Annotated in this window: 109 protein-coding genes and 2 pseudogenes (1 of these 111 running past the window's edge); 51 read left to right on the top strand and 60 right to left on the bottom strand. The window is 70.8% G+C overall.

The annotated features are described in order from the left end of the window. Window positions 1-850 carry the 5' portion of an NAD(P)/FAD-dependent oxidoreductase gene (locus tag JL106_RS01815; protein WP_205258976.1) on the bottom strand. Its footprint begins 164 nt before the window's first position, so the window shows 850 of its 1014 coding nt (coding positions 1-850); the start codon lies at window positions 848-850; the stop codon falls past the left edge of the window. A gap of 93 nt (window positions 851-943) precedes the next feature. On the opposite strand from JL106_RS01815, the gene JL106_RS01810 reads away from it, so the two are divergent. From JL106_RS01810 to JL106_RS21440, 3 genes are all read left to right on the top strand, one after another. Continuing rightward, on the top strand, window positions 944-1561 hold the full coding sequence (locus JL106_RS01810; protein ID WP_205258974.1) for a helix-turn-helix domain-containing protein: 618 nt from the start codon (window positions 944-946) through the stop codon (window positions 1559-1561). 59 nt (window positions 1562-1620) lie between these two features. Continuing rightward, complete coding sequence (locus JL106_RS01805; protein WP_205258973.1) at window positions 1621-2976, top strand: vWA domain-containing protein; 1356 nt, start codon at window positions 1621-1623, stop codon at window positions 2974-2976. A gap of 166 nt (window positions 2977-3142) precedes the next feature. Continuing rightward, entirely contained in the window at window positions 3143-3277 is a 135-nt protein-coding gene (locus tag JL106_RS21440) for a hypothetical protein (protein WP_268927919.1), read from the top strand. A 21-nt stretch (window positions 3278-3298) separates the two neighbouring features. On the opposite strand, the gene JL106_RS01800 is transcribed toward JL106_RS21440, so the two are convergent. Then, the gene (locus JL106_RS01800) at window positions 3299-4777 is read right to left on the bottom strand and encodes a protein adenylyltransferase SelO (RefSeq protein ID WP_328840994.1); all 1479 of its coding nucleotides are present in this window, start codon (window positions 4775-4777) and stop codon (window positions 3299-3301) included. A 103-nt stretch (window positions 4778-4880) separates the two neighbouring features. Next, complete coding sequence (locus JL106_RS01795) at window positions 4881-6251, bottom strand: MFS transporter (protein WP_205258970.1); 1371 nt, start codon at window positions 6249-6251, stop codon at window positions 4881-4883. Between the two features lie 316 nt (window positions 6252-6567). Between JL106_RS01795 and JL106_RS01790 the strand changes: the two genes are divergently transcribed. Then, window positions 6568-7314: a FadR/GntR family transcriptional regulator gene (locus tag JL106_RS01790; RefSeq protein ID WP_205258969.1), complete on the top strand. Its 747-nt coding sequence runs from the start codon at window positions 6568-6570 to the stop codon at window positions 7312-7314. Window positions 7315-7337: 23 nt separating this feature from the next. Next, complete coding sequence (locus JL106_RS21850; RefSeq protein WP_205258967.1) at window positions 7338-7964, top strand: phosphatase PAP2-related protein; 627 nt, start codon at window positions 7338-7340, stop codon at window positions 7962-7964. Here the strand turns inward: JL106_RS21850 and JL106_RS01780 are convergent. The 3 genes from JL106_RS01780 to JL106_RS01770 form a co-directional block, all read right to left on the bottom strand. After that, window positions 7918-9690, bottom strand: a complete 1773-nt coding sequence (locus tag JL106_RS01780; RefSeq protein WP_205258965.1) for a pyridoxal phosphate-dependent aminotransferase — start codon at window positions 9688-9690, stop codon at window positions 7918-7920. The two genes, JL106_RS21850 and JL106_RS01780, sit on opposite strands and share 47 nt — an antisense overlap. A 219-nt stretch (window positions 9691-9909) precedes the next feature. Continuing rightward, entirely contained in the window at window positions 9910-11028 is a 1119-nt protein-coding gene (locus JL106_RS01775) for an ABC transporter permease (RefSeq protein ID WP_205258963.1), read from the bottom strand. Further along, window positions 11025-12203, bottom strand: coding sequence for a sugar ABC transporter substrate-binding protein (locus JL106_RS01770; protein ID WP_205258961.1), 1179 nt, complete (start codon window positions 12201-12203; stop codon window positions 11025-11027). Before JL106_RS01770 ends, JL106_RS01775 begins: the two co-directional genes overlap by 4 nt. A 74-nt stretch (window positions 12204-12277) precedes the next feature. Here JL106_RS01770 and JL106_RS01765 point away from each other — a divergent pair, with 74 nt between their 5' ends. Beyond that, a complete protein-coding gene (locus JL106_RS01765; RefSeq protein WP_205258960.1) occupies window positions 12278-13372 on the top strand; it encodes a glycoside hydrolase family 76 protein in 1095 nt (364 codons plus the stop codon). Between the two features lie 51 nt (window positions 13373-13423). Here JL106_RS01765 and JL106_RS01760 read toward each other — a convergent pair whose 3' ends face one another. Then, window positions 13424-13666: a hypothetical protein gene (locus JL106_RS01760; RefSeq protein ID WP_205258958.1), complete on the bottom strand. Its 243-nt coding sequence runs from the start codon at window positions 13664-13666 to the stop codon at window positions 13424-13426. Window positions 13667-13973: 307 nt separating this feature from the next. Between JL106_RS01760 and JL106_RS21430 the strand changes: the two genes are divergently transcribed. Beyond that, a complete protein-coding gene (locus tag JL106_RS21430) occupies window positions 13974-14105 on the top strand; it encodes a hypothetical protein (RefSeq protein WP_268927918.1) in 132 nt (43 codons plus the stop codon). 53 nt (window positions 14106-14158) lie between these two features. Further along, window positions 14159-14742, top strand: a pseudogene (locus tag JL106_RS22330) (dihydrofolate reductase family protein). Here the strand turns inward: JL106_RS22330 and JL106_RS01745 are convergent. Together JL106_RS01745 and JL106_RS01740 are read right to left on the bottom strand one after the other, a co-directional pair. Beyond that, entirely contained in the window at window positions 14721-14921 is a 201-nt protein-coding gene (locus JL106_RS01745) for a hypothetical protein (protein ID WP_205258955.1), read from the bottom strand. The pseudogene JL106_RS22330 and the gene JL106_RS01745 sit on opposite strands and share 22 nt — an antisense overlap. 205 nt (window positions 14922-15126) lie before the next feature. Beyond that, a complete protein-coding gene (locus JL106_RS01740; protein WP_205258954.1) occupies window positions 15127-15774 on the bottom strand; it encodes a hypothetical protein in 648 nt (215 codons plus the stop codon). A 131-nt stretch (window positions 15775-15905) separates the two neighbouring features. On the opposite strand from JL106_RS01740, the gene JL106_RS01735 reads away from it, so the two are divergent. Further along, complete coding sequence (locus JL106_RS01735) at window positions 15906-16262, top strand: nuclear transport factor 2 family protein (RefSeq protein WP_205258953.1); 357 nt, start codon at window positions 15906-15908, stop codon at window positions 16260-16262. A gap of 7 nt (window positions 16263-16269) precedes the next feature. Here JL106_RS01735 and JL106_RS01730 read toward each other — a convergent pair whose 3' ends face one another. Further along, the gene (locus JL106_RS01730) at window positions 16270-18159 is read right to left on the bottom strand and encodes a KUP/HAK/KT family potassium transporter (protein ID WP_205258952.1); all 1890 of its coding nucleotides are present in this window, start codon (window positions 18157-18159) and stop codon (window positions 16270-16272) included. Window positions 18160-18251: 92 nt separating this feature from the next. Further along, a complete protein-coding gene (locus JL106_RS01725) occupies window positions 18252-18653 on the bottom strand; it encodes a LysE/ArgO family amino acid transporter (RefSeq protein WP_268927932.1) in 402 nt (133 codons plus the stop codon). A 743-nt stretch (window positions 18654-19396) separates the two neighbouring features. Between JL106_RS01725 and JL106_RS20540 the strand changes: the two genes are divergently transcribed. After that, complete coding sequence (locus tag JL106_RS20540; RefSeq protein WP_205258951.1) at window positions 19397-20377, top strand: DUF305 domain-containing protein; 981 nt, start codon at window positions 19397-19399, stop codon at window positions 20375-20377. Between the two features lie 145 nt (window positions 20378-20522). After that, window positions 20523-22610, top strand: a complete 2088-nt coding sequence (locus tag JL106_RS01715; protein ID WP_236006503.1) for a heavy metal translocating P-type ATPase — start codon at window positions 20523-20525, stop codon at window positions 22608-22610. On the opposite strand, the gene map is transcribed toward JL106_RS01715, so the two are convergent. Next, window positions 22611-23393, bottom strand: coding sequence for a type I methionyl aminopeptidase (gene map, locus JL106_RS01710; protein ID WP_205258950.1), 783 nt, complete (start codon window positions 23391-23393; stop codon window positions 22611-22613). 65 nt (window positions 23394-23458) lie between these two features. On the opposite strand from map, the gene JL106_RS01705 reads away from it, so the two are divergent. After that, complete coding sequence (locus tag JL106_RS01705) at window positions 23459-23761, top strand: helix-turn-helix domain-containing protein (RefSeq protein WP_205258949.1); 303 nt, start codon at window positions 23459-23461, stop codon at window positions 23759-23761. A 127-nt stretch (window positions 23762-23888) separates the two neighbouring features. Next, the gene (locus JL106_RS01700) at window positions 23889-25325 is read left to right on the top strand and encodes an MFS transporter (protein ID WP_236006501.1); all 1437 of its coding nucleotides are present in this window, start codon (window positions 23889-23891) and stop codon (window positions 25323-25325) included. Between the two features lie 28 nt (window positions 25326-25353). Here the strand turns inward: JL106_RS01700 and JL106_RS01695 are convergent, their stop codons facing one another. Both JL106_RS01695 and JL106_RS01690 read right to left on the bottom strand, forming a co-directional pair. After that, on the bottom strand, window positions 25354-26553 hold the full coding sequence (locus JL106_RS01695; RefSeq protein WP_205258948.1) for an MFS transporter: 1200 nt from the start codon (window positions 26551-26553) through the stop codon (window positions 25354-25356). A 181-nt stretch (window positions 26554-26734) separates the two neighbouring features. After that, entirely contained in the window at window positions 26735-27802 is a 1068-nt protein-coding gene (locus JL106_RS01690) for an NAD(P)H-dependent flavin oxidoreductase (RefSeq protein ID WP_205258947.1), read from the bottom strand. Window positions 27803-27923: 121 nt separating this feature from the next. Between JL106_RS01690 and JL106_RS01685 the strand changes: the two genes are divergently transcribed. The 7 genes from JL106_RS01685 to JL106_RS01655 all read left to right on the top strand — a co-directional run bounded on the left by JL106_RS01685 (window position 27924) and on the right by JL106_RS01655 (window position 32382). Further along, window positions 27924-28331, top strand: coding sequence for a TOBE domain-containing protein (locus tag JL106_RS01685; RefSeq protein WP_205258946.1), 408 nt, complete (start codon window positions 27924-27926; stop codon window positions 28329-28331). An 11-nt stretch (window positions 28332-28342) separates the two neighbouring features. Beyond that, window positions 28343-29203 (top strand): molybdate ABC transporter substrate-binding protein, encoded by an 861-nt coding sequence (gene modA / locus JL106_RS01680; protein WP_205259140.1) that lies wholly within the window; start codon window positions 28343-28345, stop codon window positions 29201-29203. Window positions 29204-29216: 13 nt separating this feature from the next. Continuing rightward, a complete protein-coding gene (locus JL106_RS01675) occupies window positions 29217-30050 on the top strand; it encodes an ABC transporter permease (RefSeq protein ID WP_205258945.1) in 834 nt (277 codons plus the stop codon). 46 nt (window positions 30051-30096) lie between these two features. Continuing rightward, the gene (locus JL106_RS01670) at window positions 30097-31170 is read left to right on the top strand and encodes a sulfate/molybdate ABC transporter ATP-binding protein (protein ID WP_407940066.1); all 1074 of its coding nucleotides are present in this window, start codon (window positions 30097-30099) and stop codon (window positions 31168-31170) included. Window positions 31171-31248: 78 nt separating this feature from the next. Then, entirely contained in the window at window positions 31249-31461 is a 213-nt protein-coding gene (locus JL106_RS01665) for a TOBE domain-containing protein (protein WP_205258943.1), read from the top strand. A gap of 33 nt (window positions 31462-31494) precedes the next feature. Then, window positions 31495-32127: a cyclase family protein gene (locus tag JL106_RS01660; RefSeq protein WP_205258942.1), complete on the top strand. Its 633-nt coding sequence runs from the start codon at window positions 31495-31497 to the stop codon at window positions 32125-32127. 57 nt (window positions 32128-32184) lie between these two features. Then, a complete protein-coding gene (locus tag JL106_RS01655; RefSeq protein WP_205258941.1) occupies window positions 32185-32382 on the top strand; it encodes a LuxR C-terminal-related transcriptional regulator in 198 nt (65 codons plus the stop codon). 21 nt (window positions 32383-32403) lie between these two features. Here JL106_RS01655 and JL106_RS01650 read toward each other — a convergent pair whose 3' ends face one another. Continuing rightward, window positions 32404-32877 (bottom strand): MarR family winged helix-turn-helix transcriptional regulator, encoded by a 474-nt coding sequence (locus JL106_RS01650; RefSeq protein ID WP_205258940.1) that lies wholly within the window; start codon window positions 32875-32877, stop codon window positions 32404-32406. Between the two features lie 111 nt (window positions 32878-32988). Here JL106_RS01650 and JL106_RS01645 point away from each other — a divergent pair, with 111 nt between their 5' ends. Then, window positions 32989-33585, top strand: coding sequence for a malonic semialdehyde reductase (locus JL106_RS01645; RefSeq protein ID WP_205258939.1), 597 nt, complete (start codon window positions 32989-32991; stop codon window positions 33583-33585). Window positions 33586-33604: 19 nt separating this feature from the next. Here the strand turns inward: JL106_RS01645 and JL106_RS01640 are convergent, their stop codons facing one another. Continuing rightward, window positions 33605-34408, bottom strand: coding sequence for an SDR family oxidoreductase (locus tag JL106_RS01640; RefSeq protein ID WP_205258938.1), 804 nt, complete (start codon window positions 34406-34408; stop codon window positions 33605-33607). Between the two features lie 266 nt (window positions 34409-34674). Between JL106_RS01640 and JL106_RS01635 the strand changes: the two genes are divergently transcribed. From JL106_RS01635 to JL106_RS01625, 3 genes are all read left to right on the top strand, one after another. After that, window positions 34675-35004 (top strand): hypothetical protein, encoded by a 330-nt coding sequence (locus JL106_RS01635; RefSeq protein WP_205258937.1) that lies wholly within the window; start codon window positions 34675-34677, stop codon window positions 35002-35004. A 102-nt stretch (window positions 35005-35106) separates the two neighbouring features. Continuing rightward, a complete protein-coding gene (locus JL106_RS01630) occupies window positions 35107-35487 on the top strand; it encodes a hypothetical protein (protein ID WP_205258936.1) in 381 nt (126 codons plus the stop codon). 28 nt (window positions 35488-35515) lie between these two features. After that, window positions 35516-35911: a rhodanese-like domain-containing protein gene (locus JL106_RS01625; protein WP_205258935.1), complete on the top strand. Its 396-nt coding sequence runs from the start codon at window positions 35516-35518 to the stop codon at window positions 35909-35911. Window positions 35912-35943: 32 nt separating this feature from the next. Here JL106_RS01625 and JL106_RS01620 read toward each other — a convergent pair whose 3' ends face one another. Further along, window positions 35944-36147 carry a zinc-ribbon domain-containing protein gene (locus tag JL106_RS01620; RefSeq protein ID WP_205258934.1) on the bottom strand — a complete coding sequence of 68 codons (204 nt, stop codon included), beginning with the start codon at window positions 36145-36147 and terminating at the stop codon, window positions 35944-35946. Between the two features lie 81 nt (window positions 36148-36228). Between JL106_RS01620 and JL106_RS01615 the strand changes: the two genes are divergently transcribed. Continuing rightward, complete coding sequence (locus JL106_RS01615; RefSeq protein ID WP_205258933.1) at window positions 36229-37299, top strand: hypothetical protein; 1071 nt, start codon at window positions 36229-36231, stop codon at window positions 37297-37299. 53 nt (window positions 37300-37352) lie between these two features. On the opposite strand, the gene JL106_RS01610 is transcribed toward JL106_RS01615, so the two are convergent. After that, entirely contained in the window at window positions 37353-37892 is a 540-nt protein-coding gene (locus tag JL106_RS01610; RefSeq protein ID WP_205258932.1) for a TetR/AcrR family transcriptional regulator, read from the bottom strand. 73 nt (window positions 37893-37965) lie between these two features. Here JL106_RS01610 and JL106_RS01605 point away from each other — a divergent pair, with 73 nt between their 5' ends. Both JL106_RS01605 and JL106_RS01600 read left to right on the top strand, forming a co-directional pair. Next, window positions 37966-38661 carry an alpha/beta fold hydrolase gene (locus tag JL106_RS01605; protein WP_205258931.1) on the top strand — a complete coding sequence of 232 codons (696 nt, stop codon included), beginning with the start codon at window positions 37966-37968 and terminating at the stop codon, window positions 38659-38661. 389 nt (window positions 38662-39050) lie between these two features. Then, complete coding sequence (locus JL106_RS01600) at window positions 39051-39689, top strand: dihydrofolate reductase family protein (RefSeq protein WP_407940065.1); 639 nt, start codon at window positions 39051-39053, stop codon at window positions 39687-39689. A 37-nt stretch (window positions 39690-39726) separates the two neighbouring features. On the opposite strand, the gene JL106_RS01595 is transcribed toward JL106_RS01600, so the two are convergent. From JL106_RS01595 to JL106_RS01545, 11 genes are all read right to left on the bottom strand, one after another. Beyond that, a complete protein-coding gene (locus tag JL106_RS01595) occupies window positions 39727-40371 on the bottom strand; it encodes a maltokinase N-terminal cap-like domain-containing protein (RefSeq protein ID WP_205258929.1) in 645 nt (214 codons plus the stop codon). Window positions 40372-40425: 54 nt separating this feature from the next. Next, window positions 40426-40977, bottom strand: a complete 552-nt coding sequence (gene speG, locus JL106_RS01590; protein ID WP_205258928.1) for a spermidine N1-acetyltransferase — start codon at window positions 40975-40977, stop codon at window positions 40426-40428. A 651-nt stretch (window positions 40978-41628) separates the two neighbouring features. After that, a complete protein-coding gene (locus tag JL106_RS01585; RefSeq protein ID WP_205258927.1) occupies window positions 41629-42270 on the bottom strand; it encodes a winged helix-turn-helix transcriptional regulator in 642 nt (213 codons plus the stop codon). Between the two features lie 19 nt (window positions 42271-42289). Further along, window positions 42290-42724 carry a VOC family protein gene (locus tag JL106_RS01580; protein ID WP_205258926.1) on the bottom strand — a complete coding sequence of 145 codons (435 nt, stop codon included), beginning with the start codon at window positions 42722-42724 and terminating at the stop codon, window positions 42290-42292. An 89-nt stretch (window positions 42725-42813) separates the two neighbouring features. After that, a complete protein-coding gene (locus JL106_RS01575; RefSeq protein ID WP_205258925.1) occupies window positions 42814-43509 on the bottom strand; it encodes a 2-oxo acid dehydrogenase subunit E2 in 696 nt (231 codons plus the stop codon). Then, window positions 43506-44372 (bottom strand): class II fructose-bisphosphate aldolase, encoded by an 867-nt coding sequence (locus JL106_RS01570; RefSeq protein ID WP_205258924.1) that lies wholly within the window; start codon window positions 44370-44372, stop codon window positions 43506-43508. The genes JL106_RS01575 and JL106_RS01570 overlap by 4 nt, the downstream gene beginning before the upstream one ends. 26 nt (window positions 44373-44398) lie before the next feature. After that, window positions 44399-45901, bottom strand: coding sequence for an FGGY family carbohydrate kinase (locus tag JL106_RS01565; RefSeq protein WP_205258923.1), 1503 nt, complete (start codon window positions 45899-45901; stop codon window positions 44399-44401). Continuing rightward, entirely contained in the window at window positions 45898-47568 is a 1671-nt protein-coding gene (locus JL106_RS01560; protein ID WP_205258922.1) for a glycerol-3-phosphate dehydrogenase/oxidase, read from the bottom strand. The genes JL106_RS01565 and JL106_RS01560 overlap by 4 nt, the downstream gene beginning before the upstream one ends. A 6-nt stretch (window positions 47569-47574) precedes the next feature. Then, window positions 47575-47820 (bottom strand): lipoyl domain-containing protein, encoded by a 246-nt coding sequence (locus JL106_RS01555; RefSeq protein ID WP_205258921.1) that lies wholly within the window; start codon window positions 47818-47820, stop codon window positions 47575-47577. A gap of 67 nt (window positions 47821-47887) precedes the next feature. Continuing rightward, a complete protein-coding gene (locus JL106_RS01550) occupies window positions 47888-48997 on the bottom strand; it encodes an alpha-ketoacid dehydrogenase subunit beta (protein WP_205258920.1) in 1110 nt (369 codons plus the stop codon). Next, entirely contained in the window at window positions 48994-49980 is a 987-nt protein-coding gene (locus tag JL106_RS01545) for a thiamine pyrophosphate-dependent dehydrogenase E1 component subunit alpha (protein WP_236006544.1), read from the bottom strand. The genes JL106_RS01550 and JL106_RS01545 overlap by 4 nt, the downstream gene beginning before the upstream one ends. 365 nt (window positions 49981-50345) lie before the next feature. On the opposite strand from JL106_RS01545, the gene JL106_RS01540 reads away from it, so the two are divergent. Next, on the top strand, window positions 50346-51323 hold the full coding sequence (locus JL106_RS01540; protein WP_205258919.1) for a sugar-binding transcriptional regulator: 978 nt from the start codon (window positions 50346-50348) through the stop codon (window positions 51321-51323). Between the two features lie 88 nt (window positions 51324-51411). Here the strand turns inward: JL106_RS01540 and pepD are convergent, their stop codons facing one another. The 6 genes from pepD to JL106_RS01510 form a co-directional block, all read right to left on the bottom strand. Beyond that, window positions 51412-52875, bottom strand: coding sequence for a beta-Ala-His dipeptidase (pepD, locus tag JL106_RS01535; protein WP_205258918.1), 1464 nt, complete (start codon window positions 52873-52875; stop codon window positions 51412-51414). A gap of 68 nt (window positions 52876-52943) precedes the next feature. Beyond that, entirely contained in the window at window positions 52944-53984 is a 1041-nt protein-coding gene (locus JL106_RS01530; RefSeq protein ID WP_205258917.1) for an ABC transporter permease, read from the bottom strand. 2 nt (window positions 53985-53986) lie between these two features. Further along, the gene (locus tag JL106_RS01525) at window positions 53987-55573 is read right to left on the bottom strand and encodes a sugar ABC transporter ATP-binding protein (protein ID WP_205258916.1); all 1587 of its coding nucleotides are present in this window, start codon (window positions 55571-55573) and stop codon (window positions 53987-53989) included. Further along, a complete protein-coding gene (locus tag JL106_RS01520) occupies window positions 55570-56598 on the bottom strand; it encodes an ABC transporter permease (protein WP_205258915.1) in 1029 nt (342 codons plus the stop codon). Before JL106_RS01520 ends, JL106_RS01525 begins: the two co-directional genes overlap by 4 nt. A 131-nt stretch (window positions 56599-56729) precedes the next feature. Continuing rightward, the gene (locus tag JL106_RS01515; protein ID WP_205258914.1) at window positions 56730-57872 is read right to left on the bottom strand and encodes a sugar ABC transporter substrate-binding protein; all 1143 of its coding nucleotides are present in this window, start codon (window positions 57870-57872) and stop codon (window positions 56730-56732) included. Between the two features lie 552 nt (window positions 57873-58424). Next, complete coding sequence (locus JL106_RS01510; protein WP_236006499.1) at window positions 58425-59909, bottom strand: M28 family metallopeptidase; 1485 nt, start codon at window positions 59907-59909, stop codon at window positions 58425-58427. A gap of 283 nt (window positions 59910-60192) precedes the next feature. Between JL106_RS01510 and JL106_RS22325 the strand changes: the two are divergent. Beyond that, a pseudogene (locus JL106_RS22325) lies at window positions 60193-60675 on the top strand (serine hydrolase); the annotation flags it as partial. Between the two features lie 81 nt (window positions 60676-60756). On the opposite strand, the gene JL106_RS01500 reads toward JL106_RS22325, so the two are convergent. After that, complete coding sequence (locus JL106_RS01500) at window positions 60757-61944, bottom strand: pyridoxal phosphate-dependent aminotransferase (RefSeq protein ID WP_328840962.1); 1188 nt, start codon at window positions 61942-61944, stop codon at window positions 60757-60759. Between the two features lie 368 nt (window positions 61945-62312). On the opposite strand from JL106_RS01500, the gene JL106_RS01495 reads away from it, so the two are divergent. After that, window positions 62313-63800 carry a flavin-containing monooxygenase gene (locus JL106_RS01495; protein WP_205258911.1) on the top strand — a complete coding sequence of 496 codons (1488 nt, stop codon included), beginning with the start codon at window positions 62313-62315 and terminating at the stop codon, window positions 63798-63800. A gap of 483 nt (window positions 63801-64283) precedes the next feature. On the opposite strand, the gene JL106_RS01490 is transcribed toward JL106_RS01495, so the two are convergent. Further along, on the bottom strand, window positions 64284-66677 hold the full coding sequence (locus tag JL106_RS01490; RefSeq protein ID WP_205258910.1) for a bifunctional lysylphosphatidylglycerol flippase/synthetase MprF: 2394 nt from the start codon (window positions 66675-66677) through the stop codon (window positions 64284-64286). Window positions 66678-67096: 419 nt separating this feature from the next. On the opposite strand from JL106_RS01490, the gene JL106_RS01485 reads away from it, so the two are divergent. Both JL106_RS01485 and JL106_RS01480 read left to right on the top strand, forming a co-directional pair. After that, window positions 67097-68125, top strand: a complete 1029-nt coding sequence (locus tag JL106_RS01485; protein WP_205258909.1) for an LLM class flavin-dependent oxidoreductase — start codon at window positions 67097-67099, stop codon at window positions 68123-68125. Between the two features lie 100 nt (window positions 68126-68225). Continuing rightward, complete coding sequence (locus JL106_RS01480; protein WP_205258908.1) at window positions 68226-68399, top strand: hypothetical protein; 174 nt, start codon at window positions 68226-68228, stop codon at window positions 68397-68399. A gap of 33 nt (window positions 68400-68432) precedes the next feature. Here the strand turns inward: JL106_RS01480 and JL106_RS01475 are convergent, their stop codons facing one another. Continuing rightward, entirely contained in the window at window positions 68433-68996 is a 564-nt protein-coding gene (locus JL106_RS01475; RefSeq protein WP_205258907.1) for a dihydrofolate reductase family protein, read from the bottom strand. Between the two features lie 180 nt (window positions 68997-69176). Then, a complete protein-coding gene (locus JL106_RS01470; RefSeq protein WP_205258906.1) occupies window positions 69177-69830 on the bottom strand; it encodes a nuclear transport factor 2 family protein in 654 nt (217 codons plus the stop codon). Between the two features lie 383 nt (window positions 69831-70213). On the opposite strand from JL106_RS01470, the gene JL106_RS01465 reads away from it, so the two are divergent. Continuing rightward, window positions 70214-70990, top strand: coding sequence for an SDR family NAD(P)-dependent oxidoreductase (locus JL106_RS01465; RefSeq protein ID WP_205258905.1), 777 nt, complete (start codon window positions 70214-70216; stop codon window positions 70988-70990). Window positions 70991-71121: 131 nt separating this feature from the next. On the opposite strand, the gene JL106_RS01460 is transcribed toward JL106_RS01465, so the two are convergent. After that, window positions 71122-72030 (bottom strand): NADP-dependent oxidoreductase, encoded by a 909-nt coding sequence (locus tag JL106_RS01460; protein ID WP_407940064.1) that lies wholly within the window; start codon window positions 72028-72030, stop codon window positions 71122-71124. 133 nt (window positions 72031-72163) lie between these two features. Here JL106_RS01460 and JL106_RS01455 point away from each other — a divergent pair, with 133 nt between their 5' ends. Further along, window positions 72164-72601, top strand: coding sequence for a MerR family transcriptional regulator (locus JL106_RS01455; RefSeq protein ID WP_205258903.1), 438 nt, complete (start codon window positions 72164-72166; stop codon window positions 72599-72601). Between the two features lie 68 nt (window positions 72602-72669). On the opposite strand, the gene JL106_RS01450 is transcribed toward JL106_RS01455, so the two are convergent. Continuing rightward, complete coding sequence (locus JL106_RS01450) at window positions 72670-73593, bottom strand: NADP-dependent oxidoreductase (protein ID WP_205258902.1); 924 nt, start codon at window positions 73591-73593, stop codon at window positions 72670-72672. Between JL106_RS01450 and JL106_RS01445 the strand changes: the two genes are divergently transcribed. Continuing rightward, the gene (locus JL106_RS01445) at window positions 73592-73789 is read left to right on the top strand and encodes a hypothetical protein (RefSeq protein WP_205258901.1); all 198 of its coding nucleotides are present in this window, start codon (window positions 73592-73594) and stop codon (window positions 73787-73789) included. The genes JL106_RS01450 and JL106_RS01445 overlap by 2 nt on opposite strands. Window positions 73790-73896: 107 nt before the next feature. Then, on the top strand, window positions 73897-74232 hold the full coding sequence (locus JL106_RS01440) for a hypothetical protein (protein ID WP_328840957.1): 336 nt from the start codon (window positions 73897-73899) through the stop codon (window positions 74230-74232). A gap of 71 nt (window positions 74233-74303) precedes the next feature. Here JL106_RS01440 and JL106_RS01435 read toward each other — a convergent pair whose 3' ends face one another. Together JL106_RS01435 and JL106_RS21845 are read right to left on the bottom strand one after the other, a co-directional pair. Next, complete coding sequence (locus tag JL106_RS01435; protein ID WP_205258899.1) at window positions 74304-74624, bottom strand: putative quinol monooxygenase; 321 nt, start codon at window positions 74622-74624, stop codon at window positions 74304-74306. Window positions 74625-75408: 784 nt separating this feature from the next. Next, window positions 75409-77376: a sigma-54-dependent Fis family transcriptional regulator gene (locus JL106_RS21845; RefSeq protein WP_205258898.1), complete on the bottom strand. Its 1968-nt coding sequence runs from the start codon at window positions 77374-77376 to the stop codon at window positions 75409-75411. 111 nt (window positions 77377-77487) lie between these two features. On the opposite strand from JL106_RS21845, the gene JL106_RS01425 reads away from it, so the two are divergent. The 9 genes from JL106_RS01425 (at window position 77488) to JL106_RS01385 (ending at window position 87123) form a co-directional block, all read left to right on the top strand. Continuing rightward, the gene (locus JL106_RS01425; RefSeq protein ID WP_205258897.1) at window positions 77488-79122 is read left to right on the top strand and encodes a ferritin family protein; all 1635 of its coding nucleotides are present in this window, start codon (window positions 77488-77490) and stop codon (window positions 79120-79122) included. A 136-nt stretch (window positions 79123-79258) separates the two neighbouring features. Beyond that, the gene (locus JL106_RS01420) at window positions 79259-80329 is read left to right on the top strand and encodes an FAD-binding oxidoreductase (RefSeq protein ID WP_205258896.1); all 1071 of its coding nucleotides are present in this window, start codon (window positions 79259-79261) and stop codon (window positions 80327-80329) included. Window positions 80330-80371: 42 nt separating this feature from the next. After that, window positions 80372-81478 (top strand): aromatic/alkene monooxygenase hydroxylase subunit beta, encoded by a 1107-nt coding sequence (locus tag JL106_RS01415; RefSeq protein ID WP_205258895.1) that lies wholly within the window; start codon window positions 80372-80374, stop codon window positions 81476-81478. After that, window positions 81475-81816: a propane 2-monooxygenase effector subunit MimD gene (gene mimD, locus JL106_RS01410; RefSeq protein WP_205258894.1), complete on the top strand. Its 342-nt coding sequence runs from the start codon at window positions 81475-81477 to the stop codon at window positions 81814-81816. Before JL106_RS01415 ends, mimD begins: the two co-directional genes overlap by 4 nt. A 107-nt stretch (window positions 81817-81923) precedes the next feature. Beyond that, window positions 81924-82964 (top strand): amidohydrolase family protein, encoded by a 1041-nt coding sequence (locus JL106_RS01405; protein WP_205258893.1) that lies wholly within the window; start codon window positions 81924-81926, stop codon window positions 82962-82964. Next, complete coding sequence (locus tag JL106_RS01400; RefSeq protein ID WP_205258892.1) at window positions 82961-83698, top strand: metal-sulfur cluster assembly factor; 738 nt, start codon at window positions 82961-82963, stop codon at window positions 83696-83698. The genes JL106_RS01405 and JL106_RS01400 overlap by 4 nt, the downstream gene beginning before the upstream one ends. After that, on the top strand, window positions 83695-84720 hold the full coding sequence (locus JL106_RS01395) for an NAD(P)-dependent alcohol dehydrogenase (protein WP_205258891.1): 1026 nt from the start codon (window positions 83695-83697) through the stop codon (window positions 84718-84720). Before JL106_RS01400 ends, JL106_RS01395 begins: the two co-directional genes overlap by 4 nt. Window positions 84721-84830: 110 nt before the next feature. Next, on the top strand, window positions 84831-86480 hold the full coding sequence (gene groL, locus JL106_RS01390; RefSeq protein WP_205258890.1) for a chaperonin GroEL: 1650 nt from the start codon (window positions 84831-84833) through the stop codon (window positions 86478-86480). A gap of 331 nt (window positions 86481-86811) precedes the next feature. Continuing rightward, window positions 86812-87123: a hypothetical protein gene (locus JL106_RS01385; protein WP_205258889.1), complete on the top strand. Its 312-nt coding sequence runs from the start codon at window positions 86812-86814 to the stop codon at window positions 87121-87123. Between the two features lie 406 nt (window positions 87124-87529). On the opposite strand, the gene JL106_RS01380 is transcribed toward JL106_RS01385, so the two are convergent. Then, window positions 87530-88198 (bottom strand): hypothetical protein, encoded by a 669-nt coding sequence (locus tag JL106_RS01380; RefSeq protein WP_205258888.1) that lies wholly within the window; start codon window positions 88196-88198, stop codon window positions 87530-87532. A gap of 1204 nt (window positions 88199-89402) precedes the next feature. Here JL106_RS01380 and aroQ point away from each other — a divergent pair. Continuing rightward, a complete protein-coding gene (aroQ, locus tag JL106_RS01375) occupies window positions 89403-90044 on the top strand; it encodes a gamma subclass chorismate mutase AroQ (RefSeq protein ID WP_205258887.1) in 642 nt (213 codons plus the stop codon). A gap of 450 nt (window positions 90045-90494) precedes the next feature. Here the strand turns inward: aroQ and JL106_RS21415 are convergent, their stop codons facing one another. From JL106_RS21415 to JL106_RS01320, 12 genes are all read right to left on the bottom strand, one after another. Next, window positions 90495-90626, bottom strand: a complete 132-nt coding sequence (locus JL106_RS21415; RefSeq protein WP_268927915.1) for a hypothetical protein — start codon at window positions 90624-90626, stop codon at window positions 90495-90497. Continuing rightward, entirely contained in the window at window positions 90601-91098 is a 498-nt protein-coding gene (locus JL106_RS01370; protein WP_205258886.1) for a hotdog family protein, read from the bottom strand. The genes JL106_RS21415 and JL106_RS01370 overlap by 26 nt, the downstream gene beginning before the upstream one ends. An 8-nt stretch (window positions 91099-91106) precedes the next feature. Further along, window positions 91107-91628 (bottom strand): FAS1-like dehydratase domain-containing protein, encoded by a 522-nt coding sequence (locus JL106_RS01365; RefSeq protein ID WP_205258885.1) that lies wholly within the window; start codon window positions 91626-91628, stop codon window positions 91107-91109. Window positions 91629-91641: 13 nt separating this feature from the next. Further along, a complete protein-coding gene (locus tag JL106_RS01360) occupies window positions 91642-92820 on the bottom strand; it encodes a CaiB/BaiF CoA transferase family protein (RefSeq protein ID WP_205258884.1) in 1179 nt (392 codons plus the stop codon). Window positions 92821-92852: 32 nt separating this feature from the next. Next, complete coding sequence (locus tag JL106_RS01355) at window positions 92853-94136, bottom strand: CaiB/BaiF CoA transferase family protein (RefSeq protein ID WP_236006532.1); 1284 nt, start codon at window positions 94134-94136, stop codon at window positions 92853-92855. 5 nt (window positions 94137-94141) lie between these two features. After that, window positions 94142-95866 carry a thiamine pyrophosphate-binding protein gene (locus tag JL106_RS01350; protein ID WP_205258882.1) on the bottom strand — a complete coding sequence of 575 codons (1725 nt, stop codon included), beginning with the start codon at window positions 95864-95866 and terminating at the stop codon, window positions 94142-94144. 232 nt (window positions 95867-96098) lie between these two features. Then, window positions 96099-96857 (bottom strand): SDR family NAD(P)-dependent oxidoreductase, encoded by a 759-nt coding sequence (locus JL106_RS01345; RefSeq protein WP_328840950.1) that lies wholly within the window; start codon window positions 96855-96857, stop codon window positions 96099-96101. Window positions 96858-97218: 361 nt separating this feature from the next. Continuing rightward, window positions 97219-98436: a pyridoxal phosphate-dependent aminotransferase gene (locus JL106_RS01340; protein ID WP_205258880.1), complete on the bottom strand. Its 1218-nt coding sequence runs from the start codon at window positions 98434-98436 to the stop codon at window positions 97219-97221. A gap of 20 nt (window positions 98437-98456) precedes the next feature. Continuing rightward, complete coding sequence (locus tag JL106_RS01335) at window positions 98457-98846, bottom strand: hypothetical protein (protein ID WP_205258879.1); 390 nt, start codon at window positions 98844-98846, stop codon at window positions 98457-98459. Between the two features lie 72 nt (window positions 98847-98918). Further along, entirely contained in the window at window positions 98919-101315 is a 2397-nt protein-coding gene (locus tag JL106_RS01330) for an ATP-binding cassette domain-containing protein (protein ID WP_205258878.1), read from the bottom strand. A gap of 160 nt (window positions 101316-101475) precedes the next feature. Next, window positions 101476-101904 (bottom strand): VOC family protein, encoded by a 429-nt coding sequence (locus tag JL106_RS01325; protein ID WP_205258877.1) that lies wholly within the window; start codon window positions 101902-101904, stop codon window positions 101476-101478. Between the two features lie 4 nt (window positions 101905-101908). Further along, entirely contained in the window at window positions 101909-102358 is a 450-nt protein-coding gene (locus tag JL106_RS01320; protein ID WP_205258876.1) for a helix-turn-helix transcriptional regulator, read from the bottom strand. 611 nt (window positions 102359-102969) lie between these two features. Between JL106_RS01320 and JL106_RS01315 the strand changes: the two genes are divergently transcribed. Then, on the top strand, window positions 102970-104442 hold the full coding sequence (locus JL106_RS01315) for a glycoside hydrolase family 16 protein (protein ID WP_205258875.1): 1473 nt from the start codon (window positions 102970-102972) through the stop codon (window positions 104440-104442). 91 nt (window positions 104443-104533) lie between these two features. Here JL106_RS01315 and JL106_RS01310 read toward each other — a convergent pair whose 3' ends face one another. Beyond that, window positions 104534-104914 carry a hypothetical protein gene (locus JL106_RS01310; RefSeq protein ID WP_205258874.1) on the bottom strand — a complete coding sequence of 127 codons (381 nt, stop codon included), beginning with the start codon at window positions 104912-104914 and terminating at the stop codon, window positions 104534-104536. Window positions 104915-105033: 119 nt separating this feature from the next. Between JL106_RS01310 and JL106_RS01305 the strand changes: the two genes are divergently transcribed. Beyond that, the gene (locus JL106_RS01305; protein ID WP_328840945.1) at window positions 105034-105891 is read left to right on the top strand and encodes an SDR family oxidoreductase; all 858 of its coding nucleotides are present in this window, start codon (window positions 105034-105036) and stop codon (window positions 105889-105891) included. A 10-nt stretch (window positions 105892-105901) separates the two neighbouring features. Here the strand turns inward: JL106_RS01305 and JL106_RS01300 are convergent, their stop codons facing one another. From JL106_RS01300 to JL106_RS01290, 3 genes are read right to left on the bottom strand one after another with little or no spacing between them, the layout of a single operon-like run. Then, entirely contained in the window at window positions 105902-106252 is a 351-nt protein-coding gene (locus JL106_RS01300; RefSeq protein ID WP_205258872.1) for a UBP-type zinc finger domain-containing protein, read from the bottom strand. Next, window positions 106249-107784, bottom strand: coding sequence for a sensor histidine kinase (locus tag JL106_RS01295; RefSeq protein WP_205258871.1), 1536 nt, complete (start codon window positions 107782-107784; stop codon window positions 106249-106251). Before JL106_RS01295 ends, JL106_RS01300 begins: the two co-directional genes overlap by 4 nt. A gap of 13 nt (window positions 107785-107797) precedes the next feature. Then, window positions 107798-109480 carry an FAD-dependent oxidoreductase gene (locus JL106_RS01290; RefSeq protein WP_205258870.1) on the bottom strand — a complete coding sequence of 561 codons (1683 nt, stop codon included), beginning with the start codon at window positions 109478-109480 and terminating at the stop codon, window positions 107798-107800. Window positions 109481-109825: 345 nt separating this feature from the next. On the opposite strand from JL106_RS01290, the gene JL106_RS01285 reads away from it, so the two are divergent. The 3 genes from JL106_RS01285 (at window position 109826) to JL106_RS01275 (ending at window position 115234) form a co-directional block, all read left to right on the top strand. Next, complete coding sequence (locus JL106_RS01285; protein WP_205258869.1) at window positions 109826-111472, top strand: ABC transporter substrate-binding protein; 1647 nt, start codon at window positions 109826-109828, stop codon at window positions 111470-111472. A gap of 192 nt (window positions 111473-111664) precedes the next feature. Further along, a complete protein-coding gene (locus JL106_RS01280) occupies window positions 111665-113293 on the top strand; it encodes an ABC transporter substrate-binding protein (RefSeq protein ID WP_205258868.1) in 1629 nt (542 codons plus the stop codon). A gap of 318 nt (window positions 113294-113611) precedes the next feature. After that, on the top strand, window positions 113612-115234 hold the full coding sequence (locus JL106_RS01275) for an ABC transporter substrate-binding protein (protein WP_205258867.1): 1623 nt from the start codon (window positions 113612-113614) through the stop codon (window positions 115232-115234). The last annotated feature ends 109 nt before the right edge of the window (window positions 115235-115343 follow it).

Here is a 115343-nt window from a genome sequence, read left to right as displayed (position 1 = left end):
CCAGGTACAGGCCCGGCACCGAGGTCGACCCGCCCTGCCCGCTCGGGTAGGACGAGCCGGCGAACGGCGCCCCCGGAATGGGTTCCGGGCGCAGGCCGAGGCTGTCCAGCACCGGCGAGGTCGGGTCCATGGTGCTGGCCACCGCGATGACCGAGCGTGGCACGGTGGTGCCGTCGGTCAGCGTCACCCCCACGATCCGGTCGTCCTCGACGACGATGCGAGCGGCCGGCGCCGGTGCCACCGCGATGCCGAGCGCGTCCAGTTGGGCGGTCTGCTCGTCGGTCAGGTCGGGCGCGGTGTGCGGGAGGTACACGACGTCGTCGGACAGCTGACGGAACAGCAGCAGCTGGTGCATGGCCATGGGGCTGGTGCCCAGCACGCCGATCGGCTGGTCGCGCACTTCCCAACCGTGGCAGTACGGGCAGTGCACGACGTCCCGACCCCAACGCTCGGCCAGACCGGGCACCGTGGGCAGCTGGTCCCGGGCGCCGGCGGCCACGAGGAGCCGTCGGCAGGTGAGGGTGCTGCCATCGGCCAGCTCCACCGCGAATCCGGGCTCCAGCGCGCGGGCCGCCACCGCGTGACCCCGGCGGACCGAGCCGCCGTACTGCTCGACCTCGGCGGTGCCCAGGCGGACCAGCTCGGCCGGCGGGATGCCGTCCCGGGTCAGCAGGTTGTGCACGCCCTCGGCCGGGGCGTTGCGCGGTGACCCGGCGTCGATCACCACCACCGAGCGGCGGGACCGTCCGAGGGCGACGGCCGCCGCCAACCCGGCGGCGCCACCGCCGACCACCACCACATCCACATCGGTGCCGTCCCGGTCCGGGCCGCTGGTTCCGTCGCTGCTCATGTCGAGTTCCTCATCTCATCGTCCGTGCCCGCTCACAGTGCGGTCACCGCCGCGCTGGTTGCAAGGAATCTTCCCGATCTGCAAACTCGGGGGATGACCGACGACGTGGACGCAGTCCTGGACGGAGTGGGCGCCCGCCTGCAGGCGGCGCGCCGGGCCACCGGCGCCACGCTGGCGGAAGTGGCCGCGGCCACGAAGGTCTCGTCCAGCACGCTGTCCCGGCTGGAGAACGGTCGGCTGCGTCCGACGCTCGAGCAGTTGCTCCCGCTGGCCCGGTTCTACGCGGTCCCGCTGGACGACCTGGTCGGCGCCCAGCCCACCGGCGATCCCCGGGTGCACCTGCGACCGGTGCGCCGCGGCGGGATGATCTACATCCCGTTGTCCGTGCGGCCCGGAGGCATCCAGGCATACAAGATCGTCATGCCGCCCAGCCGCCCGGCCCGGGCCTCGCTCAAGCGGCATCCCGGCTACGAGTGGCTGTACGTCCTCAGCGGCCGGGTGCGGCTGCTGCTCGGCGACCTCGACCTGGAACTGGGGCCCGGGGAGGCGGCCGAGTTCGACACCCGTGAGGGGCACTGGCTCGGCAACGCCGACGACGGTCCGGGCGGGCAGCCCGCCGAGCTGGTGGTGCTCTTCGGCCGCGAGGGGGAGCGAGCACACCTGACCACCGGTCCCGGCGGATCCGTGTCGGCGGGCGGATCCGGCTCGTGACCGAGTTGCCCGGATCGCCCTGACGCAGGACGAACGCCGACGTGCGGTGAGATGGGCGCATGACCATCGACGACTCGGAGCGACCCGCCACCGAACTGGGCCGTGGGGCCAACACCACCCTGACCGCGAGCGCGATCACCGTGCTGGTCGGCGGCGCCGAACCCGGCGCCGTCGATCTCATGGCGTTCCAGCTGGGGGGCGACCGGACGGTCCGCAGCGACGCGGACTTCGTCTTCTTCAACCAGCCGCGCTCACCGGAGGGCGCGCTCGAGGTGCGCGGCGGTGCCGAACTGGCGATCGACCTGACCGCGGTGCCCGCCGCGATCGAGACCATCGCGGTGACCGTCGCGCTGGACGCGAGCCGTTCCGGCGCGCTGGCGGACATCCCCGCGCTCGGCGTCACCATCGTGCCGACCGACGGCTCCGGCGCGCTACTGGCCCCGGCGGCCGGGCTCACCACGGAGCGGGCCGCGGTCCTGGTCGAGATCTACCGCCGTGCCGACGCGTGGAAGGTGCGGTGCGTCTCGGCCGGGTGGGCCGAGGGGCTGGCCGCCCTGGTCCGCGAGCACGGCGTGACCGTGGACGACGAACCGGCTCCGGTCACGCCGACCGCATCGGCCGCGCCGGCACCGGCTGTGCCGGCACCGGCCGCGCCCCCGGCGCCGCCCGTCGAGGACGGTCCGCGCTCGGTGCCGGGGGAGGAGCGGCTGTCGCTGGTCAAACGGCAGGCCCTGGACCTGCGCAAGCGCGAGGTGCACCGGGTGCTGCTGACCAAGGGCGTGGCCGGCGAGCGGGCCCGCACCATCCTCGTCATCGACAAGACCGGGTCGATGTACGACGAGTACGCCAGCCGCCTCGTGCACCGGGTGGTCGAGCGGATGGTGCCGGTGGCCACCCAGCTCGACGACGACGGCTCGTTCGAGGTCTACCTGTACGCCAAGTCCTTCGCCCGGCTGCCCGACCTGACGGTCGCCGACCTGGAGACCTGGCCGGACGAGTACCTGCACATCTCCGGCAAGCACGGCGGCATCGACTACAAGAAGATCGGCGGGATCAACGACGAGATCCCGATCATCACCGAGGTGATGGGCGAGGCGTCACCGGACCGCAGCCCGACTCTGGTGCTGTTCTTCACCGACGGCGGCTTCCACAAGCGGCGGGAGATCACCGCGCTGATGAAGCGGGCCGCCGACCTGCCGATCTTCTGGGTGTTCGTCGGGCTCGGCGCGAACGACTACGGGCTGCTGACCAAGCTGGACGACATGGGCGGCCGGACGGTCGACAACGTCGACTTCTTCGCGGTGGACGACATCGACCGGGTGGACGACGCCGAGCTCTACCGTCGCCTGCTCGGTGAGTACCCGGAATGGCTGCGCGCAGCGCGGGCCACCGGCATCGTGGCACCGACCGGGTGAATCGCCCGGTCGACCCACACTCGCGAGGTCAGGACTGCGGTGATCACCCGTCCGGGCGGCAACTTCGCCCCGGGGTGACGGCCGGCGCCGGACCGGTGCTGCGCACCATGGTCGGCTCCGACGACCCGGTGGTCCCACCGTCGGCGGCCGACGCCTTCCTGCAGCGGTGGCCAGCACCGACACCACGCTCATCACGGTGGACGGGGCCAGCCACGAACTGCAGGCCGACGCCCCGGACCGCGCCGAGTTCCGGTCCACACTGCGGGCGACCGCCGACTGGCTGGCCGAGAAGCTGGGCTGAGCAACGGCTCCCGAGCCGGGCTCAGGTGCCGCAGAAGGTGCGGTAACTGCTGGCGAAGTCGCGGGGTGCCGGTTCGGCGTACCGCTCGAGGCCGGGCCGGACGTCGAACGGCGCGGAGACCGCGTCCAGCAGCTGCTCGAACGGCGCGAGATCGCCGTCGGTGCCCGCCGCCAGCGCCTCCTCCACCAGGTGGTTGCGGGGGATGACCACGGGGTTGACCCGGTCCATGGCGTCCGCGTCGGGGCCGAGCGCGAGCCAGCGGTCCAGCCAGGCGTCGATGGCGGCCAGGTCGAGGAACTCACCACGTGCGGGCTCGCGATCATCCCGGGCGGCCAGGGCCAGTCGCCGGAACAGCGAGGTGTGGTCGACGTGGCTGCGCTGCATCTGCACCAGCAGATCGTCGATGAGCGCGGCGGCCACCGCCTCGTCGAGACCGTCCGGCAGACCGAGCTTGGCCTGCATGCCGGCCGACCAGGCGTCGCTGTACCGCGGGCGGAAGGTCTCCAGCACCGCGACGGCGCGCGGGACGGCGGCCTCCTGATCGGCGTCGATGAGCGGGAGCAGCGTCTCGGCGAACCTGGCCAGGTTCCACTCGGCCACGACCGGCTGGTTGCGGTACTGGTAGCGCCCGCCCTCGTCGATGGAGCTGTAGACCGTCGTCGGGTCGAAGGCGTCCAGGAAGGCGCACGGGCCGTAGTCGATGGTCTCGCCGGAGATGGTCATGTTGTCGGTGTTCATCACGCCGTGGATGAAGCCGAGCAGCATCCACCGCGCGACCAGCGTCGCCTGCGCCGCGACCACCGCCTCGAACAGGGCCAGCGCCGGGATCTCGGCGTCCGCGGCGGCGGGATGGTGCCGGGCGATCGCGTGATCGGTCAGCCGCCGCAGCAGCTCGGGATCCCCGGTGGCGCGGGCGTACTGGAACGACCCGACGCGCAGGTGGCTGGCCGCCACCCGAGCGAGGACGGCGCCGGGCAGCAGGGTCTCCCGCTGCACGGGGCGGCCGGTCGAGACCACGGCCAACGACCGCGTGGTGGGCACACCGAGGGCGTGCATGGCCTCACTGATGACGTACTCCCGCAGCATCGGACCGACCGCGGCCAGGCCGTCGCCGCCGCGGGAGAACGGCGTGCGACCGGAGCCCTTGAGGTGCAGGTCGCGCAGCCGGCCGGCGCCGTCGGTGAGTTCCCCGAGCAACAGGGCCCGCCCGTCGCCGAGCCGGGGGCTGTAGCCGCCGAACTGGTGGCCGGCGTAGGCCTGGGCGACGGGGGCGGCCCCGTCCGGCACCCGGGTTCCGGTGAGCAGGCCGACGCCCTCGGGTGTCCGCAGCCAGTCGACGTCCAGCCCGACCGCGGCCGCGACCGGCCCGTTCAGGGCCAGCAGCCGTGGCTGCGGCGTCTCGACCGCCTGCCACGACAGGGCCAGTTCGGGCAGCTCGGTGGCGAAGCGGTGCTGCAACGACACGGTCGACGTCGCGGTCTGGGCCGGCGCGATGCTCACCTCCACCACTGTACGGTGGGGCCCGCCCCCCCGCCACGCCGCCGCCCCCCCCCGCGGGGGGGGGGGGGGCGGCGCCCGTCTCGCGATGCGGTGGCGCCGGAGCTCAGCCGACGGCCTTGGTGTGGGCGTCGACGTCGGGACCGTGCTCGCCCGGCCGGCCCCCGGTCGACTTGGCCCGCCGGTCCAGGCCGACCATCAGGATCGCCGACAGCAGCATGAAGCCGCCGACCACGAACATCGGCAGCGTGTACGAGCCGGACAGGTTGCGCAGCCCGCCGGTCGCATAGCCGGCCGCGAAGCCGGCGATGTTGCCGAAGGTGTTGATGAGCGCGATGCCCGCCGCCGCCGCCGCGCCGGTGAGGAACCGGGAGGGGATCGTCCAGAAGTTCGGCAGGGCCGCGAAGATCGCGCAGGCGGTGACGGTGATGACGGCGATGGTGGCCGTCGGCGAGCCCATGTACAGGGCCAGCGGGATGCTGATCCCGCCGATGAGTGCGGGGACGGCGATGTGAAAGGTGCGGACGCCGCGCCTGGTGGCGTCCCGCGACCAGAGCAGCATGACGATCGCCGCGGGCAGGTACGGGATCGCGGTGATCAGGCCGCGTTCGACCAGGCCGAACGAGACGCCGAACTGCTCCTGGAACCCGGTGATGATCGTGGGCAGGAAGAACGCCAGGGCGTACAGGCCGTAGATGAAGCCGAAGTAGACGAAGCACAGGGCCCAGACCCGGCCGTTGTCGAGCACGGATCGGAAGCTGTGCGAGCCGCCGGAGTCCTTGGTCTCCCGCTCGGTGGCCAGCGCGCCCTCGAGCCATTCCTGCTCGGGCTGGGACAGCCACCTGGCCCTGTTCGGCCGGTCGGGCAGGTAGAACCAGGCGATGACGCCGACGACGATGGCCGGGACGGCGACGGCCAGGAACATGAACCGCCAGCCGGCCAGGCCGAGGAAGCCGTCGTGCGTCATCAGCCAGCCGGCGAGCGGGGCGCCGAGCACGGTGGTCAACGGCTGGGCCAGGTAGAACAGCGCCAGGATCTTGGCCCGGTGTGCGGCCGGCACCCAGGTCGACAGGAACAGGATGGCGCCCGGGAAGAACCCGGCCTCGGCCACGCCGAGCAGGAAGCGCAGCACGTACAGGCCCTCGGCGCTGCTCACCCAGGCGAACAGGGCGGCCACGATGCCCCAGCTGACCATGATCCGGGCCAGCCAGCGCCGGGCGCCGAACTTGTGCAGCGCCAGGTTGCTGGGCACCTCGAGGATGATGTACCCGATGAAGAAGACGCCCGAGGCGAAGCCGAACTGGGCCGCCGAGAGGGTGAGGTCCTCGTTCATCCCGTTCGGTCCGGCGAACGAGATCGCGGTCCGGTCCAGGTAGTTGATGAAGAACATCAACGCGACGAACGGCACCAGCCGCAGCGAGACCTTCCTGATCGCCGAGCGCTCGAGCGCGCCCGTGCTCCGGCTTGATGCGTCCATCGCCCACTCCTGTGTCTGGCGCCGACGGCGGTCGGGGGCACGACGACGCCCCGGGGTCACGACTGCGCGCGACCGCCACGTCGCTCCGGCTGAGAAGGCCGGCCGCGGGCGGGTTGCTTCGCCATCACCGGCCGGCATGACCGGGCAACGGTAGGTCAGTGCGGTCAACTGGTCAACCAATTCAGGATCGGTCGTTCCACTCGACCGGAAGCCCGGCGGGGGTGGTGGACCGGTCCACCAGTTCCGCTACCCTGCGTCGCGATCGGCCGGGTGATCATGGACGACCTCGAGGCCGAGCTCGCGACAGGAGACGGCGATGTCGGCACAGCAGACCGGAGATGGCGTGCGGATGCCGTTCCCGGCGGGTGACACCTCGCCGTTCCAGCGCACGTCGGCGGTCAGCGCGGTCGCCCGCCGACTGCTCGCGGAACTGACCTCGGGTGGGTTCGCGTCCGGGACCCGGTTGCCGGCCGAGCGCGAACTCGCCGCCACGTTGCAGGTGAGCCGGTCGACGTTGCGCGAGGCGATGGCCGCGCTCGACCTGCTCGGCATCATCGAGATCCGCCCCGGCTCCGGGTCCTACCTGCGACAGCCGAGCACGGAACTGCTCTCCCAGGCGCTGCAGTGGGGTTTGATGCTCGGCGAGCCCGGCACCCAGGACCTGGTCGAGATCCGGGAGCACCTGGAGGTGCTGGCCGCGCGGCTGGCCGCGGACCGGGCCGATGCCGCCGGCCTGGACCGGCTCGGCGCGATCGTCGCCCGCATGCGTACCGCGGGATCGGTCGAGACGTTCGTCCAGGCCGACCTCGACTTCCACCTGGAGGTGGCCGCACTGGCCGGCAACACCGTGCTGGCCGATCTGCTGCGCGGGGTGCGCTCGCTGCTGCTGGCCTGGTTCGACCGGACGCTGCGGGTCGAGGGCACCATGGCGGCCACGTTGCGGGAGCACGAGGCGGTCCACGAGGCGATCCGCGACGGCGATCCCGATCGGGCCGAGCGGTCGATGCAGGCACTGATGGACGCCGCCGACCTGCGGTTGGCCGAGAGTCTGGGATCCGGCTGAGCGGCGCGACCACCGTGCTGCAGGTGTGGCGTCGCGCCTGGCGCTCGACGTCGTGGCGTCGTGAACTCGCCGTCGGCCTGGCGGCCGCGGCGCTGCTGACCGTGGTGGTGCCGCAGGTCTTCCGGGCCGTCGAGCACCGGCCCGGCGCGGTGCCGGGGGACGCGGTGCTGGCCTGGCTGGGACCCGCGCAACTGTCCGGGCCGATCTTCGCGCTGCAGTACACGGCGCTCGCCGTGGTGCTGCTGGGCCTGCGCCGGCGACCCCGGCTGGTGGTCCGCGGGCTGCACGCCGCGGTGTTCATGGTCGCTCTGCGGATGACGACGATCGGGCTGGTCCCGTTGGACCCACCACCGGACCTGGTGCTGTTGGTCGATCCGGTCAACCAGCTGCTCTACCCGGGCGCGGAGCCGCTGACCCGGGACCTGTTCTTCTCCGGGCACACGGCGGTGATGACGCTGCTGGTGCTGCTGGCCCGGCCGCGGTGGATGCGGTGGCCGCTCATCGGCGCCGCGGTCGCGGTGGCCGGCATGCTGCTGGCCCAGCACGTGCACTGGACGGTGGACGTCCTGGCCGCGCCGGTGTTCACGCTGCTGGCCTGGTGGCTCAGCGGGCGGACGACGTCCCCCCGGTCGGAGCCAGCGCCCGGCTGAGGACGGACAGCATCCGATCGGCGCTGGGCCCGTCCTTGACGGCGACCCGCAGCGCGCGGTCGCCGAGCGCGGTGCCCATGGCCCCGACGTCCCGGAGGAACACGCCGGCCGCGGCGCAGCGGCGCACGACCGTCGCGGCGTCGGGACCGTCGTCGGGCAGGTGGGCCAGCACGAAGTTCGCCGTTCCGGGCACCACCGCGAGGCCGAGCAGGCGCAGGCGCCGTTCCAGATCGACTCGGAGAGTTGATGTCTCGTGCCACCGGGCCTGGTAGTACCCGGGATCGGCCAGGGCGCGGACCGCAGCCACCTGAGCGGGCAGGCTGACCGCCCACGGCGGCGTCCACCGGCGCAGGGCGGCGAGCTGGGCCGGCGGCCCGGCCAGGTAGGCGACCCGGGCGCCGGAGAGCGCGTAGGCCTTGGACATCGACTTGACGACCGTCACCGAGTCGGACGCGGCGGCGAACCGCTCCAGCGAGCGGCTGCCGGCCGGATGGTCGACGTACGTCTCGTCGATCCAGACCCGGGTGGTCGGCGCTAGCCGCCCGAGTGCGTCGGCCAGTTCGTCGCCCGGGACGTACTGCCCGGTGGGGCTGTTCGGGTTGACCAGCACCAGCAGGTCGTGATCCGCGGCTGCGGCCACCAGACGGTGCGGATCGAGCCGGTACCCGTCGCCGCGGTGCAGCGGGAACCGGTCGACCCGGCAGCCGATGACGTGCTCGAGCACGTGCGCGTACTCGCCGTAGGTCGGGTCGGGCAGCAGCACCCGCGACGACGGCGACAACCAGCGTCCGAACGCCAGGTAGATCAACGCCGAGGATCCGGCGCCGACGAGCACGGCCGCCGGGTCGAGCCCGCGGACGGCGGCGATCGCGTCGACCAGCCCGCGGCCGTCCGTGGGCGGCGACGTGGACAGCAGCCACGGCAGGTGGTCGGTCAACGCCGTGACGACGCCCGGCGCCGGCGGGAACCAGGCGTCGAGCACATCGGCGTTGATCACCTCGCGCCGCCGGTCCAGGTCGGCGAAGTCCTCGCCGATGGCACCGAAGAAGGCGCCGCCGTGCAGGCAGCTGTCGTCGGTCCGGGACGGGTCCGTGGCGGCATCGCTCGCCCCGTCGTCGAACTCCGGGATGCCGACCATCTGCGCGTGTGCCACCAACTCGGCGACCGTGGCGGTCATCGCCTCGAACCGGACCGCGCCGCTGGTGATCGGGATGCCGAGCGGGCCCAGTCCCACACTGCGGTACAGGTCCATCAGGTCGTCGCGTCCCATCCCGACGATCCGGGTGCCGCCCGCCCGCCGGACCTCACGCAGCGCCGCGGCCATGAGCCGGTGGGCGACCCGGCGGCCGCGACGGCCGGGGCGGACGGTGAGCAGTCGGACCTCGAACACGGTGTCGTCGGTCGCGAACGGCAACTGCGCGCGGTCCAGGTACTTGTCCAACGACCACCGTCCCGCCTCGGGTGGCGTGATGCTGACGAACCCTTCGAGCGTGGTTCCGGACCGGGCCATCAGGTATTGGTTGCGGCCGTCGAGTCCGTCGCTGAGCGTGCCGTCATCGTTCGGCGGGTGCTGCCCGAGTTCGAGCGCGTAGACCTCGTGACGGAGCCGGAAGATGGCCGGCAGGTCGGCCGTGGAGGCGGGCGTGATGACGACCTGGTCGTCGTCCGCCGACGCGGACGGGTCGCCGGGACCGGCGTAGCCGGGCTTCTCCGTCGGAGCTGACATCGGGGCAGTGTGCCAGCGCGGGACGTGGCGATGATCACCGCGTCCCGCGGCGACCCACTCCCGGTGCGGTCTGCAACGACCCGCTGATCACGTCAGCGACGGTGATCGTCGACGCGGTCCCGCGGACGGATGATGTGCTGCATCGCCGGGTCCGGAGCTGCGGTCGCTGCGACGGCCGCCGTTCGCCCGTCCGGGCGACGACGGCGGGTGTTTTCCCGGTCAGGGACGGGGTGGACCATCCTCGGCCGGTCGGAGCGCCGCTCGGTGGTCGGCCCCGCGTGCTGTCCGGTCATCGGCCCGGCCGTCGGCGGGCTCCGGCGCTCCGGTGACGCCCCGCCGACCGCCGTCGTGGTCCGGGTCCCGCCGACGGAACCGGCGGCGTGGCCGGGCCAGGATGAGCGCCACGACCAGCAGCGCCGCGTGGAACACCTGGGTCGCGTAGGCCGTCACGTTGGCCAGGGACAGGCCGTTGTCGACGATGGCCATGAAGACCAGGGCCAGCACGGTGCCGATCACCGATCCGCGGCCGCCGGCCACCCGCTCGCCGCCGAGCAGCACCGCCGCCACCACGGTGAGCTCGAGGCCGGTGGAGGCGGTCGGCAGCCCGGTGCCCAGCTGCGAGGTCCGGATCAGCCCGACCAGCGCAGCGGCCAGCCCCGACACCGCGAACAGGCCGATGATCCAGCGGCGGTCCGGCCCGGCGTCGTAGCGGGCCGCGACGGGCAGCGATCCGATCTGCCGGGTCCGCCGGCCGATTGAGAACCTCGACAGCAGCGCCCCGACCACCGCCAGCACGCCGAAGATGATGATCGGCAGCGACAGGTCGAAGGGCAGCGACGTGTGCCCCAGGGTGCGGAAGCCGGCGACCGCGATGCCCAGCCCGCTGGGCACCAGGTACGCCAGCGCGCGCAGCAGCGCCATGGCCGCGAACGTGGTCAGCACGCTGTCGATCCGCGCCCCGGTGACGACCAGACCGTTGATGAGCCCGATGACCAGGCCGGTGCCGACGGCCAGGGCCACCGCGGGTAGCAGCCCGACATCGCCGGCCAGATCGGCCATCACCACCCCGCTGAAGGCCGCCGCCGCGCCGACCGACAGGTCCACGTGGCCGCTCATGATCAGGAACGTGGCCGGGACGGCCACGATGCCGGTGAGGGCGAGGTCGTCGAGCAGGTTGGCCAGGTTGTCCACGGTCAGGAAGAACGGGCTGGCCAGGGCACACACCACGAAGGCCAGCACCGCACCGAGGGCGAGCGTGATGCGGGCGACGGTGATCCGCCGCACGCGTCGCGCCGACCCGTCCGACCCGTCCGGCCGGGCCGGCTGTGTGGCCGTCACTGCGCCGGACAATCGTCGAGGTCGTACACGTCGCCGACGGTCTCGGCCGTCACGAACGTCGTCTCCAGCGAGATGATCCGCGGCAGCGCCTTCCCGGCCAGGGCGTCCAGCAGCGCGGGGACCGCGACCTCCCCGTAGCGGTCCGGGAACAGGGCGGTGTCGCCGAGCCACTGCGGGGTGTCCAGGATCCGGCAGCGGGCCTGCTGGTCGGCGCCCACCGCGGCCAGCGTGACCGTCCGGGTGTCGGTGTCGTCGAGCGCGGCGGCGACGCCCAGGGCGCCGACGTCGTCGACCGCCGCGACCAGCACCCGACCGTCGGCGGGTACCCCGGTCAGGGCTGCCGTGAACCCGCGGTAGGCGATGTCCTGGGTGGCCGCGTCCACCTGCACGGCGTCGTCCAGCGGCCCGGGGCACTCCGAGGCGAACCCGGTGCGGATGCCGGCCAGGCGCCGGGTGGCGGTCGACCCAGTGGCCGAGTTGGTGATCAGGACCAGCGCGTCGTACGAGCAGTCGGCCGTCAGTCGGGCCGAACGGCCCAGTGCGCTCCCGGCCAGGAATCCGGCCTGCAGCTCGTCGGTGCCGATCCGCGCGGTCTGGCAGCGCACCGCCCGTGGGGCGATGGCGATGAGCGGCACGTCCTGCGGGCCGGCGGTGCAGAAGGCGTCGCCCAGGTCGGGCGGCGGGATGGCGATCCAGCCGTCGACCTGCTGGGTGGCCATGCGCTGCGCACACTCCAGCAACAGGGCGGCGTCGTCGCCCGGGTCGCACCGGACGAGGTCCGCCCCGGCGATCTCCGCCTGCGCGACCACCGAGTCGGTGACGGCCCGGCCGAACGCGTCCGCGGTGGTGGGCGCGACCAGGCCGATGCGGAGCCCGTCGCCGCTGCCCGGAACCACGGTGCGGAACGGCACGGTCGCCCCGGTCTCGGTCGTGGTGGGCAGAGTGGTGGGCGACAGCGGCGTCGGCGTCGTCGACGGCGCGATCGTCGTGGAGTCGGAGCTGCTCGTGGTGGTCTCCGGCGGCGCTGCCGAGGTGGTCGGGACGTCCGGGCCTGCGGTCGAGCAGCCGACCAGCAGCACGGCCACGGCCAGCAGCCCGGCGAGGATCGGCGCCGGGTTCGAGATGCGGGGCCGGGTGGGGTCGGGCCGGCGTGGGCCGACTCGCGGGAACGGCATGCGGCGGTCCTCCTGGGCGGTCGGGGAGCGGTGAGCGAGGCAGTCGGCGCGGTCGCTCTGACACAGTGGACGGTATGCGCGTTCGCCGACCCATGCGCCTGCTGGGGTTCCTGGTTGCCGGGACGCTGCTGGCCGGCTGCGGGTCGGAAGCCCCGTCCGAGGTCCCCGCGGTGGACGCCCTGGTCGGGTTCTACGACCAGCGCAGCGGCGTGTGGCCGACGACGGGCTGGTGGAACAGCGCGAACGCGCTGACGGCGGTCACCGACTTCATGCTGACCTCGGGGGACCGCCGGTACCAGTGGGTGGTGGAGAACACCTGGACGCAGAAGCGCAACGCCGCCCAGGGCAACTTCATCAACGAGCTCATCGATGACACCGGCTGGTGGGCGCTGGCCTGGATCCGCGCCTATGACCTGACCGGGGAGAGCCGCTACCTCGACACCGCCCGCACCGGCATCGATTTCATGTGGCAGCACGCAGATGACACGTGTGGGGGCGGACTCTGGTGGACGGTGAACCGGACGTACAAGAACGCCATCACCAATCAGCTCTTCGTCAAGGCGGCCGCGGAGCTTGGCCGACGTCTGAGCGGTGAGGCCGGGGCGTCGTACGTGGACCGCGCCGTGCAGGTGTGGGACTGGTTCGAGGCGTCCGGGATGATCAACGACGACCTGCTGATCAACGACGGGCTCAACGCCGGGACGTGCCGCAACAACGGCCAGACGACCTGGACGTACAACCAGGGCGTGGTCCTGGGGGCGCTCGTCGCGCTGGAGCAGGCCACCGGCCGCGAGGAGTACCTGGAGCGGGCGCGGGAACTGGCCGATGCATCGACCGACGCCGAGGCGCTGCACGTCGACGACGTGCTCACCGAACCGTGCGAGGACTCGGGTTGCGGCATCGACGCGCCGAGCTTCAAGGGCATCTACGTCCGCAACCTCGGCGAGTTGAACCGGGCGCTGGAGGACCACCCGTACAGCGACTACCTCGTCGATCAGGCCACCACCGCCTACGAGCACGACCGCACCGACGACAACCAGTACGGCCTGCACTGGGGCGGCCCGGTCGCCTTCGTCAGCGCGGCCACCCAGCAGAGCGCCGTCGACCTGCTCGTGGCCGCCCAGCCGGTGGACGAGCCCGAGGAGAGCAGTCCCGAGCCGTCGCCCTGACCGGCACCGGACGGCGGCGGACGGCGACGGACGGCGACGGACGCGGCCCGATCAGTCCAGCGGGAGCGGCCCGGTTCCGAGATGGCGCAACGTCGCGGTCAGCGCGCGGTCGGGATCGATGAGTGTGACGGTGCACTGGGTCAGCACGCCGAGGTCGGCGTCCCGGGCGATGCGGGTGGTGGTGGCCGTGACGGACAGGGCCCCGCCGCGGGTCGGGTCGGTCATGGCGGTCTCCGAGGCGACGAGATCGCGGCAGGTCCGTCGGAGCTCATCGTCGGCGACGGTCGATGGCATGACCGTGATGGAGCAGACCTCGACGCGGTGCGGCCGAGTGCAACTGGTCGTCGGGCCCTGCGGCCCGAGACCGCGACCGCTCCCCGGCCCCGCGCTCCGGAGCAGGGGCCGATGGCGTCCGGCGTGGTGGCCCTCGGGCTGTTCGGCGCGACCTGGATCGCGGGCGTGGTCGGCGGGGTCGGCGCGGCGCTGGACAACGAGAGTGTGGCCGCGGAGGGTGCGATGTCCCGGATGGTGGTGTCGACCGACGGACTCTGGCGCGGCGCCACGGACGCCCTGCAGGATCCGACGGCGCTCGGTCAGCTGGGTGCGGCGTTCGAAGGGGTTCCCGTTCCTGAGCCAGTCGTCGCTCAGTGGGTGCTACCTGCTCTGGTCGGCAGTGTGGCTGGCCCTGGTGCTGGCCCTGGCCGCGCTGTCCTTCGGTCGACGCGATCTGTGAACCGGTGTGCCCGGCAGCGATGAGCGCCGGCGCCTGGGCCGGTCGGTCCTGGCATGACCCTCGTCATCGCTGACATCACCATCTCGCTGGACGGGTTCGTCACCGGCCCCGATCCCGATCCCGAGCAGGGCCTGGGAGAGGACGGCGACCGCCTGCACGCCTGGGCGCTGGAGAGCGACGACGCCGTCGACCGCGGGGTGCTGCGCCGGCACAACGCGGCGTCCGGCGCCGTCGTCATGGGCCGGAACACGTTCGACATCGTCGATACGGCCTGGGCTACGGCGCGGCCGAGGACGGTCGGCCGCCGTTCTTCGTGGTCACCCGGCAACCGCCGGCCAGCCACCGGCTCGCCGCCTCCCACGACTTCACCTTCGTGACCGACGGACCGGCCGCGGCCCTGGACCGGGCTCGCGCGGCTGCGGGTGACCGGGACGTCTTCATCATGGGGGGCGGAGCGCTCATCGGATCCTGCCTGCGGGACGGGCTGCTCGAGGAGCTGCGACTGCACGTGGCGCCTGAGACGCTCGGCGCGGGCACGCCGCTGTTCACCGGTGTCGGCCGGCACCGGCTCACCCAGGTCGCCGTCGAGGTTTCGCCGGTGTGCACCCACATGACCTACCGGGTGGATCGGTCCTGAGTCGGCAGCTCGAACGAGCCGTACGCCCGGTCGATCATCAGTTCGATGAGCTCGGCCCGCCCAGGGACTTCGGTGGAGAGCGACATCACCCCGACGCCCGACCGGGCCCGCGGACCCGCGCGCATGGACAGCGCATCCAGGTCGGACTCCTGGGCCAGTTGGATGGCCGCGGTGACCACGGCCTCCAGACTCAGGCGGGCCGTGCGGCCGACGGCCGATGGCGCGGGCGGGTCCCAGAGCAAGGCCGGCCGCGGGCGATGACGGCCTCGTCCGCGGCGGACACGGGAGCTGTCGGGTCGCTGGCATCCACGGCACGAGCCTTCCAGATCGTCGTCCGTGGGCACGGACGACGATGCGCGGCGCCGACGGCGGGGCCGGTCCAGGTCAGCCCGGCCGGGGCGGGTCCGCGGGTGGGGGATTGCGCTCGAACCACCCCGGCGGCGGGGTGGGAGCTCGGGGCGGCCCCGGGAACGACGGGTCCGGCTGCGGCGGCCACAGCACGACCAGCCGCGCGGCCGCGTCGGCCAGGGCCTGACCGTCCAGCGTGATCCAGCGCTCGGCGATGTCCCCGGCCGGCCAGGCCAGGACGAGCTCGATCGGCCCCGGCGGCGGCATCGGCGTCAGCAGGTAGGACAGCGACATGGTGGTGCCGTCGCCGCTCCCGCCGAGCCGGGTGAGCACCGGCGTGTCGTCGTCGGCGTCCTCGGGGAACCGGAAGCCGGCGTTGGTGGCCGTCCGCCCGTCCGGCAGCTTCACGCCGATCCACAGATGGTCGTCGGGATCCCGGCCCGGACCTCTGCGGTGGAGGCTCCAGGGGTCCGTCCCGGGGTCACGCACCACCGTCTGCAGGTCGAACCGCACGCCGACGCTGTACACGCGGACCGAACACAGCTGGACGGCACGGTCACCGGACCGGAACAGCTCCGGCTCCATCAAGGCCGGCCCGCCGAACTCGTTGGTGGGGACCCGTCGTCGACGCATCCGGCGGGCGAAGTCCTCCGGCGGCTCGTCACCGCTCCTGACTTCTCGCATGACGCCAGTGCAGCACCGTGACGCCCCCGACACCACGGGCGACGTGGGCGATCCGCGGGCGACCAGCGGCCAGGGGCATGCTGATCGACACCGGCCGGAGATCCCGGCCACACACGGAAGCGGTGACATCCATGGCCACGATCGAGGAACTGGTGCGCGCGAACCTGCTGGAGGTCTTCGGCGAACGGGACGCCGACCGCCGGGCGGCGGCCGCCGAGCGGGTGCTCGCGGCCGATGTCCGGTTCTGCGACCCGGAGGCGTCGGTGGTCGGCCGGGACGCCGTGCTGGCCAAGGCCCAGCAGCTGCTCGACGACGCCCCCGGCTTCGTGTTCAGCCCAGCCGGGCCGGTCTCGGTGGCCCAGGATCTGGGGCACCTGGCGTGGGAGTTCGGACCGCCGGGGGCGCCGCCGGTGGCCCGCGGCATCGACATCGCCCTGGTCGAGGACGGCCTGATCGCCCGCCTGTGGACCATGCTGCTGACGGAGTGAACGCCGGTCAGAGCACGACGTCCCGCCCGACCGACACCGTGCGGTCGGCCGGCAGTCCGAGGACGTCGACCCGCTCCGGGGCCAGGCGTTCGAGACCGATGTACAGCCGCTGGCGCCAGGTGGTGAGCACCGGACGGGTCTGGTCCGGCGAGTGGTACTGCGGGGTCACATCGGACAGGAAGTAGATGGCCCGCTCGACGTCGGCGCCGGCCATGGTCGGGCACCGTTGCTGCGCCGACCGGATCAGTTCGGGCATCGTGATCCGTTCGGAGTATCCGATCTCGCACGTGATCTGGAAGACGCCCGCGCCGTGGTCGGAGACCACGATGCGCTGGTCGGCCGGCACCACCGCCAGGTCGGACACTCGGGTGTGCAGGATGAGCACGTACTCGTGCAGCACCTGGGTGAAGTCGAGCATCGAGCGCAACGCCAGCGGAGCGATGTCTGCGGACCGGGCCAGGTAGACGGCGGTCCCGGGCACCCGGGACGCCGACGGGTGCTGACCGATCTCCGTGTCGATGCTGTAGTCGGCCGTGTTCGCCTCACGCTGCAACTGGCGGCGGGTGCGCCGGATGCCCCATGACCAGATCGCCATCTGCGAGGCCAGGACGGCGCCGAGGGTCAGCGGCAGCCAGCCACCGGTGGGGATCTTCAGGAAGTTCGACGCCAGGAAGCACAGCATCACCAGCAGGATGAATCCGGCCACGAAACTCTGCCAGCGCCACGGGTCCGTGTGGTGCTGCAGCACCAGGTAGATCGTGGTCGTGATGACGATCGTCATCGTCACCGCCAGGCCGTACGCGTCGGTCAGCCGGTCCGAGCTGCGGAACGTCAGCACCAGAGCGAGCACCGCGACAGCGAGCAGCAGGTTGACCGACGGCAGGTAGATCTGCCGGGAGTTCTCGTCGGACGTGTGCGTCACCCGCAGCCGCGGCATCAGGCCGAGCCGGGACGCCTGGTGCACGACGCTGAAGCTGCCGGAGATGACCGCCTGGGAGGCGATGATCGTGGCCACCGTGGCGATCACCACCACCGGGATGGATGCCCAGCGCGGCACCAGGTCCCAGAACGGATTGGCGATCGTCTCGGGGGTCCGCAGCACCTCGGCGCTCTGCCCCAGGTAGTTGACCACCAGGGCCGGGAACACCGCGCACAGCCAGGCGATCACGATCGGCTTGCGCCCGAAGTGACCCATGTCGGCGTACAGCGCCTCGGCGCCGGTGATGGCCAGGACCACGCCACCGAGGGCGACGAAGGCGACCCAGGGCTGCTCGGCGACCAGCAGCACGATCCAGTGCGGCGACAGGGCCAGCAGCACCTCGGGACTCTGCACGACCGAGATGAGACCGATGACGCCGATGATCGCGAACCAGACCAGCATGATCGGGCCGAACAGCCGGCCGATGCGCTCGGTGCCGAACCGTTGCAGCAGGAACAACCCGGCCAGGATGACCATCGCAATGGGCACCACGGCGCCGGCCAGATCCGTGTCGAAGGTCTCGATGCCTTCGACGGCCGACAGCACCGAGACCGCGGGCGTGATCACCGAGTCGCCCAGGAACATCGCCGCACCGATCATGGCGAGCACGGCACACACCGCCGTCGTGCGGCGACCCGCCCCTCGCAGCCGCAGCAACCCGAACAAGGCGAGCAGCCCGCCCTCGCCGGCGTTGTCCGTCCGCATCAGCAGCCGGACGTACAGAACGGTGACGACCAGCGTCATGGCCCAGATGATCATCGAGGTGGTGCCGAGGACCATGGTCCGGTCGATCCGGCCGTCCGGTGTCGTGACCACCGTCTGGTACGTGTACAGCCCACTGGTGCCGATGTCGCCGAAGACCACGCCCAGGGCGCCGATCGCCGCCGCGGCACCGACCGGTGCCGTCTTGTTCGCCATGCGATCATCATGACTGAGCGTGATCTCCACGTCACTCATTGCCCTCCGTCGCGCGGAGATGGACATCGCCGTGACCCGCCGTGCGACGGTCGTCAATCGCCGAGCATGAGGGACACCGCCAGGGTGAGCCTCACCACCGCCATGCCGGCGTCGCGGACGCACCAGGCGGCGCGCCGGGCGAACAGCGGCCGCAGCAGGGCATCACCCCGGCCCAGCGCGCTGAACCACAGCACGCTGCCGGTGGCCGCGCCGACCGCGAACCAGGTCAGTTGGCCGGGCTGGCTCTGGGCGATCGAGCCGAGCGGCACCACGGTGTCCGGGTAGACGTGCAGGTTCAGCCAGGTCAGCGCCAGGGCGGTGAGCAGGGTCGCCGCGAGCGTCGACGGTCTGGCCGTGCCACCGGCGTCCAACGCCCGGGGCCGCAGCGCCCGACGCAGGGCCAGCAGGCCGTAGCCGGCCAGGAAGGCGGCTCCGACCCAGCGGACCACGTCCAGCAGTCCGGGACCCGCTCGATCTCGACGGCGTCGACGCCGTCGTCGATCGACTCAGCGTGCTGGACAACCTGTGTCGCGCGGCCGGGCGGGACCGCGCCGCACTCTCGGTGGCCGTCGCGCTGCGCGACCCGCAGGACGGGGACGCCCGGCGGCTGGCCGATCTCGGCGTCGACGAGTTCGTGGTGGTGGAGGGCCCGCCGGCCGATCCGGGCGCGGCGCCGGACTGGGTGGCCACCTCGCCGACCGGTGGCTGGGCGCCGGCTGAATTCCGGCCTGGGCCGCCCGACCGTACCCCTTGGGGGTATCGTGGCGTGGATGCAGTCCGGGATCGCGAACGACTCCGCCCGGCTCACCGGCCGCCGGGGACGTCGGGTTACGACGGTGTCACTGGCGTGGGCACTCCTGCTCGCCGGCGTGACGATCGGGCTGGTGGCGATGCACGTGCTCTCCGAGCACGACGGCGGCGCCGGGCACGGCGCGATGATCACTCCAGCGGCGGTCCCTCCAGCGGCGGCCCATCCGGTATCGCCTCACGAGCTGCGCACCCCGATGTCGGCCCATGACGCCACCGACCCCGCCGCGGCAGCGGACGATCCCACGGCGTCGGTGGGACCGGCGCCGGCTTCGGGCGGGATGACGGTGGCGGCGTGCCTGCTGTTCCTGGCCGCCGCGGGAACCGCGCTGGCGGCGCTCTTGGTCGTGCTCTCGCGTCTCATCCGGTCCCGGTCGGCAGGAGCCGTGGTGTGGTCCCGCCTGGCTCGGCGGCGCGGTCCGCCGGAACGCAGACCCAATCTCTCCAGGCTGTGCGTCCTGCGGGTGTAGGCCGCGATGCACGCCGGTCAGCAGCGATCAGTTGCCGCCGGCGTCGCCCGCATGCCCACGATCCCTTGGACGTTGCCAGGAGATTCCCCGTGTTCCACATTCGTTTCCGCGTCGCGCCGAGCCTTGCCGCCGGCGCAGCTGTCCTGTTGATGGTGTCCGGCTGCGCATCGAATGCTGATCCCGCCGCCGACCGCGCGCGCCACTCGATGTCCGACATGAGCATGCCGTCCGGCATGGGCATGTCCCCGACCACGGGCGGTCCCGCGTCGCCCTCGACCACGCCCGGAGCGACATCGGTACCGACCGGGTCGTTCAACGCAGCGGACCTGCGGTTCGCGCAGATGATGATCGTGCATCACGAAGGGGCGATCGACATGGCCGACCTCGCCCCGGCGCGAGCGGCCAGCGACGAGGTGAAGTCGTTGGCCGCCGACATTGCGGCGGCTCAGGGCCCGGAGATCGCGCTGATGGCCGAGTGGGTCACCGCGTGGACCGCCCCGGCCGCGACGCCGGTGCCGGCGACCGGGTCGACGGCGGATGACGCCGACGACATGGGCGGCATGGACCACGGCGGCATGGACCACAGCGGCATGGACCACGGCGGCATGGACCACGGCGGCATGGACCACGGCGGCATGGACCACGGCGGCATGGACGACGGGTCGGCGATGCCCGGGATGATGTCCGACGCGCAGATGGGCGTACTGGAGGCAGCGTCCGGACCGGCGTTCGACGAGCTGTTCCTCACCCTGATGCTCGAGCACCACCAAGGCGCCGTCGACATGGCCCGCACCGAATTGGCGGACGGGCTCAACGCCGAGGCGCTGACCCTGGCCGACCGCATCGTCGTCGATCAGACCGCCGAGATCGCCGAGATGCGGAGCCTGCTGCAGAGACCGTGATCCGCCGCAGGTGATCCGCCCCGGGCCCGGGGGAACGCCCCGGGCCTGGGGTCAGTGCGCCGGGGATCCGGCACACGACCACCGCCGACCCCTGGTCGTCCGATACCCCTGGGGGGTATATTGCGGAGGCACTTCGAGGAGAGTCATGACGCCGGACATCCACCAGCACCAGCACGACGCCCAGCTCGATCGCGCCGCTGCCTCCGGCCCGCACGCCGGTCACCCGGACGGCTCGATGGCCGGCCATTCCGGTCACGGCGATCACGTGGGCCAGTTCCGGCGCCTGTTCTGGTGGTCTCTCGCGCTGGCGGTCCCGGTAGTCGTCTGCTCCCCGATGTTCGCGATGCTGCTGGGCTATCAGCTGCCGTCGGCGGCGTGGGTGGGGTGGGCGTCACCGGTCTTCGGCACGGTGATGTTCGCCTGGGGTGGCCGCCCGTTCCTGACCGGAGCCGTCTCGGAGATCCGCTCGCGGCGGCCCGGGATGATGCTGTTGATCTCCCTGGCCATCACCGTCGCGTTCGTCGCGTCGTGGGGCGCCTCGCTCGAAGTGCTGGACCACGAGCTGGACTTCTGGTGGGAACTGGCGCTGCTGATCGTGATCATGCTGCTGGGCCACTGGATCGAGATGCGGTCGCTGGCCCGGACCACCTCGGCGCTGGACTCGTTGGCCGCCTTGCTGCCCGATGTCGCCGAGCGCATCCGGGGTGATCAGCTCGAGCAGGTGCCGCCGGATCAGCTGGGGGTGGGCGACCTGGTGGTGATCCGCCCGGGCGGGCGGGTCCCGGCCGACGGTCGCATCACCCAGGGGTCGGCCAGTGTGGACGAGTCGATGATCACCGGCGAATCCGTGCCGGTGCGCCGAGACGTCGGTGACCCGGTCGTCGCGGGCACGGTCGCCACCGACTCCGGCATCCGGGTCCGGGTCACCGCCATCGGCGAGGACACCGCCCTGGCCGGCATCCGCCGCCTGGTCACCGATGCGCAGAACTCCAGCTCGCGCGCGCAGCGGCTGGCCGACACCGCCGCCGGCCTGTTGTTCTGGTTCGCCCTGGGTGCGGCGGCGGTCACCGCTGTGGTGTGGACCGCGATCGGGCTGCCGGACGACGCCGTGGTCCGCACGATCACGGTGCTGGTCATCGCGTGCCCGCACGCGCTCGGGCTGGCCATCCCGCTGGTCGTCTCCATCGCCACCGAACGCGCCGCCCGCGCCGGCGTGCTGGTCAAGGACCGGCTCGCCCTGGAACGGATGCGCACGGTCGACGCGGTGCTGTTCGACAAGACCGGCACCCTGACCAGGGGTGCGCCCGCCGTCCTCGACGTCGTCGCGGTCGACGGCAGCATGGTCGAGCAGGTCCTGACCTGGGCTGCGGCCGCCGAACAGGACTCCGAACACCCGCTGGCGCGGGCCGTCGTCACCGCCGCCGAGGACCGGCACCTCACGGTCCCGCCGGTTCGCGACTTCACGTCCACGCCCGCCGTCGGCGTCACCGCCACCGTCGACGGCCGCGTCATCACCGTCGGCGGCCCGCACCTGCTCGCCGAGCAGCACCTCGACGAGCTGACCCGGGCGAGCCAGTGGCACGACCGTGGCGCGACCGTGCTGCACGTCCTGGCCGACGGCCGGGTCGTCGGCGCCTTGGCCGTGGCCGACGAGGTGCGCCCCGAATCCCGGCAGGCGGTACGGGCCCTGCGGGAGCGCGGCATCGAGGTCGTGATGATCACCGGAGACGCGGAGCCGGTCGCCGCCGCGGTCGCTCACGAGCTGGGCATCGACCGGTTCTTCGCTGGTGTCCGCCCCCACGACAAGGCCGCCGCCGTGCGCTCACTGCAGGATGAGGGCCGGTCCGTGGCCATGGTCGGCGACGGCGTCAACGACGCACCGGCACTGGCCCAGGCCGATGTCGGTATCGCTATCGGCGCCGGGACCGACGTGGCCATCGCCTCCGCCGGCGTCATCCTGGCCGGCGACGACCCGCGTGCCGTGCTGTCCGTCATCACGCTGTCGCGGGCCGCCTACCGCAAGATGCGGCAGAACCTGTGGTGGGCTGCCGGATACAACCTCATCGCGGTGCCCCTGGCGGCCGGCGTGCTGGCCCCGGTCGGCGTCGTTCTGCCGATGTCCGTCGGTGCGATCCTGATGTCGGCCTCGACGGTGATGGTGGCCCTCAACGCCCAGCTGCTGCGCCGTGTCGACCTCCGGGCCGAGACCATGATCGGGCCACGGATGCCCTGATCAGACGGCGGAACCGCCCGGCACCGTGAGGATCTCGGCGCCGTCGTCGGTGATCGCGATGGTGTGCTCGCTGTGTGCGGTCCGGCAGCCGGTGGCGCTGCGCAGGGTCCAGCCGTCGGCGTCGGTGACCAGCCGGTCGGTGTCGGCCATGACCCACGGCTCGAGGGCGAGCAACAGCCCGGGCCGGAGCCTGTACCCGCGCCCGGGGCGGCCGGTGTTCGAGACGTGCGGGTCCTGGTGCATCGTCGAGCCGACGCCGTGGCCGCCGAACTCGGTGTTGATCGAGTACCCGGCCGAGCTCAGCACCGAGCCGATGGCGTGCGAGAGGTCGCCGATCCGGGCGCCCGGCCCGGCCGCCGCGATACCGGCGCGCAGCGCCCGTTCGGTGGCGTCGATGAGGGCCAGGCTCTCTGCCGGGCGTGCGTCGCCGACGACGAAGCTGATCGCCGAATCGGCGACGACGCCGGCCTTGGCCACGGCGAGGTCGAGGGTCAGCAGATCGCCGTCCACGAGGGCGTAGTTGTGCGGCCGCCCGTGCAGCACCGCGTCGTTCACCGAGGTGCAGATCCAGTGCCCGAAGGGCCCACTGCCGAAGGACGGTGCGTAGTCGACGTAACAGGACTCCGCGCCCGCCGCAAGGATCAGGTCCCAGGCCCAGCGGTCGATCTCGAGCAGGTTGGTGCCGACCGTGGTGCGCACCCGGACCGCCTGCAGGATGTCGGCGACGACTCGCCCGGTCTCCCGGGCGCGGGGCAGGGCGGTCGGGCTCAGGATCTCGATCACAGGCGGTGCCTTCCTCGGGTTGACCAATAACTATCCCGGTAAGACTATCCCGCTAGGATCGTCCCATGGTCCGGCTGCCACTCACCCCTGAAGACGTCGAACGCGGGCAGCGCCTCGGTGCGCTGCTCCGCCGGGCGCGGGGGAGTCGCTCGATGCTCGAGACCGCTCTCGACGCCGGCGTCTCACCGGAGACGCTGCGCAAGATCGAGACCGGTCGGGTGGCCACGCCCGCCTTCTCCACCATCGCGGCCATCGCCGACGTGGTGGGGCTGTCCCTGGACGCGGTCTGGGCCGAGATCAACCGTCCGCAGCCTGGCGTCGAGCCGGTCCAGGACGCCCGGGCGACGTCGGACCGGCTGGTCTCCTGACGCCGGGATCCGGCGCCTGCGCGCGAACGGCGCTCCCGGTCCGACTGCGCCGTTCGCACTGGTGCAGGCTCGTCGTCGCGACCAGCGCCGCGGTCCCCGCAGCCGCGCGTCGCTGACGATGATGCTGATGAACCTGGAGGACGGCACCTCGATGGCCGCAACACCCGCCCCGCCGGCACCCCCGCAACGGTTCTCCCGCGCGCTGGCGCTGCTGGTCGCCGGGTGCCTGTTCATGGAGCTGCTGGACGCGACCATCGTGACGCCGGCGATCCCGGTCATCGCCGGCGACCTCGGCGTGGCCGCCGTGGACCTGAACGTCCTGATCACCGCGTACTCGCTGTCGGTGGCCGTGCTCATCCCGCTCAGCGGGTACCTGGCCGATCGGCTCGGCGCCCGGCGGGTGTTCCTGACCGCGGTCGTGGTCTTCGTGCTCGCCTCAGTCGGCTGCGCGCTCGCCGGTGACCTGGCCACGCTGACCGCGGCCCGGGTCCTGCAGGGCGTCGGTGGCGCGATGATGGTGCCCGTCGGCCGGCTGGTCGTGCTGCGCAGCACCAGCAAGACCGACCTGGTGCGGGCGATCGCGTTCCTGACCTGGCCGGCGCTGGTGGCGCCGGTCGTCGCCCCGGCCGTGGGCGGCTTGCTGGCCCAGTCGGTGGGCTGGGAGTGGATCTTCCTGATCAACGTGCCGCTCGGGATGATCGCCCTGGCCGTCGGCTGGCGGGTGATCCCAGGCCTGCCGGCGGTGCGGGGACTGCGCCTGGACTGGCTGGGCTTCGTGCTGCTGGCTGCAGGAGTCGCCGCGCTGGTGCTCGGGCTGGAGACGCTCGGGGCCGGGTCGCTCGACAACCCCGCCGCCTGGGCGTCCCTCGCCGGCGCGGCCGTGCTGCTGGGCGCCGCGGTGCGGCATCTGCGCCGGGCCGCCGAGCCGCTGCTGCGGTTGCGGATCCTCCGGATCGCCACGTTCCGGTTCACCGCGGCCGGTGGGACCGTCTACCGGGCCGTCGTCCAGGCCATCCCGTTCCTGCTGCCGTTGCTGTTCCAGCTCGCCTTCGGCTGGTCGCCGGCGCAGGCCGGGCTGATGGTGATCGCGGTCTTCGTCGGCAACATCGGCATCAAGCCGGTCACCACCCCGCTCATGCGCCGCTTCGGCATCCGCACCGTGGTGGTCGGCGCCTGCATCGGTGGGGCCGTCTGCCTGGTGGCCATGGCCTTCCTGCCCCGGGACACCCCGCTCTGGGTGATTGCACTGCTGCTGGTCTGCTCCGGGGCGTTCCGGTCGATCGGGTTCAGCGGGTACAACACCGCCGCCTTCGCCGACGTCGCTCCGGACGAGCTGCGGTCGGCGAACACGCTGAACGCGACGCTGCAGGAACTCGGCACCGGCCTGGGCATCGCCATCGGCGCGCTGGCCCTGCGGCTGGGCGACACCATCGCCGGCAGCCCGTCGTCGACGGTCGCCTTCGCCACCGCGTTCGGGGTCATGGCGGTGCTGCTGGTCGTCCCGACCGTCGAGGCCCTGCGGCTGCCGGCGTCGGCGGCCCGGCACGTCACCGACGTGAGGTGACGGCCCGGCCGCTGACGCCGGCCGGTGCTCAGGACGGCCCGGCGGTGCGGGTCGCGGTGCGGCGCAGCAGCAGCGCGTTGGCGGTGCCGAGCGCGGCCACGGCGACGGCGACCCCGAAGGCGGCCGAGGGAGCGACGTCCTCCACCATCCGGCCACCGAGGGCCGAGCCGACGGCGTACCCGACGACGACGGAACTGGACAGGGTGGTCATCGCGACCGCCACGCGGCTGGGATCCGCAGAGCGCTCGGCCAGCGAGAACAGCGTGATGAGCAGTGGTCCGGACGCACAGCCCAGCGGCACCAGCCAGACGGCCAGCACCGCGGGGTGGCTCACCGTGAACAGTGGCACGATCAGCAGCGTGAGGGCCGCGGTGAAGGCGAGCAGTCGGTCAGCCAACGACCAGCGGGATGGAGCCACCGCCATGGCCAGGGCGGTGACCGCGCTGCCGATGGCCATGCACGCGTAGATCAGCCCAGCGGCGGACTCGTCGCCGGCGGCTCGGGCCACGCCGGTGACCCCGGTCTGCATCGAGCCGAAGAAGGCACCCATGGCCAGCCCGCCGACCACCACGCCGATCACGGTCGCGTCGATCCTGAACCGCCGCCCGGCGGGGCGGGCCGAGCGGGCCGGGGCGGCGTCCGCGGTGGGGTGCAGGGCCACGAGTGTGCCGAAGACCCCGATGAGCACGGCGGCGGTGAGCACGGCCGCGACCGGATGGACGAGGGCCGCCAGCACCGAGACCAGGGCCGGCCCGAGCACGTAGGCGACTTCGTCGGCGGCACCCTCGTAGGACATGGCGGTGGGCAACCCGCCGTCCCTCGCTGTGAGGCCCACCCAGCGGACGCGGATGAGCGGACCGATGGGCGGTGTCATGGCGCCGCCGAAGAACGCGGCCGCGCCGACGAGCACCAGTGGCGCGCCGGTGGTGACCAGGACGACCAGCGTGATGCTCAACGTCGCGGCCAGCAGGGAGGCGGCGCCCATGACGATCCGCTGCCCCCATCGACCGGTCAGCCAGCCCAGCGTCGGTCCGCCGATGGCCAGCCCGGCCGAGAGCAGGCCGGCCGCCAGACCGCCGGCGGCGACCGAGCCGGTCTCGGCGGTGACCAGCACGACCGTGCCGATCTGGGTCATCGAGAACGGCAACCTGGCCAGGAAGGCGATGGGCAGGAACCATGGTCCGGCCAACCGGGGCAGTCGGCGGTACGTGGCGAACAGGGCGGTCACAGCGACTCCGGGCACGTCGAGGCGAACGGACGCCGCCCCACCCCCGGCGTCCTGACGTGGCCCTGTGCTGTGCGGATGCTACTCGGACCACTGCGGTGACCACCGCCGTGACCGCTGCGGTGACCACAGCGATGACCACTGTCGACACCATGGCCGGGAGCAGGGCCCGTTCGGTCGGGGATCAGGACACCAGGCGCTGCAGGATCTCGGCGGCGGGTCGGTCGGTGGCGTCGCGCCATCCGAGGCCTGCCCAGAGGTGCACCGCCTCCGGGTCGCCCGCCGCCGTGGCCGCCCGCCGCAGCGGGCCGGTCAGGTGGTGGATCGCCGGATAACCGAGCGGTGCACCCTCGGTGAACCGGTCGGTGAACTCGTTGCGCAGCGCGCGGGCCGGTCGGCCGGAGAACGCCGTCGTCAGCACGGTCGCTGTCCGGTCCGGGTCGGCCAACGCCGCTCGGTGCACGGCGGACGCTCCGCTCTCCGGCGACCGCAGCAGCACGGTGCCGACGGCGACCGCCTCCGCTCCGGCGTCGAGTGCGGCTCGGACGTGCTCGGGCCGGGACAGGCCGCCGGTCGCCCACACCGGTAGCCGGGAGGCGGCCGCGATGCGCCGGATCAGGTGCGGCAGCGGGACATCGGCCGGCGGGACGGTGGGCGGAATGGTCGGCGTGGTGGTGGCCGAGTGTCCACCGGCACCGGCGGCCTGGGCGATCAGCACGTCCACCCCGGCGGCCGCCGCAGCACGCGCCTCGTCGGTCGTCGTCACGGTCTGGGCGGTGATCGACCCGGCCGCCCGCACCGCCCGCACCACCGCGGCCTCGGGGACGCCGAAGGTGAAGCTGACCACTGGCACAGGGTCGGCGCACAGCAGGGCCACCTTCTCGACCCACTCGTCCTCGTCCTCCCGTGGTGGTCCCGTCGGGAGCTCGACGCCGTGGGCGGCGGCGACCGGCCGCAGCGTGGCGGCGTACCGGTCGTACACCTCGCGGCTCACCGGCACCGGGTTGGGCACGAACAGGTTCACACCGAAACGGTCGGCTCGCGAGCGCGTCTCGCCGATCTGAGCGGCGAGCGCCGCGGTGCTGAGATATCCCGCAGCCAGGAAGCCCAGTCCTCCGGCCGCCGCGGCGGCCGCCACCAGGTCCGGGGTGGAGGCGCCGCCGGCCATCGGGGCGGCCAGCAGCGGGACACCCACGCCGAGACCGGCGAGGACGCCGGTGGCGGACAGGCGGGGACGTCCGGTGGTCGCCATGTCGCCGAGTGTGTCACCGCGTGGGCCGGGCACCCGATCCGGGCGGCTGTCATGCCCGTTTCTGGACCTGCGGCGTCAGGCGGCGCCTGAGTCCGCGTGTGCGGCAGCTAGCATACTGTTCGTGCCGCAATTCCGGATCCGTGAGGTCGCCGAGCTCCTCAGCGTGAGCGACGACACCGTGCGTCGCTGGATCGACTCCGGTTCGTTGCCGGCGGCCCGGGACGACGCCGGCCGCAAGGTCGTGGACGGCGTGGCGCTGGCCGAGTTCGCGCGGTCCCACGCGGCTGCCCCGGCGCCGGATCCGTCGGGGATCGGCCGATCGGCCCGGAACCGCTTCGTCGGCCTGGTCACCCGGGTGGTGATGGACGGCGTCATGGCCCAGGTCGAGCTGCAGTGCGGTCCGCACACGGTGGTGTCGCTGATGAGCAGCGAGGCCGTCCGGGACCTGCAGCTCGAGCCGGGTCGATTGGCTGTGGCCGTGGTCAAGGCGACGACGGTGATCGTGGAGACCCCTGGAGGTTCGTGGTGAGTCGGGACCGTCTGTTCAGCTCGGCGCGGCTGTCGGTGGCGGCGACCGCCGCGCTGGGCCTGCTGCTGACCGGCTGCGGATCGAGCGGCAGCGGCTCGGGGACGACGACCGCCGGTTCCACGTCGGCTTCGAGCGGATCGTCGTCCGCTTCGACCAGCGGCTCCAGCACCGCGTCGAGCTCGACCGCCGCCGAGTCGAGCACGCTCACCGTGTTCGCGGCGGCCTCGCTCAAGGCGACCTTCACCGAGCTGGGGGAGACGTTCGAGGACCAGCACCCGGGCACCACGGTGACCTTCAACTTCGCCGGCTCCTCCGACCTGGTCACCCAGATCACCGCGGGTGCCCCGGCCGATGTCTTCGCCTCCGCCGACGTGAACAACATGACCAAGGCGACCGACGCCGACGTGGTCGCCGGCGAGCCGGTCGACTTCGCCAGCAACACGCTGACCATCGTCACCCAGCCCGGGAACCCGAAGGGGATCACCGGGTTCGCCGACCTGACGAAGTCGGACCTGCAGGTCGTGGTGTGCGCGCCGCAGGTGCCCTGTGGCTCGGCGACGGAGAAGGTCGAGCAGAACACCGGTGTCACGCTGGCCCCGGTGAGCGAGGAATCCTCGGTCACCGACGTGCTGAACAAGGTCGAGACCGGCCAGGCCGACGCCGGTCTCGTCTACGTCACCGACGCCTCGGGCGCCGGTGACAAGGTGAGCGCGGTGGCGTTCCCCGAGTCGACCGCGGTGGTCAACGTCTACCCGATCGCCGCGCTCACCGATGCCAGCCAGCCCGAGCTGGCACGGGAATTCATCGAGCTGATCACCGGACCCGACGGGCAACAGGTGCTCGAGGGCGCCGGCTTCCAGCCGGCCCCGTGAGCCGACGCCTGCGGTGACGACCCAGCAGGAGCGTCGGTCAGGTCGGCGGGCATCCGCCGCCCGGACCGACGCCGGGCTGCCCGGCTGGGTGTACCTGCCGGCGCTCATCGGCGGCATCTTCATCGTGTTGCCGTTGGTGGCGATGGTCGCGCGGGTGAACTGGGGCCAGTTCTGGATCCTGGTGACGTCGGAGTCGTCGGTCGCCGCGCTGTGGCTGAGTCTGAAGACGGCCACGGCCAGCACGCTGCTGTGCGTGATGCTGGGGACGCCGATGGCGTTGGTGCTGGCCCGATCCCGGTTCCCGGGCCTGCGGCTGGCCCGGTCACTGGTGCTGCTCCCGCTGGTGCTGCCGCCGGTCGTCGGCGGCATCGCGCTCATCTACACCTTCGGCCGGCAGGGGCTGCTGGGTGGCACGCTGGAGGTGCTGGGCATCCGGATCGCCTTCACCACGGCCGCGGTGGTGATCGCGCAGACCTTCGTCGCCCTGCCGTTCCTGGTGCTGAGTCTGGAGGGGTCGCTGCGCACGGCGGGGCGGCGATACGAGGCGGTGGCGGCCACCCTCGGTGCGAACCCGACCACGGTGCTGCGCCGCGTCACCCTGCCGCTGGTGCTGCCCGGGCTGACCTCGGGCGCGGTGCTGGCCTTCGCCCGGGCGCTGGGCGAGTTCGGAGCCACGCTCACCTTCGCGGGCAGTCTGCAGGGGGTGACCCGGACCCTGCCGCTGGAGATCTACCTGCAGCGGGAGACCGACGCCGATGCCGCGGTCGCGCTGTCCCTGGTGCTGGTGGTGGTCGCCGTTCTCATCGTGCTGGTCACCCGCCGGCGCGGCAGCGAAGGCGTGGTCTGACGTGGTGGACCCGACGGTGATGACCACGGCCGACGGCGGCGCCCCGATCGGCGCCCTCGACCTGGCCGCCGGCGTCGCCGCCCGGGACGTCGAGCTGACCCTGCAGGTGGAACCAGGCGAGGTCGTCGCGGTGCTGGGCGCCAACGGCGCCGGCAAGTCCACGCTGCTGGCGCTGCTGTCGGGTCTGCTCCGGCCGGACACCGGGACCATCACCCTGGATCAGCGGGTGCTGGTCGACACCGATCGCGGCGTCTGGGTCCCACCGCACCGGCGTCGGGTGACCCTGCTGGCCCAGCAGGCGCTGCTGTTGCCGCACCTGAGCGTGGCGGCCAACGTCGCGTTCGGCCCGCGGGCCCAGGGCGTGGGACGTCGGGAGGCCCGGGCGCTGGCCGATCGGTGGCTCGCTGCGGTGGATGCGACCGAGTTCGCCGACCGCAAGCCGGGTCAGCTCTCCGGTGGCCAGGCCCAGCGGGTCGCCATCGCCCGGGCGTTGGCCGCGGACCCGGCGGTCCTGTTGCTCGACGAGCCGATGGCCGCGCTGGACGTGGCCGTCGCCCCGGCGATCCGGCAATTGCTGCGGCGGGTGCTGCGCGACTCGGGTCGCACCACGGTGCTCGTCACCCACGACCTGATCGACGCGCTGTCGCTGGCCGACCGGGTGGTGGTGCTGGAAGCCGGCCGGGTGGTCGAGAGCGGTCCGACGCGGGAGGTGTTGAGTGCACCCCGGTCGGTGTTCGCGGCCCGCATCGCCGGGGTCAACCTCATCGCCGGGACCGCCGACGAGCACCACCTCCGCACGCCGGGCGGTCTGCTCATCGCCGGGCTGCTCGCGCCCGACTGCCGCGCCGGGGAGCCGGCGGTCGCCGTGTTCCCGCCCAACGCGGTGGCGGTCTCGCGCGAGGAGCCGGTCGGCAGCCCGCGCAACCATCTCCGCGTGGTGGTCACCGATCTCGAACCGCGCGGCGACGTGGTGCGGGTGCACGCCGCCATGCCCGGCGGCCCGGACCCGCTGCTGGCCGACATCACGGTCGCCGCCGCGGCCGACCTGGGGCTGGAGCCCGGTGATCCGGTGCTGCTGACCGTCAAGGCGACCGGTGTCGCCGTGCATCCGGCGACCTGAACCGTCCGACCGACCCCGAGGACGCACCTGGAGACCGTCCCACTCGTCCGACCGCACCAACCACCCGAGGAGATCCCCATGCGCCTGTCCACCCGCAACCAGCTCACCGGCACCGTCGTCGAGGTCACCCTCGGCTCCGTCATGGCCACCGTGAAGGTCCGCCTCGACGGCGGTGAGCAGGTCGTCACCGCATCGATCACCAAGGAGGCCGTGGCGGAACTCGGCCTGGCCGAGGGAACCCCGGCCACCGTGCTGGTCAAGTCGACCGAGGTCATGCTCGGCGTCGAGTGACGCGTCGGGCGGACCACCTGGTACGACTCCGCCATGACCGAGTACGTCGACGTCACCGTCCCGCTCGTCCCCGGCGAGGTGCCGCTGTACCCGGGCGACACCGACCTGGAGATCCGCCGCGACCAGCGCCTGGTCGACGGCGATGCCGCGAACGTCTCGTCGATGACCTGCTCGCTGCACTGCGGCACGCACGTGGACGCCCCGGTGCACTTCCTCGACGGGCACCCGGGGGTCGACGCCGTCCCGATCGACACCTTGATCGGGCCGGCGTGGGTCGCGGACGCCACCGGGGTGGACGGCGACCTGGACGAGGCCGCGCTCGCCATCCTGGGCATCCCGCCGGAGGCCACCCGGGTGCTGTTCAGGACGTCGAACTCGGCGCTCTGGGACACCCGGCGGTTCAGCGAGGACTTCGTGGCGCTCACTCCCACGGCGGCCGCCGTGCTCGCCGGGCGCGGTGTGCGGCTGATCGGCATCGACTGGCTGTCGGTCGCGTCGTACCGGGACCCGGCGCCGACCCACCAGGTGCTGCTCCGGGCGGGCGTCACCGTCCTGGAGACACTCGACCTGCGCGCGGTCGAGCCGGGCTGGTGGACGCTGACCTGTCTGCCGTTGCGCATCCCGGGGGCCGACGGCGCCCCGGCGAGGGCCGTGCTCAGTCGCTGACCCATTGACCCGCTGTGCGACCGGCCCGGCCACAGCGTCAGTGAAGGGACGGTCCGCGTGCTGACCCGGCGGCAGCACGAGGTGTTGTCGTTGATGGCCGAGGGGCGGAGCAACGTCGCCATCACCGAGTGGCTCACCATCACCGAGAAGTCGGTGGTGCACCACATCTCGAACATCCACCAGCAGCTGGACCTGCCCACCAACGACACCGATCACCGACGGGTGCTCGCCGTGGTGCGCTCCCTGTCCCGCTGACGCTTGCCGCGGTACGGATCCTCACGGCCGCCGCGGCGGCAGGCCGTCCACGATGCAGCTGGCGATCGTCCGGAGCTGGTCGACCTGGGCGGGGTCGAGTCGGTCGAACACCAGCCGTTGCACCTCCTCGGCGTGTCCCGGTGCCGAGGCGACGACCTTCTCCCAGCCCGTCGCTGTGAGCCGGGCGAGCGTTGCCCGGCCGTCGACCGGATGCGGGCACCGCTGGATCCAGCCGCGATCCTCGAGCCGGGAGGCGACTCGGGAGAGATGGGACAGCGTCACGTTGGCGAGCTCGGCCACCTCGCTCATCCGGCCGGTGTGCTCCGGCCGCATGGACAGCCAGGACAGCACGTTGTACTCGACGCGGCTCAGCCCGGCGTCCCGGCGCAATTGCGCCTCGAGCGCGGTGGGCAACGTGGTCATCATCGTGATGAGCGCGACCCAGGCGTCCTGCTGCTCGCGGCTCAACCATCGCGGCGACTTGTCGTTCGTCACACCGGCAGCCTACTTACTTGACGCGGAAACTGACGCGGAGGATGTTGGTTTCTGCGGCAAGTGATTGGTCGGGCGCACAGCTCCGGCCCCGCGGACGAGCAGGAGTGCACGGTGATACTGGAGAAGCTGGACCGCCACGGCCGGGAGGTGGTCTTCACCGGTGCCCGGACGTCGAACACCTTCGCCGCCAATCCGGTGAACGACCAGGAACTGCAAGACATCTGGGATCTCACGCGCTGGATGCCGACGATGGCCAACACGCAGCCGCTGCGGGTGGAGTTCGTCCGGACCCAGGAGGGGAAGGACCGGCTCATCCCGCTGCTGGCCGAGGGCAACCGGGCCAAGGCGGCCTCGGCCCCGGTGGTGGCGATCGTCGCGTACGACACCGAGTGGCACGAGCAGATCCCGACCGTGCTGCCGTTCCGTCCGGAGATGAAGGCCGCCTTCGACGACAACCTGGAGGCCCGCCACGGAGCCGGTCGGTTCTCGGCCGGGCTGCAGGCCGGAGCGTTCATCCTGGCCGTCCGGGCGGCCGGCCTGGCCGCCGGGCCGATGGGCGGGTTCGACGGGCCGGCCATCGACCGGGAGTTCTTCGGTGACCGGAACTGGACCACGCTCATGGTGGTCAACATCGGTCATCCCGGGCCGGACGCCTGGTACGACCGGCTGCCCCGGGTCCCCGTCGAGACCGCGGTCGCCTGGGGCTGATCCGTCCGACCGCGGCGCGTCAGAACAGGGAGTATCCGCCGTCGACCACGACGACCGCGCCGGTCATGAAGCTGGACGCGTCGCTGACCAGGAACACGGCCGGGCCGCCGATCTCGGACGGATCGGCGGCCCGCTGCTGCGGCGCGAACTCCGTCCACCATGGCCGGTACTCCGGGTCCTCCAGCCGCGGCGCGACCATGTCGGTGCGCACGTAGCCGGGCGCCAGGGCGTTGACCCGGACGCCGAACGGGGCCCATTCGGCGGCCAACGACCGGGTGAGCTGGTGTACCGCCGCCTTGCTCGCGTTGTACGCGGCCTGCCACTGCGGACGGTTCACCGTGAAGCCGCTGATCGACCCGATGTTGAGCACGGCGCCGGACCGCCGCTGCACCATCCGGCGGCCCACCGCTCGCGAGCAGTTCCAGACCCCGTCCACGTTGACGGCCAGGACGCGACGCCAGTCGGTGTCCTGGTCAGCTGCCAACGACGGCCCCCAGGCGGTGACACCGGCGTTGTTCACCCAGATGTCGATCGGCCCCAGGTCGGCCTCGACCCGGTCGACCGCCGCCTCTGCCGACGTCGGGTCCGCCACCTCCACAGCGGTGGACGCGGTGCGGCGACCGGTCCGCCCGGCCAGCTCCCGCGCTGCGTCGGCCGCTGCGTCCGCGGCCTGCCCGAGTACGGCCACGTCCGCGCCGGCCTCGGCCAGGGCCAGGGCGATCGCCCGGCCCAGTCCGCGCCCGCCACCGGTCACCGCCGCGACCCGACCGGTCAGGTCGAAGCCGTCGAGGACGGTCCGGGTCGCTCGTTCGTCGTTCGCCATGAGCCCTCCTCGTCGGGCGCGCGGTCGTCCGCGACCGCACCACCCTAGGAGGGGAAGCGGTCCCGTGGCCCGGCGTGGCTCCGCCGGATCGTCCACACCGTGGTCGGATGGCCGGCTGATCGCCAGGTCAGTCCGCCACGGGCTGGTACGCCGCCCAGCCGGCCTCGACCATCTCCCGCAGGACGGTCCGGTCGACCGTGTGCAGGTCCCGGATGCACAGACAGACCTTGCCGATGGTGTGCGGGGCCGAGCCGAGCCGACCGGGCGTGCACCGCCGGATCCTGGTCGTCGGTGTTGAACAGGCCGTAGATCGTCAGCGCCTGCGCACGGGGGGACAGTCCGAGCACCGGCTCGTCCACCTCGCGACCGGTCGGATCCCGGTCATGGGACGTCCCGAAGCCGATGATCCCGCCGCTCCACAGGTCCGGCGCGGCACCGGAGACCTCGGCCATCAGGTCGACGACCTCGCGCGCATCGGTGCGTCGGCGTTCGGTGCGAACCTGGGCCAGGAACTCGTCGACAGCGGCTGCCCCATGACCTCGACGGTGACGCGGACCATGACGCGGACCATGACGCGATGGTGGCCGGGGCACTGACAGCGGCCGGTGGGCGGATGATGGACCCGTGCCGCGGGCCGACGGTCGGCCGCACGTCCGCCCGTCCTGACACCGGGACGGGCCCAGCGAGAGGACGCCGCTGTGACCCGGTCCGGTCCCACCGACCCGCCCGATCCGTCCGCCCGGCGCATCGTGCAGCCGACGCCGCGGACGGTCGGCCAGCCGGGCCGCGCGACCCGGCCGACCACTCGACCAACGCCGTCACCGGCGACCACACCGGCGCGGCGGTCGGCCGCCGGGATCGGGAACGCGCCACGAGGCCGCACTCCCGGCGCCATCCCGCCGCGCCACCGGAAACTGGTCATCGGCTTCGGCAGCGGCGTCTTCGTCTTCATCCTGGTCGCCGGACTGCTGCTGAAGCTGGTGGCCGACATCGACATCCCGTGGTTCTGGATCGCGGTGACGCCGGTCTTCGTGGCCCTGTTGATCTACGGCTTCCTGTGGGTGCGGTTGAGCGACTGACCCGTCGGATGTCTGCCACGCTGGTCGGGTGGGGATCGACGAGGTGCTGGCCGCGACCCGGGTCGGGGTGCGGCGGGTGTCGCCGAGCGAACTGATCGCGGCCCGTGAGCGGGGCGCCCTGGTGGTGGACACCCGCACCGAGGCGCACCGCCGCGAGCAGGGCGAGTTCCCCGGCGCCGTGGTCATCGACCGCACCGTGCTGGAGTGGCGGCTCGACCCGACCAGCCCGTTCCGCATCCCGGAGGCCACCGGCTCCGACCTCGAGGTCGTGGTGATCTGCCGGCACGGCTACAGCTCGAGCCTGGCCGCGGCCTCGTTGCGGGCCGTGGGCCTGCCCCGGGCGACCGACCTGGCCGGGGGTGTGCAGGCCTGGATCGCGGCGGGGCTGCCCATGACGGACGGACCGGCGGACGTGCGCGCCTGAGGCGGCGCTGACCGGCGGGCCAGGCGGGCCGGTCAGGCGGCGACGGCGGTGGCGCAGATGGAGCAGACCTCGAGGTGCCGGCGGCCCCAGCGGGCGACCGGTACGAAGAACACGGTGACCTGCTTGAACTCCCGCACCCGCGTCCATCGGGTGGTGTTGCCGCACCGGGGGCAGGTGCGGACGTCGCCCGGCCCCAGGTCCTGGGTCCGCGTGCCGAAGCCGAACAGGAAGAACATCCCGACCACCCTACGGATCGACCCGTCCTGGGGCGGACGCCGACGTCGGCGCCGGTGATCGATCTGGATAGGGTGCGCCGGGTGCAACGATCATCGGGCGCCAGCGCCGTCGTCCTGTCCATCGCCGTGCTGGCCGTGGCCGCCATGACCGGGTGTGCCTCCGGCACCGCCGGGACTGCGACGCCGGCCACGACCATCTCGACCACCGCGTCGTCGACCACCGCGTCGTCGACCACCGCGTCGTCGACCAGGGCAACGACGTCGACGGGGGTGCCGGCCGCTGACGGCTTCTCGATCACCGGCCTGCTGGCGGACACCCCGGTGATCGCCGGACCGGCGCTGATCAGCGCCGCGGACGTCGAGACCGCGATCGAGGACGCCGGTCTGATCCGGCCCGAGGGCACCGGCGACGCGTTCCTGACCTGGCTCTCGGACACCGCCGGCGTCGAACAGGGCTCCGTGATCTCGATCCCATGGCCGGACAGCCTTGGGATCCAGTACGCCGCCCAGCACGACACCTTCGCCGCTTCGGTGGGTTTCGGCATCCCTCAGGTCGACGGCTTCCTGGCCGTCAGCGCACCTCCGGCCCGGGTCGCGGTGCTGGACGGGCGGTTCGACCCGGACGCGGTCACCGCGGCGATCGGCGAGCCGGACGACGGCATCTGGTCGCAGCCCGGCGAGGACCTGACCACGGACCTGCAGCACCGGCTCGCACCGGACGAACTGGGCCGCCCGGTCCGGGTGACCGGGGACGAGGCGCAGCTGCTGGTCACCCTGCAGACCAAGGCGGCCCAGGCCTACCGGGACGGCGATCTCGGGAGCTGGTCGGACGTGCTGCCCGTGGCCGAGGCCCTCGATGCACGCGGGGTGTACGCCGCGCAGCTGTGGCGGGCGGCGGACGACACCGTCGTGGGCATCGGTCTGGTGGTCGAGGACGGACGGTCGGTGCCGGTGGTGGCGCACCAGTACGCCGATGCCGGCGAGGCCGAGCAGGCCGCCGCCGCGCTCGACGGCCGGCAGGACGGCCCGGCGACGGCCGGTGACGTGGCGGTGGACGGGGCGCTGCTCACCGCTCGGCTGGAGTGGGCGCCGGAGACCGCACCCGCGGTGGCCTGGCAGTTGCTCGCCCGGCAGAGCCCGGTGCTCGGCTGATCCACCGGTGCTCCGTCCACCCGTCGGTGCTCACACCCCTGGGTCCGGGGTCGTCAGAGCGTCGCCAGGAAGTGCTCGAGTGCGGCGTGGGTCCTGGTCGCATCCCCGGTGGCGTCCAGGTCCAGCAGCAGCCCGCGGATCACGGCCAGGACCAGGGTGGCCAGTTCAGGACGGCCGATGGTGCGCAGACCCTCCTCGAGCGGTGGCAGCCAGTCGGTGGTGGCCTGGCGTCGGAAGTCCGGCCAGAGCTGCTGCTCGGCGCTCTCACGCAGCCGGTTGAACATCCGCAGGAACGGTCGGCCGTCGGGTCCGGTCATGGATGTCCAGGCCCGGGCCAGCGTGGCCGGGTACGGCTCGTCCGGCCGGGGCCGCAGCAGGTCGCCCCAGGCATCGAGGTGGCGGCGCCGGGCTTGCGCGAGCACGGCCTGCAGCAGTGCGTCGCGGCTGCCGAAGTGGTAGATCAACATCCGCGCCGAGGTGCCGGTGGCCGTCACGAACGGCTCGAGCCGGTCGGGCACCCCATGCGTCAGGGCGTGGTCGGTGCAGGCGTCCAGGATCCGGTCCTTGATCTCCGGCTGCGCACGTCGACCCATGCCGTCATCGTTTCGCGTAACTGGCGATACGTCTACCCTGGACCCGGTCGGTCGAGCAGACGCGGAGGTCGCGATGAGGGTCGTGTTCGTGCACGGGGCGTGCGTGCGGGACGGGGCGTGGTGGTGGCACCGGACGGCGGCGCTGCTGGCCGACCGCGGCGTGGCCAGCGTGGCGGCGGCCCTGCCCAGCTGCGGCGAGAGCGGGGCGGCTGCCGGCACCGACGGACCGGGCCTGGCCGAGGACGTCGCGGCGGTTCGCGCCGCGCTGGCCGACGGCGACGAGCCGACCGTTGCGGTCGGGCACAGCTACGGCGGCATCGTGCTCGCCGAGGCGGCGGCCGGGCTCGCCGGGGTCCGGCATCTGCTGCTGGTGTCCAGCTACCTGCCCGAGATCGGGCAGTGTCTCGGCGATTTCGGCGGGGACACCCCGGCGCCGTTCCTGGAACTCGACCAGGACTCCGGGACGTTCGGCGTGCGGCCTGAGCTGCTCGACGAGACCTTCCTGCAGGACTGCGAGGCCGATGTCCGAGCGCAGGCGGCGGCACGGCTGGCCCGGCAGAGTGTGCGGGTGATCCGGCAGCCGGTCTCGGCCGCCGCCTGGCGATCGGTGACCACGACCGCTCTCGTGTGCACCGAGGACCGCGGCACCCCGGTCGCGCGACAGCGCGAGTTCGCTCGGCCTGCCGGACGGATCGTCGAGCTCGACGCCGGGCATCACCCGTTCCTCTCCCGGCCGGACGCGATCCGGGACCTGGTGCTGACGCTGTGACGCTGCCGGTCGGATGGCCCGGCCGGTCGCGCGGCGGAACCCGCCGGAGACGGGCTCGGCGGCAGCGGCCGGCACCCGACGAGCGGAGGTGTCCGTGACCGGGACCCGACCAGCGGCAGGGGCCGACGCCGCATGCCCCCGACCATGCGCTGCGGGCGCGCTGGAACGCCCTGTTCTTCGAGGTCACCGGACCGGTCATCGAGTGGTGCGTCCACCGATGCAAGCGGCGGGTCTTCGCCGGCGTCGAGTGCGTGATCTCCTCGCTGCCTGATCACCGGACTCTCTCCGGCCGGAGGGTATGTGCGGTGCGCCGATGAGTTCGCGGCGGACACCCGGTCCATCCCGCGACCGTTCCGATGCCGAACCCGCCCCTTCTCCCGGAGGACGACATGGGCCTCATCCATCTCGAGCTGTTCGCCACCCTCGACCTCGTCGGCCAGGCGCCCGGCGGTCCCGACGAGGACCCGATCGGGTTCTCGTTCGGCGGCTGGCAGGCGCCGTTGATGGACGAGGTGTCCGGGGCGCAGGTCGGCGCCGCCTACGAGGGCACCGACGCGCTGCTGCTGGGGCGTCGCACCTACGACATCTTCGCCGCCTTCTGGCCGCGCCAGGAGGGTGGTGAGGACGGCGACATCGCCACGCTGTTCAACCGGGTGCCGAAGTACGTCGCGTCCCGGGGCCGGCCCGACCTGTCCTGGGCCGGGTCCAGCCAGCTCGGTCCGGACCTGGCCGGTGCCGTGCGGGAGATCCGGGACCGGCACGAGCACATCAAAGTGGTCGGCAGTCTCAACCTCGTCCAGACCCTGCTGCGGGAACACCTCTTCGACCGGGTCGACCTGTGGCTGCACCCGATCCTGCTCGGCAGGGGTAAGAAGATCTTCGACGGCGGGCAGGTGCCCACCAACCTGCGGCTGCTGGCCCCACCGGCGGCGGGCGGGGCGGGAACCGTCCATCTGCAGTACGGCCTGGCCGAGGGCACACCGGGGACCGGGGACATGAGCTCCCCGGACCGCGGCGTCGGCGGCTGACCGGTCCGGCCCGGCCGACCCGGTCCGAACGGCTCGATCAGTCAGCCGGGAGGACCTCGGCGAGCACGACGGGGGAGATCTGACCGTCCCAGGTGGCCACCAGGGTCGGCGTCGCCCCGACCGGCCGGTCCGCGTCGAGCAGTCGGTGCACCGCGATCACGCCGCTCGACACCGGGATGCGCGCCGGGTCGGCGTCGGTGGCCGCTCGCCGCCGGTCGGCCGACACGGGAGCCGGCGCCTCGGCCGAAGGATGCAGGGTCGTGGCCCGGACGAGCGGTTCGCGCTCCTGCTGACCACCCTCGCCGGTCTGCACCCACTCGCGGGCCTGCGCCACGGCGCCCACCGCGCCCGCGGTGTAGGCCGCGACCGCCACCGGGTCGATCAGGCCGTCGTACACCCAGCGGGTGCCGAGCACCGAGTGCTCGGTGGTGCCGATGAACGCCGATGCCGGTGCCTCGTCCAGTGGCGCCGCCCGGTAGGTCACCGGCACCTGCAGGTACCGGTCGGCCGCGTCCGCCAGGACGACCACCTCGATGCCGACCTCACCGGCCGGATCGTCGAAGCGGAAGCCGCCGACCAACCGGTCCGGGACGGTGCCCGCCGCCCAGGGCTGAGCCGGGACCCAGGCCGCCAGCAGCTCGAGTTTGGTGGGGGAGATGGTCGCGCGGTGGATGATCGCCACCGCGGCAGTCTGCTCCACCGGGGATCGCAGCCGGCAGCCGGGTCCGCGCGGCGCTCAGAGATCCGGGTTGCGCCGCGCCAGGTAGTCGCCCTGCAGCAGTCCCATCCGCAGCGCGTCGCGGTACCGGCCGTCGGCGAAGAACTCCTCCCGCAACGTCCCCTCCACCGAGAACCCCGCCTGCTCGTAGATGTGGATCGCGCCCAGATTGGCGACGTCGACGATCAGGTAGACCTTGTGCAGGTTCAGCACGGCGAACGCGTAGTCCAGCGCCAGTTCGGTGGCGAGCTTGGCGAACCCACGTCCCTGCCAGGCCGGGTCGACGATGATCTGGAACTCCGTGTTGCGGTGGATGTGGTCGATGTCCACGAGTTCGACGATGCCGACGCGGCTCCGGGTCTGGTCGTCGTTGACGCGTTCGATGATGAAGCGTCGCTCCCGCACGTCGTGCACGTGGCGGTCGTAGATGTCCTGCAGCTCGACCAGCGCCTCGAACGGCTCGTCGAACCAGTAACTCATGATCTTGCTGTCGTTGGTGAGGCCGTGCACGAACGGGAGGTCGTCGCGCTCGAGCGCGCGGAGTCGGATCGCCACCGGCCCATTTTTCATGAGCCGCACCCGGTCCTGTGTCCCGCCCGCCGGTGGGTCGCGGGCGGTTCAGATGGCCGGTTCTCGGTTGTCGCGCTGGCGGATCCGGCGGAGGGTGCCGGTGAACTGCGGACCGCGGGCTCGGTCGACCACGAGCGGTACATCGCGCGGACGGGTCCCCCGACGGGATGCGTCGGGACACCGGCGGGACGTCCCGGCCCGATGACCTGGACGCCGGGGCCCGTCGCCATGATGTCGCGGGTGGCCGGCTCCGGCATCGGTCCGCGGACCAGGGGGCGAATGTGGCCGGTGATGTTCAGGCCCATGGTGATCGACTCCGGGGCCAGGCTCGCGCACAGACCGCATCCCGAGCAGAGTCCGCCGCGGACGACGTCCTCGACGGTGCGCGACGACGTGTCGGCCATCAGAGATCGAGCACCCAGACGCGGGGTCAGGCGCGCCGCATCCTCGGCAGAACGCCAGCCAGCTCTCCACCATCCCGCTGGTGCCCGGGATCGGCTGGGAGCGCCGCTGACCTGATCCTGCCGTCGGTGCGGGCCGGACGCCCGCTCGAGTCACGCGCAGGGGTCGGTGATCTCGCGCAGGGCGACCAGGGCGTCCTCCTGGCTCACCGACGGCTCGGGCGGCGGTGATCCGCGGCGCTGCGTCCGGTCATGCCGCCAGGTGGAAGGTGGTCGCGAAGCGGTGCAACAGTTCTCCAGGCCCATGCAGCACCTGTACCACACCGCAGGCGATGGCGCGATCCGGGGCGAGCTCGCCGGAGATGAGCCGGCGGATGCCGGCATCCGTGGCGAAGGCAAAGTCCACCGGGCCCTCCCCCCGGGTGACGTCCAGGACCGGACCGTCGACCCGGATGAGCAGCTCGGTGCTGTCGACCCGAGTCGCGTAGGCCGTCGCGGGCAGATCGGCCGCCACCGACGGTCGGAAGGCGGTCCGCAGCGACATGGTCATCGCGTCGGGCGTGATGATCTGTTCGTCGCGCGGATCACCCAGCGCCTTGAAGCCCCACGCCCCGAGGGCCAGCACCACGGGTTCGAGCTCCCGCCCGTACGGCGTCAACTCGTAGACGACGACCCGCGACCGGGGCAGCCGGCGGATGACGTCGGCCGCCTGCAGCTCCTTGAGTCGTGCGGCCAGGATGTTGCTCGGGATGCGGGGCAGTCCCGCCGCGAGTTCCCCGTATCGGCGCGGCCCGACCAGCAGATCGCGCACGATGAGCAGCGCCCAGCGCTCGCCGACCAGCTCCAGGCCGCGGGTGATGCCGTCGTACTGACCGTAGTCGCGGGCGACCATGGATCGGCCCTCGTCGTCGTCAGGCCTGCTGGGCCGCGAACGCCTCGGGGCCCAGCTCGCCGGCGACCGGGTTCATCCAGCCGAACTCCAGGACGTTGCCGTCGGGGTCGGTGAGCTGGCGCTGGTACATGAAGCCGTAGTCGGCGGCCGGCCGCGGTTCCGCGCCGCCCGCGGCCAGACCGTCGGTGACGGTCCGGTCGACCTCCTCGCGGCTGTCCCGGAAGATCGCCACCGACACCGACGGGCTCACGGCCGGATCGCCGATCGGCAGGTCGGTGAAGGTCTGGAAGTACTCGCGGACCAGGATCATGAAGTAGCTGTGGTCCTCCTCGACCACCACGCAGGCCGCGTTGTGGTCCGAGAACTGCGGGTTGATGCGGAATCCCAGTGCTGTGTAGAACGCCGTCGCGCGCTCGAGATCGGTCACCGGCAGGTTGACGAACATCGCGGTCATCGTCGACTCCGAGGTCAGGTCGGGGAGGTGGACGCCATTCACACTTGCAAATTGCAAGTCCTGCGTCAAGCCCCGAATGCCGCGGACGATCAGGTGCCGTCCTGTTCCAGGACCGTCCGGATGCCGGCCAGCAGCCCGGCGCCCGCGGCCCCGTCGACCGCGCGGTGGTCACAGCTCAGCGTGAACGCCGCGATCGACCGGACGGTCACCACTCCATCGCGCACTACCGGTGTGGCGGTGGTGCCCCCGACGGCCAGGATGGCGATCTGCGGCGGGTTGAGGATCGCGTCGAACCGGTCGATGCCGAGCATGCCCAGGTTGGAGACCGTGAAGGTGCCACCCGTGATGTCGGCCTTGGTCAGCTTGCCGGCGCGGGCGCGCTCCACGACATTCCTGCGTTTGACGGCGATGTCGCCGATGGACGCACCCTGCAGGTCGTGCAGCACCGGCACGGTCAAGCCCTTGTCGGTGGCCACGGCCAGCCCGATGTTGATCCTCGCAAAGGTGGTGATCACCTCGTCGGCGTAGTGCGCGTTGAGCGCTGGCGTCGCGACCAGCGCGGTCGCGCAGGCCTGCAGGATGGCGTCGGTGACGGTGCCGCCGATGGACCGCAGGTCGGCCGCCAGCACCCGCCCCATGTCGACGTCCACACCGAGATGGAACACCGGCGCCGCCCAGGCCTGGACCATCCGTCGGGCGGCGACCTTGCGGATGCCGGCCAACGGTGTGGCCACCCCGTCCGGGGCGCCGTCGGCGGCGGGACGCCGCTGCGCGATGTCGGTCATCGGGGTCCTCCCGTCAGCGCGCCGGCGGTCCCGGCACTGCCCATGGCGTGGAACTTGGCGACGGCCGCGTCGATCATCTTCAGACGCCCGGCGTCGAGCGCTTCCTCGAGCTGCCGGTCACCGGATTCCCACGCCTGCAGGACACCGGAGCGGAACGCGTGCCGAAGGTCCGTGTCGCCGTTCATCTTGTGCACACCGTGTGCCACCGCGTCCTTGATCTCATTGTCCGGGACACCCGAGATACCGTGCAGCACCAGCGGTACCGGAACGGTCTCGGCGATCCTGGCAATCAGGTTCACGGCCAGCGGCTCCTGCTCCAGCCCGGGGATGACCCCGTGCACGACCCCGGCCGAGATGGCCAGCAGGTCGACGCCCGTCTCGGCCACGAACCGCTCGGCCTCGTGCACGTCGGTGTAGTACGACGCCCACTCGACCGGCGCGCCCACGTCCGGAATCTTGCCCAGCTCGGCCTCAACCGGGATCCCGTAGTGGTGGCACAGCTCGACCGCGCGGCGGGTAGCAGCGATGTTCTCCGCCAGCGGCAGGTGGGCGGCGTCGAACATGATCGAGTCGAAGCCGAGTCGGACCGCCTCGAGCACCTCTTCCCAGCTGCCGTGGTCGAGGTGGATGGCGTACCGGGCGCCGGAGTCCGCGGCGTTGCGCACGGTCATCTCGTAGGCACGCCGGACCCCCATGTGCGGGATGACCGCCCGGCCGACCTGCAGGAACACCGGCGCCTCGGCCTGTTCGGCCGCCTGCAGCAGGGCCTGGGTGGTCTCGTCGTTGTGCATGTTGAAACCGGCGACGGCGTAGCCTCCGGCGCGGGCGTCGTGCACCCAGCGCAGCGGATCGAAGTCTCGCATCCTGGTGCCTCTCGGGGAGTGGGTGGTCAGGACCTGGCGGCAGCGAACCGGCGGGGCAGGGTGCGGTCGAGGGCCTCACGCCAGCCGGCGTGACGGGCCTCGCGGGTGGCCTCGTCGATGAGTGGGATGAACTCGCGCTCGCAGGTCCAGGTCTGTTCCAGGTCGACGATGCCGTCCCAGAGGCCGACCCCCAGGCCGGCCACGAACGCGGCGCCCAGCGCGGTGCGCTCCAGTGAGGTCGGGCGCTGGATGACCTTTCCGGACAGGTCGGCGGTGAGCTGGCAGAGCAGGTCGCTGCGGGCGGAACCGCCGTCGACCTTGAGGACGTCGACCGGCATGCCGCCGGCCTCGAGCGCGTCGATGATGTCGGCAGTCTGGAAGGCCATGCTGTCCATCCCGGCCCGGACGACGTGGGCGGCGGTGGATTCCAGGGTGAGCCCGACGACGGCCGCCTTGGCCTCTCGGTCCCAGTGCGGGGCGCACATCCCGCCGAAGGCCGGGACCACGTAGACGCCGCCGGAGTCGGGGACCGCCCGGGACAGCGCCTCGATCTCGTCGTTGGTCCGGAACAACTTGAGGTTGTCCTTCATCCAGGACAGCGTCTGGCCGGAGTGGAAGACCACGCCCTCCAACTCGTAGTCGGTGGTGCCGCGGATGGTCCAGCCCACGCTGGAGGTCAGACCGTCCACCAAGACCGGCTTCTCGCCGGCGTTCACGGTCAGTACGCCGGCCGTTCCGAAGGTGTTCTTCGCCGACCCCGGGGCGTAGCCGGCCTGTCCGAAGAGCCCGGCCTGCTGGTCGGCGATGACGGCCCGCACCGGCACCTCCGCGCCGAGGACGTCGGCCGAGCTGAGCCCGAAGTCGCTGTCCGACGCGACGGCGTCGGGGAAGATCTCCATCGGGATGCCGAGGATGGCGCACAGCTCTTCGTCCCAGGCCAGCGCCTCGAGGTTGAACAACGCGGTGCGGGACGCGCACGTGTGGTCGGTCAGGTGGGAGCGTCCACCGGTCAGGTTCCACAGCAACCAGGTGTCCGGCGTGCCGAAGGCGATCTCGCCGGCCTCGGCCCGCCGCCGCACGCCGGGCACGTGCTCCAGCATCCAGGCCACCTTGGCCGCGGAGAAGAACGAGTCGTTGAACAGTCCGGTCCGCTGCCGGAACAGCTCGTCCAAGCCCTCGGCGGACCAGCGCCGGACGATCTCGTCGGACTGCTTGGAGATCCACACCACCGCCGGATGGACGGGCTCGCCGGTGGCGCGGTCCCACAGCATCGAGGTCTCCCGATGGGTGGTGACGGCCACGGCCGCGAGATCCCGACCCGTCGCGCCCACCTGGGTCATCGACCGCCGGACGGTGCAGAGCTGGTCCTGCCACAGCCGGACCGGGTCCAGTTCGACCCAGCTCGGCCGTGGGGTGTTCCAGACCACATCGGCCCGCTGTTCCCCATGCATGCCGCCCGACGCGTCGACCAGGATGGAACGGCAGCTGCTGGACCCCTCGTCCAGCGCGAGCACGAACGACCCGCTCATGACGACACCGCCACCCGGATTCCGGCACCGAAGGACTCCGAACGGGGACCCGCCGGATCCGGGACGGCGAGCTTGTCGAGCCAGCCGCGGTAGTCGGCGATCTCGGCGGCCACCCGCCCGGCGTCCCACCCGAGGTGGTCGGCCAGCACCCCGGCGATCACGTCGATCGATCCCAGCCCGTGGTCCGGCTCGAAGGCGAGCAGCACCCGACGGGCCAGCACATCGGTCAGGGACCGCGCCAGATCGGCGTCCACGGCGAAGACGAGTTCAGCCGCGGTGAGGCCGCTGGGGTGCACGGGACGGGCCAGGGTGGGGTCCCGCTCGACCAGCTGCCAGACGCCGAAGGTACGGCTGCCGTACAGATCGACCAGGCGGGTGACCTGCGCCTCGGGCAGCCCGGTCCGGGCACCGACCGCGGCCGTGAGCGTGGCCAGGTCGGTGAATTGGGCGCCGGGGAAGCGGCGTCGCTTGGTCGGCACTCCGGGGGACCGGCGGTCCAGCCGGCGGAAGGCGTCGTCGACGGCGTCCTCGGCCAGCTTGCGGTAGGTGGTCAGCTTGCCGCCCACCACGGTCACCAGTCCAGGCAGTCCCGTGTCGGTGTGATCGTGCAGCACGTGGCTGCGCGGCACCGAGGACTCGGCCATGTCCGGGACGTACGGCAGGGGGCGCACTCCGCTGAAGGTGTAGAGGACGTCGTCCAGCGTGAGCCCGGCGCCGGGGATGAGGGTGTTCACCTCGCCGAGCAGATAGTCGACCTCGCCGATGTCGCACCGGGCGTCGTCCGGATCGCCGTCGAACCGGATGTCCGTGGTGCCGATCATGTAGCGCCCACGCCACGGGATGATCAGGACCAGACGGCCGTCCTGGCGGGACTCGTAGTAGACGACGTCGCGCGGTGCCCCCGGGAACGGTCCGACGATGAGGTGACTTCCTTTGGTGCCACCGTTGAGTCGCGGTTGCGGCGGCAGGGCGTGGTCGGTCAGGAGGCGGTCGATGGCGGCACCGGCCACGTTGTCGACCACGGATCCGCGGATCTGGAAGGTCTCACCGGTCGTGGTGTCGGTCGCGCGCACCCCGACCACGCGTCCCTGCTCGACGAGCGGTGCCTCCACCCGGGTCTTCGTCGCGATCACCGCGCCGGCCGCGGCGGCGTCCACCGCCAGCTCGACGCAGAGCCGCTCGGCGTTCTCCACCTGCCCGTCGTAGAACACGGCCGAGCCGGTCAGGCCGTCGGTCCCGACGCCGGGGAACCGGCGCACGGTGGCGGTACGACTCAGCGCGCGGTGGAACGGCGGGGTCTTGACCAGCGACAGTGCATCGTAGGCGACCATGCCCAGCTCGACCATCCAGCCGGGGCGCCGGTTGTGGCGGTACACGGGCACCATCAGCGGGACCGGCTTGACCAGGTGCGGGGCGAGCCTGAACAGGCGCTCCCGCTCCGAGAGCGATTCGTGAACGAGGGCGACGTCGTACTGCTCCAGGTACCGCAGGCCGCCGTGCACCAATCGCCCGGACCACGCCGAGACACCGCTGCACAGGTCGTCCTGCTCGACGAGGACCACCCGCAGGCCGCGCAGGGCGGCGTCCTGGGTGATCCCGACCCCGTTGATCCCGGCGCCGACGACGATGAGGTCGAACGGTCCGCCGGTGAGTTCCGGCCTGACCATGGCGGGTCAGTCGGCGGTCTCGATGACGGCGACCGGGGTGCGGACCTCGACGGTGTCGCCCTCGGCCACCAGGATCTCCACCAGCGTCCCCGCCGCTGGCGACTCGAGCGTCTCCTCGACCTTCTCGGCCTCGACCTCGGCCAACGCCTCGTCCTCGGCGACCTGGTCACCGACCGCCTTGAGCCAGGCGGTGATCGAACCCTCGCTCATGCCCATGCCCCACTGGGGCAGCAGGACCTCGAGTCGTGCCATGGGTGTCCTCCGTTGTCTGGAGCGGTCTGGCGCACTGCTGCGGATGGGATGTCGGAATCGCGCTCGATCAGCGGGCCGCGCCGGTGGCGACCGCCGCGTCCTGGCCGCTCGGGGGCGTGCCCCCACTGCCGTCCGGACCGGTGCTGTCGTCGCCGTCCCGCCCGGTGGTCGGCGCGGCGACACCGAGCGAGGCGCGCACGGCGTCGGCGATGGCGACCCGGTTCGGGTAGAGCTGCTTCTCCAGGGCCGGGCTGAACGGAATCTGCACGTCCGGGGTGGTGACCCGACGCACCGGGCCGCGCAGCGCGTCGAAGACGTGCTCGGAGATCAGTGCGGAGATCTCGGCGGCCGCGCCGCAGGTGCGGTGGGCCGGATCGGCCACCACCACCCGCCCGGTCCTCGCGGCGGCGTCCAGGATGCCCTCGACGTCCAGCGGCACGAGGGTGCGCGGGTCGAACACCTCGACCGAGATGCCCTCGGGGGCGAGCGCGTCGGCCGCGGCGACGGCCTCGGGGACCGCGCCCGACACCGCGATGACGGTGGCGTCGGTGCCGGTGCGCACCGACCGGCCGACCCCGAACGGGATCCGGTACTCCCGCTCGTCGACCTCCTCCTTGCTGCCCCACAGCACGCAGGCCTCGAAGACGAGCACCGGGTCGTCGGTGTCGACGGCGGTGCGCAGCAGTCCCTTGGCGTCGCTGGGGAACGCCGGAGTCACGATCTTCAGACCCGGCACGTTCATGAACATCGGGTACGGCCGGTCGGAGTGGTGGGCGCCGGTGTTCAGGCCGTAGAACATCGCCGACCGGAACACCACCGGCACGCTGGCCTGGCCGCCGAACATGTACCGGTTCTTGGCCGCCTGGTTCACGAACTGGTCCATCGCCATGTACAGGAAGCTCGAGTACGACAGGTCGACGATCGGGCGCAGGCCGGTCATCGCCGCCCCGATGGCGGCCCCGACGATGACCTCCTCGGAGATCGGCGTGTTGCGGATCCGGTTGCGTCCGAACTGCTGCAGGAAGTCACCCTCGGAGGCCCGGCTCTTGCCGGCTCCACCGGTGGTGCCGTAGACGTTGGCCTCGACGTCCTCGCCGATGATGACCACCCGCTCGTCGGCGAGCATGGCCTCCTTCTGGGCGGCGCCGATCGCGCCCAGGTAGCTCATCACGGTCATCGCACGGCCTCCAGAGTGCCGAAAGAGCTGTCGCGGAAACGGTGCACGGCGAACCGCGAGTCGCTGTAGAGGTCGTCGAAGGCGACCGACAGCTCCGGGTACGGGCTCTGGTCGCTGAAGGCGACGGCATCGTCGACCTCGCGCAACACGTCGGCCTCCAATGCGTCGAGTTCCTCGGCCGCGGCCACGCCTCGCCGGATCAGGTCCTCGCGGAACAACACGATCGGATCCCGGGCCAGCCACTGCGCCTTCTCCTGGGCGTTGCGGTAGTCGACGCCGAGCCGGAGCCCCTCGGAGTGCTCGTTGTAGCGGTAGGTGATGACCTCCACGAGCGACGGTCCGTCCCCGGCGCGGGCCCGCTGCACGGCCGCGGAGACGGCCTCGTGCACCGCGAGGACGTCCTGACCGTTCTCGACGCGGACGCCCGGCATGCCGAAGCCGGATCCGCGGTCGGCGATCACCCCGGAGGTGACCGTGTGCGCCGGGGTGGACAGCGCGTACTGGTTGTTCTCGCACAGGAAGATGACCGGCAACTTCCAGACCCCGGCCATGTTCATGCCCTCGTACAGGCACCCCTGGTTGGCCGCCCCATCGCCGAAGAACGCCAGCGAGACCCGGTCGTTGGCCAGCACCTTCGACGAGAGTCCGGCGCCGACGGCGATCGGGATGGAACCGCCGACGATGCCGGACTCGCCCAGACTGCCGACCGCGAAGTCGGCCAGGTGCAGCGAGCCGCCCTTGCCCTGGCAGACGCCGCCGGACTTGCCGACCAGTTCGGCCATCAGTGGACCGAGCGGAGCGCCCTTGCCGATGGGGTGACCGTGACTGCGGTGGTTGCCCGTCATGAAGTCGGTGTCGCCCAGCGCCATGCAGGCGCCGACCACCTGGGCCTCCTGGCCGATGCTGGTGTGCACCGTGCCGGGGATCTGGCCCCGCTTGACCATCTTGGAGGCCCGTTCGTCGAACCGCCGGATCCGCAGCATCCGGCGCTGCATCTCCAGTTGGGTGTCCCGGGGCAAAGATCGAGGGGCTGGGTCGGTCACCGTCGCGCCTTCCTGTCGATGGGCATCGGTGGAACGTGATGGGGATCCGCCCGTCCGGTCCCCGGACCCGCGGATGGCGGTGCGACGGTGCGGATGTGGCGGACGACGTCGCACGATGCCCGGGGCGGGTGACCGGCCGTCTCGGCAGTCCGACGGAGCCGTGCCGAGTCAATATTCGGCCGTAGCATCTTTACTCGACGAGGGTAGTGAGCGGCATCTACAGTGTCAACGGCCGGCACCGCCCAGGTGCCTGGACGTCCGTCCTCCGGCGGGCGTCGCCACCATCGGACGAGGGGACGGACGCGATGGTGAGAGCGCAGGCACCCGGCGCGCAGCGGACGATCGCCACGGTGGCCTGGTTGTACCACACGCGTGGTCTGCGGCAGAGCGCGATCGCGGAGCGGATGAACATCTCCCAGTCGCGTGTCTCCCGGTTGCTGGACCAGGCCGTCGAGCTCGGCATCGTCCGCACCACGGTGGTCCTGCCAGTCGGCGAGCAGTCCGCGCTGGAACGGGAACTCGAGTCGGTGTACGAGCTGCGCAGTGCGCACGTCCACGACATCGGTGACGTGCCGGACGAGAGTCAGCTGGTGCGGGAACTGGGCCAGCTGCTCGCATTGCAACTGCAGTCGACCCCGCTGGACGCCGAGGTCATCGGCTTCACCTCGTGGAGCCGCACCCTGCAGGAGACCGTCCGTCATCTGCAGCCGATGCGCAGCAGCGGGACCCGGTACGTGGTCGAGATGCTGGGCGACCTGGGCCCTCCGGCCCTGCAGCACGCCGCCGCCCAGAACACCCAGCAGCTGGCCTCGCTCACCGGCGCAGAGCCGATGTTCCTGCGGCTGCCGGGGGTGCTGCCCAGCCGGCAGGTCCGGGAGACGCTGCTGGCGCACGACGGACACGCCCGGCAGGCCCTGGCCAAGCTGGACGACATCGACCTGGCGCTGACCGGTTTCGGGTCGGGTGACATCGTGCCGCCGCTGCGCGCCGGTGACAATTTCTTCACCGACGACCAGGTCGCCGAGGTCAAGGAACGCGGGGCGGTCGGCGAGGTCATCCTGCGCTACCTCGACGCGGACGGCGTCCCGGTGTCCAGCGAGCTCGACGAACTCGTCGTGGGCGCCACCCTGCGGCAGTTGCGCCGGGCGCCTCGCCGGCTGGGCGTCGGTGGTGGGCCGTCCAAGTACCGCTCCGTCCGCGCCGCGCTGCGCGGCGGGTGGATCAACGTGCTGGTGACCGATTCGGTCACCGCCCAGTGGCTGCTGGACCACCGCGACAGCTGACCGCGGGCAGGGAGTCTCGGGTGCGATGCACTCTGGGGTGGCGCGATGGCCGGTCGGGGGCATCGGATGCTCCGAGGTGTCGGTGACGTCAGCGCAGCCGGCCGACCACCTCGCGGACCAGTGGCCAGACCCTGGCCACCGATGTGTGGTTGACCTTCTCCAGCGGGGAGTGCAGAGCGTGCAGCTCCGTGCCGATGGAGATGATCTCCAGGCCCGGGATCTTCCGGCTGAACATGCCCAGTTCGAGGCTGCACTGGGAGACGTGGATGTCCGGCTCGCTGCCGATGACGTCGCGGTAGGCCTCGGCCGCGGTGCGCAGCAGGCCGGAGTCCCGCTGGTACGGGAACTCCGGCGCGTCGAGGCCGAACTGCTGCACGGTCACCCCACCACCGGCCAGAGCGGCGAGCACCTCGGCCCGCTGCAGGATCTCGTGCTTGCGCGAGGTGACCTGGGCGGTGATGGTCGACGCCAGCCGGACCCCGTCCTCGGTCGGGCGCAGTGTCCCGAGGTTGTTGGAACTCTCCACCACCCCGGGGGTGAGGAGGCTCCAGCTCAGCACGCCGTTCGGGATCAGTGCGGTCAGCCGCGCGAACCGCGCGGTGGCCGCGGCACCGAATGCCTTCGCCGGAGCCCCGGTCTCGGCCACCTCGATGCGGATGGCGTCGCCGGCACGCTCGTACTCGGCGTGCAGGACATCGGCCAGGTCGGTGATCAGCGTCTCGACCCCGGTCACGTCCTGCGGGCGCAGCGACAGCACGACCTCGGCGTCCGCAGGGATGGCGCTGTTCTGGGTGCCGCCGACCAGGCCGCTGATCCGGGCCGGGTACCGGGCCAACACGGTGTTGAGCACGCGGGCCACCAGCTGGATGGCGTTGGCCCGCTCCAGGTGGATGTCGAACTCGCAGTGACCGCCGAGCAGGCCGCGGACCTGCACTGACCGGGTCGCGGACAGCTCCGACGGGACAGCCTGGAACTCGCCGGGGATGTCGACCAGGAAGGTGACGTCACCGCTGCAACCGGCCAGGATCTCGGTGTCGGTGATCCAGTTGAAGTCGATCATCCGGGTGCCGGTCAGCACCGAGGTGTCGAACTGGCCGGCACCCACCTTGCCCTTCTCCTCCATGGCGGTGAGCACCGCCTCCAGCGGAGGGTGCGGCAGGTCGGTGGTGTCCAGCAGCGCCAGGATGTAGGACACCCCGATGCCGTTGTCGGCGCCCAGTGAGGTGCCGTCGGCCCGGATGAAGTCGCCGTCCACGACCAACCGGATCGGCTCGGTCAGGAAGTCGATCTCGACCCCCTCGTCCTTGGCGCAGACCATGTCCAGATGCCCGTGCAGGATCAGGGTCGGTGCGTCCTCCAGCCCGCCCTGACCGGGCTTGCGCACCACCACGCAATGCGCGGCGTCCTGGAAGGCCGTCAGCCCGCGTTCCCGGGCGAAGGCAACCACCCAGTCGGCGACCTGCTGCTCGTTCTCCGAGCCACGCGGGATGTCGGACAGGATCTCGAAGAACCGCAACACTTCCTGCGGCTCCAGCTTCTCCAGGACGGGCATGGGGCGCTCCTCGGCGGGCGTCGGCGGTTCGGGGCGGAACGGGGCGGACGTGCTGGGGTAGTCCGGAACTACTTGACGATGCCGACGCGTCTGCGGCTGATGGTCAGCGCGACGGCGACGATGATGACGAGGCCGTAGACGAGACTCTGCGCCTCGGAGGGCATCCCGAGAGCGGCGGCGCCGATCGGGATGAGTGTGACGGTGAGCGCTCCGAAGACGATGTTGACCGGGTTGGTGATGCCGCCGGTGATGGCGGTGCCCCCGACGATCGCCGCGGTGATGCCGGGCAGCAGCAGGTCGCTGCCCAACCCTGTGCTGGACGCCGATCCGGCTTGAGCGATGATCATGATGCCGGCGATCGAGGCGAGCAGGCCGGAGATGGCGAAGGCGCTGATCTTGGCGGCCCGGGTGCGTACGCCGGAGAACAGGGCTCCGGTCTCGTTCAGGCCGACGGCGGTCAGGCTCTGCCCCGGCACGGTGAACCGCAGCATCGCCCACAGCGCCACGGCCAGCACCACCCCGATCCAGAAGGCGGTGGCCAGCCCGGCCATGGCGGTGCCGAACATCGGCGTCAGCAGGCTGGTGTCCTCGGCGTAGACCGTGGTGCGGTCGCTGACGATCAGGCCGGCTGCCTGCAGGATGCCGAGCGTGCCCAAAGTCAGTGCGAAACTGGGTACCTGGAAGAACGCGACCAGGACGCCGTTGAGGACGCCGATCACGGTGCCGATGACGAGCACGAGCACGATCGCGCCGCCACCGAAGGACCCGAGCGCCTGCGCCAGCACGATGGCGCAGAACAATGCGTTCGCGGCGTTCGACAGGTCGATGGAGCCGACGTGCAGCACCATGCCCTGGCCCAGGGCGACCAGCAGGATCGCGGTGGCCTGCGTCGCCACGATGGCCAGTCCGCCGCCGCCCAGGAACGCCGGGCGCAGCGAGACGACCAGGACGAACAAGGCGATGAAGACCGCGAGCGGGCCGACCGTGGTCCACACGTCCAGCGCCGACCAGCGTCGCCGCGGTCCGGCTGACGGGCCTGCGGTCGCGGTGTCGGTGAGCGGTCGTTCCGGCGATCGCTGCGTCGGCTGCTCGGTCGGCTGCTGGGTCACCGTCACACCATCCTCTCGAGCAGGTCGAGCGTCGTCGGGGTGTCGACCGACAGGTCGAAGCGTGCGGTGACGTCCCCGTCCCGCATGACGAGGATGTCGTCGCCCATGTCCAGCGCCTCCTCGAGCGTGTCGGCGAGCAGGATGACCGCGGTGCCGGCGTCCCGCGCGATCCGGATCTGGTCGTTGACGGTCTCCGCGGCGCCCGGATCGAGCCCGCGCAGCGGGTGGTCGAGGATCAGCACCCGGAGGCGGTCGGACTGCAGCCACTTGGCCATGACGACCTTCTGCTGGTTGCCACCGGAGAAGCGCTGCAGGCTCAGCTTGATGTCGTCGGGCCGGACGTCGAGGCGCTGGAACCACTCCCGGGCCAGCTTCTTCTGGCCTGCGCGATTGAGCACGAACCGGGGCCTCGCCCCGGTGCGGGCCAGGGTGATGTTCTCGGTGGACGAGAAGCCACCCACCATCCCTTCGGTCCGGCGCTCCGCCGGCACGTAGGCCATGCCGTTGCGCGTGGCCCGGACCGTCGACCAGGACGACACCACGTCACCCCGGTACCGGATCTCGCCACGGTCGAACGGCTCGGCTCCGAACACCGTTCGGGCGAGCGACTCTCGGCCGGAGCCCAGGGCGCCGACGATGACCAGGCACCGGCCCGGTCGCACGGCGAAGGACACGTCCCGGTACTCGCCCCGACGGGTCAGTCCGCGGACCTCGACGAGATTCTGCGCGCCGACCGTCCGGCCGGCGTCGGACCGCTTGTCGGCCTTGGCGGCGTGCCCGATCATCAGTTTGAACAAGTCGTCCTCGGTGACGTCCCCGGTCGGTCGGTCGGCGACGACCTCGCCGTGTCGCATGACCACGATCCGGTCGCAGATCCGACGCACCTCGTCGAGGCGGTGCGACACGAAGATCACCGATCCGACCGACTTCAGATTGGCGATCTCGCGTTCCAGGATGGCGGTCTCGTTGCGCTCCAGTACCGAGGTCGGTTCGTCCAGGATGACCAGCGGTGTCGCGTGCGTCTGCTCGTCGACCCGCAGGGCACGGGCGATCTCGACCATCTGCCGGTCGACGAAGGACAGGTCGCCGACGATCGCCCGCGGGTCGATGGCGGCGCCGACCCGGGCCAGTGTCTCCGCTGCCTCCCGGTTCAGCTGACGCCACCGGTACCACCCGAACCGGGTGGCGTTGTCCGTGGACGAGAGCGCGTTCATGGCCAGGTTCTCGGCCACGGACAGGTTCGACAGCAGGGACTGCTCCTGGTGCACGACGCCGAAGCCAGCCGCCACCGCGTCCTGCGGGCGCCGGAACTGGACCGGGCGGCCGGCGACCTCCATGACCCCGGAGGTCGGCTCGTGCAACCCGGAAAGGATCTTCAGCAGGGTCGACTTGCCGGCCCCGTTCTCACCGATCACCCCGACGACCTGGTTGCGTTCGACGGTCAGGGAGAGGTTCTTGACCGCGGTGATCGGGCCGAATGTCTTGGTGATGCGGGTGAGCCGCAGCGCCGGGGGTGGCGCGCCGTCGACGCTGCCGGCGGCAGGCCTGGCGTTGGCCGCCGCAGTCCGGCGGCTGGTCGATCTGGTCATTTCACGATCCTCAGTCGGCTCCGATGCGGCCACGCCGCGAAGATGATGGCCACGATCAGCACGGCGCCGGACACCCCGGACTGGATGCTGGAATCGACGCCGCTCAGGATCAGACCGTTGGTCAGCACGGTGAGCATGAATACGCCGAGGGTGGTGCGCAGCACGCCGCCCCGCCCACCGCCCAGGGACGTCCCACCGATCACGACGGCGGCCACGGTCAGGAACAGGACGCCGCCACCGACGGTGGGTGCGCCCGCACCGAGGCGCAGGGTGGCCAGGATCCCGGCCAGGCCGGTGCACGCACCTGCCACCGCGAAGACGTACAGCTTCGTCCGCGCGACGCCGACGCCGTTGCTCCGGGCGACCTCCTCGCTGTCGCCGATCGCGTAGGTGAAGCGGCCCAACCTGGTGAAGCGGGTGACCACCCAGCCGACCGCGATGACCAGGACCGCCAGCCAGAACGAGTGGGGCAGGCCCAGGAAGGTCTCGTTCGGCCATGCCTTGATGCCGCCGTCCGGCAGCAGAGGGATGGTCTCGGTCCCGAACAGGACGGTCGCGATGCCGAGGCCGACGAACCAGAACCCGAGCGTGACGATGAATGACGGCACCTTCAGACGGGTGTGGATGAGCCCGGCGGCCACCCCCAGCGCTGCCCCCATGGCGATGCCGACGACGAACGACAATGGGCCCAGATCAACGCTGCCACGGCTGTTCTCGGTCGTCAGGATGAACGCCATGCCGGCGGCGCCCATCACGCCCTCGACGGACAGGTCGATCGCGCCCATCAGGACGACCAGGGTGGCTCCGACGCCGACGATCAGCGGCGTGGCTGCCTGGTCGAGGATGGTCCGGATGTTGCCGATGCTCAGGAACGTGCTCGGATTGATGGCGAAGAACACGATGATCAACACGGCCAGGGCGCCCACCTCGCCCAGGCTGCGCACCTCGAAGCGATGGTGGGGCCGGGTCCGCCGACCGGTGGACACGCTCTGTTCGGACGGCTCTCGGGTGACTGGGTTCGCCACGGCGCTCCCTTTCGGATCTGGGACTGCTCGACGGGACGGGAGACGGACGGATCGGCCGGACGGGAACGGCCTCGGGGGCGGCGAGGGCGGTCGGTCCGGCTCCGCGTCCGGGAGCCGGACCGCGCCCGGGGTCAGGTGCCCGGCAGCTTCTCCGGGCCCTGACCCACCAGCGGCGTGGGTTCGGTGTCCCACGGGCCGTTCTCGATCAGCGTGTCGATCCAGGCGTCGACGTCGCCGTCCCACTTGGTGTAGTCCTGGAAGTCCGTCGGAGTGACGCAGGCCAGCTTGAAGAGGCTGTCCCGCTTCTCCTCGGGCAGCGTCGCCGGGTCGATCTCACCGGTCGCCGCCAGGTAGGCGGTGTACAGGCCGATGGCCGCGGCCATGAATCCGCGGTGGAACGTCTCCCCGACGATGGGGGAGTTCGGTTCCGACATCATGTCGACCACCGGCGGGTACAGCCCGTCGGAGACGAACTTGATGTCGTTGTAGAGGCCGGCGTTCTTGGCCGCGTTGGTGGCGCCGATGATCATCGCGTCGTCCGCTGCCCAGATGCCGTTGACCTGGTTGGGGTACTTGGTCAGCAGGCTCTGCGTCACCGACAGGCCCTGCTGCGGATCCCAGTTGGCCGACTGCACCTCGAGGAGCTTGATGTCCGGATAGGCCTTGAGCGCATCCTCGAAGCCGGCCACCCGGGTCTGGGAGGTCGTGCTGTCCTCGACACCGGCCAGGCCGATGACGTTGCCCTTCCCGCCGAGGCTCTCGGCGAGGGCACGGCCGGTGCACTGCCCGCTCTCCACGCCGGAGTACTTCTGGAACGCGACGAAGTTGTTGCCGACGTCCCACGGCTCGAGGCTGTCCGGCTTGTTCCACCAGATGACGACGTAGCCGCCGGCCTGCTTGACCGCGTTGACGATGGTGGGCGCGTCGGAACTGGCCACCGTGTTGACCATCAGGGCGACCTTCTTGCCCTGGGCGAGAATGGCCTGGATCTTGGAGATCTCGGTCTGACTGCTGCCGGCCGAGTCGACGATCTGCACCTCGACCCCGAGCTTCTCGCCGAGCGCCTGCGCACCCTCGATCATCGAGGCCATGTAGGGGTTGGTGGTGTTGATGACGGACGCCACGAGAACCAGATCCTCGTTGGCGATGGGTGCCTGACTGCCGCCGGTCCCGCCGGCGCCGGCGCCGGTCGTGGTCGAACAGGCGCTGACGCCCAGCACGACCACCGCAAGCGCGGCGACCAGATGCTTCCGGAAACTCCTCGTGCGGAACATCGTGACTCCCTTGTCCAATGTCGCCGGAGCGGGTGACGCATGATTATTCACGCGGTGCATCGAGATGACAGAAGTCTGGGGCAGTGCTGATGGCGCGTCAAGGGGCGAGCGGGGATCATGGCCATCGGGCCGGGACCGTTCGGGTAGCGGGAATGGTTGTGACAACGTGGTTCTCCGGACGCGAAGCAGTTCGACGTCGGGGGTGCGGGTCCCGGCTCGGCGGTGGTGGAGGCGGGTGTCCAAGCGTCCGGAACGATCGGTCCCGCTGGTCAGGGACAACCCGGTCGGCCCGGCGGGCGGATCGGAAGGACGCCCGGGATTCACCGCTCTTGTTGTCACGCGAAGTACGACGCCGGGCTCCAGCTCGGGATCGACCTCGGAGATCGGATCGCGACCCCGGTGGTCATCACAGGTAGTAGTTCGGGGCCCGTTCGAGCGCAACTCGGCGTCCCCGGACGTGATCGCCTCGTGACGCGTCACCGCCTCCTCCCGAGACGGATCCGGGAGGGGGCGGTGATCTGTGGATGGGCGCCGGTCAGGCGCGGGTCCGCCTCAGGCGGCGTCCTGCGCATCGCCGGCCGGTGCGGCCGCGGCGAGCAGGGTGTTGACCCGGGCCTGCGCCCGCACGTCGCGCGGCGGCACCCCGTTCACGGTGTCGGTCGAGTACGCGTACACCCCGGTGGTCCAGGCGGCCGCGTCGAGATTGCGCCCCAGCGCGGTGCGGTCGAGATTGCCGAGGGTGTCGCAAACCGCGTGGTAGCACGGGTCGAACGCGATCCCGGCAGTGCCGCCCCAGAGCGCCGCCTCCTCCGGCGTCTTGATGTCCTCGGCGCCGGTGAACAACCCCCCGGCCGGGATGCCGGCGGCGATGAACGGTCCGTAGTCCGACCGGCCGTCGAAATCGGTCGGCAGCGGTTCGACGCCGGCCTGGTCGCGCAGGTACGAGTTGAACGTCTCCTCGATCTGCGCGGAGCCGAAGGGTCCCGGGCCTGCGCCGGTGCCGGCCGAGTCGTCGCCGTCGTAGACGAAGTAGCCGGCGTTCGGTGAGCCGATCATGTCGAAGTTCAGGTACATCGCGATGTCCAGCTGCTGTTCGAAGTCCAGCGACGCGACGTAGGCCTCCGACCCGAGCAGCCCGAGTTCCTCGGCGCCCCACCAGGCGAACCGGACCGCGTTGTTGACACCCTTGCGGTCCGGGCCCAGCTTCAGGGCGATCTCCAGCAGGGCGGCCGATCCGCTCCCGTTGTCGTTGATGCCGGGGCCCTCGGGAACGCTGTCCAGGTGAGCACCGAGCATGACCACGTTGTCGGGGCGCCCGGACCTGGTCTGCGCGATGACGTTCCGGCTGACCGTCATCTCACTGCGCAGATCCACCGTCGCGGACTGGCCGTCCAGCCCGGCGAGGATGTCGCCGTCCTCCTGGCTCACGAAGCCGGCCGGGACGGTGGCGGCGTTCTCGATGACCGGCCGGAACGGGGCCGGCGGGACGTTGTCCGAGATGACCGCGACGACGGCGCCGGCCGTGGCCGCCGTGGCCGCCTTGATCTCGAAGGTGCAGCCGCCGCGGCGGATGACCGCGATGTCCCCGGTGACGTCCAGGCCGGCGTAGTCCTCGGCCTGGCAGCCGGTGTCGGCATCCTCCGGCACGACCGCGAGCGGTGCGGTGACGCCCCCCTCCGGGGTGTTCGCACTCAGCAGGATCTTCTGCGCGGCGATGTTGGTGTCGCCCACGGTGAGGTCGCCCGCGACGAGCTGATCGAACGAGAACTCCGGCGTGCTGACGTCGTACCCGGCCGCCTGCAGCCGGCCCACCACGTAGTCGACACTGGCGTCGTATCCCGGCGTTCCCGCCGCCCGGTTGCCGTCGTTGCGATCGGCGATCCGCTGGAAGGCGATCAGGTGCCGGTTGGCGCCCTGCGCACTCACCTTGTCCACCAGGCGTTCGGCCAGCCTGGTCGGTGACGGCGCGGCCGCCACCTGAGCGGGGAGCGCGAGCGTGACCGTCACGGCCGCGCACGTCACCACCATCGTCGTCATCCGCACTCTGCCGGTCGAACGCCTCATGGAGCCTCCCCGAGCTGTGGGCGCCGGCGCCGATGTGAGCCGGCTGTGAGCCCGCTCACAGTGCTCCGATCACCTCGGTCCGTCAAGACGGACCGAACAGGAGACCTGGCTCCGTGGCGCGGTTCCGGTGGGACATCCACCATGACCGCCATGTCGGCCCTCAGCGATGTCGTCCGGCCGCCCCCGGGCGGTCTTCGCGGCCGGATCCGGTCCCCGCTGACGGTGCACACCGCGGGCGTGGCCGACGTCGACACCGGTGGGGCCCCCGCGCCGGACGACGCCATGCGGGTCGCGAGTGTGGCCGAGGCGTCCACCGGCGCCACCGTGCTGTCGCTGGTGCAGGACGGCGTGTCACCCTGGACGACACGGTGGGGCAGTGGCTGCCGGGCTTCGCCCCGGCGACGTCGTGACGCTGCACCAGTTGCTCTCGCACACCAGCGGTGTGCCCGTGTTCATCCGCACCGAGGCGTTCGCCGAGGGGCCGGCGCATCGCCGGCCCAGGCCCCCACCGCCGCGGGAGCTGCTGACGTTCCCGCCCTGCTCGGCCGACGAGTACTGCAACTCGGACAACATCACCGTCGCCCTGATCGTCGAGGCGGCGACCGGCCGCCCTTACGCCGACGTGCTGCGCGAGCAGGTGCTCGACCCGCTCGGACTGACCGGCACGTCGTTGCCGGAGGGCACCGAGTTGCCCCTGCCGGCCATCCATGGCGACGACCTCGAGGGTGGCGCCCCGCCGGAGGACGTCACCACCCTGCTCGACGCGGGGGGCGTGGGCGTCCGGTGGCGTGGTGTCGACTCCGGAGTCGGCTGGCCCGCGTCAGGCCAGCGCCCCCAACCGGTCGGCCGCCTCGACCAGGACGTCGTCGCGCTTGCAGAACGCGAAGCGCACCAGGTGTCGACCGAGGTGCGCGTCGGCCGGGTCGTAGAAGACGACGCTGGGCACGGCGACGACGCCGGCCCGCTCGGGCAGCGAACGGCAGAATGCCCAGCCGTCCCCGTCGGGCTGCACCGGACGGACGTCGACGGTGGCGAAGTAGGTGGCCTCCGGGATCACGACCGGCAGTCCGGCCGTCACCAGCCCGCCCACCAGCAGGTCCCGTTTGCGTTGCAGGTCGGCGGCGATGCCGGTGAAGTAGGCGTCGGGCAGTCGCAGCCCGGCGGCGATGGCGGGCTGGAACGGGCCGGCGCTGACGTAGGTGAGGAACTGCTTGGCAGTGCGGACGGCGGCGACCAGGGCGGCGGGTGCGCAGACCCAGCCGACCTTCCAGCCGGTGGTGTTGAACGTCTTGCCACCGCTGCCGACCAGCAGGGTGCGGGCTCGCATGTCCGGGAGGGTGGCGATCGGGACGTGCTCGGCGCCGGTGAAGACCAGGTGCTCGTAGACCTCGTCGGCGAGCACCAGCAGGTCGGCGGAGACGGCCACGTCGGCGATCACGGTCAGCTCGGCGCGGGTGAACACCTTGCCGGTCGGATTGTGCGGGGTGTTCAGCAGCACCAGTCGGGTGCGCGGTGTCACCGCGGAGCGCAGGGCTGACTCGTCGAACGTCCACCGGCCGGTGCCGTCGGCCGGCGGCTGCAGTGGGACCGGACGCACCACGCCACCGGCCATGGCGACCGCCGCGCCGTAGCTGTCGTACATCGGCTCGAAGGTGATCACCTCGTCACCGGTCTCCAGCAGCGCCAGCAGTGCTGCGGTGAGCGCCTCGGTGGCCCCGGCGGTGATCAGTACCTCGGTGTCGGGGTCGTAGCCGAGTCCGCGGAACCGGTGTTGATGCTCGGCGACCGCGTGCCGCAGCTCCGGCACGCCGATCCCCGGCGGGTACTGGTCGTACATCGTCCCGATCGCGGACCGCGCCACGTCGAGCACCTCGGTCGGTCCGGGTTCGTCCGGGAACCCCTGACCGAGGTTGATCGCGCCGGTGGCGACGGCCAGCGCACTCATCTCGGCGAAGACCGTCGTTCCGAAGCCCTGCAGTCGACTGGTGAGGAACGGCTCGCGGGTCACCCGGACCATCCTGCCCGGTCGCGAGAATCCTGTGGCAGGCGGTCAGGTGGGACGATCACCACCGGGCTCGGGTCGCACGGACAGCTCCCGACGCCAGACGGGCCCTCCTGCGGATCGGTCAACTCGGCGGTGCGGGTGAAGCCCAGTCGGCGCAGGACGCCGAGCCCGATCACGGTGTCGGTCGCCGCGTCGATGATGAGGTGGCTGCATCAGTCGGGGTCCATCCTGCCGGTGAGAGCCAGCGCGGTGCCGTACGGTGCCGCGGGAGACTCCGGCGACGTGGATCCCGGTCGTGCTCGCGCGTCGGTCACCGGTGCGCTGCGCGTGGCCGTCGCCGGGACCGGACCGGCACGAAGGAGCAGTCGTCCATGACCGACCCCGACCACGTCCACGACGCGCTGATCATCGGCGCCGGCTACGGGGGCCTGGGCATGGGTGCGCAGTTCGCCCGCACCGGGATCGAGGACTTCGTCATCCTCGAGCGGTCCGGCGACCTCGGTGGGGTGTGGCGGGACAACACCTATCCCGGCGCCGCGTGTGACACCCAGGCCGTCGTCTACTGCTACAGCTTCTTCCCGCACCTCGACCTGTCCCGGATGTTCGTCGAAGGACCGGAGCTGCTGGGGTACTTGCGGGACTTCGCGAGCCACTTCGACCTCACCCGCCGCATCGCGTTCGGCCAGGAGGTCGTCAGCGCCGAGTGGATGGAGGATCGCCGGTCGTGGCGGGTGCTGACCTCGGCCGGCGATGAGTACCTGGCCCGGGTGCTGGTCCCCGCGTGGGGGCAGCTGAGCACGCCGGCCGTCCCGAGGTTCGAAGGACTGGACCGGTTCGCCGGCGCGGCGTTCCACTCCGCCCGGTGGAACCATGCGGTCCCGCTGACCGGCCGGCGGGTGGCCAGCATCGGCGCGGCGGCCAGTGCCGTGCAGTACGTCCCGTTCGTCGCCCGGGACGCCGCACAGCTCACCGTGTTCCAGCGCTCGGCGAACTACATCCTGCCGCGGAACCAGCGGATCTTCACCGACGAGGAGCGCGCCCGGTTCCGCGAGGACCCGGCGACCTTCGAGGCGTTGCGGCGCGAGGTCCACGCCTTCCGCGAGGCCGGGTTCGCCCGCGTGCGGCACCGCACCGAGGAACAGGCGACCGGCGTCGCCGAGGCCCGCGCCCACCTCGAGGCGCAGATCGCCGATCCTGACCTGCGCCGCAAGTTGACCCCGGACCACGAGTTCGGGTGCAAGCGCATCCTGCGCACCGACGACTACTACCCGGCGCTGGCCCGCCCGAACGTCCAGCTCGTCACCGAGGCGATCGACCACTTCACGCCGGACGGTCTGGTCACCGCGGACGGCACCACCCACGGGTTCGACGTGGTCATCTTCGGGACCGGCTTCCACAGTCAGTCGTTCCAGGGCGACACCCGGATCACCGGTCGCGGCGGCGTCTCGCTCGCGGAGCGCTGGGGCGACGCGCCGGAGGCCCACCTGGGCCTGACCGTTGACGGCTTCCCGAACCTGTTCCTGGTCTACGGCCCCAACACGAACCTGAACCACAACTCCGTGGTCAGCATGATGGAGATCCAGCACGAGTTCATCGTCGAGGCGACCCGGCGGATCACCGACGCCGAGGTCGTCTACGACGTGCCGAGCGAGACCGTTCGGCAGTACAACGATCTCGTGCAGCAGCGACTGATCGGATCGGCCTTCTCGGCCGACTGCTCGAGCTGGTACAAGAACGCGGCGGGTCGCGTGGTGAACAACTGGTACGGCACGGTGGAGGAGTACCGCAGGGCCGTGCACGGGATGGCCGCCGCGTCGTTCTGGACGGAGCCGGCGGCGACCGTCGGCGTCCCGTCGTGACGGGCGGACCGGAGCAACCGCCTTCTCCGCTGGACCAGGTCGCCGCGGACGCCCGCGAGGTGATCGCCGAGTTCCGCGCGGCCGGCGGTTTCGCGTTGCAGGGCCGTACCGTCGACCAGGCGCGGGGACTTGTGCCGGGCCGGCGCTCCCGCCGTGCACCGGGCCGTCGCCGTGCAGGACCTGCGGCTGCGCGGCCCGGCCGGCCTGGCCGTGGTGGCGGCCGACCACCGACGAGCCCCCGAGGATGCGGCGTCGACGCCGTCACCACGTCCGACCGTCGGTGACCGCGCCGGGTGCCCATCGTCGTCCGGTGGCGCGCGACCGCCGCACGGCTGGGTCGCGGTGGTGGATGGCGGTGCACGCGTGGTCAGGGATGTCCGACGTGCTCCACCGTGCCGGTGAAGTTCGGCGGCCGAGCTCGGATGTTCTCCGAGCCGGTGGCGTGGTGGTCGGCCGACCCACGCCGCTGACGGGCCCGGTGCTTCACCGCGTGCGGCTGACCAGCGTCCGGCCCAGGCGCAGGGTCTGCACGGCGGTGAGGTCGGGCAGGTAGGCGTGGCCGATGCCCCAGCCGATGGCGGCCAGGTCGGCCGTCCGCTGGTAGACCAGGTGCACCGGCCGGAACTCCGGATGGAACTTGGCCTTGAAGTCCAACAGCGAACGGAAGCCGTACGTCGGTTCGAGCAGCCGGGACAGTCGGTCCAGCCCGCGGTCGATCGTCCGGCCGGCGGGGCGGGCTGCATCGGTCCCAGCCCGGCTGGTCCCGGCGTCCCGATCCCGGCGGGCCAGTGGGGCCACGGACAGCGAGAGCGTCCGGTACCCCTGCGCCTGGAACAGCAACGCACTCTCGGCCACGAGGTACTCGATGACCGGCCGGAAGCCGTCCGGACGACGACGCATGACGTCCAGCGTCCAGCCGACGACCTCGCCGTCCTCGTGCACCGGCAGCCAGGTCGTCACTCCCTGCACCGTGCCGGCGGCATCGACGGCCAGGTGCGTCCGCACCTCGTCGTCCAGGGCGTGCGAGACGGTACCGAGCGTGAAACCCATCTCCGGGAGCGGCTTCTCGGCGACCCAGGCCGAGGAGATCGCGGTGACCTGCTCGGTGAGGACGGGATCCAGGTCGGCGAGACGGCCGGCGACGAGGCGGATGCCGTCGCGCTGGGCCCGGTTGCGGGCGGTGCGGACGTCCTGCCACTGCTTGCCCTTGAAGTGCAGCTCGGACAGTTCCAGCACGGTGTCCTCGCCGATCTGCACGCTCCGCCATCCGCTGCTCGCCGCGGACTGCACCAGGGCGTCGGTGGCGGCGAACCAGCACGGTGTCCAGCCGGCGTACCGGCAGAAGGTCCGGAACTCCGCCACGGCGGCGGGCCAGCGATCGGTCGGCCCGACCGGGTCGCCCAGCGCGATGGCGACCGAACCGGCCACCGTGTAGCCGATGGCCACCCGCTCGTCGCGGCTCCGCCACGTGCTGAAGCCCGGCCAGGTCCGCAGCCATCCGATCGACCCGCCGCCGTGGCGGCGCACCAGCGTGCCGATGACCCCGTCCCGGCCGCGGTCGGGACCGCGGTCCGCGTAGAGCCAGCCGATCAACAGCCCGGCCAGGACCACCGCCCACAGCAGGGCGATCACCGTGGTCGCGGTCCGCGCGAGCGGGTCGCCACCCGCCAGCGGGCCGGGGGAGAAGGTCAGCCGGGCCAGCGTGTGCCGGGCCACGTCGAGCAGGTCGGGCACCGGGCGGAAGTGGTCGCGCAGCAGCCACGTCGCCGCGCCGACGACCACCACGAAGCCGGCGACCGCGGAGCTGATCCGCACCAGGGAGCGGCGCGCGAAGCCGTCCGGCGTCCGCCACCGCCAGGCGCGGCGGAACGTCACCAGCAGCGCCAGGACGGCCACCGACGCGACCACCTCGGCGGACCGGACGTCGCCCCGGGTGTTCACCAGCGCATTGACCAGCACGGTCGTCGCGGCCACCGCGGTGAGCCACCAGGCTGCCGCCCGTCCGCGCCGCAGCGAGTCGGCCAGCAGGGCGGCCACCACGAGCTGCAGGACGACCATGAGGGACCCGCGCCCGGACATGGCGTGCGGCATGCCGCCGAAGATGCCGCCCAGCCCCGGCGCGACGGCGTGCACGACACCGGCGATGCCGATGCCGATCACGACCAGGCTCACCACCGACCGGGCGCGCAGGACGGTGAACCGGGCCGGACGCGCCGGCCGACGTCCGGCCAGCAGCGGGCCGGCGACCAGGCCGGCGCCGAACGCGGCCAGGTGCTCGAGATCCTCCAGACGGCCGGAGCGCAGCAGCAGCATGACCAGCACGGCGCCGACGAGGATACGGACACGCAGTCGCCAGGCGGAGGGCAGCAATGCGGAGCCGACGGCCACGACGCCGAACACGGCCGTGGTGAGACCGCTGGACCGTTCGGCGGACACGGCCGCCGCCCACGGCCAGGAACTGCCGGACACGGCCGCCACCACCAGCACGGGCAGGACCACCCCGGCCAGGTGGGTGACCAGGACGGCGACGACCGCGCGCAGGGAGCCGGCGCTGTGCTCGTACCAGCCGAGCGCGGCGGTGAGCAGGATGCCGACGACCACGACCACGTCCGGCCGCCCCAGCACCGCCGCGCTGGTGACCGCCGTCCACCAGGTGCCGTCGTGCAGGGACGACACTCCCCACGACAGCGTGGTCGGGCCGCCCAGGGCGGCCGCCAGCGGGCCGGCCGCGACGGCCAGCACGAGCAGGACGATGAGTAGACCGACGGTGACCGGGGCGCCCCGGAGGCACCGCAGCATGCTTCGCCGGGCGCGTCCGGCGTTGGACTCGGACGTCGCCGTCGGGACCACGATCGCCGCGGTGGGGTCCGGGAGCATCTGTCCGGCACCAGGAGTCGTGGCATCGCCACTCGAGGCAGGTGCCGGTCGGGTGGCCGGTGCGACTGCGGGGAGCGGGGTGGAGACGGCAGGCGTCAGGGCGGGAAGTTCGAGGAGGGGAGTCCGCCCGCGGAGCGCGGATGACATGCAACCAGGATCACGGACAGCTTCCCGCTGGTACGTCCCCCGAAGGCTGACGTCGATGCCGAACCGGGTGATCACTGTGAGTGATCGACCATCCGGTGCTGCCCCGCTCAGCCCTGTCACGACCCCGTCGACCGACAATCTCGACGGGATGATCGCCGTGACCGATCCGACCACCCCGATCGACCCGGGAAGGGATCGGTCGGTATTTTGGTTGACGAGTCCACCGGCCGCACACTTCGGCGCCCGACACCGACCCGCCCAGGGAGATCACCATGCACGTCGGTATCGACAGCTTCGTCTCGGCCGTGACCGACCCGGTCACCGGGCATCTGGTCGGACCGGAGGAGCGGCTGGAGCACCTGCTCGAGGAGATCCAGCTCGCCGACGAGACCGGGCTGTACGCCTTCGGTATCGGCGAGCACCACCGCGAGGAGTACTACGACTCGGCGCCTCCGGTGATCCTGGGTGCCGCCGCCGCCCGCACGTCGCGGATCCGGTTGGGCAGCGCGGTCACCGTGCTCAGTGCCGCCGATCCGGTCCGGGTGTTCCAGCAGTTCGCCACCCTGGACCTGATCTCGAAGGGCCGGATCGACCTGGTCGTCGGCCGTGGCTCGTTCACCGAGGCGTTCCCGCTGTTCGGTCTGCCGTTGAGCGAGTACGACAGCCTCTTCACCGAGAAGCTCGATCTGCTGCTCAAGATCCGCGATCAGGCCCACGTCACCTGGTCCGGCCGGCACCGGCCCGCGCTGACCGGCCAGGGCATCTATCCGCGTCCGGCGCAGCACCCGCTGCCCATCTGGGTCGGCGTCGGCGGATCGCCTGAGTCGTTCGTCCGCGCCGGGTTGCTCGGGCTGCCGCTCATGGTCGCCATCATCGGCGGCCAGCCCCGGCAGTTCGCCCCGCTCATCGACCTCTACCGCCGGGCCGGCGCCGAGGCCGGTCACGCGCCGGAGACCCTCAAGGTCGGCCTGCATCTGTTCGGTTACGTGGGGGAGAGCGTCAAGGCCGCGGCCGACACCATCTACCCCGGGTGGCACCAGATGTTCACCTCGGTCTCCCGGGAGCGTGGGTTCGCGCCGCCGTCCCGGGCGCAGTTCGACGCCACCAGCGGACCGGACGGCGCCTTCTTCATGGGCGACCCGGACACCATCGTCGCGAAGCTGCAGCGGGTTTCCGATCAGGTCGGTGGGATCGACCGGGTCTCGATCCAGATGACCAACCCGCGACTGGCGCACGCCGACCTGCTGCGCGGCATCGAGCTGCTGGGCAGGGAAGTGGCGCCGCGGGTCGCCGACCTCTGAGCGCGCCGTGCCGGTCGGGCCCTGGCCCGGCACGCGGGCGCGTCCGGCCCGAGGCCGATGACCGTCGCCTCACACCGGGTGGACGTCCCGGCCGGGCGAGATGGTCCTGGCGCTGCCATCCGCAATCGAGCCGGTCGATGGGGACGAAGTGTCCGAGGAGTCGCTCGCCGGCGTCTCCGGCGGCGGCGTCCTCGACTGGTTCGTCCACCTCGGAGCCGACGACGTGGCGCCACCGGCGTCGCCGACCGGCAGGTTGCGTCTCCGGCCGATCTGAGCCGAACGCCGGCCAGGCGACGCGGCGTCCGGGTCAGCGCCTGGTCCGGTACCTGGTCAGCAGCACCCCACCGGGGAAGGACCGGGTCTCCAGCAGATCCAGCTCGACCCAGCGGTCCAGGGCCGTGAAGAACGGCAGACCGCGTCCGATCAGTACTGGTGAGGTCATCAACACGTACTCGTCGATCAACCCGGCCCGCATGGCCGCGGCGGCGAGGGTGGCACCGCCGATCTCCATCGGACCGCCGTCCTCGCCCTTGAGACGGCTGATCTCGGTGACGGCGTCACCGGCCACCAGGCGGGTGCTCCAGTCGACCGTGGAGATCGTCGCGGAGAAGACGACCTTCGGCATGTCCCGCCAGCGGCGGGCGTACTCGAGCACCGCCGGTGTCGCCCCGGGCTGCTGGTCGGCCGTCGGCCAGTGGGCGCTCATGGCGTCCCAGAGCCGACGCCCGTACAGCGCCAGCTCGGTGGCGCCCACCCTGTCTGACCAGTACTGGAACACCTCGTCGCTGGACACACCCCAGCCGAGGTCGTCGCCGGGCGCGGCGACGTAGCCGTCCAGGCTCACGTTCATGGCGAAGATCAGTTTCCGCACCGGCGCCGGCCTCTCGATCAGTCGTGTCCTCGGCCGGGACAGACCAGTGCTTCGGCACCGAACTCATCGGCGGCGCTCGGTCGCACCACGCAGCGGCAGGTCCAGGTCGTCCCCGGCTGACCGCACCTCGACAGGCGCGATCCGCCGGGGATGACCGTGACAGGGCCGCTGCGCCCGGGACTACTCGCTGGCGACTTCGGCGGGCGGCGCGACTCGCGGCGTGGACTCGGTGGACTGGTACTGCGCGAAGCTCTTCGTCACGTACCAGCGGTCCTTCCACTTCACGGCCTCGTCGTGGTACGTCGCGGCGAGGCGGACCACGGTCAGGGTGTCGCGGGGCACCAGGGTCACCAGGACGTGCGCGGTGATGATGGCCGACGGGCAGTCCGGACCGTGGGCATCACTGCGTTCCACGTGGATGACCCCGACGTTGTGCTGCGACGCCAGGTACGCGGACAGGCCCCGCTGCTGCTCGAACAGCGCATCCGGTCCGTACACCAGGAAGTCCGGGTTGGCGGGGTCGTAGCCGGCCGAGCTCTCGGCGTCCTTGGTGTAGGTCGCCCGGTAGAGCGCGAGGGCCCGATCCGCATTGTCGGGATTCGTCAGCGAGTCGGTGGCCGTCACGTAGTTGGCCTTCAGCTGGCAGATCGCCGTGTAGTCATCGGCCGACACCGGCGCGCCGACGCCCCCTGACGACTGCCGTGACGCCGCCACGGCGGTGCCGCCGGTGCCGAGCATCGTTCCGGCGACCACCAGGCCGGCCCCTCCGGCGGCGAGCAGTCCCCGTCGGGCGAGGCGTGGCCGGGCGACATCAGCATGGTCGGTGTGGGTCATTGCATTCTCCAGAGGTCGGCGCGCGTCATCGGGCATCTCCCGACCGGGAGTAGATCGCGGGCGACCTCGAAGCGTCAAGCGGGACAAGCGATGACGTCCGAATTGTCCCGCGCGTCGGGACCTCGATCCGTTCCGTACCGGAAACATCGCTTCCGATCAGCTCCCGCCAAACCCGACCGGGATCCGGGCCGGATCACCCGCCACGGGGTTTCGGCGCGCGGTCGATCCCGACTCGCGGGATTCCACCCGGAGACACGCGTGTCCGGCGAGCGGGCGAGCCCGGGACCCGCCAGGATCGCGTCCGGACCTCCTGTCTGCGCAGCCGATCTGCGCGGCGTCGGCGTCAACGCCGACTGGACGACGCCGAAGGGAACCAACACCACATGGAACTGCAGCCCGGACAGACGGCAGTCATCACCGGCGGCGGCAGCGGCATCGGACGCGAGATCGCGCTGGCCTTCGCCCGCGAGGGTCTGCATATCGTCGTCAGCGACATCGACCAGGCCCGCGCCCAGGCGGTCGCCGACGAGGCCGCAGCGCTCGGCGTCCGGTCGCTCGCGGTGGAGGTCGACACCGGCGATGCTGCGTCCGTCGAGGCGCTCGCCGATGCCGCCTATGCAGCATTCGGCGCGGTGAACGTCCTGTGCAACAACGCCGGCATCCTGCAGATGGGGCCGATCATGGAGGCCTCCCAGGACGACTGGGAATGGTTGTTCCGAGTGAACCTCTGGGGCGTGCTGAACGGCGTCCGGACCTTCGTGCCGCGCATGCGCGCACAGGGCTCGCCGGCGCACGTGGTGAACACCTCGTCGCTGTCGGGGGTGTTCGCGGTCCGGAACCTCGGCGTCTACACGGCCGCGAAGTACGGCGTCGTGGCCATCAGCGAGACGATGAAGATCGAGCTCGACGACATCGGCGTCTCCGTGCTGTGCCCCGGGCCCACCCCGAGCCAGATCACCCAGGAGATGCGCGGCACCGTGGGGGACGCACCCGCGTCCTCCAGTCTCAACCTGGGGCAGCGCGACGCCGCCGTCGTGGCGCAGTGCGTGATCGACGGCATCAAGGCCGATCGCTTCTACCTGTTCAGCCACAGCACCGGACAGGGCCCGACCGAGGCCCGGTTCAACGCCATGCTGGATGGTTTCGCGGTCGCGCCCTGACGGGTGGCGGCGTCAGAGCGTTCGCCGGGGCCGACCGCGGGAGTCCGCCGACGTCGTCATCGCTGATCTCCGAGCGCAGGTCAGTGACAGGAGGTGTCGGAGAACGATCCAGCGGTCGGACCGGGCGGGCGTCACTGACCTGCGAGCCGGATCACGATCTTGCCGGCGCCGGCCCCGGAGCGGGTGTGAGCGTCGGCCGCTTCCCGGAAGGGGAGCACCTCGCTCACGTCCGGTGTGTAGTGGCCGGCCGCACCGCTGGCTGCTGCCCGGCGGAGCAGTGAAGAGTCGTTGTCGGCATTCGCGATTCGGACGCCGAGCTCGCCGGCGCGTTGGTGGTCGGCGACCGTGACCACACGATCGACGTCGCCGACGAGCTCGACGAGGCGCGGCAGTGAGCCCGCTCCGGCCGCGTCCAGAGCCAGATCGACACCGTTCGGTGCCACGGCGCGGACGCGCTCGCGGAGGCCGTCGCCGTAGGTCACGGGGATGACGCCGAGTGCTCGGAGGCGTTCGTGGTTGGTTCCCCTCGCGGTTCCGATGACCCGTGCGCTTTCGGCGAGTGCGAAGGCAGCGGCCGCGCTGCCGACGGCACCAGCCGCGCCGTCGATGAGCAGCGTCGCGCCGGCCAGGTCGCCCAGGGCCTCCAGTGCACGCAGGGCGGTGACCGACGCCAGTCCGGCGGCGGCGGCCTGCTCGTCGGTCCATGTCGGTGGCACCGGAGCCCACGCCGTCACGACGGCGAATTCGGCGGTGGTGTCGCTGATGCCGCCGAGCCCGAAGACCTTCTCACCGATCGCGGTGTCGCCGACGCCCTCGCCGATCTCGTCGACGATGCCGACGGCGTCGCGCCCGGGGACGGTGGGCAAGGGCAGCGGGAACACCTCGCGCAGGTGTCCCGCGCGCAGGAGTCGGTCGATGGGGTTCACGCTCACGGCCAGGACGCGGATGCGGACTGCACCGGGTCCGGCGTGGGGTTCGGGACGGTCGCCGACCTCGAGAACGCTGGGGTCGCCGTAATGGTGGTACTGCACTGCGAACATGCTGAGGACGCCTTCGACTCTGGAACCGGTGACGGCCGCTGACTCATCGGAGCGAGTGGCTCGTCGTCCTGACCAGTTGAGCGTAGAATCTGACGTGAATGTCAGATTCAACCGATTGTGAACGGAGTCACGAGTGCGGATCGGCGAGCTGGCCCGACTGACCGGGTCGAGCGTCCGGTCGCTGCGGTACTACGAGGAGCAGGGACTGCTCGACTCGCAGCGCGCCGACTCCGGGGCCCACCGCGTCTTCCACGCGGATGCGGTCGACCGGGTGCGGCTCCTGCGGCAGCTGTACTCAGCCGGCCTGTCCAGCAAAGTGATCGCGTCGATCCTGCCGTGCGTCGACACTCCATCGCCGGAGCTCACCGAGGAGTCCATCGCGATCATGCAGGCCGAGTACGCACGACTCGGCGAGCAGATGGCGGCCATCGCCGACACCCGCGACCAACTGCACCACCTCATCGATCACGCCACCCGGCACCTCGCCGCCGACGTCGACCCGGCCGGCCGGTGCGCCGACACGGACCGAGCACGAACACACTCCGACTCGGGACTCGCGGTCACACCCTGACCGGTGGCGGGGACAAGACGTTCCTGAGACTGGGCTGCGGGCATCATCATGCAGGACGGTCGGATGCTTCACCGCATGCGGAGGACGAGTTTGCCTTGCAGATGGCGACTCTCGCTGAGCCGGTGAGCGTCGGCGACCTGATCGAGCGGGAAGGAGGTGATGGTCGGGAGGCGCACGGCGCCCGTGGTGACGAGCTCGGTGACGCGGTCGAGATGAGCGCGATCACGCCGCACCTCGGGATGGATCACGCCGATGTCGTCACGACTCGGCGACCGTCCTTCGGGGCCTGGTGCGCAGTACACGAGTCGGCCGCCCGGTCTGACCACGGTGGCCGACCGCCGCTGGACCTCACCACCGACGGTGTCGTAGACCAGGTCGAAGCGAGCGCCCAGGGTCGTGAAGTCGGTGCGGTGGTAGTCGATGACGTGGTCGGCGCCGAGCTGCGTCACGTAGTCCGCGTTGTTCGCGCTGCAGGTGGTGGTGACCTCAGCGCCGAGGAACTTGGCCAGCTGGATGGCGAACCCGGCGACACCACCCGCGCCGCCCTGGATCAGTACGTGCTGTCCTCGATGCAGCTCGCCGGCATCCTCGAGTCCGTAGATGGCGGTGACTCCGGCCAACGCCAGCGCCGCCGCGCCGGTGTGGTCGATGCCCGTCGGTTTGCGAGCCACGATCGCGGCCGGGATGACGATGCGCTCGGCGTACCCGCCGTCGGTGCCCCGCAGGCAGACACCGAAGACCTCGTCACCGGGCCGCAGGTCGGCGCCGTCACCGACGGTGCTGACCACCCCGGAGAAGTCGCGTCCCAGGATGTGCGGGAAGGACATGTCGTCGTACACCGTCACGCCGGCACGGACCTTGGCGTCGGCCGCGTTGACGCTGGCGGCGTGGATGTCGACCACCACCTCGCCGGCACCCGCGATGGGGTCGGGCACCTCGGCCACCTGCAGCACCTCGGTACCGCCGTAGCCGGACATCAGGACTGCTCGCATGCTGCTCCCGTTCGAGTACGTGTGCACCAATAGAGGGCGGAAGTCGCCGGTCGCGGACGATCACAGCGCCGCGGATCGCGAGCGACTGTCCATCGTGCTCGCCTGGATGATCGCACCCGAGCGTCCAACTCGGTGGAGCGCACGCCACATGCGCGCGCTCGGTGGTGTCCTCACCGCCATCGGCGTGTGCTGTTGATTGGCGCCGGCTGGTGCCGTCGGCAGCGCGGCCGCCGCCTGCCGGAGGTCTTCGCCCGGAACGCGCAGCGCTCTGGCTGGGACGCCCGTGACCCGGTGCCCCGCTCGATGCGCGACGGGCGCTGGCTCGTCGGCTGGGGCGCGGCCGGTGCGTTCCACGTGCCGGCGCGGCTGTTCGCCGACGTCTCGGTGCGGCTGCACGCGGACGGCACGGCGGTCGTCCGCTCGTCGCTGCAGGAGGTCGGCGTCGGCGTGGCCACCGCGACCGTGGCCGTCTTGGGCGTGCCGCGGACGGGTCGATGTTCGCCGGCCCTACCCAGTCGTCGTGCAGGGCGCCTCCGGCGGTCGGTATCCACGACCCGGTCGACGGCATCCGAGCTCTCCAACGTGGCCATACCGGCGAACGAGACGCCTGTGGAGCCCGAAGAAATGTCCGGCGCATAGGCACTTCGACGGTGCCGGACTGTCAGTCCCGTCGCGGCTGGCACTCCAGCCGCGATCCGGACGTCAGCCGGTCAGCGCACCTCGAACTCGGTGAGCCGGTCCCAGTGGTCGCCCGTCATGACGATGTTGCGGATCTGGGGCGTCTCAACCAGGTATTGCGGAAGGTCCGCCTGGGCCTTCATGAAGTGCGCGCTCGTCACGTGCGCCTCGGCGGCGTCCTCGGCGAACGCCTCGATGAGAACGTACTCGGTCGGGTCCTCGACGTTGCGCGACCAGTCGTAGAAGATGTTGCCCGGCTCCGCCCGAGTCCCCTCTGTGAAGTCCCGGGTCAGCTCGACCCATTGATCGGCGTACTGCGGCTTGACCTTCCACTTGACGCAGATGAAGATCATTCGAGGCTCCTCGGGAGGCGGTGGGACGGGGACGCGCCGAGCGTGCTGTTGGCGATCGTGCCACGCCGCCCGTGCTGGGGCGACCGCGGGCCGGGCTGGTCTCCCGCGCACTGGGAGAACGGTGTCACCGTCGACGGTGTCACCAGCCGCCGCCAACGCTGCCGGGCAGTCCCGCGCCAGTTCGCGCAACGCACACTGGCGATCCTGGAGGCGGTGGCGTCCCGCGGTCTCACCAGCGCCCGCGAGATCGCCGACCGCACGGGCTCTCCCATCCCGACCGTGTCGGCTCGTGCTCGAGTTGTTGCACCCGACGAACTCGTGCACCTGCTCCCTGCGGCCGCGCGCCGACCTCCAACCGGGCGACGACCCCCGGCCGGATGCACCAGCCGACCGGATCCTCACCGGTCGATGCCCTGGAGCTGCCGCAGCGCTCGCACGGCTCCCGCTCGGGCGGGCAGGGCTGCCGGGTGAGGTCGGCGACCAGGGGATCGGGGAGGCGCCAGGCGGTCACCCGCGGACCCGGCGGCGCGGCCGCGGAACGCAGGTTCGTCGCCGGAAGTGGTGGGCAGTCGGACGGATCCTCACCCCGCCCGTTGAAGGAGGTCAGCTGGATCCACGAAGGGGAGCCGAGCGCCACGCTGGGGACCGCCATCGCCGCCACTGACTGTGCCGACTCGCGCTGATGTGCGGACACCGACACACCACGCGACGTGCGATCGCCAGAACGGGAGTCAACTCGTGCCCTCGGCTTCGACGGGTGACCGGTCCTCAGCGGCACGCGCGGCTAGCCGGTGATGGTGATGCTGTACTCGCGAATCTTGCGGTAGATGGTCGCCCGGGACATCCCCAGGTCGATCGCGGCCAGACTCTTGTTCCCGCCTTGACTCTGCAACGACCGGACGATCGCGTCGCGCTCGATGGATTCGATCGACGTCAACGTCCGGCGTCCTACAGCAAGACATTCGGCGGGTAGGTCGGCCACGTCGACGACACCGCGCCGCTTGTAGGACAACACCGCGCGCAGCACCTTCTGCAGTTGGGTGACGTTCCCCGGCCAGGGATGACGCTGGAGCTGGTTCACGGCTCGGGCCGACAGGGTGATTTCCTCGGACTGCGCGATCTGCGCGAGCATCAGCGGCGCCAGGACACCGATGTCCTCACCGCGGTGGCGGAGCGGTTCCAGCGCGATGGTCACGTCGAAGATGGGAACGAGTTGTGCCAACACCGCGGGATGGTCGGCGGCCTGGTCGATCGTGGCGACGACCCAGTGGCCCTCTGCGTTCCGGGAGTGGGCTGCCTGCTGGAGCAGGATCTCGGACAGTGGTCCGATCATCCTTCCAGGAAGGAGGTCGAGGTGCCGCAGCACCAGTGTTCCAGGTGGTCCCTCGAACTCCTCCTCGACTGCGGTGAGCCAGCCCTCAGGGTCCTCGGCCGCTGTCTGGGCGTCGATCATCCGGAAGTGTCGGTCGGGCATCTCGGCGTAGTGCATCGCGCGGATCAGCGCGAACTTTCCCACGCCTTCCTCGCCCTCCAGGACGGCCCAACGGTCAGCCCGGAGGGCTTGACGGAGCGCGCTGGTGGTCCGCATCCACGATCGGCTGTGTCCGGCCAGGCCGGGCAGTCGGGGAGGCTCGACTCGGCGCTCCCCACCCTCCTTGCGGGTCGCGGTCAGCCCGACCCGGAAGACGCCGCCGGCGAGCTCCGCTCCCGAGAACGTGGGGCGGTAGTCCATCCGAGCCAGAGTTCCGCTCGGCAGATCAGCGACGAACACCGTGGGCTTCGCATTGCCGCGGGCGTCCGACGTCCTCGCCAGCAGTACCGCACGGTCCGAATCGGACAAGGACTGTTGCGCGTGGTGGTTCATCATCACCAGGTCGGAGTTCAGGGCCACGATCGGCCCGGTGGCGTGCCTGCAGGCGGCCAAGTAGTCCCGCAGGAGGGCCAGCTGCTTCCCGCCGACCGTCTGGAGCAGTTCCAGCTCGATCTGCTCTGCGACGGTCTGGGCGTAGCTCAGGAGGAGGGTGTTCCCGTTCGCGGCGGTGCAGGTGAGGTCGATGATCCCGACGATCGATCGGCTCACCGGGTGGTGGACCGGCGCGCCCGCGCACGCGAAGATGGTCAGCTCGTCGGCGAAGTGTTCGGCGCCCATGATCAGCGTGGGCTTCTCCGCCTGCAGTGCGGTGCCGATGCCGTTCGTGCCCACCCTGCCTTCGCCGAAGTCGGTACCAGGCTCGAGCGACACCCTGCGCAGGAAGCCGGACAGCGACCCGTCGGGACAGGTCTGGCGCAGGATCATGCCCGACGGCGACGCGAAGATGATGCTGATGGGCTCGCGACCGAGTCGGTCGAGCTGACGGGCCAGGACGACGTCGACGGCGGCAAGCACCTTCGGATCGGCTTCGTCGTCTCCGTAGACCGGCTGCAGGCTGCTCGGGTCGACGCCGGCCCGGGCGCTCCGCGCCCACGACTGGCGCACGACCTCGCGAACGTCCGCGCCGATGGTGCCGCTCGAGAGGTAGGCCTCCCGGGCACTGCGGTCCATGGCGGGCGGGGTTCCCTGTGACGCTGTCGTCATTGACAACGCTGCCTTTCGCTGGTATCGAGCGAACGCTTCGACAACCTGGCGCGACGAGCCGTCAGCCGGACGATCAGACTCGTCATGCCACCTGACAGGATGGGCCCCCGAGCGCTCTGGCGGTGTATCGAAATGAGACAGCCCGCCGCGGTCGGCCGCTGCTGTGACCGAAGTCACAGCGCCTCTCATTTTGAGACAGACGATCGTGCTCGGGTCGATCACGCTCAGGTCACACCGGCAACCGCCCGATCCCTGGCAGCGCCCGGCCGTGACCCGAGGAGGCCAGCAGTGAGCAGACAAAGTCTGACGAAGGCCCACGCCAAGATCTCCGAGCTGACGTGGGAACCGACCTTCGCGACACCCGCCACCAAGTTCGGAACGGACTACACGTTCGAGAAGGCGCCCAAGAAGGATCCGCTCAAGCAGATCATGCGGTCGTACTTCCCGATGGAAGAAGAGAAGGACAATCGCGTCTTCGGCGCGATGGACGGCGCGATCCGCGGCAACATGTTCCGCCAGGTCCAGCAGCGCTGGATGGAGTGGCAGAAGTTGTTCCTCTCGATCATCCCGTTCCCCGAGATCTCGGCTGCCCGGGCGATGCCCTTGGCGATCGACGCCGTGCCCAACCCGGAAATCCACAACGGGCTCGCGGTGCAGATGATCGATGAGGTGCGCCACTCGACGATCCAGATGAACCTCAAGAAGCTCTACATGAACAACTACATCGACCCGGCCGGCTTCGACATGACCGAGAAGGCTTTCGCGAACAACTACGCCGGCACCATCGGCCGCCAGTTCGGCGAAGGCTTCATCACCGGCGACGCCATCACCGCGGCGAACATCTACCTCACCGTGGTCGCCGAAACCGCATTCACCAACACCCTCTTCGTCGCCATGCCCGACGAAGCCGCGGCCAACGGCGACTACCTGCTGCCAACGGTGTTCCACTCGGTCCAGTCCGACGAGTCTCGGCACATCTCCAACGGCTACTCGATCCTTCTGATGGCACTGGCCGACGAGCGCAACCGGCCGCTGCTGGAGCGCGACATGCGGTATGCCTGGTGGAACAACCACTGCGTCGTCGACGCGGCCATCGGGACGTTCATCGAGTACGGCACCAAGGACCGTCGCAAGGACCGTGAGTCCTACGCAGAGATGTGGCAGCGGTGGATCTACGACGACTACTACCGGAGCTACCTGCTGCCACTGGAGAAGTATGGCCTGGTGATCCCGCACGATCTCGTCGAGGAGGCGTGGAACCGGATCACCAAGAAGTTCTACGTCCACGAGGTCGCCCGGTTCTTCGCCACGGGGTGGCCGGTGAACTACTGGCGCATCGACGGGATGACCGATGCCGACTTCGAGTGGTTCGAGGACAAGTACCCCGGCTGGTACGCCCGGTTCGGGAAGTGGTGGGAGGCCTACAACCGGCTGAAGTACCCCGGCAAGAACAAGCCGATCGCCTTCGAGGACGTTGGCTACGAGTACCCGCACCGCTGCTGGACCTGCATGGTTCCGGCGCTCATCCGGGAGGACATGGTCGTCGACAAGGTCGACGGGCAGTGGCGGACCTACTGCTCGGAGACGTGTGCCTGGACCGACACGACCGCGTTCCGGCCGGAGTACCAAGGTCGCGAGACGCCGAACATGGGCCGGCTGACCGGTGCACGTGAGTGGGAGACGTTGCACCACGGCAAGGATCTCGCCGACATCATCAAGGACCTCGGTTACGTGCGCGACGACGGCAAGACCCTCATCCCGCAGCCGCACCTGGATCTCGACGATCCCAAGAAGCTGTGGACGCTCGACGACGTCCGTGGCATCCCCTTCGGGAGCCCGAACGTCACGCTCAACCAGATGACCGACGCCGAGCGGGATGCGTGGGCAGCCTCCTACCGCGCGAACAAGAACGTCTCGGTCTGATCGGTTCGGGCGCTTCCGCCCCCGGAACCGGGAGTTCCGTGCCGGACCGCGCGCCGTCCTGACCGACGGCGTGCGGCCCGGCGGTTCTCGCTCTCCGCACACCCCCACCCCCACGAGCTTCGAAGGAGGATGCCGAATGGGCGAGACGCACCGAATCAACTTCGAACCTGTTGACATCCAGATGGAGGTCGGCGAGGACGAGAAGATCCTCGATGCCGCCTTCCGGCAGGGCATCCACCTCATGCACGGCTGCCGGGAAGGGCAGTGCTCCGCCTGCAAGTCGTACGTCCTCGACGGCGAGATCCAGATGGAGCGCTACTCGACCTTCGCCTGCAACGACGCTGAGGTCGCGGAAGGCTACGTCCTGCTCTGCCGGGCGCACGCGTACACCGACTGCACCATCGAGCTGCTCAACTTCGACGAAGACGAGCTCCTCGGCGGCGTGCCGATCCAGGACGTCCGGACCAGGATCACCGCCATCGAGCCCAAGACGCGAGACATCGTGTCGTTGCGGCTGGTGGCGGTGGAGCCCGAGACCTACGAGTTCAAGCCGGGCCAGTACAGCGACATCAGCATCCCGGGGACGGACGAACACCGGTCGTTCTCGATGGCGACGACACAGTCCACGCCCGGGGAGATCGAATTCCTCATCAAGAAGTACCCGGGCGGGAAGTTCTCCACCCTCCTCGAGGCCGGCCTCGCCGTGGGCGACGAGCTGCACGTCAACGGTCCCTTCGGCTCGTTCACGATCAAGGACGGGCATGCGCTGCCCGTCGTGTGCATCGGCGGAGGCGCCGGAATGGCGCCGATCCTGTCGATCCTTCGGCACATGAACGAGACCGGGAGCACGCGGCCGGTGCGGTTCTACTACGGCGCACGGACAGCGTCAGACCTGTTCTACGTCGACGAGATCCTCAAGCTGGGCGAGGGACTCCGCGACTTCGAGTACGTGGCATGCCTGTCAGAACCGCTCCCGGACGTCGGCCCACCCGAGGCCGACAGGCTCCCGGCTTCGGTCGTCCCCGAGGCCGGCAACGTGACACAGGTCGTGGCGCGGCGCGAGTCCGCACTGGCCAGGTGCGAGGTCTACCTGTGCGGTCCGCCGCCCATGGTCGAAGCCGCACTGTTCTTCCTGGACGCACAGGGGGTGCCGAAGGACCAGGTGTTCTACGACTCTTTCACCAGCCCGGCAGCTGCCGCGACCTGATCACCACTCATCCGCGCTCCACGACACAACAACGGGGTTGACATGGTTGACACCACCGTCCCGAAGACGCGCAGCTTTCCCAAGATCGAGTTCACCGACTCCGAGGCCGGCGCCAAGGAGTTCCCCAGCTCGAAGAGCCGAACCTACAGCTACTACAAGCCGGCCAAGCTCAGGTCGACGATGTACGAGGACGTCACAGTCGACGTGCAGCCCGACCCCGACCGCCATCTGACACAGGGCTGGCTCTACGGCTTCGGTGACGGACCGGGGGGCTACCCGGTCGAGTGGACCAAGGCCGTCTCGACGAACTGGCACGCATTCCTTGATCCCAACGAGGAATGGGAGCAGACGATCTACCGGAACAATGCTGCCGTGGTGCGCCAGGTGAGTCTGTGCCTGGACAACGCCAAGCGTGCGCGGGCCTACTCGCACTGGACGCCGACCTGGAGCACGTTCATCGCGCGCAACCTCGGCGCCTGGATGCACGTGGAGAACGGTCTCGCGCTGCACGTGTTCACCCCTGCGAACCGGCAGGGTCCGACGAACATGATCAACACTTCGCTGTGCGTCGCGGCCGCACACAAGATGCGCTTCGCGCAGGATCTGGCGTTGTTCAACCTCGATCTCTCCGAGGCGGACATCGCGTTCGACGGCAGCGTGCACAAGGACGTGTGGCAGAACGCCCCCGAGTGGCAGCCCACCCGGCAGCTGGTCGAGGAGATCACTGCGGTGCACGACTGGGGCGAGCAGGTTTTCGCCACCAGCATCGTGCTCGAGCAGCTGGTCGGACAGCTGTTCCGCAGCGAGCTGGTCATGCAGATCGCCGCCAGGAACGGCGACTACGTCACCCCGACCATCGTGGGGACGGGCGAGAACGACTACGCCCGGGACCTTGCCGGCAGCCGGGCCCTGTTCAAGATGCTCACCCGTGACGAGCAGCACGGCGCCGCCAACAAGGTGCTCTTCGAGGGCTGGCTGGCGACCTGGGTACCGAAGGCGATCGCCGCCGCGCGGGCTCTTCAGCCCATCTGGAGCCAGCCGGCTGAGAAGACCATCACCTTCGCCACATCGTTCGACGCGGCGCAGGAGAAGTTCCGCCAGTTGCTCGATGAGATCGGGCTCGACACACCGAAGGAGCTGGACCGATGAGCATGCAGTTCGGGTCTGAGGCGTCGTTCTCCAACATGTGCGGCGTCACCCTGATGAACACTCCCGTCGGTCGGGTGGTCGCCGAGGTCATGGGCGGCAAGGACGGCGTCGAACTCGTGGAATATCCGTCGATGATCCGGGTGGACGGGGTGAAGCTGCTCGACTTCGACTACGAGGAGCTCACCAACGTCCTCGGCGAGGACTTCGACGGGTCGACGTTGGAGGAGATCTCCTCGACCCACTACGGGCGGATGGTGCACCTCGACGACCGCACCCTGCTGTTCGCCTCGCCCGAGGACGCCAAGAAGTACATCGGGTTTGACCTCGAGAGCGTCTGACATCGCGGCTGGTGTCTGCCACCGGTCCGGAGGTGGCAGGCACCAGCCGGTCGGCGCTCCGACAGCACGAGAGCTCTTCAGGTCCAGAACAACGAAGTGAGGACGCCATGTACGAGAAAGATGGTCAGAGGTACTACGTCGTCGATGCCCACATCGCGCTCTGGGACGCCCGCGAGTCCAACCAGCGGAACGTCCACGGCAAGCAGTTCATCGATTGCTTCTACGACTACCACAAGAACCTGAGCCCGGCCGAAGAGCTCTGGGACTACGATCTGTATACCTACTATGGCGGCGAACGCCTGATGAAGGACGTCTTCGTGGACGGCTACGTCGATCACGCGATCTTCCAGCCGGCTCGACTCGGTGAGTTCTACAACACCGGATTCGGTCAGACCGAGGAGGCGTGGGCGCTGACCCAGGCGAACCCGGGCAAGTTGACGTACAACCACAACTTCGATCCCCGGTACGAGCAGGCCGGGCTGGATCAGCTCAGGCGTGACGCCGAGCGGTTCGGGCTCAAGGGCGTCAAGTTGTACACCGCGGAGTGGCACGGCGACTCGCGCGGGTACAAGTTGACCGACAGGTGGACCTACAAGTACCTCGAGGTCTGTCAGGAGCTCGGGATCACGAACATCCACATCCACAAGGGCCCGACGATCCTCCCGCTGGACCGGGACGCGTTCGACGTGGCCGATGTCGATGCGGTGGCCACCGACTTCCAGGGACTGAACTTCGTCGTCGAGCACTGTGGTCTGCCTCGCCTGGAGGACTTCTGCTGGATCGCGACCCAAGAGTCGAACGTCCATGCCGGTCTGGCGGTGGCGATACCCTTCATCCACACCCGACCCCGGTACTTCGCGCAGATCATCGGCGAACTGCTGTACTGGATCGGCGAGGACAAGATCCAGTTCTCGAGCGACTATGCGCTCTGGACACCGCGGTGGCTGATCGAGAAGTTCGTCGACTTCCAGATCCCGCAGGACATGACCGAGTACGCCCCTCTCACCACGACGGCCAAGCGCAAGATCCTCGGTCTGAACGCGGCCAGGATGTACGGCCTCGACGTTCCCGAGGAGCTGCGGATCGCCGATGACGGCGAGCCGGGTCTCGAGGTGGCCGCCGGCGCGCAGGAGGCGTTGGCGTCATGACGACCATGTCCACGCCCCTGGGAGCCGCGGTGTGGGACGCACTCGGGACGGTCGCGGACCCAGAGCTCGACGAACCGATCACCGACCTGGGCTTCGTCCGGTCGGTGCGGATCGACGACGACGGCATCGAGGTCCACCTGCGGCTGCCCAGTTCGTTCTGCGCCCCGAACTTCGCGTACCTCATGGCCTCCGATGCGCTGGACGCGCTGCGGGGCGTCCCCGCGATCGGCGAGGTGACGGTACGGCTCGACGACCACCACGACTCCGACAAGATCAATGCGGGCCTGGCCGCCGATGCCGGCTACCGGGGCACCTTCGGCGGGGAAGCGGCGGACAGCCTCGACCAGCTGCGCCTCACCTTCCTGCGTAAGGCTCACACGGCGGCGATGGAACGCAGCGTCGAACGACTGCTGCGGAGCTCCGCCTGGACGCTCGAAGAGCTCGGCTGGTTGACACTGGCAGACCTGCCGGCTTCGCCGTCGACCGAGGCGCTCATCCGTCGGCGTCGGGACATCGGGCTCAGATCCTGCGGTTCCGACCGGGTCCTGGTCGACGACACCGGCACCGCCGTCCCCTTCGCTGAGATCCCGCTGCGGCTCCGGTTCGCCAAGTCGGTGCGGATCTCGATCGACGGCAACGCCCACTTCTGTCGTGGGTTGTTGGCGACCCGGTACGAGGATTCCGATCCGCACGGGCTCGTCCGCCAGGTGACAAACACCCGGAGGTCGACGTGAAGGCGGTGCAGGTGCTCGCCTACCACCAGGACATGGAACTGAGGGATGTCGACGAGCCGGTCATCTCCGGTCCGCTCGACGTGATCGTTCGCGTCGGAGCAGCCGGCGTCTGCCGGACGGACCTGCACATCCTCGAGGGCCAGTGGACCGAGAAGAGCGGCGTCGTCCTGCCGTACACGATTGGTCACGAGAACGCGGGTTGGGTCCACGCGGTCGGCGACGCGGTCACCAACGTCGCGGTGGGCGACAAGGTGATCGTCCACCCGCTGATGACCTGCGGTCTGTGCCGGGCCTGCCGTCTCGGGGACGACGTGCACTGTGAGAACAACCAGTTCCCGGGGATCAACACCGACGGTGGATATGCCGAGTACCTGCGGACCAGTGCACGGAGCTGCGTCAAGCTCGACGACTCGCTCGAACCAGCCGATGTCGCCGCCCTCGCCGACGCGGGACTGACGGCGCAGCACGCGTGCGCGAAGGCCGCCCGGGTCCTCAGACCGGGTGAGTTCTGCGTGATCATCGGCGCCGGCGGTCTCGGCCACATCGGCATCCAGTGCATGAAGGCGATGTCCTCGGCGACCCTCGTGGTCGTCGATCGCAATCCCGAAGCGCTTGCACTCGCTCGGGAGGTCGGTGCCGATCACACCGTGGTCGCGGACGGCTCGCACGTCGACGCCGTGCGCACGCTGACCGGAGGCCGTGGCGCCGCAGCCGTGCTCGACTTCGTCGGTGAGGGCGGGGCCACTGCCGATGGCGTTGCGATGCTGCGCAACGCCGGGACCTTCTACGTCATCGGCTACGGCGAGAACATCGACATCCCGACCATCGACGTCATCTCGACCGAGATCAACGTCGTCGGCAACCTGGTCGGCAGTTACACCGACCTGCAGGACCTGATGGCCCTGGCGGCTCAGGGCAAGGTCACCTTGCACACCGTGCAGTACAAGCTCGCCGACTTCCAACAGGCCCTCGACGACCTGGGGGCCGGGAAGATCCGCGGTCGGGCGATCCTCGTGCCCTGACGGATCGGCCCACACCGCGACTCGACGACGAGGCGCACCGGTGCCAACGCACACCGGACGACGCGTCCTCGTCCGCCCGCCCCACCCCGCACACCACCGATGAGGACGCCATGGCCAAGGAACTGCGCTACAACACCGATGCCCGACGACTGCTCGAAGCCGGGGTGAACGCCCTTGCGGACGCGGTCCGCGTGACACTGGGGCCGAAGGGCCGCAACGCCGTGCTGGAAAAGCTGACCGGACCGCCCACCATCACCAGCGACGGCGTCACCATCGCCCGCGAGATTCAGTTGCGTGAACCGTTCGCCAACATGGGTGCGCAACTGGTGAAGGAGGTGGCCATGAAGACCAATGGGGTCGTCGGCGACGGAACGACGACCGCCACCGTGCTCGCCCAGGCGATGGTCCGGGAGGGCCTCAAGGCCGTCGACGCCGGAGCCAACCCCATGCGGGTGCGTCGTGGGATCGAGAAGACCGTCGTCCGCGTCGTCGACGTGCTCAAGGGGTGGAGTGCCGACGTCGCCAGCCAGGCCGATCTTGAGCACATCGCCACACTCGCCGCCAACGACGACGAGACCATCGGTGAGGTCATCGCCGAGGCGCTGACCCGCGTCGGCCGCTCCGGCGTCGTCACCGTCGAGGAGTCGGACACCTACGGCTTGTCCGTCGATGTCGTCGACGGCATGGAGTTCGACCACGGCTTCATCTCGCCCTACATGGTCACCGATCGTGAGCGGATGGAGTCGGTCCACGAGAACCCTTCGGTCCTGCTGACCAACCAGAAGATCGACTCCGTCCAGCAGCTCATGCCCATCGTCGAGATCTGCCAACGGTCCAGCCGTCCACTGGTCATCCTCGCCGAGGACGTCGAGGGCCCGGCGCTCCAACTGCTCACCGGCGGCAACATGCACGGCACGTTCCGGTCGGTCGTGGTGCGCGCACCGGGCTTCGGACACCGGCGCATCGCCGAACTCGAGGACCTCGCGGTCGCACTCGGGGGCGCGGTCGTGGCGAAGGACTCCGGACTCCAGTTCGGCGAGGTCACGGCCGACCACCTGGGTTCGTGCGACCGGATCACCATCACCGAGGGCAACACGACCGTCGTCGGCGGCCACGGCGACCCCGCGCTCGTCCGGGCCCGGATCGCCCAGATCAACGCACAGCTGGAGCGGGCCCGCATCGAGCACGACCAGGACAACCTGAAACTGCGTGCGGCCCGACTGTCGGGAACCGTCGCCGTGGTGAATGTGGGCGGCGCGACCAGCGTCGAACTCAAGGACCGCATGCTGCGCGTGGAGGACTCGCTCGCTGCCGCCCGAGCTGCCCTGGAGGAGGGCGTGGTGCCCGGCGGTGGGGCGGCCCTGGCCCACGCACGCGAGGTGGTCTCCAACGTCGATCTGGCCGGGGACGAAGTGATCGGCTATGACGTCGTCCGGGCCTCGCTCGGTGAGCCGCTCCGGTGGATCGCGATCAACGCCGGCCACGATGGGGATGAAGTGCTGGCGCGGGTCCCATCACTGCCGATCGACAGCGGGTTCGATGCGCTCGCCGGCGGTTACCGCGATCTCCGGGAGGCCGGCGTTCTCGACCCGCTCAAGGTCACCCGGGCCGCCCTGGAGAGCGCCGCGAGCATCGCGGCACTGCTGATCACCACCGAGACGGCGATCGTCGAGGAGATCATCGGCAATCCCGGGGCGATCATCGCCCCCGGCTTCGGGGACCTGGCCGAAGGAATGGTGCGTCCGTCGAACATCTACTGACTGTGGTCGCGGGGGCCGCTCGGACGAGCGATCACCCCAGACCCTTCAGCTCCTGCGCCCACCCTGGAACGGCGTCCCTCGGGTGGGCGCAGGACCCCTGGGGTGGAGTCCGACGGGCCTGGCGTGGGACGGAGCCGTTCTGGCACCGCGTCGCAGCTCCGTGGTCTTGGTGGCTCCACGGGACCCGGATCGGGCTGTTGGTGGGCCCGTGGACGCACCCGGACCCGAAGCTCTCCTGCTCGGTGACATCCGAACGATCTGTTCACGCCGCTCGTCCGGCTGGTTGTCGGTCTCGGTTGAGAGCACAGACCCGCTCGTACCAGGAGGTGCCTTGGTGAAGGCGATCGTTCATCCCGGCCCCGGCGGGGAGGTCTGGGACGCCGTCAATGACCCGGTCATCGAGTACCCCGACCACGCCGTCGTCAGTACTCGGGCCAGATCGCAGTGCGGAACCGATCTCCACATCCAGACGGGGAACATCGTCACCAGGCCGCCGACCGATCGGGCTGACATCGCCACTGGACACGAGGCATGCTTCTACGGAGACAACCCCCAGACCCGTGGGTGGACGGAGATCTCGCGATCGGCCTCGGGTGTGGAGATCGCTCGTGGGGTCGACAAGGGGTTGGATGCCGAGCACTGACTCCGTCAGATCTGCGCGGGCTGCTGGGACCAGCGCACCGGCTCCCACCCCGGTGACGTGCCGCCGCGTGGTGTCAGTCAAGGTCACGGCCGCGTGGGTGATCACGTGGAAGGGCCATCGTGTGATGGTCAGCGAGACCACGAAGGACACAGCGCACGATGGCCCTGGACCAGTCTGCCCTGCTGAAGGGGCTCGACGCACCGAAGGCCGCCGATGTCGACGACCGAATCCGGTCGGCGGCCACCCGCGGTGACGGATCAGGGCGGTTGGACGTGACCGGACTCGTGAACGATCGACCCGGAAATGGCAACGAGCTGCGGTTCTCGATCGAGCGTTACGATCAGACGTTCTTGCCCGCGGTGATAGCCGACTTGACGGCGATCGAGGCGAGATTTCCAGTCCGGGATCAGACTCCGACTCGGCGAGGACGTCGGTGGTGGTCACGCGGATCGTAGGGCCGTGCGAGTCCGCCTGGATACGTCGAATCATCGCCGACCGGCGTAGCGAGCCCCAGGTTGGCCGCCTCGTTCGGCGTGTTGTAGGTGACTTGGTAGCTGTAGCCGAGTGCGTCGGCGACCAGCGGTGGCGGGGCCTGCAGGACGAGTTCGGTGATGGCCCTGTTGCGGGTGCCACGCAGGTCGATGCCGAGGTCGCGGAGTCGGGTCATGATCGTGCCCGGGTGCAGGTGCTGTCCGGCGGTAGTGCCGGGGAACAGCCACGGGCTGTCCCGGCCGGTTCCCGTGCGCAGGTTCGGTCGATGCTCCGGGTGTTCACGCAGAAGCTCGGCGAACAGGTCGGGGACGGGTGCGGGTTCCCGGCCGAGGCTGATGTGCAGGCCGTTGGGCGTGTCGATCAAGGCCTCGGTGCGCAGCGCCGCGACGCGGACCAGTGGCTGCGCGAACAGCAGGAGCAGGGTGCCGGCGACGCGGTAGGGGAGCGTGTCGCTGGTGCCGGTGAGCAGTTCGCCGATCCAGGCGATCCGCTGGTCCTGCGTGATCGGCGGTGTCGTCCTGGCCACACGGTGCCCGATGCGCACGTTCTGGTTCACCCGCGTCATGCGGGCGACGACGAACAATGTCCGGATCGCGGTGCGGGTGGACGGCCCGGTGGCGAGCCATTCGTCGACGTCCTGCTGCGTGCAGGTGGCCGCGTCCCGGTCGTGCGTGGCGTCCAGCCAGGTGAGGAACTTGATGGTCTCGGTGATCTCCTGCTTGGCGGCGTGCGAAGGCGGCCAGGTGCGGGTCTCGGGCTGGCAGCGCCCCAGTGGACCAGCAGCGGCCGTAGGTGCTCGACGCTGCGGGCGCCGCTGGCCAGCTCGTCGAAGCCGGCGTGGGTCAACGGGATTCGCCCGGCGCCGAGGTCGCTGAGCAGCTGTGCACGGTGGGTGAGGGTTTTCAGGTCGGGATGCTTTCCGGGCGTTCGGCCGCGGCGAGGGCATCGACCAGCCGGCCAAGAGCGGGCGGACTGCCGGGAGTGAGCAGCAGGACGGCGAGGTCGTCGCGCAGGACGCACCGAGCGCACACGCCGCCGCGGTAGGGCTCGCCTTCGCAGCCGCATCGGAGGCAACGGAAGTCGACGTCGATGCCGGCGCAGTCGGCGCAGTGTGGCCCGTCGGGCGTTTCGGGTGGGCCCGGGAGCAGTCGGTCCTGTGTGCATCCGGGGCAGGTCCCGTGGAACGGTGCAGGTCTACGACTTACGCCGGTCAGACTAGAACCTGACATAATGTATCTTATCGGCGCTGTGGGAAAAGGGTGGTGGCGCCAGTCCTGAGGTTTCACGGACTGCCCTCATGACGAATCCCGGCAATCAGACCCACACCGGACAACTCCGCCCGGCGTGCGTGCGTGTTCGTCGGGCGTCGGGCACCGTCGTTCGTTCCGCGCCGTGCTTCCACCACGCCGGACGTCGCACGTAGCTGGTCTGACGGCGTTGTCGTCGCGTGCGGGATCCTGGCGTTGATTCGGCTGCACGAACGGCCACACCAACCCAACCCGAAGTCCGGTGCCCGCCATCGTCGTCTCGTCTGGACCCGTACGGCCTCAGCCGCTTTCGTCATGTGACGAATCACCATCGAGAATTGGGGGCGCGTTCGACCGTCGCCCGATTGAAGCCGGCGGCGGTGGCGACGTCCCGGATCGCGGTCTCCCCCGCCCCCACCGTGAGGACCGCGGCCGACGGTCGATCCCGAGCGGTCGAGGCAAGACTGCTCGACATCGCCGAGTCCTGGCTCGGTCCGGATCTTGACAGGGCCGGAACCCGTACCGCCCTACGCTCCGGCCATGCCAGCCTCCCGCCGCCGTCTCGTCGCGCCGCTCGCGATCACCCTGGCCGGAGGGCTCTCGGTGGCCGGCTGCGCGGCCCCGGCACGCACCGCGCCGGCGCCGGCGACCGCGGAGGCGGCTCCGTCGCCATCAGCACTGCCGGTCGCTGCGCCCGACGGAGCCGTCGACGGGGCGGCCGACGCGGTGATCGCCCTCGTCATCGAGCGGCTCGAGACCGCACCGCAGGTGGCGGCGTCCAAGCTGTTCAGCGGCCAGCCGGTCACCGACGCGGTGCGCGAGCAGGTCGTGATCGACGCAGCGGCCTCGGCCGCCACGGACGCCGGCGCCGACGTCGCCTACGTCACCGCGGTGTTCGCCGACCAGATCACGGCGAGCAAGGAGGTGCAGCAGGCACTCCTGGACGGCTGGGCGGCCGAGCCCTCCGCCGCGCCCACGACGGCGCCCGACCTGGCCACCGAGGTGCGACCCGTGCTCGACCGGATCACGACCGAGCTCGTGCCCGCGCTGGCGACGCTGCAGGCCTTCCGCGACGACGCCGGCTGTGCCGCGGCGGTCGACGACGCGCAGACGGCAACACCGGCGATGTCGGCCGAAGTGGCGGCGGCACTGCCGACCGCCGTCGCCTCGCTCTGCGACTGAGGCCCCGGTGAGCGGTCGGCCGAGACGCTCACCATCGACCGGGTCGCCGGCCGCCGAGCTCCCGCGTCACCCCGGCCGCCAGTGAGCCCAGCGCGGTGCTGACAGCGTCGTCGGACCACCGCGCCGTACTCGTGACGACGCCCACCGCGACCGCCCGACCGCGGGGTCCTGACCGGCGGCGAAGATCGGCGAGCCGAGACATGCCATTCCAAGCGCGGTCCCGTTCCCGTCGACCAAGGACACGTGGACCAACCTCGCTGCCGTTGAGCACGGACAGCACGACGGTGTCCTCCGGGGGGTCCATCGACCGGCACACTCCGCTGGAAGGCATGGAGGGGGTGCATGGACGCGATCCGACGGCGGCTGAGCTCCACCAGTCGGATCCCGAGCTCGTACCTGCCGTCGGCGGTCCGATCGACCAGCTGGGTGCGGAGCAGATGTTGTGGAACGCTATTGCGGGCCGGCTCCGACCAGCTCGCCGAAGGTGATCGTTCCACCGGTCTCGGCGAGGACGGCCAGGATGAGCGCGGCCTTGTCGATCGCCGGGTTGGGCGGCCTACGCGTGACCGGCGGCGGTTCCATCGGGGGTCTCCCGCCCGGTGCTGGCGTCGCCGGTCGGGACGGCCACCACCGCTGCCGCAGGCGCCAGGGTCCGCCCGTCGGCGTCCTCGGCCCGCAGGGTCACCTCGACGAGCTCCTCGGCGCCCTCGGTCCGGGTGCCGGTGACGGTGCCCCGCACCATCACCCGGGTGCCGCGCACCACCGCACCGCGGAACTGGGTCGACAGCGACACGATGCGGCAGTCGTCCCCCAGCCAGCGGTGCAGGGCGATGTGGAAGTATGCCCACGTGAGGTTGCCCATGCCGAACGCCGCCGGGTACCCCGCCGCACGGCCTTCGTCGTCGTCCATGTGGATGCCGATGAACTCGTCGTTCACCGCCGCGTAGCGGTTCCAGTGGGCGAAGCCGGATTCCCGCTCGAACGCCGGGAACTCGTGTCCGACCGCGAATTCCGAGGGGGTCGCAGCGGACGCGGAGGTCGGTGTCTCGGTCATGGTGCCCCTCAGTAGCGGATCGCGGTCTGGTCGACGGTCTTCACGGTGGTGCCGTCCTGGTTGATCCACACCGTGCGGATCACGGTGATCAGCATGCGACCCATCCGGCCCTGCTTCTCCGCGTAGGAGACGACCTGGGACTTCGACGAGATGACGTCGCCCGGTCGGATCCGCGGCCCGTAGGTGGTGTTCAGCCCCGCGTTGAGGTTCGTCGCCAGACCCGGGCCGGCGATGCCGAACCGGTGCTCGAGCCAATCGGGGTCGAACGTGCCGCGGCGGGCGGCCATCCCCGGCTCGGCGCTGAGCCAGGCGAACGGATTGAAGTCCTCCGGCGCCACGATCCCGCCGTGCACGCCGGTCCCGGCGGCGTCCTCGTCGTAGTAGTGCGCCGGGGGCGGGTCCGGGTAGTACACCGCGATGGCCCACTTCCGGATGTCCGAGGCCGACACCGGATACGACCGCGCCTGGTTGAACGGCCGGCCGATCAGGCCACGCATCTCCTCGGTGATCCAGCTCGTTGCTTCGTCCACGTCGCTCCTGCTCTCACTCGCTGTCGGACACTGGTCGTCCGGTCACCGCCGGCGTCGTCGTCGGCCGCAGCACGTCCGCGGTGTGCTCACCGAGCAGCGGCGCCGGTGCCAGCTCGAAGGCCAGCTCCGCCGACCGCACCGGCGGACCCGGCACCCGGAAGCGACCCGCCACCGGATGATCGACGTGGCGCCAGATGCCCGTGGCGGCGACCGTGTCCGAGGCGAGCAGCACCTCGGGCGTGGCAACGTAGGAGAACGGCGCGCCGAACTCCAGCGCAGCGTCGAAGACCTGCTGCATCGTCCGCTCCGCGCACCACTGGGCGACGATCGGACCGAGCTCGGATCCGACGAACTCGGCGTCGGTCATCCGCTCCAGCAGTTCCGGTCGGCCGATGGCGGCGAAGAACGCCGGCAGGTTCGGCGCGTTCACGAAGACCCCGACGTATCCGTCCACGCACTCGTACTGGCTCCAGATCGCCCGGGATCCGTTCCCCGAGCGGCTCGTGAACGCTACCGGCAGCGGATCGCGGTTGTAGGCCATCGGTCCCTGCGCCTCCATCGAACTGGCCTGGACCTGCTGCCCATCGATGCGGACGTACTGCCCGGAGCCGGTGCGGTCCCGCAGCCGGAGCCCGGCCAGCGCTGCGCCGTAGACGTGGAACGCTGCCTGCAGCTCGGCCTGGTTGCCGTAGCTCTTCAACGGCTCCCGATCCGGTTCTCCCATCAGCGACATCTGACCGCCGGTGGCGAAGGCCACGAGGTCGCTGGTGAGCCACCCGGACCGCGGACCGGTCTCGCCGTACGGCGACATCGACACGACCACGGCGTCCGGTGCCACTGCCTTCCACCACGAACGGTCGACGCCGAGCCGGGTCCGGTCGGCGTCCGGCACATCGACCAGCACGACATCGGCACCGTCGATCAGCGACCGCAGCCGGTCGCGCCCATCCGTCCTGACGAGATCGATCACGACTGAACGCTTCCCGCCGTGCAAGTAGAGGAACGCCGCGCTCGTCTCCGTGTCCCGGGCGCCGGGCGGGAACGGCCCGACCCGTCGGCTCGGGTCACCGGTCGGCGGCTCGACCTTGACCACATCGGCCCCGTACCCGGCCATCATCCGGGCGGCCAACGCGATCGCGGGCCCGGAGCCGACCTCGACCACGGAGATCCCCTGAAGTGGCCCGTTGTTCACTGCTGCTCCTGAAGGGGACGGGGTCGGCGCGCTCATCGGCCGGCCGGGCGCACGGCGACCACACCGGCCGCGTGGAGGGCGGCGATGTCGTCGTCGCTGTAGCCCAGCAACTCGCGCAGGACGTGGATGTTGTGCTCGCCGAGCCCGGGCGCCCGGGTCAACTCGATGTCGAGTCCGTCGAAGTCCCAGGTCGGTGCGGTCAGGCGGGTGACCCCGAGATGAGGGTGCGGAACCTCGACGAAGAAGCCACGTTCGATCAGATGCTCGTCCTCGGCGAGCGCGTCCGGTCCGAGAACGGGACCTGCTGGCACACCGGCCGCCTGCAACGCGTCGGCCGCCTCCGCGGCCGTGCGTCGTCGCGACCATGCCGCGATCGCCGCGTCCAGCTCGTCGTGCCGGTCCAGCCGGTCGTCCGTGGTCAACCCGGCCAGATCGGAGCGTTCGATCAGGGCGCACGTCGCTTGCCACTGGCTGTCGCTGGCCACGGTCACCGCCACCCAGGCGTCGGCGGAGTCCGCGTCGCTGCCGTCCGGACCCCGGGTCGGATAGACCCCCTGGGGTGCGACCGTGGCGCTGCGGTTGCCCATCCGGACGGGCGCCGACCCGAGCTGATGGCCGACCAGGGCGTCACCGATGAGTCCGATGAGGATGTTGCGCTGCCCCACCTCGATCTGCATGCCGACGCCCGTCCGGTCCCGCTGCGCCAGCGCGGTCAGCACCGCGGCAGCACCGCCCAGCCCGGCCACCGGATCGCCGTAGGAGATGCCCGACTTCTGCGGCGGGCCGTCGTGGTAGCCGTTGAGATGGGCCAGCCCGCCCATCTGCTCGACGTTGGGCCCGTAGCCGGGGAGCCCGCGCTCCGGCGGGACGTCGGAGTAGCCCGGCAGCGAGACCTGGATCAGCCGTGGGTTCTCCGCGTGCAGCACGTCCCACGCCAGGCCGAGTCGATCCAGCACGCCGGGGCGGAAGTTGTCGATCAGCACGTCGCTGATCGCGGCCAGCTGCAGCAGCAGCTTCTTGCCGGCGTCCTGACGGACGTCGATGGCGACGCCCATCTTGTTCCGGTTGTACTCGTGGAAGTAGCGGCTGGTGTCCCACGGCCGGTCGACGCTCTGGTCCGGGACGGTCAGGCTCCGCACCAGGTCGGTCCGGCCGGGTCCCTCGACCTTGATCACCTCGGCGCCCATGTCAGCGAGCTGCTTGGTGGTGAAGGGGCCAGCCCACACCATGGTCAGGTCGAGGACCCGGATCCCGGACAGCGGCAGATCCGTGCGTCGGGACGTCGGCGGTGGCGTGCCACCCGCCGGCTCCAGCATCTCGGTCACGACTTGTCCGCCGGGGCGTAGAAGTCGCGCCCGCCGTGCGGCACGGCGGGCAGCGCGTCGGGCGAGGTGATGACGTCGACGATGGCGATCCGGCCCGCCTGCTGCGCCTCCTTCAGCGCGGTCGACAGGTCTGCTGGGTCTTCCACCCGTACGGTCCAGGCGCCCAGCTGCCGAGCTACCTCGGCGAGGTCGACCCCGGTGAACCTCCACATCCGGTCGCCGGCCTCGGTGATGCGGTCACTGCCGCCCCAGGAGTGCTGGAAGATCTTCATGTCCTGGCTCAGCGACAGGTTGTCGTTCACCACGATGATCGGGGCGAGCCCGTGCCGGACGGCCGTCTCGATCTCCGAGAGGTGGTAGTACAGACCGCCGTCGCCGGTGAAGCACACCACGGTGCGGTCCCCCGCTGCCGCCTTGGCCCCGATGGAAGCCGGCAGCGACCAGCCGAGGCTGCCCGCGGCGCGGATGAAGGTCTGGGTCGGTCGCATGTCGATCATGCTGGCCGCCCAGATGCCGGCGTGACCGGTGTCGACCACGAGCACGCCGTCGCCGGGGAGGAAGTCGGTGATCTCACGGCAGATGCGCTCCGGCCGGACCTCCGGTCCCTGGTGGCCGAGCAGGTGGCCGTCCTGTTCCCGCCAGGCGGTCACGTAGCGGGCGGTCTCGGTCACCCAGTCGACGCGGGCGGCAGCTGGGCCGTCCGGCAGGGCGGCGATCAGCGCCTCGATCGCCGCGGCGGCGTCGGCCTGGATCGAGACCGTGTTGGGGTAGTTCCGGCCCAGCTGGGCGGGGTCGATGTCGATCTGCACCACGGTGGTGCCGCGAGCCGGCAACCGCCAGTTGTCGGTGACCTGGCTCCCGGTGCGGGTGCCGATGAAGATCACCAGGTCGGCTCGCTCCACCGTCTGGTTGGCTGACTGGCGCGAGGACGCACCGACGACTCCGACCGCGTGCGGACCGGTCTCGTCCAGCACGCCCTTGCCGTTCATCGATGTCGCCACCGGCACGCCGCACCGCTCGACCAGGGCTGCGAGCTGCGCCTGGGCGCCGGACATGCGGACGCCACCGCCCGCGACGATGACCGGCCGTTCGGCCTTGGCGAGCAGCTCGACCACCGCATCCACCGCCTCCGCTTCCGGGCCGGGACGGAACGGCGGGACGCCGGCGAACCGGGCTTCCGCGAGCTGGTGCTCGGCGATCTCATCGACCTCCAGCTCGGCGTCGAGGACACTGCCGGCCAGACCCTGCAGCTCGAGGTGCACCGGCCCCGGGCTCCCGCTAACCGCTTCCCGGATCGTCTGGCGGAGCAGGTCCGGCAATCGGTTGACGTCGCCCAGCTGCATGTTGTACTTCGTCAGCTGCTCGAAGATCGGGAAGTCCTCGATCTCCTGGTAGACGCCCTTGCCGCGGGTCGCCGGAGTGGTGCCGCCGGTCACGGCGACCACCGGAGACCCCGCCATGGCGGCGTCGCGCAGACCGGCGGCGAGGTTGGCCGCGCCGATGGTCTGGGCGAGGCACATGCCGGGTGCACGGTTGACCCGCGCATAGCCGTCGGCCATGTAGGCCGCGGCCTTCTCACCGTGCGCCATGACGCCGACGATGCCCAGCGAGTCCATCTCGGCCAGGGCCCGGACGGCGACGGTCGGCACCATGAACACGTGAGTGAGGCCATACGCGTCGAGCGCCTCGGCGAGATACCGGCTTCCGGTCTTCCTGGTCATGTGGCCTTCCGTTCCTGCGGGAGAGTCGGCGGGGAGGCCGCCGAGAAGTCGTCGGTGCTGGATCCGGGTCTCCGCCCTGGCCGGGAGCACGCCGACCGGCGGACTCGACCTGGCGCGGGTGGAGCACTGCACGGCATGGTCACGGTGACGCCGATCCATCCGGAGTCGATCTCGCGCTCCGGTCGTGATCGGGCGGCCACCACGGACGTTGCCGACGGTCAGCCGCGGCTGATCAGAGGAGGGCCTGACCGCCCCATCGAGGCGCTTCGCCCATCCACAGCGCCTGACCGTTGATCGCCTCACCGGCGTCACTGGCCAGGAAGACCACGTATGCGCCGAGGTCCGAGGGGCTGGCGGCCCGCACCGGCGGATCGTAGGTCGGCATGTCGGCGAAGAGCGTCACGCCTTCCTGCTCCGCCAGTTCTCGTAGGATCCGTCCCCGTTCACCACCCGAGATCGCGCCGGGCACCAGACAGTTGACCCGGATCCCGAAGGCCCGGTTCTCCATCGACAGCGTCTCGGTGAGGTTGAGGATGGCCGCCTTCGTCGCCCCGTACACGGCTCGGTTGGGGAAGCCGCGCGTGCCGTTCACCGACGACACGTTGCAGATGAATCCGGACCGCTGCTGCTGCATGTGTGGCAACGCGTACTTGCTGCACAGGAAGACGCTGTCCAGGTTGATGCGGACGCCGTTCTGCCAGCGCTCGTACGGCATCGACACCACCGGTCCGGGCGGATCGATCCAGGCCACCGTGTTCACCAGGATGTCCAGTCCGCCGAACCGATCGACGGTGTCACCGATCATCGTCTCCACGGCCGGTTCGAACGACACGTCCGTGGAGAGGGCCAGTGACTCCACGCCCAGCGCCGCGATCTTGCCGGCCACCGCCTGTGCTGCCTCCGGGTTGAGGTCGGCGACGGCCACGCGGGCACCGTGCGCCGCCAACGCCACCGCGATCCCTTCGCCGGCGCCTCGCCCTGCGCCGGTCACGAGACAACGACTGTTTCGGAGATCCACGCTGACCCCTGGTTGTTCGACATGTCGAATGACGTTCGATGGATCATGCTGTCAGCCGCCCCAGAGGGTGTCAATGGCTCGGCGTTCGTCGTTCCAGAAGAACGGAGAGAGCACGACAGGTCGCGGTCGTGGACCGGGCAGTGACCGAGTTTGGTCACGAAAGTGATTGAACCACAATGCATCCTGGAAGGGACCGGTGCGCAGGTGCGTCGATGGTTCGCCGCCGGAACATTTCTACACGAACGAGCGCGAGCGCTGTCGTCCGGGTCACCGGGGATTCGTGGAAGCATTCACACACCGGTTCCGGGCCCAACCGGATCCGGTGTGCCCCGGCCTACCGCCGGATCGAGTCCAGGTGGTCGGCGATCCGCCCGATCGCCTCGGTCAGGGTGTCCACGTCGGGCAGGGTGACCAGCCGGAAGTGGTCCGGTTCGAACCAGTTGAATCCGGTGCCGTGGGTGACGAGCAACTTCTTGGCGCGGAGCAGGTCGAGCACGAAGGCCTCATCGTCGGTGATGCCGAACTGCTCGACGTCGAGCTTGGGGAAGCAGTAGAGCGCCCCGTGCGGCTCCACGCAGCTGACCCCGTCGATCTGGTTCAGCAGCTTCCACGCCGTCTTGGACTGCTCGTGGAACCGGCCGCCGGGCACGATGTACTCGTTGATCGACTGGTAACCGCCGAGGGCGGTCTGGATGGCGTGCTGACCCGGGACGTTCGCGCACATCCGCATGTTGGCCAGCAGGGTCAGCCCCTCGAGGAAACTGGTCGCCCGGTGTTGCGGTCCGGAGATCATCACCCACCCCGCGCGGTACCCGCACACCCGGTACGCCTTGGACAGCCCGCTGAAGGTCAGGCACAACACGTCGTTGCCGGCGTCGGCCGCCGCGTGGTGATGGGTGGCCCCGTCGAAAAGGATCTTCTCGTAGATCTCGTCGGACAGGACGACCAGATCGTGCCGCCGGGCGATGTCGACCAGCGCCCGCACCGTCTCCCGGCTGTACACCGCGCCGGTCGGGTTGTTCGGATTGATGAGCACCAGGGCCCGGGTGCGGTCGGTGATCTTCGCTTCGATGTCCTCGAGATCGGGCATCCACTCGTCGGTCTCATCGCAGCGGTAGTGCACCGGCCGGCCGCCCGACAGGGAGACGGCCCCGGTCCACAGCGGGTAGTCCGGGGCCGGGACCAGGACCTGGTCGCCGTCGTCGACCAGTGCCTGGAGCACCATGGTGATCAGTTCGGAGACGCCGTTGCCGATGAAGACGTCGTCCACGGTCGTGCCGGTCAGACCTCGGGACTGGTAGTACTGCGCGACGGCCGTGCGCGCCGAGTAGATGCCGCGGGAGTCCGAGTAGCCCTGCGCCTCCGGCAGGCTGTGGACCATGTCGGCGACGATCGACTCCGGCGCCTCGAAGCCGAACGGCGCCGGATTGCCGACGTTCAGCTTGAGGATCCGGTGCCCCTCGGCCTCGAGGCGGTGTGCCTCGACCAGGAGCGGTCCCCTGACGTCGTACCGGACGTGCTGCAGCTTCCTGCTCTGGACGATCTCCCGCATCCCAGGAGTCTGACAGGCGGTCAGTGGCGCACCGACGCCAGCAGCGCCGCGGTCCGGCTCTGCACCGAACGGTAGGCCGCGCCCACGGCGCCGATCGAGCACCACGAGCCGATCGAACCGATCGAACACGCCGACCCGATCGACAGGATCGAGCACCACGAGCCGATGGACAGCACCGAGCCGGCGGAACCGATCGACAGCACCGAGCCGGCGGAACCGATCGAGAGCACGGAGCCGCTGGATCCGATCGACAGGATCGACCCGACCGACCCGATGGACAGCAGCGAGCCGGTCGAGCCGAACGACCGCCAGGAACCCACCGGACCGGTGCGGTCCTTGCGGATGGCCGGCCACGGCCCGTGGGCCCGGGACGCCCAGGTGGGGTGCACGAGCTGCACGGCAGCGGTCATGCGGGCATGCTGCCGCACCCACGGGCGCCCTGCTGGATGGTGCTTCCGGGCGAGTCGCTCACGAGCGACGGATCAGTGGGCGATGTACTCGGCCAGGTGCTGCCCGGTGAGCGTGCTGCGGTCGGCCACCAGCTCGGCCGGGGTGCCCTCGAACACCACCCGTCCACCGTCGTGCCCGGCCCCCGGACCCAGATCGATGATCCAGTCGGCGTGTGCCATGACGGCCTGGTGGTGCTCGATCACGATCACCGACTTGCCGGCGTCGACCAGCCGGTCCAGCAGGGCCAGCAGCTGCTCGACATCGGCCAGGTGCAGGCCGGAGGTCGGCTCGTCGAGCACGTAGACCCCGCCCTGCTCCCCCATCTGCACGGCCAGCTTGAGCCGCTGCCGCTCGCCCCCGGACAGCGTGGTGAGGGGCTGGCCGAGACTCACGTAGCCCAGACCGACGTCGACCAGCCGGTCCAGGATCCTGTGCGCGGCCGGGGTCTTCGCGTCGCCGGCGGCGAAGAACGCCCCGGCGTCACGGACCGACATACCCAGCACCTCGGCGATGTTCCGGCCGCCGAAGGTGTATTCCAGCACCTCGGCCTGGAACCGCCGTCCTTCGCAGACCTCGCAGGTGGTGGCGACCCCGGCCATCATGCCCAGGTCGGTGTAGATGACCCCCGCGCCGTTGCAGTTCGGGCAGGCACCCTCGGAGTTGGCGCTGAACAGGGCCGGCTTCACGCCGTTGGCCTTGGCGAACGCCTTGCGGATGGGTTCCAGCAGTCCGGTGTACGTCGCCGGGTTGCTTCGCCGGGACCCGCGGATGGCAGTCTGGTCGACCACGACGACGCCGTCCCGCTCGGCCACCGATCCGTGGATGAGCGAGCTCTTGCCCGATCCGGCCACCCCGGTCACCACGACCAGCACCCCCAGCGGGATGTCCACGTCGACCGACTGCAGGTTGTGGGCGGCGGCGCCGCGCACCTCCAGGGCACCCGAGGAGGTGCGCACCGATTCCTTGAGCCGGGCGCGGTCGTCCAGGTGCCGGCCGGTGAGGGTGCCGCTGGCCCGGAGCTCGTCGACGGTGCCCTCGAACACCACCTCACCCCCGGCGGGGCCGGCGCCCGGCCCGAGATCGACCACGTGGTCGGCGATCGCGATGGCCTCCGGCTTGTGCTCGACCACCAGCACCGTGTTGCCCTTGTCGCGCAGTTGCCGCAGCAGGTCGTTCATGCGCTGGATGTCGTGCGGGTGCAGGCCGATGGTCGGCTCGTCGAACACGTAGGTGATGTCGGTGAGCGCGGACCCGAGATGACGGATGAGCTTGGTGCGCTGGGCCTCGCCGCCGGAGAGGGTGCCGGAGGCGCGGTCCAGCGCGAGGTAACCGAGTCCGATGCCGACGAACGAGTCGAGCGTCTCCTGCAGCGCGGTCAGCAGCGGCGCCACCGATGGCTGCCGCAGGCCGCGCACCCATTCGGCCAGGTCGCTGATCTGCATGGCGCAGGCGTCGGCGATGCTGATGCCCTTGATCTTGGAGGACCGCGCCGGCTCGGCCAGTCGGGTGCCGTCGCAGTCCGGGCAGGTGGTGAAGGTGGCCACCCGCTCGACGAAGGCGCGGATGTGCGGCTGCAGCGCGTCGATGTCCTTGGAGAGGAACGACTTCTGGATGGACGGGATGAGTCCGGTGTAGGTCAGGTTGATGCCCTCGACCTTGATCTTGGTCGGCTCCTTGTGGAGCAGGTCGTGCAGTTCCTTCTTGGTGAACCGCTTGATCGGTTTGTCCGGGTCGAAGAAGCCGGACTGCCGGAAAATGCGGCCGTACCAGCCGTCCATGCTGTACCCGGGGATGGTGATGGCGCCCTCGTTGAGGCTCTTGGTCTCGTCGTACAGCTCGGTCAGGTCGATGTCGTTGACCGACCCGCGCCCCTCGCACCGGGAGCACATGCCACCCAGGACACTGAACTCGCGCCGCTCCTTGGTGGTCTGGCCGGCCTTCTCGGTCGTCACCGCCCCGGCGCCGCTCATCGAGGCGACGTTGAACGAGAACGCCTGCGGTGGACCGATGTGCGGGGTGCCGAGGCGGCTGAACAGGATGCGCAGCATCGCGTTGGCGTCGGTGGCGGTGCCCACCGTGGACCGCGGATCGGCGCCCATCCGCTCCTGGTCGACGATGATCGCCGTGGTCAGCCCCTCGAGCACGTCGACGTCCGGGCGCGACCGGCTCGGCATGAAGCCCTGGACGAACGCGCTGTAGGTCTCATTGATCAGCCGCTGCGACTCCGCGGCGATGGTGCCGAAGACCAGCGAGCTCTTGCCCGAGCCGGACACCCCGGTGAAGACGGTCAACCGCCGCTTGGGCAGTTCGACGGTGACGTCCTTGAGGTTGTTCTCCCGGGCGCCGTGCACCCGGATGAGGTCGTGTCCGTCGGCGGCGTGCGCCACGTCGGGATCGCTGCCACTGCGGGACCGGGCTGCCGTGCTCATGCCGAACTCCGTCTCCTCCGGACCGCACGGCCCGGGCTGCGCTGAGCGCCGGACCGGGGATCCGGTCCGGCGCTCGGTGGTGTGCGTGCCCTCCTGCAGACTGCCCGGTCGGCCGGAACTGTTCGGTCCGGACGGAACTGTTCGGTCCAGACGGGCGCGGTCAGGACTGCTGGATCCGGATCAGGTTGCCCGCGGGGTCACGCACGGCGCAATCCCTGATGCCGTACGGCTGATCCGTCGGCTCCTGCACGACCTCGCCGTCCCCGGCCTGCACCCGCTCGAAGGTGCTCTCAAGGTCCTTGGTGGCCAGGATGATGCTGGCGTAGGTGCCCTTGGCCATCATCGCGGTGATGACCCGGCGTTCCTCGTCGGTGACACCCGGATCGACGGCCGGTGGGTGCAGGACGATCGACATGGGCTGCCCGACGGGCCCCACAGTGATCCACCGCATGCCCTCGTAGCCGACGTCCAGGCGGACCTCGAAGCCCAGGGTGTCGCGGTAGAAGGCCAGCGAGGCCTCGGGATCGCTGTGCGGCAGGAACGTCTGGGCGATGGTGATGGCGGCGGCGGTGCCGCTGTGACTGGTCATGCGATCACGCTAGGTGCGGCGCCCGGACGGGCGCTTCTCGATTCCTGACCGGTCGGGTCACCTGGCTGACCACGCAGGACGGCATGCCGGCGGTGGCCTGCGCCGCCTGCTGCCGGTAGACGCTCGGCGGCACACCGACCAGTTCGGTGAAGCGGGTGCTGAACGTTCCGAGCGAGGAGCAGCCGACGGCGAAGCACACCTCGGTGACACTGAGGTCGCCGCGCCGCAGCAGCGCCATCGCCCGCTCGATGCGCCGGGTCATCAGGTAGGCGTACGGCGATTCACCGTAGGCCCGGCGGAACTCGCGGCTCAGGTGCCCGGCCGACAGGTGGACGCCGCCGGCCAACGCCTCGACGTCCAACGGCTGGGCGTACTCGCGATCGATGCGGTCCCGGACCCGGCGCAACCGCGCCAGGTCCTGCAGGTGGGGCGACGCACCGGGCGAACTGGTCACACCCGGATCCTGCCAGCCCACGGCACCGCTGCCCAGGCCGGTGGGACCGGCGTGCGAGCGTCTGCGGCCGGGAACGGTCCGCGATCGGGTCCGCTCCCGACCAGGATGCCGTTCCGCCGGTCGGGACCAGGACGGCGCGGATCCTGACCGACCGTGGTCGCAGGGGTGCCCCGGATGGGAGGACGGGCCGTCCGATCCGGTGGACCTCCCCCGGATGCGTTGAGCTCGGCTCGACCCACTGCTACGCTCGGTTCCGTAGCCGAGACAGAGAGTGTTGGACCGGTGGTCGGGGTTCTCCCGATGTTCGCACCGCAGACCTCTGATCGGCAGTTCGGCGGACAGCCGAGGTCCCTCACGGATGCATCGCCACCGATGGACCGACCGGCCCGCCCACCCCGTGACCGCCTGACGGTCGCGCACACCGGCTCCTGGCAGCCGTGACACCGTACCCGGCCCTTCGCGGCCGGCTGTTCCCGGACGGCGTCCGACCGACGTCGCGCTGATCCGTCCGGGCTTCCTGGCGCGTCGACCCCTGCCGTCGCCGTGCCGTCGACTCCCCCGCTGTGCCGTCCCATGCCTGTCCGGACCACCGAACCCAGAGGTGACCCACCATGTCCCGCACCCGTCCACGCACCGCTCCCACCGAGCGACGTCGTCTCCGCAGCGCCCTCTCTCGGTTCGGGGTGCTGACCGCGACCGCTGCACTGCTCGGAACGGCAGCGCTGGCAACGGCTCCCGCCGCGAGCGCGGCGACGTCCTACACCGCGACCGCGGTCTCGGCCAAGGTGACCGGCACCTCGGTGACAGCGACGGCCAAGATCGCCTCGAGCGCCTCGGTGACCGCGCAGTACGTCGGCGTCTGTGCCCGGACCTCCAACGGCGGCGGCGCGGACTTCGCATTCGACTCCGGCGCCGTCACCTCGGCGGGACGCGTGGTCACCAAGACCAAGACCATGAACTACGGCACCTACACCTACTGGCCGTGCCTGAAGGTCAACGGCACCTGGACCGACCTGGGTCCCAAGCAGAGCTTCACCGTGAGCCCACCCGCACCGCCGGCCGCGGCGCCGGCCGGAACCAACTACGGCGTGACCGATCTCACCGCCAAGGTCGACGGCACCTCGGTCACCGTGTCGGCGAAGTTCACCGCCAGCAACCCGGTCACCGCCCAGTCGGTCGGATTCTGCGCCCGTGACGAGGCGGGCTTGAACGCCGACTTCGCCTTCGACTCCGGTGCCGTCAACGCCGCCGGCAAGGTGGTCAGCAAGACCAAGAGCTACACCCCGGGCAGCTACTCGTACTGGCCGTGCATCAAGGTCGGCAACACGTGGACCGACATCGGCTCGAAGAAGGGCTTCCGCGTCGCGGATCCGAAGGTGGCCGAGGCGGTCAAGGCCAACACCTCGCTGCCGATCGGTGATCAGCCGGGCTGGAAGCAGGTGTTCACCGAGGACTTCACCACCGACGTGGCCCAGGGCGGCTTCCCCGGCCCGTACGCCGACAAGTGGACGACCTACGACGGTTTCAACGACACCACCGGCAACGGTCGCTACAACGACGACATCATCTCGACCAGCAACGGCGTGCTGGACATCAACCTCAGGTCCATGAACGGCAAGCCGCAGGTGTCGGCACCGGTGCCGCTGGTGTCCGGGGCCTGGGGCGGACAGAAGTACGGCAAGTTCAGTGTCCGGTTCCGCGCCGACGCGCTGCAGGGCTACAAGACCGCGTGGCTGCTCTGGCCGACCAGTGGCAACTGGAACGAGGGTGAGATCGACTTCCCGGAGGGCGAGCTCAACGGCAACATGTGGGGCTTCAACCACTGCCCCGGCAACCCGGCCAACAACTGCGGCTGGGTGAACACCTACACCGGCTTCACCGACTGGCACATCGCGACCATCGAGTGGACCCCGAAGGCGGTCAAGCTGATCCTGGACGGCGAGACGCTGCTGAACCAGACGACCAACGTCCCGCAGAACCCGATGCACTGGGTCCTGCAGACGGAGACCACCAGCAACCCGAACCTCACCGTCTCCGGCAAGGTCCAGATCGACTGGGCGACGGTCTACAGCTACAACCCGTGAGCTGAGCTCGCGGCTCGACCACCGCACGCGGCGACCGGCACTCCTCCATGCCGGTGGCCGCGTGCGGCGTCGTGCCGGGGGTTCCGGCGGTTCAGTCCCCCTCGAGCGGCGCGGCCTGCCCGGTGACCGTCATGTACCCCCAGGTGCCGAACAGACCGACGTACGCGACACCGAGCGCGAAGAACGGCGTCGCGCCGCCGGACGCCCCGGCCAGCAGGTCCTCGGACAGTTCGACGTCGTCGGACACCACCGGCGGCAGCGGGAGCACGACCTGGTGCGGTGCGACCTCGACCACCCGGACGCGAACGCCGTCGGCCACCGGGACCCCGGCGGCCAGCAGCGCGGCGCGGGGATCGGCCAAGACCTCGGCCCGGTACGCCGCGTCGACGGCGGTCCGCCGACGGAGTTCCTGCAACGCTGCCGCCCCGGGCGCGGCGGTGTTCCCCGGGACGGTGCTCGGATCGCTGTTCATGACGCTCCCGTCGAGTGGATCGGTGCTGGTGGTCGCGATGACCAGGCGCCATCGAGATCAACTGTAGGTGACTCATTGGTGACGATGTGTCACGGCATCGGGATGGGAGCATGGGCGCCGTGCCCGCTCCCGCCGCGCGACCGTCCATCGCCGTCACCGGCTCCACGGGCCGACTCGGCGGCCGGGTCGCCCGCCGGCTCGCCGATCGTGGGACCCGGCAACGACTGCTGGTCCGGGACGTCGCCCGCGCCCCGCAGCTGCCCAGGGTGGACGTGGCCGTGGCGCCCTACGACCGTCCGGACGCGGTCCGCGACACCCTGACCGGCGTGCCGACCGTGTTCATGGTCTCCGCCTCCGAGTCCCCGGACCGGGTCGACCAGCACCGCAGCTTCGTCGACGCCGCGGTGGCCGCCGGCGTCGGACACCTGGTCTACCTGTCGTTCCTGGGCGCGGCGCCCGACGCCACGTTCACCCTGGCCCGCGACCACTGGGCCACCGAGGAGCACATCCGGGCCAGCGGACTGCCGTTCACCTTCCTGCGGGACAGCCTGTACGCGGACTTCCTGCCCGGCATGATCGGCGATGACGGGGTGCTGCGCGGGCCGGCCGGCGACGGCCGGGTCGCCGCGGTGGCCCAGGACGACGTCGCGGACGTGGCGACCGCGGTGCTGACCGATCCAGCGGCGTTCGCCGGGACCACGTTGGAACTGACCGGCCCGCAGGCGCTCTCGCTCGCCGAGGTGGCCGCCGTCATCGCGGCGGCGTCGGAACGCGACATCCGGTACCAGCCGGAGACGGTGGCCGAGGCGTTCGCCTCTCGAGCCGGCTCCGGTGCCCCGGACTGGCAGATCGCCGCCTGGGTGTCGACCTACACGGCCATCGCGGCCGGGGAGCTGGCGCTGGTGACGGACACCGTCGAGCGGATCACCGGACGGCCGGCGACCACGGTCGAGCAGGTGGTGGCCGCCTCCTCCTGAGTCGGCCGGCTCAGTGCAGGTGCCGCTGCCAGTCGGCCGGCACCGCCCCGGCCGGCCCGGGTGCCGGCTGGTCGGCCGGGCGCGAGGTCGGCGCCGCCAGCGCCGGGCCCCGGGCGTACCCCTCCTGCGGGTAGCTCCAGAACCAGTCCTCGCCCGGCTCGAAACTCTGGATGATCGGGTGCCCGGTCTCGGCCGAGTGCGCGCTGGCGTGCTGGGACGGCGAGCTGTCGCAGCACCCGACGTGGCCGCACTCGGCGCAGCGCCGCAGATGGAACCACCACCCACTGCCCTGGCCCCCCAGGCACTCCACGCATCCGGTGCCGCTGGGCGGCACCTCCGGATCGATGCCGGTGCCGGTCATGACGCCTCCAGGTCGGTCGCGGGTGCGGAGAGGGTGGGCGGGGTGGCCGGTGTGGCGGGCACCCAGGACAACGGCAGCGTCACGTCGAACCAGGTGGCGCCAGGTCGGGACCGCACCCGCAGGTCCCCGTGGTGCTTCTTGACCACCACCCGCCAACTGATGTCCAGCCCCAACCCGGTCCCCTGACCCACCGGCTTGGTGGTGAAGAAGGGCTCGAAGATGCGGTCCTGCAACGCCTCCGGCACCCCGGGTCCGGTGTCGCCCACGGAGACGCGGACCTGGTCGCCCAGGGGCTCGGTCCGCAGGGTCAGCGTCCCGGTCCCGTCGACCCCACCCATCGCGTCGATGGCGTTGTCGATCAGGTTGGTCCAGACCTGGTTCAGCTCGGCGGCGTACGCGGGCACCGCGGGCAACGCGCGGTCGTACTCCTTGGCCACCCGCAGGCCCGGGCCGATCTTGCGGCCCATCATCACCAGCGTCGAGTCGAGCAGTTCGTGCACGTCGACCTGCTGGAACGGGGCCCGGTCCAGCTGCGAGTACTGCTTGGCCGAGTTGACCAGGGTGGACACCCGGGTCGTGGCGTCGTGGATCTCGTCGAGCAGTTGCTCGGTCTCCACCGCGTACGCCAGCCAGCGGACCGCGCCCTCCAGCAGGGGGCGTTCGGCACCGCCGACGGTGGACTCGACCCGGTCGAGGAACTCCTGGTCGACCCCGGCCTGGACGAACGTGGGGGCCAGCTCCCAGCCGCCCGACAGGCCGCGCTCGTCGAACCAGTCCCCGATGGCGTCCTCGCGGTCGGCCGCCTCCATCGCCGACAGTTGCCGGTGCTTGCCCGCGGTCTCCACCGCCTCCTCCTGCAGCCCGACCAGGGCGGCCAGCGTGACCCGGTCGAACGGGCCGTCGGCCACCAGCGCCAGCTTGTGCCGCATCCCGGCGACCCGCTCGCGCAGCGACGCGGTGGCCCGCACGGCCGCGGCGGCCGGGTTGTTCAGCTCGTGCGTCAGCCCCGCCGACAGCGAACCCAGCGCCAGCAGCCGTTCCCGCTGCCCGACCGCCTGCTGCGTGGCCTGGTTGCCGTAGAACAGGCCGGCCAGCAGGTGCAGGGCCATCGGGAACCACGTCCGCATGAAGGCGGCGAAGTCCTCGGCCTCCAGCACGAAGAACCGGGACCTGGACAGCGCGCGCAGCGAGTGCAGGTACACCGGCGCCGAGCGCTCCCCCAGGTAGGCCTGGACCGCGCCGGAGTAGCTGCCGCGGTGATCGGTCCGGGTGACCTCGACGTCGTCCTGCCCGACGTGCCGGCTGGTCGCGATGGTCCCCTCCATCAGGATCCACAGCTGCCGGGCCGGCTCGCCCTCCACCAGCAGCACGCCCGGCTCGGCCTCCTCGATCCGGCCCCGTCCGCAGAGCCAGGCCAGCTGCTCGTCGTCCAGCGACTCGAACAGGAACAGGCTGCGCAGCTCGTCGATGTCGCAGCGCACCACCGGGCGCCCCGACACGTCCGACGACTCCGCCGATCCCGACGTGTCCATCGCAGCCATCGCCCTACCGCCGTTCCAGGTACCGGTGCACCAACATCACGGCCATCGCGCCCTCGCCGACCGCGGAGGCCACCCGCTTGGCCGACTCGGCGCGGGCGTCACCGGCCACGAACACACCGGGCAGGCTCGTCTCCAGGTGGTACGGCGGCCGGTCGGCGGGCCAGTCGGTCGGCGCCGCCCCGTCCACCAGCAGGTCGTGCCCGGCCAGCACGAACCCGTGGTCGTCCCGGTGCACCACGCCGTCCAGCCAATCGGTCCGGGGTGCCGCGCCGATGAAGACGAACAGATGGTGGGTGTCGACCACCTCCTGTCGCCCGGTCGCCCGCTCGCACAGGGTGATCCGGTCCAGCCGCTCGTCACCGTGCGCCTCGATGACCTCGGTGCCGGTGCGGACCCGGATGTTGTCGATCCCGGCGAGTTGCTGGATCAGGTAGTACGACATCGACGCCTCCAACGACGACGCCCGGACCACCAGCGTGACCGTCCGCGCGTGCCGGGCGAAGAACACCGCCGCCTGACCGGCTGAGTTGGCGCCGCCGACGATGTAGACGTCGTCGCCGGTGCAGGCCGCGGCCTCGGTGACGGCCGATCCGTAGAACACGCCCCGTCCGGTCAGCTCGGCCAGGCCGGGTGCGGCCAGCTGCCGGTAGGCGACGCCGGTGGCCAGGATGACCGCGTGCGCGTCGAGCGTGGAACCGTCGGCGAAGCTCAGCGTCCGGGCCGGCCCGGTGGCGGTGAGGCCGGTGACCTTGCGGGTGGTCACGAACTCGGCGCCGAACTTGGCCGCCTGCCGTCGGGCCCGGTCGGTGAGCTGGGCGCCGGAGACGCCGTCCGGGAACCCCAGGTAGTTCTCGATCCGTGAGCTCTGCCCGGCCTGGCCCCCGGCGGCCAGGTACTCGACCAGGATGGTCTTGAGGCCCTCGGACGCGCCGTAGACGGCGGCGCCCAGCCCGGCCGGGCCGGCCCCGATGACGGCCAGGTCGTACAGGTCGTGGGCCGGGGTGGTGGACAACCCGACCCGCGCGGCCAGCTCGCCGTCGGTCGGTTCGACCAGCGGCTCGCCGTCCGCGCAGATGACCACGGGCAGCCGGTGGTCGTCGGCGCGGGCCGCCTGCAGCATCCGGCGCCCTTCGGGCTCGTCGGACGGGAACCACCGGTAGGGCACCTGGTTGCGAGCCAGGAATTCCCGGACCTGGGACGAGCGAGCCGACCAGCGGTGGCCGACCACCTTGACCGACGGCACCACCCGGCCGGCCGCGAACGACTGCCGCCAGCCCGCCAGCTGTTCGTCCAGGACCGGGTAGAGCTTCTCCTCGGGCGGATCCCACGGCTTGAGCAGGTAGTGGTCGAGGTCGACGACGTTGATCGCGGTGATGGCCGCGTCGGTGTCCGCGTAGGCGGTGAGCAGGATGCGGCGGGCGGTGGGGAACAGATCCATGGCCTGCTCGAGGAACTCGATGCCTGACATCCCGGGCATCCGGTGGTCCGCGACCAGCGCGGCGACCTGGTCGCCGCGGAGCTTGATCTCGCGCAGCGCCTCGAGGGCCTGCGCCCCGGACTCGGCCCGCACGATGCGGTACTGCTCGCCATAGCGGCGGCGCAGATCCCGGGCCACCGCCCGGGACACGCTCGGATCGTCGTCGACGGTGAGGACGGCCGGGCGACCGGGACCCGTGGGGTCGCTCACCGAGCAGTCCGGACGCGGTCGGCGGCGGTGGTTCGCCGGGTGAGGCTGATCACCCAGGCAGCGTAGGCGTGCGCCCTCCGCACGGACAGGCCCGTCCGCGATCGGCGAACACGCGGGTCTGCTGGGGCCGGACCACCCGATCGTGCGGTGGTCACGCAGTGCGACGGCGAACCGTGGACGAACGAATGGTCGTGTGCGATAGTCCGTACCCGGTACCACATCCGCCGCGTTCCTCCGCACGGCCGGCCACCACCCGGCGATGACACCGACGTCATCCCCGGTGCCGGCCGGGGTCCGCGGCGTCCATCCGGATCACAACGACGTGACCTCTGGAGGCCCAGGACCATGACCCGTCCCACCATCCGATCGTCGGCGCCGGTGCGCGCCCGACACCGCACCCGCCGATGGATCGGCCTGGCCGCCGCCGCCGCGCTGGCCCTGTCGGCCTGCGGGGGCAACTCGTCCCCGGGCGACGAGGGAGGCGGAGGCGGCGGCGTGCAGAGCGCCTCCGCCGGCCAGGAGGACATCGGCAAGAACGCCGATCAGCTCGATCCCAACGGCACCTTCCGGTACGTGTTCGTGCAGAACCCGTCCACCTTCGACCCCCACCGGTCCGCCAACCCGTGGGACCTGATCTTCTTCCGGCTCGTCTACGACCAGTTGATCATGGAGGACGAGAACGGCGATCTGGTACCACAACTCGCCACCGAGTGGGAGTTCGTGGACGACGAGACCGCGCTGGTGATGAAGCTGCGGGACGACGTCGACTTCATCGACGGCACGCATTTCGACGCCGCTGCGGTGAAGGCCAACCTGGATCGCGCCATGACCGCCGAGGTCAGTGTGCTCAAGGGCTCGCTGGCCCGGGTGAACGACATCGAGGTGGTCGACGAGTACACGGTGCGCGTCAACCTCAAAGGCCCCGGCGGCAACCTACCCGCGCTGTTCAGCGGCACCGCCGGCACCATCATCAGCCCGACCGCGCTGGACAACCCTGACCTGGACATCAATCCGGTCGGGTCGGGCATGGCCACCCTGACCGAGTACATCCCCGGTCAGGTGACCCGGTACGACCGCAACCCCGACTACTGGGACCCGGACATGGCCAAGGCGGCCAAGTACGAGATCCTGGTCCAGACCTCGGCTCCCACCCGGCTCAACATGCTGCAGACCGGTCAGGCCGAGCTGACCTACCTCGACCCGTCCCAGGCCGACCAGGCCGTGGCGGCCGGGCTGAACACCGCCCCGTCCAAGAGCCTGTCGGTCATGGGGTTCACCATGAACACCGACAAGCCGCCGTTCGACGACTACCGGGTGCGCAAGGCGATGGAACACGCCATCGACCGCCAGGCCATCGTCGACGGTGTCTTCTTCGGGATCGGAACGCCCGTCGCGCAGTACATGCCGCCGTCCTACTGGGCCTACAACCCGGACGTCACCCCGGACAACCCGGAGTACGCCCACGACCCGGAGAAGGCCAAGCAGCTCCTGGCCGAGGCCGGCTATCCGGACGGTGTCGACTTCGAGATGCTGGTGCCCGGTCTCGATGACCACCGCGCCGTGGCCGAGGCCCTGGTGCCGATGCTCGAGGCGGTCGGCCTGCGCGCCAGCACTCGGGTGATCGAGTCGCCCACCACCGGCGTCACCTTCTACAGCCGCCAGGAGGGCAACGGCTTCCCCGGCATGGGTGCGCCGTTCCAGGACCCGACCGGTCCGTACCAGACCAGCCTGCCCGGTCAGTTCTCCAATCCGTGGAACACCACCACGACGGAGTTCCAGGAGGCGTGGCTGGACGCGCTCAAGGGCGCGACGCGGGAGGCTCGCATCCCGGCCATCCACCGGATGGTGCTGGAGGAGAAGAAGATCATGAAGGGCTTCCCTCTGCACGCCCACTTCCCGCCGAGCGCGTGGACCGACAAGGCGGTCTTCCCCGAGGGCTACCAGCCGGCATACGCACCACATTTCCGCGGTGTCGGCGTGACCGCAGGCTGATCGCGACGAGGTGCAGGACCCCCGGCCGCCGGCCGGGGGTCCTGTGCGCCACATGGTCGCACCGGATCCCGCGCAGCTCCGGTCGTCCAGCACCTGCACGTCAGTCCACCGCTGCGCGGGCCCGCCGGGACCGTACCGGTCCGGGACCCACACCGACGAAGATCACCACCCGGTGATCACCAAGGACGGACCATGAGTCGATCAGCACTGTCGTTGCGACGCACTCGATCCCGCACCCTGATGGCGTTGGTCGCCGCCGGGGCCCTGGTGCTGTCCGCCTGCGGCGGCGGCTCGGACGACTCCGGAGGCGGTGACGGTGGCGGAGGCGCCACCGGCGGCGTCACGGCCGGCGACGCCGCCGGGGCGAACGCCGACCAGCTCGATCCGAACGGCACCTTCCGGTACGTGTTCGTGCAGAATCCCTCGTCGTTCGACCCGCACCGGTCCGCCAATGCGTGGGACATGATCTTCTTCCGGATGGTCTACGACCAGTTGATCATGGAGAACGCGGCGGGTGAGCTGGTGCCCGGGCTGGCCACCGAGTGGGAGTTCGTCGACGACAACACCGCCCTGGTGTTCACCCTCCGGGACGACGTCGACTTCATCGACGGCAGCCACTTCGACGCCGAGGTGGTCAAGGCCAACATCGAGCGGGCCAAGAACCTGCCCGAGAGCGTGCTCAAGGGACAGTTGGAGCGCGTGGCCGACGTCGAGGTGGTCGACGAGTACACCGTGCGCGTCAATCTCTCCGGTCCGGGCGGCAACCTGCCGGCTCTGTTCTCCGGCGGTGCGGGCTCGATGATCAGCCCCGAGGCGCTGGACAACCCGGATCTGGACATCAATCCGGTCGGGTCCGGGTTCGCCAAGCTCACCGAGTATATCCCCGGTCAGGTCACCCGGTACGACCGCAACGAGGACTACTGGGATCCGGAGGCGGCCAAGGCGGCCAAGTACGAGGTGCTGGTGCAGACCTCGGCGCCCACCCGGCTGAACATGCTGACCACCGGTCAAGCCGAGCTGACCTACCTCGATCCGTCGCAGGCCGAGCAGGCTGCGACGGCCGGGCTGAACACGGCGCCGTCCAAGAGTCTGTCGATCATGTCGGTCCTGGTGAACCCGGGGAAGCCGCCGTTCGACGACTACCGCGTCCGCCAGGCCGTCGAGCACGCCATCGACAAGCAGGGCATCGTCGACGGGGTGTTCTTCGGCATCGGCAGCCCGGTGGCGCAGTACCTGCCGCCCGACCACTGGGCGTTCGACCCCGACGTCACCCCGGAGAACCCGGAGTACGCCTACGACCCGGAGAAGGCACGGCAGTTGCTGGCCGAGGCCGGATATCCCGACGGCGTCGACTTCGAGTTCGTGGTGCCTGGACTGGACGACCACCGGGCCGTGGCCGAGGCCATGGTGCCGATGCTCGCCGAGGTCGGCCTGCGGGCCAACAGCCGGGTGATCGAGGCCCCGACCACCGGCGTGACGTTCTTCTCGCGGCAGGAGGGCAATCTGGTCGTGGGCATGGGGGCGCCCTTCCTGGATCCCAGCCAGGTCTACCAGGGCAGTCTGCCCAACCAGTTCGCCAATCCGTGGAACCTGACCACACCGGAGTACCCACAACTGTGGCTCGACTCGCTGGAGGGATCCAACAACGAGGAACGCATCCCGGCCCTGCATGCGCTGATCGAGGACGAGAAGAAGATCCGGAAGTCGTTCCCGTTGCACCACCACGTGCCGCCGAGTGCCTGGACGGACAAGGCCGTCTTCCCCGAGGGTTACGAGGTCGCCTACGCACCCCACCTTCGCGGCGTCGGCGTCACCGCCTGACGCACCGTCCCCGGACTCATCGCTTCCTTGCCGGACCCCCGGCCGCACCGCGGCCGGGGGGCCTCCGTCTGCGCGCGTCCGACGTCGTCGACTTCAACGCCACCCATTTGTTGCGCCCGACACGAACCATTCGACACGAACGACCGTTCGTTACTGAGTCGTTACGGCGTTCGGGTGCGGCGTTCGTTGCCCGCACCGCGTGATCACGAATACCGTCGGTGCACCGTTGCCGCTGTGCACGGATCCGCCGGGACCAGTTGCGCACCCGGCTCCAACACCCCAACGAGATCACATCGCCGTGATCACGAAGGACGGACCATGAGTCGACCAGCACTGTCGCTGCGCCGCACCCGATCCCGCACCCTGGTGGCACTGGCCGCCGCCGGTGCCCTCGCCCTCTCCGCTTGTGGCGGTGGATCCAACGACTCCGGGAGCGGTGGCGGGGGTGCCACCGGCAGCGTGTCGGCCGGCGATGCCCCCGGATCGAACGTCGACCAGCTCGACCCGAACGGCACCTTCCGTTACGTGTTCGTGCAGAATCCCTCGTCGTTCGACCCGCACCGCTCGGCCAATCCCTGGGACATGATCTTCTTCCGCCTGGTCTACGACCAGCTGATCATGGACGACGGCAACAGCAACCTGCTGCCCGGCCTGGCCACCAGCTGGGAATTCGTGGACGACAACACCGCGATCGAACTGAAACTCCGGGATGACGTCGATTTCATCGACGGTGCGCATTTCAACGCCGAGGTGGTCAAAGGCAACATCGAGCGGGCCAAGAACCTGCCCGAGAGCGTGCTCAAGGGCTCACTGGAGCGGGTCTCCGGCGTCGAGGTGGTCGACGAGTACACCGCCAAGATCCTGCTGTCCGGTCCGGGCGGCAACATCCCGGCCCTGTTGGCCGGCGGTGCCGGTTCGATGATCAGCCCGAACGCGCTGAGCAACACCGACCTGGACATCAATCCTGTCGGCTCAGGCTTCGCCAAGCTCACCGAGTACATCCCCGGTCAGGTCACCCGGTACGACCGCAACGAGGACTACTGGGATCCGGAGGCGGCCAAGGCGGCCAAGTACGAGATCCTGGTGCAGACCTCGGCGCCCACCCGGATGAACATGTTGCAGACCGGTCAGGCCGAACTCACCTACCTCGACCCGTCCCAGGCTGATCAGGCCGTGACCGCCGGGCTGAACACCGCGCCGTCCAAGAGCCTGTCGATCATGTCGGTGAGCATGAACACCGGCAAGCCGCCGTTCGACGACTACCGCGTACGCCAGGCCGCGGAGCACGCCATCGACAAGCAGGGCATCGTCGACGGCGTCTTCTTCGGCATCGGCAACCCGGTCGCGCAGTACCTGCCGCCGGACTACTGGGCGTTCGACAACGACGTCACCCCGGAGAACCCGGAGTACGCCTACGACCCGGAGAAGGCACGGCAGTTGCTGGCCGAGGCCGGCTACCCGGACGGCGTCGACTTCGAGATGCTCGTGCCCGGTCTGGACGACCACCGCGCCGTGGCCGAGGCCCTGGTCCCGATGTTGGAGGCCGTCGGCCTGCGCGCCAGCACCCGGGTGATCGAGGCCCCGACCACCGGCGTCACGTTCTTCGGCCGTCAGGAGGGCAACATGGTCCCCGGCATGGGGGCGCCGTTCCTGGATCCCAGCCAGGCCTACCAGGCCAGCCTGCCGAACCAGTTCGCCAACCCGTGGAACACCACGACGCCGACCTACGAGCAGGACTGGCTGGACTCGCTCGAGGGTGCGACGAACGAGGAGCGCATCCCGGCCCTGCACAAGCTGATCGAGGAGGAGAAGACCATCCGCAAGTCGTTCCCGCTGCACCACCACGTGCCGCCGAGCGCCTGGACGGACAAGGCCGTCTTCCCCCAGGGCTACGAGGTCGCGTACGCACCGAACCTGCGCGGCGTGGGCGTCACCGCCTGAGCTGACCGATCGCCACGGCGCCGGTGTCCCTTCGGGCACCGGCGCCGTCGCGGGGGCGGGGGCCCCAGCACCCCCGCGGCCGCGGCCCGGGGGGGGGGCAACGGGGCCA

The organism is Nakamurella leprariae, assembly GCF_016918035.1.
GTDB lineage: Bacteria > Actinomycetota > Actinomycetes > Mycobacteriales > Nakamurellaceae > Nakamurella > Nakamurella leprariae.
This window is presented reverse-complemented; position numbering and strand designations above follow the sequence as displayed.

Coding starts and splice junctions, on each gene's coding strand:
- JL106_RS01810 (WP_205258974.1), top strand. CDS start 944: ATGACCGACGACGTGGACGCAGTCCTGGACGGAGTGGGCGCCCGCCTG.
- JL106_RS01805 (WP_205258973.1), top strand. CDS start 1,621: ATGACCATCGACGACTCGGAGCGACCCGCCACCGAACTGGGCCGTGGG.
- JL106_RS01795 (WP_205258970.1), bottom strand. CDS start 6,251: ATGGACGCATCAAGCCGGAGCACGGGCGCGCTCGAGCGCTCGGCGATC.
- JL106_RS01790 (WP_205258969.1), top strand. CDS start 6,568: ATGTCGGCACAGCAGACCGGAGATGGCGTGCGGATGCCGTTCCCGGCG.
- JL106_RS01780 (WP_205258965.1), bottom strand. CDS start 9,690: ATGTCAGCTCCGACGGAGAAGCCCGGCTACGCCGGTCCCGGCGACCCG.
- JL106_RS01770 (WP_205258961.1), bottom strand. CDS start 12,203: ATGCCGTTCCCGCGAGTCGGCCCACGCCGGCCCGACCCCACCCGGCCC.
- JL106_RS01765 (WP_205258960.1), top strand. CDS start 12,278: ATGCGCGTTCGCCGACCCATGCGCCTGCTGGGGTTCCTGGTTGCCGGG.
- JL106_RS01760 (WP_205258958.1), bottom strand. CDS start 13,666: ATGCCATCGACCGTCGCCGACGATGAGCTCCGACGGACCTGCCGCGAT.
- JL106_RS01740 (WP_205258954.1), bottom strand. CDS start 15,774: ATGCGAGAAGTCAGGAGCGGTGACGAGCCGCCGGAGGACTTCGCCCGC.
- JL106_RS01735 (WP_205258953.1), top strand. CDS start 15,906: ATGGCCACGATCGAGGAACTGGTGCGCGCGAACCTGCTGGAGGTCTTC.
- JL106_RS01730 (WP_205258952.1), bottom strand. CDS start 18,159: ATGGCGAACAAGACGGCACCGGTCGGTGCCGCGGCGGCGATCGGCGCC.
- JL106_RS01715 (WP_236006503.1), top strand. CDS start 20,523: ATGACGCCGGACATCCACCAGCACCAGCACGACGCCCAGCTCGATCGC.
- JL106_RS01705 (WP_205258949.1), top strand. CDS start 23,459: ATGGTCCGGCTGCCACTCACCCCTGAAGACGTCGAACGCGGGCAGCGC.
- JL106_RS01700 (WP_236006501.1), top strand. CDS start 23,889: ATGAACCTGGAGGACGGCACCTCGATGGCCGCAACACCCGCCCCGCCG.
- JL106_RS01690 (WP_205258947.1), bottom strand. CDS start 27,802: ATGGCGACCACCGGACGTCCCCGCCTGTCCGCCACCGGCGTCCTCGCC.
- JL106_RS01665 (WP_205258943.1), top strand. CDS start 31,249: ATGCGCCTGTCCACCCGCAACCAGCTCACCGGCACCGTCGTCGAGGTC.
- JL106_RS01660 (WP_205258942.1), top strand. CDS start 31,495: ATGACCGAGTACGTCGACGTCACCGTCCCGCTCGTCCCCGGCGAGGTG.
- JL106_RS01640 (WP_205258938.1), bottom strand. CDS start 34,408: ATGGCGAACGACGAACGAGCGACCCGGACCGTCCTCGACGGCTTCGAC.
- JL106_RS01620 (WP_205258934.1), bottom strand. CDS start 36,147: ATGTTCTTCCTGTTCGGCTTCGGCACGCGGACCCAGGACCTGGGGCCG.
- JL106_RS01610 (WP_205258932.1), bottom strand. CDS start 37,892: ATGGGTCGACGTGCGCAGCCGGAGATCAAGGACCGGATCCTGGACGCC.
- JL106_RS01605 (WP_205258931.1), top strand. CDS start 37,966: ATGAGGGTCGTGTTCGTGCACGGGGCGTGCGTGCGGGACGGGGCGTGG.
- JL106_RS01600 (WP_407940065.1), top strand. CDS start 39,051: ATGGGCCTCATCCATCTCGAGCTGTTCGCCACCCTCGACCTCGTCGGC.
- speG (WP_205258928.1), bottom strand. CDS start 40,977: ATGAAAAATGGGCCGGTGGCGATCCGACTCCGCGCGCTCGAGCGCGAC.
- JL106_RS01585 (WP_205258927.1), bottom strand. CDS start 42,270: ATGGTCGCCCGCGACTACGGTCAGTACGACGGCATCACCCGCGGCCTG.
- JL106_RS01580 (WP_205258926.1), bottom strand. CDS start 42,724: ATGACCGCGATGTTCGTCAACCTGCCGGTGACCGATCTCGAGCGCGCG.
- JL106_RS01575 (WP_205258925.1), bottom strand. CDS start 43,509: ATGACCGACATCGCGCAGCGGCGTCCCGCCGCCGACGGCGCCCCGGAC.
- JL106_RS01570 (WP_205258924.1), bottom strand. CDS start 44,372: ATGCGAGACTTCGATCCGCTGCGCTGGGTGCACGACGCCCGCGCCGGA.
- JL106_RS01565 (WP_205258923.1), bottom strand. CDS start 45,901: ATGAGCGGGTCGTTCGTGCTCGCGCTGGACGAGGGGTCCAGCAGCTGC.
- JL106_RS01560 (WP_205258922.1), bottom strand. CDS start 47,568: ATGGTCAGGCCGGAACTCACCGGCGGACCGTTCGACCTCATCGTCGTC.
- JL106_RS01555 (WP_205258921.1), bottom strand. CDS start 47,820: ATGGCACGACTCGAGGTCCTGCTGCCCCAGTGGGGCATGGGCATGAGC.
- JL106_RS01550 (WP_205258920.1), bottom strand. CDS start 48,997: ATGACCGTGATGAGCTACCTGGGCGCGATCGGCGCCGCCCAGAAGGAG.
- JL106_RS01545 (WP_236006544.1), bottom strand. CDS start 49,980: ATGCTGCGGATCCGGCGGTTCGACGAACGGGCCTCCAAGATGGTCAAG.
- JL106_RS01540 (WP_205258919.1), top strand. CDS start 50,346: ATGGTGAGAGCGCAGGCACCCGGCGCGCAGCGGACGATCGCCACGGTG.
- pepD (WP_205258918.1), bottom strand. CDS start 52,875: ATGCCCGTCCTGGAGAAGCTGGAGCCGCAGGAAGTGTTGCGGTTCTTC.
- JL106_RS01525 (WP_205258916.1), bottom strand. CDS start 55,573: ATGACCAGATCGACCAGCCGCCGGACTGCGGCGGCCAACGCCAGGCCT.
- JL106_RS01515 (WP_205258914.1), bottom strand. CDS start 57,872: ATGTTCCGCACGAGGAGTTTCCGGAAGCATCTGGTCGCCGCGCTTGCG.
- JL106_RS01510 (WP_236006499.1), bottom strand. CDS start 59,909: ATGACGACGATGGTGGTGACGTGCGCGGCCGTGACGGTCACGCTCGCG.
- JL106_RS01495 (WP_205258911.1), top strand. CDS start 62,313: ATGACCGACCCCGACCACGTCCACGACGCGCTGATCATCGGCGCCGGC.
- JL106_RS01490 (WP_205258910.1), bottom strand. CDS start 66,677: ATGCTCCCGGACCCCACCGCGGCGATCGTGGTCCCGACGGCGACGTCC.
- JL106_RS01485 (WP_205258909.1), top strand. CDS start 67,097: ATGCACGTCGGTATCGACAGCTTCGTCTCGGCCGTGACCGACCCGGTC.
- JL106_RS01480 (WP_205258908.1), top strand. CDS start 68,226: ATGGTCCTGGCGCTGCCATCCGCAATCGAGCCGGTCGATGGGGACGAA.
- JL106_RS01470 (WP_205258906.1), bottom strand. CDS start 69,830: ATGACCCACACCGACCATGCTGATGTCGCCCGGCCACGCCTCGCCCGA.
- JL106_RS01465 (WP_205258905.1), top strand. CDS start 70,214: ATGGAACTGCAGCCCGGACAGACGGCAGTCATCACCGGCGGCGGCAGC.
- JL106_RS01460 (WP_407940064.1), bottom strand. CDS start 72,030: ATGTTCGCAGTGCAGTACCACCATTACGGCGACCCCAGCGTTCTCGAG.
- JL106_RS01445 (WP_205258901.1), top strand. CDS start 73,592: ATGCTGCTCCCGTTCGAGTACGTGTGCACCAATAGAGGGCGGAAGTCG.
- JL106_RS01450 (WP_205258902.1), bottom strand. CDS start 73,593: ATGCGAGCAGTCCTGATGTCCGGCTACGGCGGTACCGAGGTGCTGCAG.
- JL106_RS01440 (WP_328840957.1), top strand. CDS start 73,897: ATGCGCGACGGGCGCTGGCTCGTCGGCTGGGGCGCGGCCGGTGCGTTC.
- JL106_RS01435 (WP_205258899.1), bottom strand. CDS start 74,624: ATGATCTTCATCTGCGTCAAGTGGAAGGTCAAGCCGCAGTACGCCGAT.
- JL106_RS01420 (WP_205258896.1), top strand. CDS start 79,259: ATGGGCGAGACGCACCGAATCAACTTCGAACCTGTTGACATCCAGATG.
- JL106_RS01415 (WP_205258895.1), top strand. CDS start 80,372: ATGGTTGACACCACCGTCCCGAAGACGCGCAGCTTTCCCAAGATCGAG.
- mimD (WP_205258894.1), top strand. CDS start 81,475: ATGAGCATGCAGTTCGGGTCTGAGGCGTCGTTCTCCAACATGTGCGGC.
- JL106_RS01405 (WP_205258893.1), top strand. CDS start 81,924: ATGTACGAGAAAGATGGTCAGAGGTACTACGTCGTCGATGCCCACATC.
- JL106_RS01400 (WP_205258892.1), top strand. CDS start 82,961: ATGACGACCATGTCCACGCCCCTGGGAGCCGCGGTGTGGGACGCACTC.
- groL (WP_205258890.1), top strand. CDS start 84,831: ATGGCCAAGGAACTGCGCTACAACACCGATGCCCGACGACTGCTCGAA.
- aroQ (WP_205258887.1), top strand. CDS start 89,403: ATGCCAGCCTCCCGCCGCCGTCTCGTCGCGCCGCTCGCGATCACCCTG.
- JL106_RS21415 (WP_268927915.1), bottom strand. CDS start 90,626: ATGGAACCGCCGCCGGTCACGCGTAGGCCGCCCAACCCGGCGATCGAC.
- JL106_RS01370 (WP_205258886.1), bottom strand. CDS start 91,098: ATGACCGAGACACCGACCTCCGCGTCCGCTGCGACCCCCTCGGAATTC.
- JL106_RS01355 (WP_236006532.1), bottom strand. CDS start 94,136: ATGCTGGAGCCGGCGGGTGGCACGCCACCGCCGACGTCCCGACGCACG.
- JL106_RS01350 (WP_205258882.1), bottom strand. CDS start 95,866: ATGACCAGGAAGACCGGAAGCCGGTATCTCGCCGAGGCGCTCGACGCG.
- JL106_RS01340 (WP_205258880.1), bottom strand. CDS start 98,436: ATGCGGGAGATCGTCCAGAGCAGGAAGCTGCAGCACGTCCGGTACGAC.
- JL106_RS01335 (WP_205258879.1), bottom strand. CDS start 98,846: ATGACCGCTGCCGTGCAGCTCGTGCACCCCACCTGGGCGTCCCGGGCC.
- JL106_RS01330 (WP_205258878.1), bottom strand. CDS start 101,315: ATGAGCACGGCAGCCCGGTCCCGCAGTGGCAGCGATCCCGACGTGGCG.
- JL106_RS01325 (WP_205258877.1), bottom strand. CDS start 101,904: ATGACCAGTCACAGCGGCACCGCCGCCGCCATCACCATCGCCCAGACG.
- JL106_RS01315 (WP_205258875.1), top strand. CDS start 102,970: ATGTCCCGCACCCGTCCACGCACCGCTCCCACCGAGCGACGTCGTCTC.
- JL106_RS01310 (WP_205258874.1), bottom strand. CDS start 104,914: ATGAACAGCGATCCGAGCACCGTCCCGGGGAACACCGCCGCGCCCGGG.
- JL106_RS01300 (WP_205258872.1), bottom strand. CDS start 106,252: ATGACCGGCACCGGCATCGATCCGGAGGTGCCGCCCAGCGGCACCGGA.
- JL106_RS01295 (WP_205258871.1), bottom strand. CDS start 107,784: ATGGACACGTCGGGATCGGCGGAGTCGTCGGACGTGTCGGGGCGCCCG.
- JL106_RS01285 (WP_205258869.1), top strand. CDS start 109,826: ATGACCCGTCCCACCATCCGATCGTCGGCGCCGGTGCGCGCCCGACAC.
- JL106_RS01280 (WP_205258868.1), top strand. CDS start 111,665: ATGAGTCGATCAGCACTGTCGTTGCGACGCACTCGATCCCGCACCCTG.
- JL106_RS01275 (WP_205258867.1), top strand. CDS start 113,612: ATGAGTCGACCAGCACTGTCGCTGCGCCGCACCCGATCCCGCACCCTG.